Source organism: Lysobacter sp. P5_B12, assembly GCF_056400425.1.
In genome coordinates this window covers 170,463-283,500 of sequence record NZ_JBFULG010000001.1, presented here as the reverse complement: position 1 = coordinate 283,500, position 113,038 = coordinate 170,463, and the positions used below count along the sequence as shown (strand labels likewise).

Sequence of the window (113,038 nt, the reverse complement as noted above, 5' to 3'; positions counted from 1 at the left end):
CCGATCCCCGCAGTTCGACGAAATCGGTCTGCGTGGGCGCGGGGCGCGCGAGTTTCGAGAGGATCCAGCCGGCGTCGACCGCCGCGGGCTTCGGCTCAGGCGGCGCGGCCCATGGTGCCGCCGCCCACATCGCCGCCAGCAGCGCGAGGCCGAGCGTCGCTCTCGTCCTGCGGTCGTGTTTGCGGCTTGTCATCGACGGGGGCTCCGGTGGGCGCTTGCCAGAAATCGTAGAAATTGAACCAGTTGTACGGGGCGCTGCGTGCATGGTGTTCCAGGCGCGCGGCGTAACGGCGGGCCATGTCGGCCAGCACGTGGCTGCGATCCTTGCGCGCCACCTTGATAGGGCCGCTGAACGGCTCGAACATCAGGTCGTAGCGGTTGCCGCCACGGTACAGGCCGAAGGCGAGCACCACCGGCGCGTGCAGCACCGCGGCGATCAGCCACGGCGCGCCGGGCATCTGGGTGGGCGCGCCGAGGAATTCGACCGGATAGCCGGGCTCGCCGGGTTGTGTGCGATCGACGAGCAAGGCGACGACCGCGCCTTCGGCGATGGCGTGCTGGATTTCGAGCACGACCGACGGCCCATCCTGCCCCGCGTCGATCACCGTCGCGGCGATCTCGGGGTTCAGCGCATCGAGCAACTGCGTCATCGCCGCGTTGTGCGCCTTGTCGAGCACCACGCGCACGGGAATGTCGGGCCGTTCGCGCGCGAGCACGCGCATCACTTCGAAGCTGCCCAGGTGCGAGCCGAACAGCAGCACGCCGCCGTGCTCGTCGACGGTCTGATGGAGGTGTTCCAGGCCATGCACGCGCACGTCGAAACGCCGCAGGTCTTCGCCGAGGAGGAACACGCGATCGAGGATCGTCGCGGCAAACGTATGGATGTGGCGCCACACGCCGAGCAGCGTCGCCGGTTTTTGCAGCACGCGTTCCAGGTAAGCGCGCGACGCGCGACGCTCCGGCCCGCGCGAGGCGAGGAAATACAGGACGATCGGATACAGGCACAGGCGCGCGATCACGCGCCCGCCGCGCCGCGCGATGCTGCGGATCAGCAGGATCGCGAACCGGTTGCCGCCTTCGGGGCGCTGCTTCCAGTGGGCGGGTTCGTTGGAATGCGTCATGCGCGCACCACTTCGCCGCTGGCGATCGGCTGGCCGTCGCGCACGACGCGGAAGCGCCAGCGACCGTCGTCGCCTTCAAGCACGACTTCCGCGTGCTGATCCGGCAACAAGGGCTGCACGAATTTCACTTGCGGCAAACGCAGGTTGCCGAGCGCGCCGTGGCGCGCTTCGATCGCGTCGAGCACGCGGTCGAGCACAACCACGCCGGGAACGACGGGACGACCCGGGAAATGCCCGGGCAGGCTGGGATGATCCGATGGCACGAAGAACTGCATGGCGAATTCATTCAAACATCGGCGAGCGCCTGATGCGCGCGCGGATTATGCAACGCGGCCCCCTGCCGCGGCGGTCCCTGACTTGTTCAGCTTCGACCGGGCTCGTCCCGCAGCAGCCCGCGCCAGACGGTGGGCCCCAACCCGGCCATCTTGCGCACGAAATCGAAGAAGCTCGTGTAGCGCCCAGGGAAGCGCCGCACGCGGTAGAAATATTCGCCTACGAACAGCCCGCCGACCAGCCCGTAATTGAGGAGGTTTGCGAACCACGACCACGCGCTCTCGGACACGGAGACCGGCGAAGCGACGCCCAGGCTGTGCAGCAGGCCACCGGGCACGGCGATCAGCGCGAGCAGGAAGTTGCAGACGGCCAGGCCCGAAAGCACGGCGGCCCACGTGGCGGTGAGCGCGCGCGCATACGCGAGCAGGTCCGGCGCCAGTTGCGCGAGCGGCACGCCGTCGATCGCCGACACCATGCGCGTGATCAACGGCACGTGGCCCTCCCGCAGCGTGCGGCCGAAGGTCCACGCCACGAGCGCGACGAAGGCCGCGGGCACGAGCAGCAGGATCAGGTGCAGGTGCGGCGAGTGCGCGAGGGTCACCAGGCCAACACCGGTGGCGAGCAACACGAGCCACGCCCACGCGCGCCGATGCAGCAGCGGATCGAGCAAGACGAACACGGCCAGGTCGCCGAGCGCGGCGGCGGCGAGCACGGGATCGTCGCGCAGGCTCGCCAGGTGGGCGAGCACGGGATAGGCCAGCGCCAGCGCCAGCCGCGCCAGCGGCGTTGCGTTCAAGCGGTGGTGCGGTGTTGTTCGACGTGCGCCGACAACGCGCGCAGCGAAGCGAAGATGCGGCGATTGGCGTCGTTGTCCGAACGCAGCTGGAAGCCGTACTGCTTGGAGATGGCGAGCGAGAGCTCCAGCGCATCGATCGAATCCAGCCCCAGGCCGTCGTTGAACAGCGGCGCGTCCGGATCGATCTGCGCGGCGTCGACGCCTTCCAGGTTCAGGCTTTCGACCAGCAACTTGGCAAGGTCGGCTTCGGCGGGGCTGAGCTGGGACATCGGGTGTTCCGGAATGCTGGGATGGCTGCATTCTAGCCGCGCGGCGGGGCTTGGCGGCCGGACGCCGCGTTATGATGCGGTCCGCACTTCTTCACGCCGACCGATTGCATGACGATCGACACCCTCGCAGCACCCGATGCCCCCGTGAAGACGATCGAAGCGGACATCCATGAGGTCGACGTGCTCGTGGTCGGCGGCGGGCCCGCGGGCACCACCGCCGCCACCCACCTGGCGCGCCGCGGGTATCGCGTGTTGCTGCTGGAGAAGTCGAGCCATCCGCGCTTCCACATCGGCGAATCGCTGTTGCCGATGAACCTGCCGATCCTCGAGCGCCTCGGCGTGCTCGACCAGGTGCGCGCGATCGGCACGTTCAAGCCGGGCGCCGAATTCCCGGTCGACGACGTCAATTTCAACACCTTCCGCTTCGAACGCGCGATCGATGCGAAGTTCGGTTACGCCTACCAGGTCAAGCGCGAAGAGTTCGACCAGCTGCTGTTCGAACACGCGAAGGCCAACGGCGTCGACGCGCGCGAACGCGTGAAGGTCGATCGCATCGCCTTCGGCAAGGACGGCCGCCCGGAAGAAGCCTTCGCCACCGACGCCGACGGCAAGGCATTGCGCGTGCGCATGCGTTACCTCGTCGATGCGAGCGGCCGCGACACGCTCATCGGCGCACAGCTCAAGCTGAAGAAGAAGAACCCGCTGCACCAGTCGGCGGCGATCTTCAGCCATTTCACCGGCGTGGCGCGCCGGCCGGGCGAAGACGCCGGCAACATCACCGTGCAGCGTTTCGAACACGGCTGGATGTGGCTGATCCCGTTGCAGGGCGATGTGATGAGCATCGGCGCGGTGTGTTTCCCCGAATATCTCAAGACGCGCCGTGGGGAGAACGAAGACTTCCTCATGCGCACGCTGCAATCCGAGCCCTCGGCGTGGAATCGCATGGACAACGCGCAACGCGTCGCGCCCGTGCACGTCACCGGCAACTATTCGTACACGTGCACGCGCATGACCGGCCCGGGTTGGGTGATGGTCGGCGATGCCTATGCCTTCGTCGATCCGGTGTTCTCCTCGGGCGTGTACCTGGGGATGAACAGCGCCGAGATGGCGGCCGAAGTGGTCGACGGCGCGCTGCGCGAGCCTGCGCGCGAAGCCGCGCTGCAGGGCGCGATGGTGGAACGCCTCAAGCGCGGCCTGAAGCACTTCCAGTGGTTCATCTACCGCTTCAACACGCCGGTCATGCGCCACCTGTTCAACAATCCGCGCAATGTCTGGCAGGTGGAACAGGCGGTGATTTCGATGCTGGCCGGCGACGTGTTCGACAACCGCAAGGTGCTGAGGCGCCTGCGCATCTTCCGCGCGATCTACGCCTTCACGGCCTTGCAGCTCGCGCCCCAAGCCTTCCGTGGCTGGCTCAACCGCCGCCGCCAGGTCAACGTCGCGGTCAGCGGCGACACGCTGCAGTCGGGCAATCCGTGAGCGCAGTCCGGCCCCTGCCGCACGCGCCGCAGATGCGCGTGGACTACGTGGACGAGGCGAGCGCCGCGTCGCTGGACGCCCTGCTGGCGCAGCCCGATACGCTCGCCGTGTTCGGTTTCGGCAGCGACGTGCCATCGCATGAAGACCCGCGCTACCTGCGCGTGCCCTTGCAGCCGCATGGCGCCGCGCCGTTCGAAGTGTGGCGCACGCCCGGTCCGGTGCTTGCCGGGCAACAGGGCGCGCTGCGGTTCGCCGAATCCGGGTCGCTGCAGTTCGGCTGGATCGAAATCCCGGAAGGCGACGGCGGGCTGGAAGCAGCGAGCGCACGGGCCTACGCGAACCTCTCCGCCTTCGTGCGTGCGCGCGGGTTTCCGCACTTGCTGCGCAGCTGGAACTATCTGGATGCGATCACCGAAGGCGAGGGCGACCAGGAGCGCTATCGCCGTTTCTGCGTGGGTCGCGCAGCGGGTTTGGGCGACATCACGACCGGCACGCTGCCTGCGGCGACCGCGATCGGCCGTTGCGACGGCGTGCGGACCTTGCAGGTCTATTGGCTCGCTTCGCGCGTGCCGGGCACGCCGGTGGAGAATCCGCGCCAGGTGAGCGCGTATCGCTATCCGCGCCAATACGGCCCGCAGCCGCCGAGTTTCGCCCGTGCGATGGTGCCGCCCGCTTCGGGCATGCCCTTGCTGCTCTCGGGCACGGCGAGTGTCGTGGGCCACGAATCGCGCCACCACGATTGCATCGAATCGCAGCTGGCCGAAACCTTCGCGAATTTCGAAAGCCTCATCGCCGCCTCGCGCGCGGTGCGGCCGGATTTGCCGGCGCATTTCGGGCCGGAGTCGCGTTTGAAAGTGTACGTGCGCGACAGCGCCGCGCTGCCGCGCATCGCGCAGGCGCTGGCTGCGCACCTGGATCCGTCGGTGCCGCGCGTGCTGTTGCATGCGTCGGTGTGCCGCCGGGAATTGCGCGTGGAAATCGACGGCGTCCTGTGACGCCACGGAGCGGACAATGGGTTTGATCAGCCTGGTGTGGGGCATCTTCGCGTTGCTGTTCATGTGCATCGCGCTCATCCCCTTGATCGGCATCGCCAACTGGCTCGTGATTCCCTTGGCCGCCGTCGGCGCGGTGATCGGCGCGATCGGCGTGATGCTCAGCGGCAAGGGCGGCAACGGCCGTGCCAAGGCGGGGCTGATCCTCAACGGGATCGTGATCGTGGTTGCCGTGATCCGCCTGCATCTCGGCGGCGGAATCATTTGATTCGTGAGAATTGATCCCCTGAATGGGGAATACCCGATTTACAAATCGCCCGTTCGTCCCACGAACGTGACCACTCGTCGGCCCGCAAGCGTTAGGCCCATGTGATGTGCGGTCTGTGAGGCGCGCCGTGCCTCATCCACTGCACCTGAAGGGCCCTCGCGGCGTGCTGCACCGCGACATGTGGCCGCTCTGCGCCCGCGCGCATTCTCGCCTCGGCCCGTCGCTCCAGCGACAGCTTCGACGGGTCTCCGAAGTTTCGGAATTGTCTCCGGCATCCCGTTCCGCCGGCGGCGCGACTGTCGCAATTCAGGACGAATGAGAGGGGTCCCCCAAATGAAAGGTAAGGCAACCATCGTGTTGGCCAGCATCGTGCTGGTCGGCGCAGCCGCAGCGGCGCAGGCGGCGCAACCCGATTCGAAGCTCCAGCAACACGCGGCCAAGGCCGAGTCGATGAAAGCCAAGCGTCATTCGTTCAAGGCCACGCAACCGCGCACGATGTCGCAAGCCGACGCGACGAAAGTGCGCAAGGCCGGCGGCGCGATCGCAGTGCGCGTGCCCGAAGAACTCTGGTCGACGTTGAGCGTCGAGCGCGACGCCAACGGCAACCTGCGCGTGCTCGAATCCGACGGCACGCAAGCAGCCCCCGCCACCAAGACGGAGGCCCTGCCCAATGAATAAGTCCATTCTTTCCCTCGCCGTCGCAGTCGGCGTCGCGCTCACCGGCATGGTCCACGCCGGCGAGATCATCCCGGTCAACTTCGACGATGCCAACGAGGGTTACAACGACCCCGCCGCCGTTTCTCCCGAAGGGGGCAACCCGGGCGTCACGCGCGGCCAGCAGCGTCAACTCGTCGCGCAGTTCGCGGCCGACCTGTGGGGCACGATCCTGGTGAGCAACGAGCCGGTGTATGTCGGCGCGCAGTTCAACCCGCTCGGTGCGAACGTGCTCGGTTCGGCCGGCGCGACCTACATCTTCAGCGACTTCCCGGGCTCGGTTCCCAACACCTGGTACAGCGCTGCGCTCGCCGAATCGCTGGTCGGTGCGGACCTGACCGAAGGCGACATCGACATCTTCTCGCAGTTCAGTTCGGACTTCGATTTCTACTACGGCTTCGACGGCAACACGCCGGCCGGCAAGCTCAGCTTCCTCGACGTGGTGATGCACGAGTTCGGCCACGGCCTGGGCTTCCAGAACTTCGAAAGCGAAGCGACGGGCCAGTTCCAGTCGGGCATCCCGGACATCTATTCGCGCTTCACCTACGACAATACGCAGAACCTGTTCTGGTCGGACATGTCGGTCTCGCAACGCCAGGCCTCGGCGATCAACTACGGCAACGTGGTGTTCACCGGTGCGAATGCGAAGGTCGGCGCTGCGCTGACCCTCGGCCCGCGCACGGGCTTCCGCGTCACCGCGCCGGCCGCCGTCGCAGGCTTCTACGAGTACGGCACCGCCAGCTTCGGCGCGGCGCCCACGCCGGCGAACTTCGCTGGCACGGCGATCGTGGGGCTCGATGCGGGCCCGAACACGACCGACGGCTGCACGGCGTTCACCAATGCCGCCGATGTCACCGGGAAGATCGCGATCGTCGATCGCGGCACGTGCGGTTTCGTGGTGAAGGCCGCGAACGCGCAGGCCGCGGGCGCGATCGGTCTGATCGTCGCCAACAACGCACCCGGCAATCCGCCGCCGGGCCTGGGCGGTAGCGATCCGACGGTCACCATCCCGACGATCAGCGTCACGCAGTCCGACGGCGCGCTGCTGAAGGGCAACGCACCGCTGACCGTGGGCTTCGCCGTCGACAACACGCTGCTGCAGGGTGCCGACAACCAGGGCCGTCCGCGCCTGTACATGCCGAACCCGGTTGCGCCTGGCTCGTCGGGCTCGCACTACGACACGGCACTCTCGCCGAATGCGCTGATGGAACCTGCCATCAACGATTCGCTGAACGCCGCGCTCATCGTGGACAACTCGGCCAACCTGCTGAAGGACACCGGCTGGCGCCTCAACACCGGTACCGCGCAGATCAACGGCTGCAACACGGAAGTGAAGGTCATCACCGACGCGGGCCTGATCGTGGGCGCGAACGTCGTGGCGACCAGCAACATGATCGCCAGGACCTCGGCCACCAAGACCGCGTACATGGCCCGCATGGAGTCGTATCGCGACGGCCTGGTCGCCTCGGGGCTCGTCTCCGGACGCCAGGGCGGCAAGATCATGTCGTGCGCCGGCAAGATCAGCGGCCTGCCGAAGAACTGATCCGGGCAACACGCTGTTCCAACCTGGCCGGCGCCTTCGGGCGCCGGCTTTTTTTCGGGGAGGTATCATGCGCCCCCATGACCTACCCCTTCGTCCGCCCGCGGCGCATGCGTCGCGACGAGTTCTCGCGCCGCCTGATGCGCGAGCATGTCCTCACCACGAACGACCTGATCTATCCGGTCTTCGTCCATGAATTGAAAGGCCGCGCCGCCGTCGCATCGATGCCGGGCATCGAGCGCGTTTCGATCGACGAGCTGCTGCGCGTGGCCGAAGACGCGAGCACCTTGCGCATTCCCGCGCTCGCTCTGTTCCCCGTCACCGCGCCGGAAGCCAAGTCGCTCGATGCGGCGGCGGCGTGGGACGACGAAGGCCTGGTGCAACGCGCGGTGCGCGCGCTGAAGGAGCGTTTCCCCGAGCTCGGCGTCATCACCGATGTCGCGCTCGATCCCTACACCTCGCACGGGCAAGACGGCCTGGTCGACGAGAGCGGATACGTCGTCAACGACGACACCGTCGAAGCGCTGGTGAAGCAGGCGCTGTCGCATGCGCGCGCGGGCGCGGACGTCGTGGCGCCGTCGGACATGATGGACGGCCGCATCGGCGCCATTCGCGGCGCGCTGGAAATGGACGGGCACCTCCACACGCGCATCCTCGCCTACAGCGCGAAGTACGCCTCGAGTTTCTACGGCCCGTTCCGCGACGCGGTCGGTTCGGCCGGCGCGCTCGGCAAGGGCAACAAGTTCACCTACCAGATGGATCCGGCCAACAGCGACGAGGCGCTGCGCGAAGTCGCGCTCGACCTGGACGAAGGCGCGGACATGGTCATGGTGAAGCCCGGCCTGCCCTACCTCGACATCGTCCGCCGGGTGAAGGACGAATTCGGCGTGCCGACCTTCGTCTACCAGGTGAGCGGCGAGTACGCGATGTTGCGCGCGGCGATCGGCAACGGCTGGTTGGACGAGCGCGGCTGCGTGCTGGAAGCGCTCACCTCCATCAAGCGCGCCGGCGCCGACGGGGTGCTGACCTACTTCGCCCTGGATGCGGCGCGGTGGCTGCGCGAGGCCTGAGGCCCAGCCCATCCGTGACGCGATCTGAATGCGGCTTGTGCGATCTTCGGCCCACGCGTCCAGGGTTGGCCGCGTGCCGGCCGGGCCCCCGTTGATCGGGACAGCCGACCGGCAAAGGCGGGGCGCCTTTCGAGGGATTCCGTGATGAGCAAGCACTTCGCGGTGTTCGGCCACCCGGTCGCGCACTCGCTTTCGCCGAAGATCCATGCGGCCTTCGGCAAACAGACCGGCATCCCGGTCGACTACCGCGCGATCGATGCCGAGCCCGGCCAGTTCGTGCACGCGCTGTCGGACTTCATCGCCATGGGCGGCGTCGGCGCGAACGTGACGCTGCCGCTGAAACAGGTGGCCTTCTCCCTCTGCGACGACCTCACCGAACGCGCACGCCGCGCCGGCGCGGTGAACACGCTCGTGCGCAACGGCGACACCTGGCACGGCGACAACACCGACGGCGCGGGCCTGGTCCGCGACCTCACCGATCGCCACGCACTCGACCTTCGCGCACGACGCACCTTGTTGCTCGGCGCCGGCGGCGCGGCACGCGGCGTCGCGCCGGCCTTGCTCGATGCGGGCATCGGCGAGATGTACATCGTCAATCGCACGCCGCAACGCAGCGACGCACTCGCCGATGCGCTCGGCGAACCGGGCCGCGTGCATCCGCGCTATCTCAACGATCTGGCCTCCTACGGCGAGTTCGACCTGATCATCAATGCCACGTCCGCCGCGCGCGACGGGCAGATCCCGGCGCTTCCGCGCAGCATCGTCGGCCGTCGATGCGCGGCGGTGGATTTGAATTACGGCGAAGCCGCGATTCCCTTCCTCGCCTGGGCGCGCGCCGCTGGCTGCCACGACGTTGTCGATGGGCTCGGCATGCTGGTGGAACAGGCGGCGGAGAGCTTCGCGCGCTGGCACGGCGTGCGGCCGGAAACCGACGCGGTGTACGAGATGCTCCTGTCGCATCACGACGCGTTGGTGACGGCGGATTGAGCCGGGTCCCCGGTCCCGGCGTTACAGCGCGCCGTCGCGTTTGATCGCCAGGTAACGCTCGACCAGCGCCGCGGGCAATTGCGCGCACGTCACGTCCAGCACCTGTACGTGCTGGCTGGCCAGCGCATCGTGCGCGGCCTTGCGCTGTTCGAGGTAGCGCGCGACGGCGGCGACGCGCAGCGCGCCCTGGAGATCGTCGGTCGTGCTTTCGAGCGCGGCGTCGAGCGCTTCTTCGCGCAGGCTGGCGACCACGACGCGATGACGGCGCTGCAACATGCGCACCGCGACCAGCAGGTCGTCGATGTCTTCGTCGCGCAGGTTGGTCACGAGCATGACCAGTCCCCGGCGCGTCTGTCGCGTCGCGAGTTCGGCCGCGGCGGCGAGGTAGTCGGTGGCCACCGCGCGCGGTTGCACGTCGTAGGTCGCTTGCAGGAGCGTGTCGATCGCGGCCATGCCGCGTTGCGGGGCGACGAAGCGCTGGTCGCCGCCCGTCGCGAGCAGCCCGACGGCGTCGCCCTGGCGCAGCGCGACATAGGACACGACGAGCGCGGCATCGAGCACGCGATCGAAATGCGTGAGCTCGCCATCGCGCGCGAGCATGCGGCGGCCGGTGTCCATCACCACGATCAGTTGCTGGTTGCGCTCGTCCTGGTACTCGCGCGAAATCAGGCGGCGCATGCGCGAGGTCGCCTTCCAGTCCACCTGACGCAGGCTGTCGCCGACGCGGTAATCGCGCATCTGGTGGAAATCGGTGCCTTCGCCACGACGGCGCTTCAAATGCGCACCGACCAGGCGCGAGGCCTGGTCCGCGCTGAGCATCGCGAGGCGCGTGAGCGGTGCGAAATTCGGGAACACGCGCACCGAACGCGCCGTGCCCGCGACCAGCGCGCGGCGCCATAGGCGCCAAGGCGAATGCAGTCGCACGTGCACACCTTCGAACACGTGGTCGCCGCGCTCGATCGGTTTCAGGGTGTAGGCGAAGTTCGCACTCGTTCCCGGCTGCAGGGTCAGCGAACGCGGCAAACCTTGCGCGGCCCACGCGCCGGGATGCAGGTCATGTACGTCCATGCGCAGCGGCGCGCCGCCGTTGTCGATCTGCAAGGTCACTTCACGTTCGACGCCCAGCGGCAAAGCGTCAGGAATGAGGCGCGCGATGTCGGGCACGGCACGACGACGCAGGCGCCATCCATCGATCAGCAGCACGCACAGCAACGCGCCACCGACCAGCGACCACGCCAGCGATGGCACGGGCGAAGCGCTCGCGAGCGCGCCGACCAGCGCCCACGCCGCCAGCGCCCACAGCAGGGGCGGTGCGGGCCTCACTGGCGCGGCGCTTCCACCTTGGCGAGCAGCGCGTGCAGCACGTCGTCCGGTGCCTGCCCTTCGATCTGCAACTCCGGCGCGAGCGCGATGCGATGGCGCAAGGCAGGTTTCGCGATTTCGCGGATGTCGTCGGGCGTGACGAAGTCGCGGCCGGCGAGCACGGCCTGCGCGCGCGCGGTGCGCACGAGCGCGATGCTGCCGCGCGGGCCCGCGCCCAACGCGATGCCCGGCCACTTGCGCGTCGCGGCGGTGACGCGCACTGCGTAATCGATCACCGCGGGATCAACGCGAACCGCGGCCGTTCCCAATTGCAGCCGCACGATGTCGCCGTCGGCGACGACGCGACGCACGCTCGCCAGATCGAAGTCCGACGCCATGCGGCCTTCGCTCACCGCGGTCACCATGCGCTTCTCGTCTGCGAGTGTCGGATACCCGATGAGCAGCTTGAGCAGGAAGCGGTCGAGCTGCGCTTCGGGCAGCGGATACGTGCCTTCCAGTTCGACCGGGTTCTGCGTGGCGAGCGTCATGAACGGCGGCGCGAGCGGGAAGCTCTGGCCTTCGATGGTGACCTGCTGTTCCTGCATCGCTTCGAGCAAGGCCGATTGCGTCTTCGCCGGTGCGCGATTGATTTCGTCGGCGAGGAGCAGGTTGGTGAACACCGGGCCGCGGCGCACCTGGAAGCGTTCGGATTTCGGGTCGTAGACCGCGTGGCCGCTGATGTCGCTCGGCATGAGGTCGGGCGTGAACTGCACGCGTGCGTGATTGCATCCCAGTGCCTGCGCGAGTGCGCGCACGAGCAGCGTCTTGCCCAGGCCCGGCACGCCTTCGAGCAACACGTGGCCGGCCGCCAGCAGCGCGACGATCACCTGGTCGAGCACCGCGTCCTGCCCGATGAAGGCCTTCCCGACTTCGTCGCGAATGGCGGCGGCCTGCGCGACGAGCGCCTCGCCGGTGATCGCGTTGGAAGGAACAACCGGCGTGGCCGGCGTGGCGATGTCGTTCATGTGTGTCGTCCCAGGGCAATGAGGCGGGCGATGCGGAAACGGAAATCCTTGGCGTCGAACGGCCGCGGCGAATGCAGCGCATCGGCGATGTCGGCGGGCGGCAAACCGGTGCGTTGCGCGAGTCGATCGACCTGCGCCTGGCCGTCGAGCGCGGCGGCGACCGCATCGGTGCGGCGCAGGCGCGCGATCACGTGCTTGCGCAGCGCCGCATGCAGCAGGTGCGCGCGGCCGTAGCGGTAGAGATGGTCGCCGGTGGCCTGCACGTGTTCGAGCAGCGAACGGCGCGCGTCGGGCGGCGACGGCAGGCGCGGGCCGAAGCGCTGCATGCGCATCCACAGCCACGCGCCGATGCACAGTACCAGTGCGATGAGCACGCGCCAGGTATTTTCGGCGAGCAGGCGCCACAGCGACGGCATTTCGGATGCGTAGATGAGATGGAACGTGCCGCGATTCCAGTTGGGCCGGAGCACTTGCGACAGCAGCGCCGAATTCCCGCCCCAGCGCAGGCTGGACGAACGCGCGATGTCGAGCGTCGCGACGACGTCGAGCGTGCCTGCCCCCTCCCGGAAACGCGCGAACGCGGTTCCGTAAGGATCGCGCCACGCGAGGACGGGCGCGGCCGACTTCGCGAGGGTGAAGCGATCCGCGCACAGCAGGTGGCTGGCGTTGGAGTAGTCCTTCGCCTGCGCGCCCTTCGCGAACAGGCACGCATCTTCGACGAACGCATGGTTGAGGACGCCCAAGCCTTCCAGCAAGGGCACGCGACCGCTCTTGCCGAGCAGGGCGTTCGGCGCCTGCACGATCAGGTGCCCGCCGCGCGCGACGTGCGCACGCAAGGCCTGCGCTTCCCGCTGCGACAGCTGCGCGGGATCGGCGAGCACCAGCACCGTGTCGCCCGGTTGCAGCGGATGTTTGTCGTCGAACAGGTGCGGGCGCGTTTGCACGCGTTGGTGCGCCTGCAGCAACGCGACCTTCAATCCGTACAAGGGGTTGTAGACCGCTTCGCCCTTGGGCGGCAGCGGGAAGTCCTGCGTCTTGCGTTCGAAGGTCAGGAGGAACCAGGCGACGAGCAACCCGATCGCGGCGAGCGCGATCGCCGTGATGGCGATGTTCTTGCCGCGCGTCATGCCGCCCATCCGAAGCGCGTGGCCGCACGCGCGAGCAGCGCTTCGAAGTCGGCCTGCGCCGGCATCCGGTCGGCATAGGCGGCGTACTGCCAGGTGCGCACGACGCGCGCGAACACATCGCGATCTTCGGCTTCACCGAATGCGCGCGATGCGCGGAGACATTCGGCTTCGGTCGCGCCGGGCACGAGCGTGGCGCCGGTGCGGGCGACCATGCTTTCGACACTCGCGCGATACAGCAACGCCAGTGCGCGACGCGCCAGGCCCTGCGACCACAGCGTGCGTGCGGTGCCTGCGACGTCGTCGGGCAAGGCCTGGTCGTGGTCGATCGGCGTGGTGTCGATCGGCGAAGGCGCCAGGCGACGCTGCGGCGCCATCGACCGCAACCATGGCCACCAGGTGCGGAACGTCCACAGCAGCGTGCCCACCAACAAGCCCAGCACGATCCACAACGCGTACTTCACCAGGCCCCCGATCAGGTCCGCGATGAACAGCGCGATCGGCCCGGCGTTGCTCGGTTTCTTCTGCTCGGCATTGCGCGGCACCCACATCGTGCGGCGTTCGACCGGATGCAGCAGCGGATCCTTGTCGGTCGCCTCGATGGCTTTGGCCAAGTCCGCGGGATCGACGTACGCATCGCCCATCGCGCCGCGCAGATCGTTCACTTCGGCCTTCGCCGGCGCGGCGACCGCGGGGCGGCCGGGCGCGAAAGTCAGGCCGAGGGTGAAGAAGGCGATGAGCAGCGCGCCCCCCAGTCGTTCGCGCAAACGACGGAACGCAAGCTCGACGTCCCACGCTTCCAACTGCGTGCGGCGATTGAGATAAAGACCGAAGCCGGCGCCGATGTAGAACGGTTCGAGCAAGGTCGTCGGGATGTACGCGAGTGTCGCCGTCACCACTTGCAGCCAGATCGACTGCGCGAAATACGAGGTGCCGAAGCGTTCGGCAAGGCCTTGCCACGCATCGACCGGCGTGAACATCGGCACGAGCGCGATCACGCCGGCGAAGAATGCGATCTCGAAATTGACGAAGGCCAACATCAGCCACCCCGCCACGCCGCGCGCCGAACCGCCGATCACGTTGCGGCGTTTCCACTTTCGCGTGCCGCCTTCGAGCAGGTCGACGGGCAGATACAGCGCGCGGTACGGGTCGAAGCGCCGCCACGTCAGGTAATGCGCCATCCAGCGCCATCCCCAGGTGCGCTGCGCGGCGAGTGTTTCGCGCACGCCCGGCACCGCGCCGAACACCGCGCGCGAGACGACGAACAAGGGAATGCGATCGAACACCGGCTTGAGCCACCAGTACGCGACGCCGACCCACTCCAATCGACCCATCCATGCGAACGCGACGCACAAGGCCACGTACACCGGCAGCGTTATCAGAACGTATGGAATCCAGATCGCGCGCGCGTGCGTGCGCACCAACGCGGTACCGAGTTCGACGGCTTCCCACGAGGAACGCGGGCGCAGTTCGACGGAGACCTGGTCAATCCGCATCGGGCACGCCCCGGCCGCCGAAGGCGAGCCATGCGAAAACCAGCGTCCACAGCAAGCCGGCGACCGAATACATCAGCGTCGCGGGCAAGGTCGCCATCGACGACCAGAAGGCTTCGATGAAGGCCGCGATCAACAACATCAACGCCACGCCCAGGCACAGGCGCGCACCGCGCTTGCCGGCATGGATGAGCGCATCGACGCGGCTGCGCCGCCCGGGCGCGATGCAATCCAGGCCCAGGCGCAGCCCCGCGCCGCCGGCGATCACGATCGCGGTGAGTTCGAAACTGCCGTGGCCAACGGCGAAGCGCCACAGGTTCGGACCGAGGCCCACGTTCTGCAGGTGCGCGGCGATCGTGCCGAAGAACACGCCGTTGAAGACCATCATGAAGAGGCTGCCGACGCCGGCCAGCAATCCGGCGGCGAAGGTGCGCAGCCCGATGGAGACGTTGTTGAAGATGTAGAAGCCGAACATGCCCACGTCGGTGCCGGCTTCGCGCCCGATCTTGCCGGTGGCCTCGGCCGACGAATACATCACCTCCATCTCCGCGAGCTGGCGCGGCGAGAGCACGCTGGAGGCGAGTTCGGGATGGAAGCGAACGAGAAGGTACATTCCGACCAGCGGCAGCACGAAGCAAACCAGCGCGATCGACATGCAGGCCCACTCCGCGCGCACCAGGCGCGGAAACTCGGCGAGGAAGAACCGCGGGATGCGCGACCAGCGCGGCGGCGCGGCGCGGTACAGCGCGGTATGCCCGCGTTGCATCAGCTGTTGCAGGCGATCGACGACGGCCGGGCTGTAATTGCGCCGGCGCGCGAGACCGAGCTGTTGGCACAGGCGTCGATACGCGTGCGGCGCATCTTCGTCGGGCAGACCGCGCCACGTGCGGTCGTTGCGCGCACGACGCGGGCTGTTCGCGCGCGCGTCGAGCCACGCTTCGAAGTCGCGCCATTCCACGCCGTGCCGTGAGACGAACTGTTCCTGCCTCATCGACGACCCAGCAACCAGTTCGCGATGCCGGCCAGGCGTCGCACGCCGAGATCGCCGCGCGCGCCGGTCGCCAGTTCGGCGATGTCGGCCAGCTCGCGCTGGCGTTCGGGCGTCAAGCGCGGCGCGCGTTCGGCGAAGGCGATGACCGCCGCCTGTTCCGCGGGACGCAGCGGCACCGCGGGACCGAGCGCTTCGACCTCGACGAGCGGTGGCCGCGCGCGTTCGTTCGGAACATGCACGACGACCGTGTGCGCGACCATGTCGCCGAGGCGGCGGCCATGCGGATCGGCCAGCGTCGCGATCAGGCCGACGGTGTAACCGAAGGGCAGCATGTCCACGGTGCGCAGCAGGTTGCGCACGATCGCCGCGATCCAGCCCACGGGCGCACCGTCGGCGGACACCACGCGCAATTCCATCACGCGCTTGCCGGGCGTCTGCCCGTTGAACGCGCCTTCGCACACGATGGGATAGCCCCACATCAGCACGAAGACCACGATCGCGTACAAGCCCATGCCCGCTTGCTGCAATCCGAGCAGCACCGTGCTGGCCGCGATCGTGATCCCGCCGCGGATCGCGAGATCGATCGCCCACGCAAGCGCGCGCGGCACGGGACCGGCCGTCGGCAATCGCAATGCGACGCCTTCGGGCGTGTGGACCTCGCGAACGGTGTCGAGCACGACGGTCTTGCTGCTTCGATCAGGCGTCGACGACGATCGTGTCCGCCATCTTGTCGTGCAACGTGCGGCGGTCGTCGGCGAAGATGAAGAGCGCGTCGGTCAGGGTGAACAGCGGGCCGACCAGCGGGATGCCGCCGATGAAGCCGGGCACGATGCTGCGCAGCAACAGGATGCGGCCCAGGCTCGCGCGGCTGCCGTCGCCACGCACGATGCGGATGCCCAGCAGGCGCTTGGCCATGGTCTGGCCGTGCTTGTACAGCAGCACGAGGTTGATCGCGCCGAACACCAGGAAGACGATCCCCATGACGATCCACACTGCGCTCTTGGATGCCGAGCCCTGCGCATCCCTGATCATCATGAGCGGCACCATGGCGATCAGGAAGGCGGCACCGAAGATCAGGCCATCGAGAATCACGGCGCCCAGGCGCCTGCCACGCGAGGCGAGCGCGATCTGTTCGTCCGCGTAGGCGTTGTGTTGTTCGATGCGCGCACTCGGCGCGGCGTACGGATTGACGCCGTTGGTGTCCTGCATGTTGTTCCCCTGATGCTGCGACTGTCCCCGCCCCTACTTTGGACTGGCGCGGATCGGCCCGCAACTCAGGGTGCGGCGGACAGGTACTGGTCCTTCAACCGGATGTAGTGGCCGGCCGAGTAGTAAAGCGCTTCGATTTCCGCGTCCGACAGCATGCGCACGCGCTTGGCCGGATTGCCCAGCCACAACTCGCCGCTGCCGACGACCTTGCCCGGCGCGACGAGCGCACCGGCGCCGACGAAACCGTGTTTCTCGACGACCACGCCGTCGAGCACGATCGCGCCCATGCCGATCAGCACCGCGTCCTCGATGCGGCACGCGTGGACGATCGCCTTGTGACCGATGGTCACGTCGCTCCCGATAACGGTCGCGAAGCCACCCAGCTTCGCGTGCGGGCCATCGTGGCTCACGTGGACGACGGTGCCGTCCTGGAGATTGGTGCGCGCGCCGATGCGGATGAAGTTGACGTCGCCGCGCACGACAGTGCCGGGCCACAGCGAGACATCGTCGCCGAGCACGACATCGCCGATGACGGTGGCGGCCGGATCGACGTAGACGCGCTCGCCGAGGACGGGCAGGTGCCCGGAATAGGAACGGATGGACATGGCGGCATTGTAAGGACTGCAGCGCATACACTGCCGCCATGAACGACATGAATGCCCCGTCGCCGGCCCTGGCGGAGCTCGGCCCGACGCTGGAATCGCTCAGGAATGCCTGGCGCGCGAACAAGCCGGGCGTGGACCAACGCCGGGCCGACCTGGGCCGTTTGCGCCACCTCCTCGCGCAGCGCCTGGATGCGATGGATGCGGCGATCCGCGCCGATTTCGGCCATCGATCGCCGCACGAAAACCTCATTTCCGAGGCGATGGTGACGCTGTCGGAAATCGACCTGGCGCGCCGCAAGCTGCGCCGTTGGGCGAAGCCGCGGCGCGTGGGCGTGGGCTGGAAATTCTGGCCGGCGCGCGCCGAACTGCGGCCGATGCCGGTCGGCGTGGTCGGCATCATCAGCCCGTGGAATTACCCGGTGAACCTGGCGCTCGTGCCGCTGGTCTCGGCGATCGCGGCGGGCAACCACGTGTTCCTCAAACCGTCGGAGCACACGCCGCGCACCAGCGAATTCCTGCGCGCATTGCTCGCCGACGTGTTTCCCGCCGATCGCGTGGCGGTCGCGGTCGGCGGCGCGGATGTCGGCGCCGCATTCTCCGCGCTGCCCTTCGACCATCTGCTGTTCACCGGTTCGACCGCGGTCGGTCGCAAGGTGATGGCCGCCGCCGCGCCGAACCTGACGCCGGTGACGCTCGAACTCGGGGGCAAGGCGCCGGCCGTGGTCGCGCCGGATTTCCCGCTGGAGCTGGCCGCGGCGCGCATCGCGAGCGGCAAGTGGTTCAACGCGGGGCAGACCTGCATCGGCGTGGATTACGCGTTGGTGGATGCCGCGCGGCGCGATGCGTTCGTGGAGGCCCTGCGCGCGCAGGTGACGGCGCGTTTCGGCGATCTGTCGGACGCGTCGAACTACACGCGCATCATCAACACCGCGCAGTTCGATCGCCTGCAGGCGTTACTCGCCGATGCGCGGGCGCGCGGCGCGACGGTCCTGCCGCTCATCGACATTGCGCCCGATCGGATGCAGGCCGAACGCCTGTTGCCGCCGACGGTGGTCCTGGATGCGCCGGACGACAGCGCGATCATGCAGCACGAGATCTTCGGCCCGATCCTGCCGGTGAAGTCATATGCGCGGGTCGACGAGGCGCTGTCCTACATCGGCACGCACGATCGGCCGCTGGCCCTGTATCCGTTCTCCAACGATCGCGCGACGGTCGAGCGCATCGTCGACGCGACGCTGCCCGGCGGCGTAACGGTGAACGACACGCTGGTGCATTTCGCGGTCGATACGCTGCCCTTCGGCGGCAGCGGGCCGAGCGGCATGGGTGCGATCCATGGCCGCGCCGGCTTCGACACCTTCAGCAAATTACTGCCGGTGCTGCATCAGTCGCGCTGGGCGGCGACCGATCTGTTGCGGCCGCCGTACACCGGATTCGTCGATCGCCTGGTACGTTTCCTCGCGCGCTAAGCCGGCTCGCGGGGATGCACCCAGTTGGGGAGCAACGTGTACGGATCGAGCGCGATCGTCCTGTCGTAGTCCACGCCCAGTGCATCGAGCCGACGTTGCATCTCGCCGCTGCGCATCGCATCGAACAACTCCGTGCATCCGCCGATGCAATCGCCGCCGATGAAGATCTGCGGGATCGTCGGCGCAAATCTCGCGCGTAGCACCGCACGCAACTTCACCCCGAGATCGTTCTGCTGATAGGCGACCGAATCCAGGTCCACGCTCTCGTATTCGATCCCCAGGCGCGCGAACAGCTTGCGCACCGCCCAGCAGAATTCGCACCACTCCAGCGCGAACAGGACGACGGGCTTCTCGCGCACGACCCGCGCGACGAAGGCTTCGGCCTGCGCGTCGAGCGGTTCTTCGGCCGGCGCCTGCGCGAGCGCCGGAACGGCGCACGCCGGCGGCGGCGGTGCGCGATCGAATCGATAGCCGGCGGTTGAACGCGAGATCGCGACTTCGTCCTCGTCCATCGTTTCGCTGATGTGTTCGAACAGCGGCGTCGACATGTAACGCTCGCCGGTGTCGGGGAGCATGCAGACGATGTTGGTGCCGGGGGCGCTGCGTCGCGCGACGGTGAGCGCCGCGGCGAGGGTCGCGCCGCTGGAGGTGCCGACGAGGATGCCTTCGACCGTGGCGAGTTCGCGCGCCAGGCGCAGGGCGTCGTTGCCTGCGACGGGGAAGATTTCATCGACCAGGTTTTCGTCGCGCGCCGCTTGCGTGAGGCGCGGGATGAAATCGGGGGTCCACCCCTGGATCAGGTGCGGCTGGAAGTGCGGATGGCTGCGGCTGGGATTGCCGCTTGTATCGCGCGGCTGCGGAATGCCGCTGGCGAGGATCGGCGCGTTGTCCGGTTCGGCGACCACGATGCGGATGCGCGGATCGGTCTGTCGCAGCACGCGGCCCACGCCGAGCAAGGTGCCGCCCGTGCCCGTGCCGGTGACGAAGCAATGCAGGGGCGCATCGCTGAAGTCGGCGAGGATCTCCTTCGCCGTCGTGCGCATGTGGACTTCGGCGTTCGCCGGGTTCTCGAACTGTCGGCACAGATACCACCCGTGCGCCTGCGAGAGTTCAACGGCCTTGGCCAGCATGCCCGAGCCTTTGTCCGCCGCGGGAGTGAGCACCACTTTCGCGCCGAGGAAACGCAACAATTTCCGGCGCTCGATGCTGAAGTTCTCAGCCATCACCACGACCAGCGGATAGCCCTTCTGCGCGCACACCATCGCAAGCCCGATACCGGTGTTGCCGCTGGTGGCTTCGACCACGGTCTGGCCCGGCGCGAGAGCGCCGCTGCGTTCGGCGGCTTCGATCACCGCGCGCGCCATGCGGTCCTTGACCGAGGCCATCGGATTGAAGGATTCGAGCTTGGCGTACACGTTGACGCCCGGCGGCGCGAGTTTTCCCAGCCGCACCAGGGGCGTGTTGCCGATCGTGTCGAGTATCGTGTCGTACCGCACCTTGCTGTCTCCGTGGGGGCTCCTGCATCAGGACCAACGCGACAGCGCGCGCCAAAGGGACCGCCTGCTTGAAGATCGCCAGCTGGAACGTCAATTCGCTCAACGTGCGCATGGCGCACCTGTCGCAATGGCTGCGCGAGGCGCAGCCGGACATCGTCGCCCTGCAGGAAACCAAGCTCGACGACGAGCGGTTTCCCGATTCGGACCTCGCCGCCCTGGGCTACCGCAGCGTTTTCTGCGGCCAGAAGACCTACAACGGCGTGGCACTGCTGAGCCGCCTGCCGTTCAGCAGCGAGTGCATCACGGCGATCCCTGGTTTCGACGATCCACAGAAGCGCGTGCTGGCGGCCACCGTCGGCGACCTGCGCATCGTGGATCTGTACGTGGTGAACGGCGAAAGCGTGGGCAGCGCGAAGTTCGACTACAAGCTGCGCTGGCTGGCGGCCGTGCGCGAATGGCTGCGCGCCGAGTTGCTGGCGCACCCGAACCTCATCGTGCTGGGGGATTTCAACATCGCGCCGGACGATCGCGACGTGCACGATCCCAAGCGCTGGCGCGAGAAGATCCTGTGCTCCACGCCCGAGCGCGAAGCGCTGCGCGCGCTGCTGGATCTCGGGTTGCACGACAGCTTCCGCCTGTTCAACGAAGACGGCGGCCATTACAGCTGGTGGGATTACCGGCTCGCCGCATTCCAGCGCAACTGGGGATTGCGCATCGACCTGGTGCTGATCAGCGACGCCCTGAAAGCCCGCGCGACGGCCGCGGGCATCGACACCGTGCCGCGCGGCTGGGACCGGCCGAGCGACCACACGCCGGTGTGGGTGCAGATCGACTGAGCGCCAAAAAACAAAACCCGGCGCGAGGCCGGGTTTTGTTCCTGTCGCGGGGTGCGGCCATCCCTGACCGCGCCTCGCATGCCGTTTCCGCAGTGCTTAGCGCACGCGACCGCGGCGGAACAGATTGACGATCGCGAGCAGGACCACCGCGCCGATCAGCGAGATGATGAAGCCCGTAACGCTGAAGCCTTCGTTGATGTTGGCGCCGCTGATGCCGAGCATGCCGCCCAGCCAGCCGCCCAGGAACGCGCCGACGATGCCGACGATCACGTTGAGGATGATGCCCTGCTGCGCATCGGTCCGCATGATGAGACTGGCCAGCCAACCGACGATGCCGCCAACGATCAACCAGATGATGATGTTCATGCACCCACTCCTTTTGAATGTGTCAGCGAATTCCGCGTGACCCCCCAGGGGAAGGGGGTACGGCGGCAGTCTCTGCGGGCACGCGTGAAGGTGGAGTCAGAACTCAATTGTGGCGAAAAACCGCTTGTTTTCAGCGGTTTGTGAATTTCGTGAAGGGCGCGTCACGCGCCCGCGAGCAGCGCCGCGAGTGTTTCGCGCGGCAGTTTTCCGGTTTCGTTGCGCGGCAACATGGGCACGCAACGCAGCGGTCGCGGCAGGAAGACCGGATCCAGTGCGCGCCGCAATGCGGCGAGGATCGAGGTTTCGTCGAGCGTGGGTGCGACGGCGAGTGCGGCGATGCGGCGCACGCCCCCTTCGCCGGGTTCGTCGAGCTGGAAGACGATGCCGTCCTCGACGCCCGGAATCGCGAGCAGCTTGCGCGTCATGTCGCCGAGCGAAGCGCGCTTGCCGGCGATTTCGAGCAGGTCGGCGTTGCGTCCGCGCAGTACGAACGTGCCGTCGGCGTGGGTTTCGATCAGGTCCGCGAGGACGACCGGTGTTTCCAGGTGCGGCGCATGCACCGCGGTGCCGTCGGGCTGCGGCACCACGCGCACGCCGGGCAGCGGCGTCCACGCGGTTTCGTGCGCGGTGCGGCGGCGCGCGATGACGCAGGTTTCGGTCGAACCGAAGACTTCGCGCACTTCGCAACCGAAACGCGCTTCGGCCTGCGCAGCGAGTTCCGTCGACAGCGGCGCGGTTGCCGACACGATCGCGCGCATCGGCGGCAAGTCGCAGCCGGAAACCAGCAGCGCGCGCAGGTGCACCGGCGTGGTCACCAGGATGCGCGGTGCGCGTGCGTGCGCGAGCGCGAGCGCGATGTCTTCAGGGAAGAACGGACGCGCCGCGTGCACGGCCACCGGCCCGAGCAGCGGCAACAACACCGACATCTCCATGCCGTACATGTGTTGCGGCGGCACCGTCGCGACCAGGTGCGCGTCGCCTTCGGGCCACAGATCCGACAAAGCAGCCAAGTTCTGCGCCGTGCTGCGTCGGAAGCTGCCCCAGGTTTTCGGATTCGCCTGTGGGCGGCCGGTGCTGCCGGAGGTGTAACCGATCGCGACCAGCGCATCGTCGTCGAGCGTCGGCGTCTCGCCGACGCGTTCGGGCAGGACGTCGGGCAAGCGCAGGTAGCGCGCGGGAGCGGGTGAGAGGTCGCCATCGCCGATGCAATAACTGTCGGGATGTTGCGCCATCGCCTCGTCGACCATGCCCGGCGCGCGCGAGGGCGGCAGCAGGTTGGTCTGCCCGCGCAGCGCGATCGCGCAGAAGGCGACGAGGAAGCGATAGCGGTCTTCGCACAGGTTGATCGCATGCAACCCCGGCGGCAGCATCGCGGCCACGCCGCGCACCTGCGCCAGGAAGATTTTGAGCGGCACGTCCCCACGTGCGTCGAAGACCACCGCGCGCGACGGATCGCCCGCGGCAATGGATGTGTGCGGCGCGCGTGCGCCGGTCTGGATGACTGCGGACATGGCCCTGCTTTTCCCTTGGCGGCCTGAGCCGCCCCCCTTCGCGTACTTTACGCTGGCTTCCTGGTCCCGGGATTGTTCCCCCACACGATGGAACCCGCCTTCACATCGGTCGATCCGGTCCGGCTGCCGCGCTGGACCTGGCGCGACCACGCCCGCGGCACGCCCGCAGAGCCACTCGTGCGCGATTGGCTGGGGGCGGTGCTGGCGGTGCCGTCGGCCTCGATCGAATTGCACCGCGATGCGTTGGGCCGGCCGCGCCTGGCCGGCGCGCTGCAGGGATTGGACGTGAGCTGGAGCCACAGCGGCGATGGCTTGCTGATCGCGCTGGGGGAGAACGTGGATGTCGGCGTGGATCTGGAACGCGCCCGCCCGCGCCCGCGCGCGCTGGAACTGGCGCACCGCTTCTTCCACGCGACCGAACACGACTGGCTCCGCGCCTTGCCCGAACCCGACCGCAACGAAGCCTTCCTCCGCCTGTGGTGCGCGAAGGAGGCGGTGCTGAAGGCACATGGGCGCGGCATCGCCTATGGCCTGGACAAGTTCGGGCTGGCCGATCTCGACGGCGGGCTGGCGATGACGCACCCGCACGCCGGCCTCGGCGGCCCCTGGTCCTTGCATGAATGGGCGCCGCGACCGGGCTATCGTGCGGCGCTCGCGTGGCGCGGCCGCTAAGATGCGCGCCCCATGACGACGCCTGCCGCCCCCGACCTGTCCGCCCTGCGCCCCGAACTGGAAGCGGGCCTGCGCACGCTCGGCCTGGATGTCGCCCTCGCCACGCCCCTGCTCGACTACGTCGCGCTGCTGGTTCGGTGGAACGCCACCTACAACCTCACCGCCATCCGCGACCCGCGCGAGATGATCGCCAAGCACCTGCTCGATTCGCTGGCGATGCACCCGTACGTCGACGACGTTGCGCGCCTGGCCGATCTCGGCACCGGCGCGGGCCTCCCCGGCATTCCGCTGGCGATCGCCAAACCGGGGCTGCAGGTCTCGCTGGTGGAGAGCAACGGCAAGAAGGTGCGCTTCCTGCGCGAGGCGATCCGCAAGCTCGGGTTGGCCAACGCGGAGGCCGTCGAATCGCGGATCGAGGCCTTCGACGCCCCCGGCCGGTTCGATGCGATCACCGCGCGCGCGCTCGCCACGCTCCCCGCGATCCTGCAATCCGGCGGCCATCTCCTGCGACCCGGTGGCGTTCTGCTCGCAATGAAGGGCGTCGTGCCCAGCGAAGAGATCGCCGCGCTGCCGCCGGGATGGCACGTTCGTGAGTTGCATCCGATGCGTGTGCCCGGTCTCGATGCCGAGCGGCACCTCATCGTCGTGGCTGCGGCATAATCGGGATCCGGCCGCCTCCACCGAGCAGCGCCGAACCACCGGGGGACATCGCGCCGTGACGGCCCGCATCATCGCTGTTGCCAACCAGAAAGGCGGCGTCGGCAAGACCACCACCTCCGTGAACCTCGCGGCGGCCCTGGCGCGCACGCCAAAACGCGTGTTGCTCGTGGATCTGGATCCGCAGGGCAACGCGACGATGGGCAGCGGCGTGGAGAAGCGCGACCTGCGCGCCTCCATCACCGACGTGCTGCTGGAAGAAATGCACGCGCCCTCGGCGATCGTGAAAACGCCCGAAGGCTTCGACATCCTTCCCGGCAACATCGATCTCACCGCCGCGGAAATCGAATTGATGGACGAGGAAGGCCGCGAGCAGCGCCTCAAGCGCGCGCTCGAGCCGATCCGCGACCAGTACGACTTCATCATCATCGACTGCCCGCCGGCCTTGTCGCTGCTGACGCTCAATGCGTTGACGGCCGCCGATTCGGTGCTCGTGCCGATGCAGTGCGAGTACTACGCGCTCGAAGGCCTGTCCGCGCTGATCGACACGATCGATGCGCTCAAGCGCAGGCTCAATCCCGCGCTGGAAATCGAAGGCGTGCTGCGGACGATGTTCGACGTGCGCAACAATCTCGCCAACGCGGTGTCGGCGGAATTGACGCAACACTTCGGCGATCGCGTCTTCCGCACCATCGTGCCGCGCAACGTGCGCCTGGCCGAAGCGCCGAGCCACGGGCAAAGCATCGTCGCCTACGACAAGGCCTCGCGCGGCAGCGTCGCCTACCTCGGCCTGGCCGGGGAAGTGATGCGCCGCCAGCGCGAACGCGAGCAGACCGCAAAGAGCGCGACGCCGGAACCGAAGAAGGAAGTGCAAGCATGACCGTCGCGAAGAAGCGCGGCCTCGGGCGAGGTCTCGAAGCCCTGCTCGGGCCGAAGGCCGCCGCCGAAACCGCGCCGCTGGAAGCCCAGCCCGGCGAACAGCTGCGCCAGCTGCCCGTCGGCCAGCTGCAGCCCGGCCGTTACCAGCCGCGCAGCGGCATGGACCAGGGCAAGCTCGCCGAGCTGGCCGAATCGATCCGCGCGCAGGGCGTGATCCAGCCCATCGTCGTGCGCGAGATCGACAACGCGGGCAAGGGCGCGCGTTACGAAATCATCGCCGGCGAACGCCGCTGGCGCGCCTCGCAATTGGCGGGCCTGGCTGCGATCCCCGCGGTGATCCGCGTGGTCGACGACCACGCCGTCATCGCGATGGCACTGATCGAAAACATCCAGCGCGAAGACCTCAATCCGCTGGAAGAAGCGCTCGCGCTGCAACGCCTGATCGACGAATTCGACCTCACCCACGCGCAGGCCGCCGATGCGGTGGGCCGTTCGCGCGCGGCGGTCTCCAACTTGCTGCGCCTGCTCGAACTGCCGCCGGAAATCCGCGTGCTCGTGGAAACCAAGGCCATCGAGATGGGCCATGCGCGCGCGCTGCTCACGCTGGCGCCGCAGGCCGCGGTCGCCCTGGCGCGCCAGGCCGCCGAACACGAGTGGTCGGTGCGCGAAGTCGAACATCGCGTGCAACAACTGATGGCCGGCCAGGTCGCCAACGGCAGCGCCACGCGCAAGGCCAAGCCGGTCAAGGCCAAGCCGCAGGCCGACATCGCGACGCTTGAGCGCGAGTTGTCGGAAACCCTCGGCACGCGGGTCAACGTCCTGCACGGGCGCGCGGGCAAGGGCCGGCTGGTGATCCACTATTCGGACCTGGAATCGCTCGACGGCGTGCTCGAACGGCTGCGCGGCAAGGCCGAGTGAGTTGTCGCACGGGCGTGAGGCCGCGTGCACGGGCGCGCGGCTAGGCTGCGGCACTTTCGAAAAGCGGAGCTTGGCGCCCCATGGCGGACACGACTGACACGGCTGTCACCGACACCATCCTCGTCACCGGCGCCGCCGGTTTCATCGGCGCCTACACGTGTCGCGAGTTGCGCGCACGCGGCGCGAACGTCGTGGGCCTGGACAACTTCAACGATTACTACGATCCGCAGCTCAAGCGCGATCGCGTCGCCGCGCTGTGTCCCGACGTCGAAATCGCAGAAATCGATCTGACCGACCGCGCGGCGCTCGAAGCGCTGTTCGACAAGCATCGCTTCGGCCGCGTGATCCATCTCGCCGCGCAGGCCGGCGTGCGATATTCGCTCGAGAATCCGCACGCCTACGTCGACAGCAACCTGATCGGCTTCGTCAACATGCTGGAGTTGTGCCGGCATCGCGGCGTCGAACACCTGGTGTATGCGAGTTCGTCCTCGGTGTACGGCGATTCGGCGACGCCGCCGTTTTCCGAAGCGCAGCGCATCGACCGCCCGCGCTCGCTCTACGCCGCGACCAAGGCCGCGAACGAACTGATGGCCCACACCTACGCGCACCTGTACGGCCTGCGCGCGACGGGGCTGCGTTTCTTCACCGTGTATGGCCCCTGGGGCCGGCCCGACATGGCGCCGCTGCTGTTCTCGCGCGCGGTGCTCGCCGGCCGGCCGATCCAGGTGTTCAACCACGGCCGCATGCGCCGCGATTTCACGCACATCGACGACATCGTCGCCGGCGTGCTCGGCGCGATGGACGCCCCCGCGCGCCCCGCCGGCGAAAACGCCGCCGAGGGCGGGCCGCACCGCGTTTACAACCTCGGCAACCACACGCCGGTGGAGCTGGAGCGCTTCATCACCGTGATCGAGCAGGCGGCGGGCCGTCCGGCGGAAAAGAAGTATCTGCCGATGCAACCAGGCGACATGGTCGAGACCATGGCGGATACTGCGCGCGCCCACGCGGACTTCGGTTTCGAACCCGCGACCCCCATCGACACCGGCCTGCCGCCCGTCGTGCGCTGGTGCCGCGAGTACTTCGGAGACAAGGCTTGACCCACGCCCCGCAGCTGTCCGTCGTCGTGCCGGTTTTCAACGAGCAGGACAACGTTGGTCCCTTGCTGCGGGAAGTCGTGGCCGCCCTGCGCGGCCGCGTGGAATTCGAAGCGGTCTTCGTCGACGACAATTCGAAGGACGGCACGCTCGCCGCCTTGCGCGCGCTGAAGGCCGAAGTGCCGGAGCTGCGCGTGTTGCATCACGTCAAGCAAAGCGGCCAGAGCACCGCGATCCGCACCGGCGTGCGCCACGCGCGCGCGCCGTGGGTGGCGACGCTGGACGGCGATGGGCAGAACGATCCGGCCGACATCCCCAAGCTGCTCGCCGCGCGCGATGCGGCGAAGCCGGACATCCGCCTGTTCGCGGGCTGGCGCGTCAATCGCCAGGATTCGGGCAGCAAGCGCTGGGCCTCCAAATGGGCCAATGCGATCCGCACCCGCATGCTGCACGACGACACGCCCGACACCGGCTGCGGGATCAAGCTCTTCGAGCGCGAAGCCTTCCTCGACCTGCCGTATTTCGACCACATGCACCGCTACCTGCCGGCGCTGATGCAGCGCGCGGGCTGGCAGACAGTGAGCGTGCCGGTGAACCATCGCGCGCGTTCGACCGGCGTGTCGAAGTACAACAACCTCAACCGCGCCCTGGTCGGCATTCGCGACCTGATGGGCGTGGCCTGGCTGATCGTGCGCAGCAAGCGCACCGGCGTCGAGGAGTCCTGAGAATGCTGGAGGCCGCGCCGGTCGCACAGGACTTCATGAATTCGCCGGTCCCGTGGCTCGCGTGGACCGGCCTGCACATGTCCCCGTGGAAGCTGATCGGCCTGACCGGGGCGCTGATGTTCGGCGGCCGGTGGCTGGTGCAGTTCGTCGCCTCGCGCCGCCACGGCAAGCCGGTGATCCCGCGCCTGTTCTGGTACATGAGCCTGGTCGGCTCGGTCATGACCCTGGCCTACTTCGTGTTCTCGGCCAAGCAGGACTCGGTGGGCGTGATCCAGAACCTCTTCCCCGCCTTCACGGCCGGCTACAGCCTGTACCTGGACATCCGCCACCGCGGCTGGCACCGGGACAAGGCGACCCACTGACCCCCGTTCGAGGGGGATTTCAGGCAAATCAAGGGGTTTTGCCCTCGCCGGGGTAGCCCGGCGGCCTTCGGGCGGGCATAATGCGCGGCTCGCTGCGGCAGTCCCGGGCCCCAAGGCCCATTGCAGCGTGGCCGTCGTACCCCAGGCCATGGGGTGCATCACAGACACCATCGAGGTGCGCAATGTCCCGCGTTTGCCAAGTTTCCGGCAAGAGCGTGCAGACGGGTAACAACGTCTCGCATGCGAACAACAAGACCCGCCGTCGCTTCCTGCCCAACCTGCACGAGCGTCGTTTCTGGGTCGCCAGCGAAAACCGCTGGGTCAAGCTGAAGGTTTCCGCGCACGCGCTGCGCACCATCGACAAGAACGGCATCGACTCGGTCCTGGCGCAACTGCGCGCCCGTGGCGAGAAGGTCTGAGGAGTAAACGACCATGGCAAGCAAGCGCGACAAGATCCGCCTGATCTCCTCGGCCAACACCGGCCACTTCTACACGACCGACAAGAACAAGAAGAACACGCCGAACAAGATGGAGGTCAAGAAGTACGACCCCGTCGTCCGGAAGCACGTGATCTACAAGGAAGGCAAGATCAAGTAAGCCTTCGTTGTTCGAAGCTTCGAGAGAAACCCGCCGGAAGGCGGGTTTCTTTTTGCCCGTCGTTCAAGCGCCGCGGCGGTTGCGCACGAGCGATTCGACCACCGACGGATCGGCCAGCGTCGACGTATCTCCGAGTTGATCCGGCGCGTCCTCCGCGATCTTCCGCAGGATGCGCCGCATGATCTTCCCCGAGCGCGTCTTCGGCAGGCCCGGCGCCCATTGCAGGTGGTCGGGCGTCGCGATCGGTCCGATTTCGTGGCGCACGTGGGCGATCAGTTCCGCGCGCAGCGCTTCGCTTTCGGCTTGGCCGGCCACGAGCGTCACGTAGGCGTAGATGCCCTGTCCCTTGATGTCGTGCGGGAAGCCGACGACCGCGGCCTCGGCCACTTTCGCGTGCGAGACCAGCGCGCTTTCGACTTCTGCCGTCCCGATGCGATGACCGCTGACGTTGATCACGTCGTCCACGCGGCCGGTGATCCAGTAATCGCCGTCGGCGTCGCGACGGCAGCCATCGCCGGTGAAATACATCCCGGGATACGCGCGAAAGTAGGTTTCGATGAAGCGTTGATGGTCGCCGTAAACGGTGCGCATCTGGCCGGGCCAGGAATCCATCAGCACGAGGTTGCCGGCCGCTTCGCCTTCGAGCAGGTGGCCTTCGGCATCCACCAAGGCGGGCTGCACGCCGAAGAAGGGTTTCATCGCGCTGCCCGGTTTGGCTTCGATGCCGATGGGCGGCACGATCAGCACGCCGCCGGTTTCGGTCTGCCACCAGGTGTCGACGACCGGGCAACGCGCATCGCCGACGACGTCGTGATACCAGCGCCATGCTTCGGGATTGATCGGTTCGCCGACGGTGCCGAGCAAGCGCAGCGACTTGCGCGAAGCGGCCTTCACCGGCGCATCGCCTTCGCGCATCAACGCGCGGATCGCGGTGGGGGCGGTGTAGAAGATCGTGACCTGGTGCTTGTCGATCACGCGCCAGAAGCGCGAATGATCCGGATGGTTCGGCACGCCTTCGAACACCAGGGCGGTCGCGCCGTTGGCCAGCGGGCCGTAGACGATGTAGCTGTGGCCGGTAATCCAGCCCACGTCGGCCGTGCACCAGTAGATGTCGTCCTGCCGCAGGTCGAACACGCGTTCGTGCGTGAAGCTCGCAAAGACGAGATATCCGCCCGTCGTGTGCAGCACCCCCTTCGGCTTGCCCGTCGACCCGGAGGTGTAGAGGATGAAGAGCGGATCTTCCGCGTTCATCGGCTCGGGTTCGCAGGTGTCGGGCTGGCCCTCGACCACGACGTCCACCCAGCGGTCGCGCGGCATCTGCATCGCAACGGCGGCGCCGGTGTGGCGCACGACGAGCACGGTCTCGACGGAGTTGGTGCCGGGCAGTGCGAGCGCGGCGTCGACGTTCGCCTTCAACGCGATGCGCTTGCCGCCGCGCAGGCCTTCGTCGGCGGTGATGATCAGCTTGCTGCGGCAGTCGGCGATGCGGTCGGCGATCGACTGCGGCGCGAACCCGCCGAACACCACCGAGTGGATCGCGCCGATGCGCGCGCAGGCGAGCATCGCGACGACCGCATCGGGAATCATCGGCAGGTAGATCGTGATGCGATCGCCCTTGCGCACGCCGAGGTTGCGGAGTGCGTTGGCGAGACGGCAGGTGCGCGCGTGCAGTTCGCGATAGGTGATGCGTTGCGCTTCGCCGTCCGGATCGTCGGGTTCGAAGATCAGCGCGGTGCGATCGCCGCGCGTGGCCAGGTGCCGATCCAGGCAGTTGACGCTCGCGTTGAGCACGCCGTCGGCGTACCAGTGGATGCGGAAATCGTCGGCGTCGAAGCTGACGTCGCGGATCTGCGTGGGCTCGGCGATCCAGTCGATGCGCTGCGCGATCGCCTTCCAGTAGGTGTCGGGATCGCTGAGCGATTGCGCGTACTCGCGCGCGTAGTCGGTCGATCCGGTCATGCGCCAACCCCTCGCGACGTGGGCCGACAGTTTGCCTTCAACGCGGCGGGGCGGCGAGTTCGGCGGCGCTCAACACGCCGTCGCCGTTGGCGTCCTGCCGACGGAAGGCGTCGGCCAGGCGCGCGCGGTGCGCTTCGCGCGTGATCGGCTTGCCGCGGCCGGCGGGTTGCTCGGCGGGCGAGAGCGTGCCGTCGTGGTCGGCGTCCATCGCATCGAAGGCGTAGCTCAGCCAATCCTGGTATTCGACCAGCGACACGCGTCGGTCGTGGTCGGTGTCCATGCGCGAGAGGTAATCGCCGCTCGCGACCACCTGGGCGAACGCAGCCGGCGCCAGGAGACAGGCAAACAAAAACCCCGCACGCGAACGTGCGGGGTTTCGTGGACGGTGCCTTGCTGCGTGCATCAGGCCTGCAGCTGGTAGCCCTTCAGGCGCGCCGAGAAATCCTGCAGCGCGCGGATGCCGCTGGCTTCGGCTTCGCGGCACCACTGCTGGAGGTTCTGCAGCGTCGCCGCGGCGTCGTTGCCGCGCGCTTCGAGCACGGCCGCCAGGCGGGCGCGATGTTCGACCAGCGCGCGGATGCGCGGACGCGCCTCCACCCACTCCTGCATCTGCTGGCGCGCATCCGGCTTGAGCCAGCGGCCATCGTCGCTCAGGCCCTTGCGCAGCTGGCGCGGAAGCATGGCGCGCAGCTTGCTGCCGGTGGCCTGCGCTTCTTCCTTGAGCGCCGGCTTGAGGACATTGCGCTGGTAATCGGTCATCGCCTGGAAGCGATGCGCGAGCAGCGCCTTGATCGTCTCGGTATCCGGCACGTTGATGTTCGGACGCACATCGAGCGTCGGCGCCACGCGCAGCACCTTGGCCATGCCGATGGATTCGAAGAACTTGATCACGCCCCAGCCGATGTCGACTTCGAACTTGCGCAGCGCGAACTTCGCCGAGCTCGGGAAGGCATGGTGGTTGTTGTGCAGTTCTTCGCCGCCGATCCACACGCCCCACGGGGTGAGGTTGGTCGCCGTGTCGGTGGTTTCGAAATTGCGGTAGCCCCACCAATGGCCGAGGCCGTTGACGACGCCCGCGGCCCAGAACGGGATCCACAGCATCTGGATCGCCCACACGGCCACGCCCGGCACGCCGAACAGCGCGAAGCTGATGAAGAGCAGCAGCGTCGGGCCCATCGTCGCGTGCGGCGTATAGACCTTGCGCTCGATCCAGTCTTCCGGGCAGCCCTTGCCGTACTTCTCGATCGACTCGCGATCGCCGCGCGCTTCGCGATACAGCTCCACGCCGCGCCAGAAGACGGTCTTGATGCCCTTGTGCATCGGGCTGTGCGGATCTTCCTCGGTCTCGCACTTCGCATGGTGCTTGCGATGGATCGCCGCCCATTCCTTCGTGATCATCGACGTGGTGATCCACGTCCAGAAACGGAAGAAGTGCGCGAGCACCGGATGGAAATCGACGCCGCGATGCGCCTGGCTGCGATGCAGGTACAGGGTGACCGAGAAGATCGTCAGCTGCGTGGCAACCAGGAGGTAGACCACCAGGCCGACCCAACCGAATTGCAGCAGACCGCCGCCGAGGAAATCGAGAAAAGCTTGCATCGTGACTCCGAGTGTAAAAGCAGGGGCGTTTCACCCCGAGGGCATCATGCCACCCGCGATCATCCATGCGCCCGGGTACGGCGCAGTTCCGTGATGGGGGTGTTCAGACCGGATAACAATCTTCACGTTGCACCGGCCGCTTTCACGCCCCATCTCATGAGTCGACGCGAATCGCGCAAACTCACGCCATGCCCGAACTGCCCGAAGTCGAAACCACGCGGCGCGGCCTCGCACCGCATATTGAAGGGCGCATCGTCGCCGACGTCGTGTTGCGTCGTCCGGATCTGCGCTGGCCGATTCCGCCGGAAGTAGCGGCCTTGCTCCCCGGTCGGCGGATCGATTCCGTTCGTCGGCGAGCGAAATACCTGCTGCTCGACACCGAAGTCGGCAGCGCGCTCCTCCACCTGGGCATGTCCGGCAGCTTGCGCGTCCTGCCGGGCGACACGCCGGTGGAAGCGCACGACCACGTCGACCTGAAACTCGCCGACCGGGGGCGCTCGAAAGGCCGCGTCCTGCGCTTCAACGACCCGCGGCGCTTCGGGTGCCTGCTCTGGCAGGCGCCCGGCGAGGTGCATGCGCTCCTGCGCGGCCTGGGCCCCGAGCCCTTGTCCGACGACTTCGACGGGGACTACCTCTTCGCCCGCAGCCGGGGCCGGAAAGCGCCGATCAAGACCTTCCTGATGGACCAGGGCATCGTCGTCGGCGTCGGCAACATCTACGCGGCCGAGGCCCTGTTCGAGGCGGGCATCTCGCCCCTGCGCGAGGCCGGCAAGGTCTCGCGGGAGCGCTACCACGCCCTAGCGGAGGCCGTGAAGCGGATCCTGGCCTACGCGATCGAGCGGGGCGGCACCACGCTCCGGGACTTCATCAGCCCCGATGGCCTGCCCGGGTATTTCGAGCTCGAACTGGCCGTCTACGGCCGGGGCGGCGCGCCCTGCCCGCGATGCGGGCGGACGATGAAAGAGGGCTCGATCGGCCAGCGCACGACCGTCTGGTGCCCCCGCTGCCAACGCTGAAAGCTTCAGCCACCAACGATCCGCGCAGGCAAGCATCGCCCAACGCGGGTATATTCCGGCGCCTGAGGGGAGATATGTCCGAGACGGCCGATATCACGGAGTTGCTGGACGCTGCACGCGACGGAGACCGTGGCGCGCTGGACCGTGTCCTGGCCACGCTGTACCAGGAACTCCACGCGATGGCCCGCCGCCAGCTCGCCGGGCAGCACGGGCACACGCTGGATGCGACCGCGCTGGTGCACGAGGCCTACCTCAAGCTCGTTGGCCGCAATTCGGCGCAGTTCGACGATCGCGCGCACTTCTTCGCCTATGCCGCCTCCGCGATGCGCAGCGTCGTGGTCGACTACGCGCGGCAGCGCCTGGCGCAGAAACGTGGCGGCGACCTGCATCGCGTGACCGAGCTGCCCGAGGAAGTCGAAGGCGGCCTGCGCCTCGATGAAGAAACCCTCGGCCTGGATACCGCGCTCACCCGTCTGGCCGCGGTCGACGCCCGCCTGGCGCAGGTGGTCGAGCTGCGTTACTTCGCCGGCCTTTCCGAACTGGAGATCGCCGCGCTGCTCAAGCGGTCCGAACGCAGCATCCGGCGCGACTGGCAGAAGGCCCGCCTGTTCCTGCTGGCCTCCTTGAAGGACTCCTGACGGGGCGCGTGATGGACCCCGAGCGCTGGCAACGGTTGTCCCCGCTGCTCGATGCGCTGTTCGAGCTGGATCAGGACGAACGCGAACGCAGCCTGCGCCTGATGCGCGAGGAAGATCCGCAGACCGCGGACGACCTGGAAGCCCTGCTCAAGCTGGAAACCGATCGCGAGGATTTCCTCAGCGAACCCCTCGTCGCGCCCTTGCCCGGCCCGCGGCCCGGCGTGGAAGTCGGCCCTTATCGTTTGGAACGCATGCTCGGCGAAGGCGGCATGGGCCAGGTGTGGCTGGCCGCGCGCGCCGACGGGTTGTATCAACGGCGCGTCGCATTGAAGTTGCTGCGCCCGGGCCTGGTCGATCCGAACCTGCGCCTGCGCTTCACCCGCGAACGCCAGATCCTCGCGCGCCTGGCGCATCCGCACATCGCGCGCCTGCTCGATGCCGGCGTGAGCCACGACCACCAACCGTATCTCGCACTCGAATACATCGAAGGCGAGCCGATCACCGACTACTGCCGCGTGCACCGCCTTTCGTTGGAATCGCGGCTCGACCTGTTCCACCAGATCTGCGATGCCGTGTCGCACGCGCACGCCAACCTGATCGTCCACCGCGATCTCAAGCCGTCGAACATCCTGGTCACGCCCGCCGGCGACGTGCGCCTGCTCGACTTCGGCATCGCCAAACTCATCGACGCCGACGTCGCCGCACCGGAACAGACGCGCACCGGCGTGCGCGCGTTCACGCTGCACTACGCCGCGCCCGAACAGGTGCGCGGCGAACCGGTCTCGACGATGACCGACGTGTATTCGCTCGGCGTCGTGCTCTACGAACTGCTCGCCGACGCCAAGCCCTATCGCCTCAAGCGCCAGAGCGACGCCGAGTGGGAAGAAGCGATCCTGCAGGGCGACCCGACGAAACCCTCGTCCGCGCTGCAACGCCAGGCCGATGCGGGCGACGGCGACACGCCGATGCTGCGCCGTCGCGCGCGCAACGTGATGGGCGACCTCGACAACATCGTGCTCAAGGCGCTGGCGAAGAAGCCCGAGCAGCGTTATCCGTCGGTGGAGGCGATGTCGCTCGACCTGGAGCGCTATCTCGCCGGCAAGCCGGTGCTCGCGCGTCCGCAGAGCGTCGGTTATCGCTTGCGCAAATACGTCGTCCGCCATCGTTGGGCGCTGGCGACCGGCATCGTCGTGACCGGCGTGCTCGGCGCCGCGCTGACCATCGTTTCGTGGCAGGGCCAGCAGGCCGTGCGTGAAACCGCGCGTGCGCAGGCGCTGCAGGATTTCGTCATCGGCCTGTTCGAAGGCGCGGGCGCGGCTCCGCGCGACGACGCGATCGACATGCGCTCGCTGCTGGACAACGGCATCGTGCGCGCCAACAGCGAGCTTGCGCGGCAACCGCTCGCGCGCGCCGAAGTGTTCGGCATCATCGCGCGCCTGCGGCTGGGCCTGGGCGACTATCCCGAGGCGATGGCGCTGCTCGAACGCCAGGCCGTGATCCTCAAGGCCGTCGGCGATGACGCTCCGGCGAGCCTGCAGATCGAAGCGGCGACGCAGCAAGGCTTCGCGCATCGGCAACTGGACGACCCGCGCAAATGCATCAACGCGATGCAGCCATGGATGGAACGCGCGCGCCGCGAGCAATCGCAATTGCCGGCGCAGGTCGCCGAGTACTATTCGCAGCTCGCGCGTTGCCGCAGCGCGGTGGGCGAGTTCAACGGCGCGCGGCAGTTGCTCGAATACGCGATGACCATCCGCCGCGAGACGCTCGACGACGAAGCCGGCGTCGCGGAGAACCTGTTCGACCTGGCGAACGTGGATGCCGACGCGGGCAAGTCCGACCTCGCGCTGGCGAACCTGCGCAACGCGCTGGCCTTCCTGCAGCAACGCGTGGGCGAACGCCATCCGCTCGCCATCCAGATCCATCGCCGCATGGGCGTGTTGTTGCGCGAGAAGGGACTGCCCGGCGAAGCGGCGAAGTCGGTCGATGCCGCACTTGCACTGTCGGCCGAACTGCTCGGCGAACGCCATCCGACCACGCTGGCGCTGCATCGCCAACGCGCGGCGGTCTACATGGAACAGGGTTGGCTCGACGTCGCCGAGCGCGACCTGCGCGACACCACGCCGCTGTTGATCGAACGCGTCGGCGAACGCCACGTCGATGTCGGCGCGAGTTTCTACACGCTCGGCATGCTGGCGTGGGAACAGAACCGCCTGGACGAAGCCGAACGCGATCTCGCCCAGGCGGTCGCGATCTGGCGGACCACTTCGGCGCGCACGCGCATGGCGCGCGCGATGGCCGAACACGCGCAGATCCTGCAGGCGCTGGGGCGCGTCAACGAAGCGCGCGCCGAGGTGAAACAGGCCGCGCAACTGGCGGTGACGCAACTCGGGTTGAAGCATCCCTTCGTCGCCGACGTCGAATATGCGAACGGCCTGATCCTGTCGGCCGAAGGCGACCACGCCGCCGCAAAGGCGAGCCTGGCGCGCGCGGCCGCGCTGTCGCGCCGCGCCGAGGGCCAGCCCGCCCTGGACACGCAGGCGATGGAACTCTCGCTGGCGCGCGAACAGGCACGCGACGGCGACGCCAAGGCCGTCGCCACCCTGAAACGCATGGCGACGGCCACGGTCTCCGGCGGCAGCGAACCCCGCAACCTGCGCTGGCGCGCACGCGCCTACCTCGGCGAAGTCCAATGCCGCGGCGCGGACGCCGCGCAAGCGCGCGTGGAGCTGGATGCGCTGTCCGGCGAAGTCCATACCGGCCTGCCGCAGGGTGGGCGCTTGCCGCGCGAAGTCGAGGCGATCCGCGCGGCGTGCATGCAGGTTGCGATGCAGTAGGCGGCGTTTCAGTCCAGCAGCGAAGGCTGCATCGGATCGATCCTGCCTTCGCCGCGCATCACCTTCTTGAACTCCGCGCGCGAGACCGACACGTAGCGGTCGTTGCCGCCGATCTCCACCTGCGGCCCGGCCTGCACCGCGTGGCCGCGTTCGTCGACGCGCACGGTCATCGTCGCCTTCTTGCCGGTGTGGCAGATCGTCTTGATTTCGGAGAGTTCGTCCGCCCAGGCGAGCAGGTACTGGCTGCCTTCGAACAACTCGCCGCGGAAATCCGTGCGCAGGCCGTAACACAGCACGGGGATGCGCAGTTGGTCGACGACTTCGCTCAGTTGCCAGACTTGCGGCTTGGACAGGAACTGCGCTTCGTCGACCAGCACGCAATCGAGCTTGCCGTGCGCGGCGATGTCGGCTTCCACGCGCCCCAGCAGATCGTCCGTGCGCCCGAACGCGACGCCTTCGGACCGCAGCCCGATACGTGAGGCCACGACCCCCGCCTTGCCGGCGCGGTCGTCCAGCGCGGGCGTGAAGATGAGCACGCGCATGCCGCGCTCGCGGTAGTTGTGCGCCGATTGCAGCAGAGTCGTGGTCTTCCCCGCATTCATCGCCGAATAGTAGAAATAGAGCTTGGCCATGGTCGCAATTATGCGTGACCAGAACGGCTAAACTGCGCCGCCCCGCGCTTGCCCACGGAGCGTCCCTTGCACGGCCTCAATCCTCCCCAACGCCAGGCCGTCGCACACGTCGACGGGCCGCTTTTGGTGCTGGCGGGCGCAGGCAGCGGCAAGACGCGCGTGATCGTGGAAAAGATCGCGCACCTGATCACCTCCGGGCGCATGCCGGCGCGCCGCATCGCGGCGATCACCTTCACCAACAAGTCCGCGCGCGAGATGAAGGAGCGCGTGGCCAAGCGCCTGAAGGGCGACACGGCCGAAGGCCTCACGATCTGCACCTTCCACGCGCTGGGCTTGAAGCTGTTGCAGATCGAACACGCCAAGCTCGGGCTGCGCCGCGGGTTTTCGATCTTCGACGCCGACGACAGCACCGCGCAGTTGAAGGATCTTTTGCCGCCCGGCAGCAAGCCCGACGTGCTCGACGCTGCGAAGAACCTCATTTCGCGCGCGAAGAACGCCGGCCTTTCGCCGGAGCAGGCGGCCCAGGCCGCGCAGAGCATCCGCGAACGCGAAGCCGCCGCCCTGTACGCGCGCTACCAGGCGCGACTGTCCGCATTCAACGCCGTCGACTTCGACGACCTGATCCGCCTGCCCGTGCAGTTGCTGGAAACCGACGAGGAAGCCGTGCTCGCCTGGCGCGAACGCATCGGCTATCTGCTCGTCGACGAATGCCAGGACACCAACGACGCGCAGTACCGCCTGCTCAAGGCGATCGCCGGGCCGCGCGGCGACCTCACCTGCGTGGGCGACGACGACCAATCGATCTACGCCTGGCGCGGCGCGAACCCGGACAACCTGTTCGAACTCGGCCGCGATTATCCGCAGCTGAAGATCGTCAAGCTCGAGCAGAATTACCGTTGCAGCAATCGCGTCCTGCGCGCGGCGAACGCGCTGATCGCCAACAATCCGCACGAGCATCCAAAGACGCTGTGGAGCGACCAGGCCGACGGCGAGCGCATCCGCGTGTGGGAATGCCGCGACAGTTCGCACGAGGCGGAAAAGGTCGCCGACCAGATCCATTTCCTCAACCAGTCGCGCGGCGCGCCGTGGAGCGACTTCTGCATCCTCTTCCGCGGCAACCACCAGTCGCGCGCGCTGGAAAAAGCGCTGCAGATGTTGCGCGTGCCGTATCACATCACCGGCGGCACCGCGTTCCTCGATCGCGGCGAAGTGAAGGATGCAATGGCGTGGCTGCGCTGCATCGCCAATCCCGAAGACGACGCGGCCTTCCTGCGCGCGGTGCAATCGCCCAATCGCGGCGTGGGCGCGACGACGCTCGCCAAGCTCGCGGAGATGGCGCAACAGGCGCAACTGCCGCTCTCGCGCGCGGCCGAATCGGTGGGGATGTTGAAGCAGCTCCAGCCGCGCGCCGCGAATTCGCTGCAGGCGCTGGCCGATCTGCTGAAAGGCTTGCGCAGCGATGCCACGCGCCTGCCGCCGGCCGAACTCGTGCGCAAGCTCAACGAACGCTCCGGCCTGCTCGCGATGGTGCGCGCGCAATGCAAGGACGAGGCGACGTTCCTGCGTCGCCGGCAGAACCTCGACGAACTCGCCGATTGGTTCGACGGGCCGAAGACCTCGGGCCCCGGCGAACTGGCGGCGGCGCTCGCGCTGCTTTCGCATTCGGACAAGGGCGATGCGGGCAACCAGGTGCGCCTGATGTCGCTGCACGCGGCCAAGGGCCTGGAATTCCGGTACGTCTTCATCGTCGGCGTCGAAGACGGCAACCTGCCGCACGATGCGTCGATCGAGGAAGGGCGCATCGATGAAGAACGCCGCCTGATGTACGTCGGAATCACGCGCGCGAAGGAGCAGTTGTGGCTGTCGCATTCGCGCGAGGCGCAACGCTGGGGCGAGAAGCACCGCCTGAAGCCGAGCCGCTTCATCGACGAACTGCCCGCCGACGAAGTGCAGCGCGACGGCGCCGACCCCGAGGCCGACGCCTCGCAGAAGAAGGAACGCGCGAGCGCGGGCTTCGCCGCCATTCGCGCGTTGCTCGACGCATGAAGCTGCGCGTGCGCGACATCGTCTCAGCCGACACGGACGCGATCCTCGCGCTCAACCTCGAATCCGAAGCCGTGCTCAGCCCGATGGATGCGGCGCGGTATGCGCATCTGCACGCGCAATCGGCGTACGGGCGCGTGGTCGAAGAAGACGGCGTAGTGGTGGCCTTCCTGCTCGCCTTCCGCGAGGGCGCCGACTACGACAGCGTGAATTATCGGTGGTTCGACGCGCACTACGGGGCGTTCCTGTATGTCGATCGCGTGGTGGTCGCGCAGGGGCACCAGGGCCGCGGGTTCGGTGCGCGCCTGTACGACGATCTGTTCGCGTTCGCGCGCCAGGCGCATGTTTCGAGCGTGACCTGCGAATTCGACATCGATCCGCCCAACGAGGCCTCGCGCCGATTCCATGCGCGCTACGGCTTCGACGAAGTGGGCACGCAAACCTTGCCGGGCGGCAAGCGCGTGTCGCTGCAGCGCGCGCCGGGCTGACATTCGCCCGTCGCGGGCGCTCGGCTACACTCGCGGCCCCGTTCGCCGCCAGGTTCGCCGCATGCGCTTTGCCGTCCTCGCCACTGCCCTGACGCTCGCCCTTGCCGGCTGCGCGACCACCGCCGGAACGACGCCTGCGCCGACGCCCGAAGCCACGCCCGTCGTAACGCAGGACGCGACGCCGGCCGATGACGCGCTCAACGCGGTCGCCTGGTATCAAACCTCCGCCGAACGCGATCTTGTCTATCGCACGGTGTATCGCGCAGCGTCGCAGCAACTGAAGGCCGCGCTCGCCGACAAAACGTGGGATGCGTTGCCGAAGGAAGACCGCACGGGGCCGGTGAAGGGGCTCAAGCCCGCGATCATCGTCGACGTCGACGAAACTGTGCTCGACAACGCGCCGGCCTCGGTGCGGCAGATCCTCGAACACCGCGGCTTCGACGAAGCGCAGTGGGGCAAGTGGGTCGAAGAGCGCAAGGCGAAGGCCTTGCCCGGCGCCGTGGAATTCCTGGGCGCGGCTGCGAAGCAGGGCATCACTGTCTTCTACATCACCAACCGCGATGCGAGCCTGGCGCCGGCGACCATCGCCAACCTGCGCAGCGCGGGTTTCCCGCTGGCCAGCGACGATCAGGTCCTCGGCTTGGGCACCGTCGTCGAAGGATGCGAGCAGGAAGGCTCGGAGAAATCGTGCCGTCGCCAACTCGTCGGCCGCTCGTATCGCGTGTTGATGCAGTTCGGCGACCAGGTCGGCGACCTGGTGCAGATCGTCGCGAACACGCCCGACGGCCGCCGCGCTGCCGTGGCGCCGTACGCGGACTGGATCGGCGAGCGCTGGTTCGTCCTGCCCAACCCCATGTACGGGTCATGGGAGCCGGCCTTGTTCGACAACGAATGGCGCCAGCCCGCCGCCGAGCGACGGGCAAAGAAGGAAGCGGCGCTCGATCCGGCCAATTGAATCAATACGTTGCACCACCATATTTCAGGTATTGCATCAGCTACGGCCGCTGGACTAGCCTGCACGCAGCCGGTTCGTCCGGCGCCATGCCACAACCGATGTCTTCCGGCCCGACCGGACTTTTGAAGGAGGCTTCGGCCTCCTTTTTCTTTGAGGGGATCGGCGATGATCCGCGCCATGCCGAACCGGTCGACGTCCGTCCCCCGCCTCGCCGCCTCCGTCCTCGCTGCCGCGTTGCTCGCCGCCTGCGCGAAGACGCCGCCTGCGCAACCCGGCGCCGAGCTTCCCGCGCAGGCGGTGCGTGCACTCGCCGATCGCCTGCGCGCCAACGATCCCGCGGGGTTCGCCACGGTCGCGGTGCCGCCGGCCCTGCACGCGCGCCTGGAAACCGCGTGGCGCACGGGGCGCAGTCGCTGGCCGCTCGACGAACTTCCGCTCGATGATCGCCTGCCCGCGATGCTCGCCGCCCTGGCCGAACCGAATGCGCGCACCGACCTGCAGCGCACCTTCGATGCACAGTTCGCGAACGCGGCCGACGAGCTGCGCTCCACGGCCACCTCGCTCGGCGATTTCGGCGTGCAATACATCCGCAACGAAGGCGACTACAGCGCGGCCGAGCGGGACCACTACACGCAAACCGTGGCGGCGCTCAGCCGCTGGGCCGCGAATGCGCCGCTCTCCGACGCCAAGCGCGCGCGCCGTGCGATCGCCCTGTTGTCGACGGCCGCGGCGGACGCCGGGATCACCGCGCCCGAAGACTTCGCCAACCACGGCATGGACGAATCGCTCGAACGCCTCGGGCCGTTCCTCGCCGCGACCAAGCAAGTCTTCGGCAGTTATGGGTTGAACCTGGACGCGAGCTTCGACGGCCTCGACGCCACGCTCGTCCAGCAGACCGGCGACACCGCCCGCGTGCGCGTGCGCTATCCGCTGGCGGGCGAGGAAATTGACACGATCCTCGACGTCACGCGCATCGGTGGGCGCTGGTACCTGGCCGACTATCTGCGCAACGCCGAGGCCTCGCTCGAGGGCCCCACGGCGCGCGCTCCGGCGCCTCCGCCCCCCGCCTCGACCCGCTCGACGGCGCCTTCGCCATAATGGCGGCGATGCCCAACCAGCCCAACCTCCCGCTGTTCGACGAAACGCCCACCCCGCCGCCGGCTCCGACGCCGTCGCCGGAGGCGGAAGCGCCGGCGCGCGAACTGCCGTCCAATCCGGTCCCCGAGGACGCAACGGCCGCGCACGACGCGCCCGAACTGCCGCTCGAGGCACCACCGGTCCCCGAAGACACGGCAACGCCGCCCCCCGTCGCGCCGCGCGACGGCTCGTCCAATCCGGTGGGCGCCCGCCCGCCGCTGTGGGCGCGCCTGATGGGCAAGTTGCTCGAGCCGTGGATCGGCCTGGAGCTCGAACCGCGCTCGCCCGCCGATTGGGCCGACGGCCGTCCGATCTGCTACGTGCTCGAAGACTACGGGCTGTCGAACGCGCTGATCCTCGAGCGCGCGTGCCGCGAAGCCGGCCTGCCCTCGCCGCTGCAACCGATGCCGGGCGATCCGCTCGGTCGCAAGCGCGCGTACGTCGCGCTCTCGCGGCGCCGCAACAGCAATCCGCTGAAGGTGCTCGGCCTATCTCCGGGCCCCGAACACAAGACGCACTCCGGTTCCCTCGCGCGCCTGTTGCAGGCGCATCGCGAAGACCCGGCGCTCGACGTGCAACTGGTGCCGGTGTCGATCTTCGTCGGCCGCGCGCCGGACAAACACAGCGGCTGGTTCTCGGTGCTGTTCTCCGAAAACTGGACGATCGTCGGTCGTTTCCGCCGACTGCTCGCGATCCTGCTCAACGGGCGTTCGACGACGGTGCAATTCGCGCCGCCCGTGCCCGTGCGCTCGGCGGTCGAGGAAGGCCTGGATCCCGAACGCACCGTGCGCAAGCTTTCGCGCGTGTTGCGTGCGCATTTCCGGCGCATCCGTTCGGCGATCATCGGCCCCGATCTTTCGACGCGCCGCCTGCTCGCCGACCAGGTGTTGTCCGCCGATTCGGTGAAGGAAGCGATCGCCGACCAGGCGCGCCGCGAAAATCCGTCCAACCCCGAGAAGGGCAAGGCCGAAGCCTGGAAGAAGGCGCACGCCTACATCTACGAGATCGCCGCGGACTACTCGCATCCGGTGGTGCGCTCGGCGAGCTTCCTGCTCTCCACGGTGTGGAACCGCATCTATCGCGGCGTGCTCGTGCATCACCTGGAAGCGGTCAAGCAGAACGCGCCCGGCCACGAAGTCGTCTACGTGCCCTGCCACCGCAGCCACATGGATTATCTGTTGTTGAGCTATTTGCTCTACACCAAGGGCATCGTGCCGCCGCACATCGCCGCGGGCATCAACCTCAACCTGCCGGTGATCGGTCCGATCCTGCGTCGCGGCGGTGCGTTCTTCCTGCGCCGCAGTTTCCGCGGCAACGCGCTGTATTCGGCGGTGTTCACCGAATACGTCTCGCAGCTGGTCGCGGGCGGTTATTCGATCGAATACTTCATCGAGGGCGGGCGCTCGCGCACGGGCCGCCTGCTGCCGCCGAAGGGCGGCATGGTCGCGATGACGGTGCGCGCCTTCGTGCGCCAGCCCACGCGTCCGGTGTTGTTCCAGCCGGTGTACATCGGCTACGAGAAGTTGCTTGAAGGCGACAGCTATCTCGACGAATTGATCGGCAAGCCCAAGCAGAAGGAATCGATCTGGCAGTTGCTCATGAGCATCCCGCGGGTGCTGCGCAGCAATTACGGCCAGGTCGTGGTGAATTTCGGCGAGCCGATCCGGCTCAACGACATGCTCGCCGAACACGCGCCCGCGTGGGACGGCACGCCGCTGGACGAGGACGATCGCCCCGACTGGTTGTCCGATACGGTCGATGCCACCGCGCTGCAGATCCAGGTCAACGTCAACCGCGCGGCGGACGTCAACCCGATCAACCTGCTCGCGATGGCGCTGCTGTCCACGCCCAAGCATGCGATGGGCGAAGCCGACCTGCTCGCGCAGATCGCGCTGTCGAAAACCTTGTTGAGCGACGTGCCGTATTCGTCGCTGGTGACGGTCACGCCGCACACGCCCGAGCAGATCATCGCGCACGGCGAGGAAATCAACATGCTCTCGCGCACCGCGCATCCGCTCGGCGACGTGCTGAGCGTGGACGGTGACACCGCGGGCCTGATGAGTTACTACCGCAACAACGTGCTGCATCTGTTCACCGCTTCGGCGTGGATCGCGGTGTGCTTCCTCAACAACCGCCGCCTGTCGCGCCTGATGGTGCAGCGCCTGGGGCGCACGGTGTATCCCTTCCTCAAGGCCGAGCTGTTCCTGCCGTGGGACGAGGACGAATTCGCGCAACGCATCGACCGCACGATCGATGTCTTCGAACGCGAAGGCCTGCTCAAGCACGTGAGCGACGACGAAGGCGGCATCCTCTCGCGCAGCGCGGGGCAGACCGACGAAGTCTTCCGCATCCGCGCGATCGGCCATTCGCTGCAGCAAGCCTTCGAGCGTTATTACATCGCGATCTCGGTGCTGGTGAAGAACGGCGCGGGCACGTTGTCCTCGGGCGAACTGGAAAGCCTGTGCCAGCTCGCGGCGCAACGCCTGTCGCTGCTGTACGCGCCCGCGGCGCCCGAATTCTTCGACCGCACGCTGTTCCGCAGCTTCATCCAGAAGATGCGCGAGCTGCGCATGGTGTGGCCGAACGAAGCCGGCAAGCTGATGTTCGACGAACGCCTGGACGCGTGGGCGAAGGACGCGCGCATCATCCTTGGCCGCGAATTGCGCCACACGATCGAGAAGATCAGCCCGGAAGCCGCGTCGAAGGCCGTGCCGCCCGCGGCGCCGCCGGTCGAGGCGCCGCCGCCTGCGACGGACACGCCCGACGCACCGCAGTAGCCGCTACGCCGGTTCGTCGGGGATCAGCGCCGACTCCAGCTTCGCGATGCAGTCCTTCAACTGCAGCTTGCGTTTCTTCAGGCGCTTGACCGTGAGTTCGTCGGCGTCGGCATCGGCCGCCAGCCGGAGGATCGCGGCGTCGAGGTCGCGGTGCTCGAGCTTGAGCTCGATCACGCGCTGCGCCATGCGGGCGAGTTCGCCCGGGTCGTTCGGCTGGGTCACGCTGCCGACTTTAGCGCCGTCGACGCCGGGATAGAATGCGATCCGCCTCGTTCCGACGCTTTCGAGCCGATTTCCCCATGTCCACGATTCCGCTGCCCCTGATCGAGCCCCAGCCGCGCGCACGCCGGATCGCGCACGAGCGGGTGCGCCTGGCCAAGCGCCTGCGCCACCAGGTGGGGCGGGCGATCGCCGACTTCGGGATGATCGAGGAGGGCGACAAGGTGATGGTGTGCCTGTCCGGCGGCAAGGACAGCTACACGATGCTCGACATCCTGCTGCAGCTGCGCGAGAAGGCGCCGGTCCGCTTCGAATTGCACGCCGTCAACCTAGACCAGAAGCAGCCCGACTTTCCGGAGCATGTGCTGCCCGAATACCTGGCGTCTGTCGGCGTGCCGTACACGATCCTCGAGCAGGACACGTATTCGGTGGTCAAGCGCGTCGTGCCGGAAGGCAAGACGCTGTGCTCGTTGTGCTCGCGCCTGCGCCGCGGCGCGCTGTATGCGCATGCCGAAGCCGAGGGCTTCACGAAGATCGCCCTGGGCCACCATCGCGACGACCTGGTCGCCACCTTCTTCCTGAACATGTTCTTCCACGCGAAATTGAGCGGCATGCCGCCCAAGCTGCGTTCGGACGACGGCAAGCACGTGGTCATCCGCCCGCTGGCGTACGTTCGCGAGGCCGACATCGCGGAATACGCGCAGTCCCGCGGTTTCCCCATCATTCCGTGCAACCTGTGCGGATCGCAGGAAAACCTGCAGCGCAAGCAGGTGCAGAAGATGATGGCGCAATGGGAGAAGGAGTCTCCCGGGCGCATCGAAACCATCGCGCGAGCGCTGGGCGACGTGCGTCCCTCGCAATTGAGCGATCCGTCGCTATTCGATTTCATGGGGCTCGGGGCGCGGGGCGATGCGCCCCTGCCCGACGCGCATGCGTGGTTGTCGGGCGAAGCGCGCGACGACGACGACACTGCCGACAGCCGCACTGACGGCGGCCACTGCGCCGCGTAAACTGACACCCCTCTTTCCTGGTTTTTCCGCCATCGCGTTCCCCGCCATCGCGGGGACGGGCGCTGCATTTAGGATCTCGATGTTCTTCCGCAACCTGACGCTTTTCCGCTTCCCTACGTCCCTGGATTTTTCCGAACTCGAAGCCCGCCTCGCCGATTGCGTGCTCAAGTCGGTCGGCGCGCTCGAGTTGTCTTCACGCGGCTTCGTCTCGCCTTTCGGGCGCGACGGTGAAGCCCTGTCGCACCGCATTTCCGATGCGATCTGGCTGAGCGTGGGCACCGAGGACAAGCTGCTGCCCGGCGCGGTCGTGAACGACCTGCTGTCGCGCAAGCTGGAGGAAATCGAGAAGAAGGAAGGCCGCAAGCCCGGTGGGCGTGCGCGCAAGCGGCTGAAGGAAGACCTCGTGCACGAACTGCTGCCGCGCGCCTTCGTGCGCCCGGGCCGCACCGATGCGCTGCTCGACCTCGGGCACGGCCTGTGCATCGTCGATTCGTCCTCGCGCAAGTCGGCCGAAAACGTCGTGAGCGAAATCCGCCACGCGCTCGGCAGCTTCCCCGCGCTCCCCGTGAACGCCGAAGTCGCGCCGCGCAGCATCCTGACCGGATGGGTCGCCGGCGAACCCTTGCCCGAAGGCCTCAGCATCGGCGACGAATGCGAGCTCAAGGACGCCGCCGACAAGGGCGCGGTCGTGAAATGCCAGCGTCAGGAACTCCAGGGCGACGAGATCGCCAAGCACCTGGAGTCGGGCAAGCAGGTCACGCGCCTGTCCCTTACGCTGGACGATCACGTCTCCTTCGTCCTCGGCGAGGACCTGGTCGTGCGCAAGTTCAAGCTGCTCGACGGCGCGGTCGACGCGCTCGAATCCACCGAACGCGACGACGTGCGCGCCGAACTCGATGCGCGATTCGCGCTCATGGCCGCGGAAGCCAAGCGGCTGTTCAACGTCCTCGAGCCCGCGCTGAAGATCTCGCGCGTCGAAGACTGACCGCGCGTGAAACCTTGCGCCGCACGAAAATCGTGCGGCGCGGATCGACACACTTTTCCTGCGCGCGCCCTACAATCGCCGCGTCCCCCGACGACAATCGCGCACGAACTGATGCCTCATCTCCGTCGCCTGCTGGCGCCGCGCCCACCCGTCCTCGAACGCGACGTCACCTCGCTCGAGCTCGAAGACGGACGACGAATCGAAATCCAGCGCGTGCGCAATCCACGCGCGCGCCGCCTGCGCCTCTCGGTCGACGAACGCGGTGCGCGCCTGACGCTGCCGCAGCGCGCGAGCCTGGTGTCGGGGGAACGCTTCCTCGCCGAACATCGCACGTGGCTTGCCGAACAACTCGAGCGCTACACGCTGGAAGGCTTGCCCGTTTTGCAACGCGACGTCACCGCCGCGCTTCCGCTGCGCGGCGCGGACGTGCCCGTGCGCTGGGAGGAAGGGCGTTTCACGTCGCTGGAATTCGACACGCTCGCCGGGCAAGCGGTGTTCCGCACCACGCCACGCGCAACCGATGTCGCGATGCGTCGCGCGGTTCGCGAATTCTATGAAGGCCAGGCGCGCACGGACATCGGGCGCTGGTTGCCGAAATACCTGCCCTCGTTGCCGCGCCCGCCGCGTCGCGTGCAATTCAAGGTGATGTCGTCGCAGTGGGGTTCGCTCGCGCCCAATGGCGTGGTCGCGCTCGACCTGGCGCTCGTGCTCGCGCGTCCCTCCGCGTTCGAATACGTGCTCGTCCATGAACTGTGCCACCTGTTGCGCGCCGACCACTCGCGCGCGTTCTGGCACGAAGTCGAAATGCGTTTTCCCGAATGGCGCGCCGAGCGCGATTATTTCCATGCCGACGGACGGCGCCTGAAGGCCACGCTGCGTTCGCTGCTGGCCGGTTGATGCGGTGCGGCACGTTTTCCGAAGTCTTGGAACCCACGGAATCGCCAGCATGCGCACGCTTCCCCTGATCCTCTCCATCGGCCTGGCGTCGCTCGCGTTGGTCGCGTGCGGCAAGTCGCCGGGCGAACGCGCCGCCGAGGCGGCGATCGAACATGCGACGGGCCAGAAGGCCAACGTCGACGCCAAGTCCGGCGAAGTCGTCCTGGAATCGAAGGACGGCCAGCAGATGCGCATCTCCGGCGGCGATTCGGCCAAGCTCCCGGTCGACTTCCCGAAAGACGTCTACCTGCCGGCGCAATACAAAGTGCTGAGCGTGATGGCGATGCAGGACGTGATGGTCGTGCAACTCGACGTGCCCGGCGAACTCGGCGCAATGACCGACGCGAGCGGGAAGAAGATGGCGGCCGACGGCTGGAAGCAGACGATGTCGATGCAGGCCGCAGAAGGCCAGCACGTCACGATGTACGAGAAGGACAAGCGCCAGGCGACGGTGTCCTTCGCCGACGACGCCGAGCCCGGCGTGAAGCTCAACTACCAGTTGGCGAAGCAGCAGTAACGAAAAAGTCGCCGATCGCGTCGGCCACGCCGCGCGGATCTTCCATGTGCAGGTGGTGCGTGCCGGAGAGCACCACCGTTTCGCCGTCGCGCAGCGCGCCGGCGCGTTCGCGGCGCATCGCTTCGGGGAAATACGGCGGCGCCGGATCGGCGTAGAGCACGCGCACCCGGCAGTCGATATTTGCGATGAGGTCGCGCACCTGGCCTTCGGTCATGCGCACGGCGGTGGCGATCGTCAGTCGCGGATCGCTGCTCCACACCCAACCGCCCTCCACCGCGCGCGTGCCGCGTTCGACCAGCAGCCGCGCGATCGGCTCGCTGAGGTCGTTGGCCTGCATGCGCGCGCGAATCGCGGCATCGCGATCGGGAAACACACGCAGCGACTTGCCGCCCAGCGCGCGACGCGCGGCGATCGATTCGCGCAGGCGCTGCGCGGTGCGATCTTCGCGGTCGGCGAGTGCGCCCAGCGCTTCGATCGCGAGGAAGCGTGTCACCCGCTCGGGGGCCGCGGCGGCGAGGATCGTGCCGATCGCGCCGCCCATCGAGTGGCCGAGCACGGCGAAGCGGTCCCAACCCAGTGCGTCGGCGGCATCGAGCACCGTCTGCACCGTGCCGGCGAGCGAATACTCCGCGCCGGGCGGCAGGTGCGGGCTCGTGCCGTGACCCGGAAGGTCGAGTGCGACGAGATCGATGTCGTGGAGATGCTCCGCGAGCGGGACGAAGCTCGCCGCGTTGTCGAGCCAGCCATGCAGCGCGAGCACCGGCGTGCCGGTGCCGCCGCGCAATGCGGTCAATCGGCCATACGGTGTGTCGAGCACGATTTCGCGCAAGGGTGCGGCGGGGCTCATGCGCGCAGCGCCTTCTCGGCGAGCGCGGCGAGTGCATCGGCATGCGCCGGTGCGTCGTTGAGACAGGGGATGTAACCGAAAACTTCGCCACCCGCGGCGCGGAAGGCAGCAGCATTGGTTTGCGCGATCTCTTCCAGCGTCTCCAGGCAATCGACCGCGAAACCGGGGCACACCACGTCCACGCGTCGCACGCCGCCGCGCGCAAGCGCCTCGAGCGTCGTGATCGTCGCCGGTTCCAGCCAGCGCTCCTTGCCGAAGCGCGACTGGAAGGTGAGCACGTAGTCTTCCGCGTGCAGGCCGAGCACGCCCGCGATCGCCGCGACGCTGGCCGCGCACTGCACGGCGTAGGGATCGCCGTTGTCGACCACGCGCTGCGGCAGGCCATGGAAGGAGAACACCAGGCGTTCACCGCGGCCGTGCGCGTCCCAGTGCGCGCTGATCGAATCGGCGACGGCCTGGATCCAGCCGGCATCGAGGTGGTACTCGTCGATCATCTGCACCGACAAGCCGCCGGGCCGGCGAACGGCATCGGCGACCGAAGCGGTGGTCGTCGTCGAATACTGCGGATACAGCGGAAGCACCACGGCGCGCGAGACGCCTTCGCGTTGCAGACCCGCGAGTACGTCTTCCACCGCGGGCTGTCCGTAGCGCATCGCGTGCACCACGCGCGTTCCCGCCATGCGCGCCTGCACGGCGGCGGCCAGACGGCGCGTGTAGACCGACAGCGGCGAGCCGTCGGTCATCCAGATCTCGGCGTACTTGTGCGCGACGCGTCGGCTGCGCAGGGGCAGGATCACCAGGTGCAGCAGCGGCCACCAGATCAGGCGCGGGATCTGCACCACGCGCGGATCCATCAGGAACTGCGAGAGGTAACGACGCACAGCGCCGGGTTTCGGGGCATCGGGCGTGCCGAGGTTGATCAGGACCAGTGCGGTGTCGGCCGCGAGGGGAGGACGGACGTCGGGCATGCGCATAGGATGTCATGCACGCGCGCCGGTTCGCTCGCGATTCATCGCCGCGCGCGGAGACTGAACCGTCGCTGGCCGTCGTGGTCCTTGGATCCAGTTGCGTTGCCCCCGCCCCCGCTCGTGGAGTTCCCCATGCCTCGCAAGACCCGCCATGCCCTGACCATCGCAGTGTCTTCGCTCCTGCTCGCCGCGAGCGTGCAGTCCGCCTTCGCCGGCGTGCGCGAGGACGAACGCGCCCGCAACGCGCTGCGCGTGATCACCGACATCCAGGCCATTCCCGAGAACGCGATCCCCGACAAGCTGCTCGACGAAGCCAAGGCGATCGTCATCGTGCCCGACACCATCAAGGCCGGCCTGGTCATCGGCGGGCGCCGCGGCCACGGCCTGATGGCGGTGAAGCTGCCCGACGGCACGTGGTCCAGCCCCAGCTTCGTCACGCTCACCGGCGGCAGCATCGGCTTCCAGGCGGGCGTGCAGTCTTCCGACGTGGTGCTGGTCTTCCGCAGCGACCGCGGCGTGGATTCGATCGTCAACGGCAAGTTCACCCTCGGCGCCGATGCCGCAGTGGCGGCCGGCCCCGTGGGCCGCAATGCGGCGACGGCGACCGACGGCCAGTTCAAGGCGGAGATCTGGTCGTGGTCGCGTGCGCGCGGCCTGTTCGCCGGCGTCGCGCTCGACGGCGCGGTGCTGTCGATCGACGATGCGTCCAACCAGGCCGCCTATGGCAGCGGCAGCACGCCGCGCATGATCTTCGAAAGCCGTTCGACGGCGCAGCCGTCGGCCGACCTGGTCAAGGTGCGCGATCAGTTGGAAGAAGCCACCGCGCTCGCGCGCAGCAATCGCGGCACCGGAACGCCGGTCGCCAGCGCGGCGCCGGTGGGCGCGACCGCGACGCCCGCGCCGACGGTCGTGGAGACAACGGTGGTCACCGGCGCCACCACGCCCGTCGTGCCCGACCAGGATGCGCCGGCGCGCACGGAGTCGTTGCCGCCGAGCCCCTGACGGGCCCTCCACGCGTCGGAACCCACGGGCCGCCCGTTCATCTTCGGGCGCTTCTCACATCGGCTGCGTTATCCTGTCGTCTCTTTCCCCCCGAAGGCACTGCACATGGGCAGTTTCAGCATCTGGCATTGGCTGATCGTGCTGGTGATCGTGGTCCTGGTGTTCGGCACCAAGCGGCTCGGTAACGTCGGCAAGGATGTCGGTGAAGCGGTCAAGGGCTTCAAGAAGGGCATGAGCGACGACGACAAACCCGCCGCGCGCCTGCCCGATGCCACGCGCGAAGAACAGGATTTGCGCGACCGCGAACGCGCCGACCAGGAACGCCGCGAGCGAGAGCAGCGTAACGATCCGCCGCGCTGAGGCGCGCGATGTTCGACGTCGGTTTCAGCGAAATCTTCCTCATCGCGGTGGTCGCGCTGATCGTGCTCGGCCCCGAGAAACTGCCCAAAGCCGCGCGCTTCGCCGGCTTCTGGGTGGCGAAGGCGCGCGCGCAGTGGCATTCGGTGAAGTCGGAGTTCGAACAGGACCTCGCCGCCGACGAGCTCAAGCGCAGCCTCCAGGAAACGCGTGAGTCGCTCCGTCAGGCCGAAGAACAATTGCGTTCGGGCGCCACCTCGATCCGCGACCGCATGCAGAAGGAATTCGACGACGTGGCCGTGGCCGCGACCGCGACCGCAGGCGTCGAACCGGGCGCCGGCGCCGCCGAGGAACAGGCGTCGCAACAAACACCCGTGCCGGCCCTCCACGAAGACGAACACGAAAACCGTTCGATGGAATCGGCGAGCGCGATGGATTGGGAACCGCCGATCCCGAGCGACGACGACGACGGCGAGCCGGTTCCCGCGGAGCCGGACGCGCCGCACCCGAAGGATGCCGACGAACACCATGCAGGACGCTGATTCCTCCGTACCGGCCCGCCTCATCGATCACCTGATCGAACTCCGCTCGCGCCTGATGTGGGCGCTGGCCGGGCTGTTGCTGGTCTTCGGTTGCCTGATGCCCTTCGCCTCGCAGCTGTACGACAAGATCGCCTTTCCGCTGATCAGCCAGCTGCCTTCGGGCCAGCGCATGATCGCGATCGACCCCGCCGGCGGTTTCTTCGTGCCGGTGAAACTCGCCTTCTTCACCGCGGTGTTCATCTCCGCGCCGTGGTTGCTCTACCAGGCGTGGGCTTTCGTCGCGCCGGGCTTGTACAAGCGCGAGAAGAAACTCGCCGCCCCTTTGCTCGCGTCGGCGGTGTTGTTGTTCTACGCCGGCTGCGCGTTCGCGTACTTCCTCGTGCTGCCCGCGGTGTTCCACTTCCTGACGAAGTTCACGCCCGAGTCCGTGCAGATGGCGCCGGACCTGGGCAAGTACATCGACTTCGTGCTGGTGTTGTTCCTGGCCTTCGGCGCGAGCTTCGAATTGCCCGTCGCGCTGGTCATCCTCGTGCTGCTCGGCTGGGTCACGCCGAAGCAACTGAGTTCGTGGCGCGGCTACGCGGTGGTCGGCATCTTCATCGTGGCGGCGGTGATCACGCCGCCGGACGTGGTCTCGCAACTGATGCTCGCGATCCCGATGATGGCGCTGTACGAAGCGGGCATCCTCGCCTCGCGCTTCGTGGCCCCGAAGAAGGCCGCCGAAACGGAAGAAACGCCGGAGGCCTGAGCCTCAGGCTTCGATGCCGTTGAAGGGCACCTGCGGCGCCTGCGGGCCGTCGAAGGTATCGCGCCACGCGATGTACGCACCGCCCGCCAGCATCACCAGCATGGCCGCGGCAAAGGCGAGCACCGGCAGCAACGCCAGCAGCGTCCCCACCGCCGGATGCACCATTCCGCCGAGCCATTGCAGCAGCGTGGAGATCATCAGGACCACGATGGCCGCGACGAGCGTGCCGGCGACGAACAGCCCGGCCGCCACGAGGTTTGCGCCGACATTGCGCACCGAGGCGCGCAATGCATCGCGCACCGCGTCGACGATCCCCAGGCCCGAGAACAGCAGCAGCGGCACGGCGAACAACATCACCGCATAGGTGAAGTAGTTGAAGGCGAGCTGCGCGAGCGCGAGCAGGCCCGGATGCGCCGGCTGCGGCATGACCGGCGGAACGCCCCCCATCGCACCGCGGATGGCACCGAGGTATTCCTGCCAGTACGAGGGTCCGGCGATCGCGACCATCAGCAGGCCGCCGGCGATGGAAAGCACGATCTGCAGCAGGCCCAGCGCGATCAGGCCCCGCAGGCGCGGCGAACGGAACGGCGCGAACAGATCGCGCGCGCGCACCGGCCGCCCGGCCTCCGCTTCGCGGATCACATGCATCATCCCGCCGAGCAGGATCGGCATCAGCACCATCAGGCCGAGGAACAGCGGTGCGAACAGCATCGCCATCAGCATCAGGTCCGGCGGGCCGTTGCTTTCGCCGCGCATGACCAAGACCACGACGGCCATCACCACGGCGAACAGGTACAGCGTCGCCATGAACAACAGTGCCGCGCCGAAAACGGCCTTCGGATTTCGTGCACCAAGGTCGATGGTGGCGCGAAACCACGCCAAACCCTGCGAAACGGGGATCTTGCGGACTTGCATCGAAACTCCGTCGCGGTGGGGGCCGCAGCAGATGGGGGGATGGATCAGGGCACGTGGCGCAGGTGGCGCGCGTGGCGCACGAACCGGCGCAGCACGCGGCGTGCATGCGGCGCGGCCGACACGTTGCGGCTCACCTGCTTCGCGCAATGGCCTTCGCGCGCGAGTGCATCGTGGCGCGCACGCACGTAACCGCGCATGTGCGTGCCGCTGAATTCGGGATGGAACTGCACGCCCCAGACATGCTCGCGCCAGCGGAAGGCGTGGCAATCATCGAGCGGCGAGCGCGCCAGCACCAGCGCATCGGCCGGCGCGCGCAGCACGCTCTGCAGGTGCGTGGCCTGCGCGGGGAATTGCGCGGGCAGGCCGCGGAACAACGGGTCTTCTTCGGCCGGCGGATGCAGCTCCAGCCCGATGGTGCCCATCTCGCGGCCCGACGGGTTGTAGCCGACCTCGCCGCCGAGCGCATGCGCGATCAGCTGGTGGCCGTAGCAGATGCCGAACAGCGGCACGCCCTCGTGCGCGGCTTCGCGCAACCAGGCCGCGCTGCGCTCGCTCCATGCGTGCTTGTCGGTGACCATCGCGCCCGAGCCGGTGACGATCACGCCCGCGAAGCCATCGGTCGAGGGCAGCGGATCGCCTGCCTCGACGTTCGCCACCACGGCCTCGTCCCGCGCCAGGCCGGCCGCGACGCGAATCCAGTGGGGGAAGGTGCCATGCCGACGCATCGAGGCGACGGGCTGGCCGGTTTCGAGGATCAGGAAGGGGCTGTTCAAGGCTGGGGTTTGCAGCAAAACGACCGGGAAATACAGGCATTGCGCCGGGGCGTCGGCGCGCGCACCTATACTAGCCCGCTTTTACGCCACCACGTCCGCGCACCATGCAGCAGAACGGCAAGCCGGCCCCGATCACCTTCCAGGAATTGATCCTGCGCCTCAACGCGTATTGGGCGGCGCAGGGCTGCGTCCTGGTCCAGCCGCTCGACCTGGAGGTCGGCGCGGGCACCTTCCACCCGGCGACCTTCCTGCGCGCGCTGGGCCCGGAACCGTGGAACGCCGCCTACGTGCAACCCTGCCGCCGTCCCGCCGACGGCCGCTATGGCGAAAACCCCAACCGGCTGCAGCGCTACTACCAGTATCAGGTGGCGATGAAGCCCAACCCCGACAACATCCAGGAGCTGTATCTCGGCTCGCTGGTCGCGCTCGGCCTGGATCCGCTGGTCCACGACTTGCGCTTCGTCGAAGACAACTGGGAATCGCCGACGCTCGGCGCATGGGGCCTGGGCTGGGAAGTCTGGCTCAACGGCATGGAAGTCACGCAGTTCACCTACTTCCAGCAGGCCGGTGGCCTGGAATGCCGCCCGGTGCTCGGCGAGATCACCTACGGCCTGGAGCGGCTGGCGATGTACCTGCAGAACGTCGACAACGTGTTCGACCTGGTCTGGACGGTGGGGCCGCAAGGCCCGGTGTATTACCGCGACGTCTATCACCAGAACGAAGTCGAGCAGTCGGCCTACAACTTCGAACACGCCGACGTCGCCGAACTGTTCCATCGCTTCGATGCGTGCGAAGCCGAAGCGATGAAGCTGGTCGAACTCAACCTGCCGCTGCCGGCCTACGACCAGGTCTGCAAGGCCTCGCATGCGTTCAACCTGCTCGACGCGCGCCGCGCGATCGGCGTGACCGAACGCCAGCGTTACATCCTGCGCGTGCGCAAACTCTCCCAGGCCGTGGCCGAAGCGTATTTCGCGCAACGCGAGAAGCTCGGGTTCCCGGGCCTTAAAAAGGCGGAGACCGTCTGATGGCCGCGATGGAACCGCTGCTGGTCGAACTGGGCACCGAGGAATTGCCGGTCAAGGCGCTCCCCGGGCTGGCGCAGGCTTTCTTCGACAACGTCATCGACGGGCTCGTGCGCCGTGGCATCGCGCTGGATCGCAATGGCGCGAAGCCGCTCTATTCCCCGCGCCGCTTGGCGGTCGTGCTGCCGGGCGTGTCGGTCGAACAGGACGAGCAGCGCAGCGAAGTGCTCGGCCCGTATCTCAACGTGGCGCTCGATGCCGAGGGCCAACCCACGCGCGCGCTGCAGGGCTTCGCGCAGAAGGCCGGCGTGGAATGGACGGCGCTGGAGCGGACGAGCGATGCGAAGGGCGAACGTTTCGTCCATCGCGCGGTGAAACCGGGCGCGAAGACCGCGACCCTGCTCCCCGAACTCGTGCGCGAAGCGATCGCCGCGATGCCGATCCCCAAGCCGATGCGCTGGGGCGCGCACGAACATGCGTTCGCGCGCCCGGTGCACTGGCTCGTGCTGTTGCTCGGCGCCGAGGTCATCGAAGGCGACGTTCTCGGCGTGCGCGCCGGCCGCAATTCGCGCGGGCATCGTTTCATGCACGACAAGCCGGTGTGGATCCACGCGCCGGGCGATTACGTCGATGCGTTGCGCGGCGCGAAGGTGCTGGTCGATCCGGACGAGCGCCGCGAAACCATCGTGCGCGAAGTGCAAGCCGCGGCCACGCAGGCCGGTGGCGTGGCGCGCGTGGCCGACGACAACCTCGCGCAGGTGACGTGCCTGGTCGAATGGCCGAGCGCGATCGTGGGCAGTTTCGACGCCGACTTCCTCGCCGTGCCGCAGGAAGCGCTCATCGCCACGATGGAAGACAACCAGAAGTTCTTCCCCGTGCTGGATGCGCAGGGCAAGTTGACGCCCGCCTTCGTCGGCGTGGCCAACATCGTGTCGAAGGACGTCGCCGAAGTCCGCAAGGGCTACGAGCGCGTGATCCGCCCCCGCTTCGCCGACGCGAAGTTCTTCTTCGTCGAAGACATGAAGCAGGGCCTTGCGTCGATGCGCGAAGGCCTGGCGAACGTGACCTACCAGGCCAAGCTGGGCACGCTGGCCGACAAGGCCGGGCGCGTGGCGCAGCTTGCAGAGACCATCGCACGCGACTTGTTCCTGGAACCGGCACCTGCACGCCGCGCGGCCGAGCTGTCGAAGGCCGACCTGCAATCGCGCCTGGTCAACGAATTCCCAGAACTGCAGGGCATCGCCGGCCGTTATTACGCCGCCGTGGAAGGCGAGCCGTCGGAGGTCGCCAACGCGATCGACGAGTCCTACATGCCGCGCTTCGCGGGCGATGCGGTCGCGCCCTCGCCGATCGGCCAGGTGCTCGCGATCGCCGAACGCCTGGACACGCTCGCCGGCGGTTTCGCCGCCGGGCTCAAACCGACCGGCAACAAGGATGCTTTCGCGCTGCGCCGCAATGCGCTTGGGCTTGCGCGCACGATTATCGAGGCACAACTCGATATCCCGAATTCATGCATCGGTACGGCGTGTTCGATTCTTCTAAGTCAACAAACCTTTGTCGATTCCAAGGGCAACGTTTGGCAGCGACCCGCGCATTCCGAAGAGCCGCAACGCGGAGTTGTCCAAGCAGTTGGAAAGCCGTTGGGAGACGTACTTGGAATAACGGACAGCCAAGCCTTGGCTGACGAGATCTACAGCTTCATTCTCGATCGCCTGCGTGCGTACTACGCGGACAAGGGTGTTCCGCCGCAGCAGTTCGAGGCGGTTGCCGCTTTGCGTCCAGCCTCATTGCTCGACTTTAACCGCCGCCTCTTGGCAATTGGAGCGTTCGCCCTTTTGCCTGAAGCAGAAGCGCTCGCCGCAGCAAACAAGCGAATCCGCAACATTCTGAAAAAGGCGGAGCCATTCAGTATCAGTATTGTGAGCGCGACGCCCAGCAGCATTACTTTTGTTGTGGACGAGACACGCTTTACCGAGCCCGCGGAAGGCAACCTCTGGACAGCAATCTTGCTGGCAATTCGCGACACAGACGCAGGGCTAGCGAATCGAGACTATGTCTCAGTTCTCGGACGTTTGGCGCGGCTTCGCCCAGAGGTGGACGCATTCTTCGACACCGTAATGGTCAATGCGGAAGACGAGGCTGTACGCAAAAATCGTCTCTCTATGCTGGGAATTCTGTCCGATCGCCTCGGCAGTGTCGCCGCAATTGAACATCTGTCTACCTGACGAGCGACGATCGTTCTGGTGGAAGAGCCCCTTTGAGTCAAAGGGGCGCGCGACAGCGGGGGTTTTGGGTGTACTGGCCCGGGGCCCAATACTTGCGAAGCAAGTTTTGGGGCGCCTTTGCGCGCCTCGCGCAAAGGTGCGGCCGGCGATCGAGCACCTCTCGACATAAGCCATCCCCCGGCCGGGTATGCTCGGCCGCATGGTCCCGGTCTCCCCCCGCCCGGTCTTCCAATGGATCTGCCTGTCCGCGCTCCTGGCGAGCGCGGCGCCTGCTTTCGCCGCCAAGGTGGCGGACGTGCAGGTGCGCGGCCTCGACCCGGTGATGACCGAAAACGTGAAGCGCTCGCTGTCGCTGGTCGATTCGATCGGGCGCGATGTGTCGGGCCGTCGCATGTCGTATCTCGTTCGCGAGGCCGAAGCGCAGACGCGCGAGGCGCTGGAACCCTTCGGTTACTACTCGCCGACGATCAAGGTCGAACGCACGCGCGTGCCCGATGCGCCGGTCACGGTGACCATCGACGTGCAACTGGGCGACCCGGTGCGCGTGCGCAATTTCGATGTGGGCATCGACGGCGAAGGCGCTGGCGACCGTTACCTCAAGCAGGAAGTGGATGCCTTCAAGCCGACCAAGGCCGAAGTGTTCGATCACGCGATCTATGAAGCCTCGAAGGCGCGGATCACGCGCCGCCTGGCCGAGCGCGGTTACTTCGATGCCGATTTCACTGCTCGCAAGGTGGAGGTCACGCGCGCCGACCACGCGGCCGATGTCTCGCTGCGCTGGAACAGCGGCATTCGCTACGACATGGGGAAGGTTTCTTTCACGCAGACGCCCAAACGCATCGTGCGCGACAGCCTGCTCGGCAAGCTGGTCTACTGGAACGAAGGCGAGTACTACCACCAGGGCCGACTGGAACGCCTGCGCAAATCGCTGACGTCGCTTGATTACTTCTCGCGCATCGACATCGAGCCGCAGCCGGAAAAGGCCGTCGATGGCCAGGTGCCGGTCGTCGTCACGCTCGTGCCGGCCAAGCGCGATGTCTATACCGCGGGCGTGAGCTACGGCACCGACAGCGGCGCGGGCGTGCGTTTGGGCCTGGAGCGGCGCTACGTCAACGACCGCGGGCACAAGGCGCTGGCGCAGCTCGATTACGCGCAACGCAAGAAGACGGCGACGCTGCAATATCGCGTTCCAGCCTTCCTCTGGCTCGATGGTTGGTATACCGCGAGCCTGCAACTGGCCGACGAACAGACGGATTTCGCCGATACACGCCGCCTCGAACTGGTCGGCAGCCGCAGCGGCGAGATCAACCGGTATCTGACCGCCACCGTGTCGCTGCATGCGTTGCGCGAGCGCTGGCGCTTCCCCTCTGGCAATCCGCTCGATCCCCAGGTGCCTTACCAGTACGCCTCGCTGCTGTATCCGGCGCTCACCGCCGAATACGTCGACGCCGACGATCGCCTGTATCCGCGACGTGCGATTGCAGGCACCGCAACGGTGCGCGGCGGCATCGAAGGCTTCGGTTCGGATGCGACCTTCCTGCAGCTGCATACGACGGCGCGCTGGATCCGCGGTTTCGGTCCGGACAATCGCTTGTTGCTGCGTGGCGAGTACGGACACACATTCACCGACGAGCTTTTCCAGATTCCCTTGAGCCTGCGTTACTTCGCCGGCGGCGACCGCAGCGTGCGCGGTTACGGCTGGCGCGAGATCGGTCCGCGCAACGGCGATTACGCGGAAGGTGCGAAGAACGTGGTCACCGGCAGCGTCGAGTTCGAACGCTATTTCCTGCGCGAATGGGGCGGCGCGGCCTTCGTCGATTTCGGCGATGCCTACGATGGCAGCACGCCGAATCTGCACTATGGCGTCGGCATCGGTGCGCGGTGGCGATCGCCGGTCGGACCGGTGCGCGTGGATGTCGCGTGCGGGCTGACGGGCGACGAAGCGGGCTGGACGGTGTCGCTCAACATCGGGGCGGACCTGTGAGGGGCGTGCCGCTCACGCCGGAACAGCGCGCCGAACGCGCGGCGGCGCGGCGTGCGTTGGCGCGCAAGGTGGCGATCCGTTCGGCGCTCGGCGCACTCGTACTCGGTGTGCTCGTGTTCGCGTTGGCGTACTGGTTGCTGACGACGATCGGCGGACGCGACGTGTTGCTCGCGCAGGTCGTTGCGCGTTTGCCTGCGGGTGCGACGCTGACCTGGGACAGCGCGGAAGGTCCGGTGTCGGGCCCGTTGACGGTGCATGGCGTGCGATTCGATTACGCATCGGATCCTGCGCAACCGAAAAAGCGCATCACCTTCACCGCGAAGACCGTGCATGTCGATCCGGCGATTCGGCCCTTGCTCGGACGCACGCTGCGCCTGGATGCGCTCGACGTGCGCGGCGCGACGCTCGAGATCCCCGAAAGCGACGAGCCCTTCGAATTCCCGCGCTGGCCCGAATCACTGCCGAAGATCGAACCGCCGCTGGCCTTGCAGGCCGACACGATCCGCATCGACGGATTGCGCGTCACGCAATCGGGCGCGCCGATGATCGCGATCCGCTCGGCCAGTGGAGGATTGCGCGCATCGCATGGCTTGCTGCATGTCGAGCACCTGAAGGCCGACACCGATCTCGGTCGCTTCGCGGTCCACGGCGATTACGTGCCGCGCGAACGTTATCGCACCGATTTCCTCGCGACGGCCGTGTTGCCGGCGCAACGCGGGCGCACGGCGCCGCGTTTCGGGATCGTCGCGCGCGGCGATGTCGCCAGGCTCGATGTCGCGGTGGCCGGGCGCCTGCCCGCACCCGCGCAGGCAACCTTCTCGCTGCGTGGCGAGCCCGATCCGCGTTGGCATCTGCGTGCGAAGGCGCCGGTGCTCGATCTGTCGCTGCTGGGCGGCGGGGAACCCAGCGACACGCCGCTCGCGGTCGAACTGCGTGCCGATGGCCTCGGCGGCAGCGCGACACTCCAGGGATCGGTGCGACAAGGTGACCTGCGTGCGGTCATCCAACCGTCGAAGCTGCGTCTGAACGACAAAGTGCTGACGGTCGAACCGCTCGTGATCGATGCGCTCGATGGCCGCACGCGATTGCAGGGTTACGCGGATCTGCGGGATCCGGAGCACCAGAAGCTGCGTTTCGCCATCAACGCGCGTGGCTTGCGTTGGGGTGGAACGGCCGATGCACCGGCGGTCGTCGCCGACGCGGACTTCGGCATCGCGGGAAAACCGGAGACGTGGGCGGCGCAAGGCGAAGGCCGGTTCCTGCGCGAAGGCCAGCGCGCGACGCTGCGCTTCAACGCGCGCGGCGACACCGTGCACGCCGTCATCAATGCGATGCAGGCGCGCATGCCGAGCGGCACGCTCGATGCGAAGGGTGACGTGCGCTGGTCGCCTGCGTTGGCGTGGCAGCTCGATGCGTCGCTGGCGGGCTTCGATCCCGGGTATTTCGTGCCGGCCTTCCCCGGCCGCGTCGAAGGCAAGCTGACGACGAAAGGCAATGCACGCAGCGATGGGCAGGGTTTCGACGCGACGCTCGATGCCCCCGCGCTGCGCGGCACTCTGCGCGGTCGCGCGCTCGATGCACGTGCGAAGGTCGCGTTGCACGGCAGCGATGTGGAAGGCGACGTGGCCTTGTCGCTCGGCGGGAGCCGCGCGTCGGCGAAGGGGCGCATCGGTGCGACGCTGGCGGTCGATGCGCGATTCGAACCGTTGCGCCTCAACGATCTGATGCCCGGCGCGGGCGGTGTCCTGCGAGGCACGGCCTCGTTGCGCGGTCCGCGCGCGACGCCCGATATCGAAGCCGATCTCACCGGCGACGCTTTGCACTGGGGCGATTACCGCGCGGCGTCGCTGCGCGCGAACGGCAAACTGCCGTGGCGCAACGGCAGTGGAGCGTTGCATGTCGAGGCACACGATGTCGAAGCGGGCCTGGCGGTTTCGCGCCTGGTCGTCGATGCGCGCGGTGCGATGGAAAATTTGTCGCTCGATGCCACGGCGGACACCGCGTACGGCGGTGCCACGCTGTCGGGCAATGCGACCAAGCGCGGTGCACAGTGGGGCGGGACCTTGTCGACCTTGCGCCTGTCGCCGATGAAGGGAACGCCATGGGCGCTCGATCATCCGACCACGTGGCGCTGGGACGGCAACAACGGCGCGCTCTCGAACGCCTGTCTCTCCACGCAAGGCGGCGGCGCCTTGTGCGCGAGCGCCGATTGGCCGCGACGCGGCCTCGACGTGCGCGCCGATCGCCTCCCGCTCGAACTCGCGACGCCCTGGTTGCCACCGCGCGACGACGACCGTCCGTGGTTGCTGCATGGCGACCTGCAATTGGTCGGGCACCTGCAGCCGGTCGGCAATGCGTGGCGCGGCAACGTGCTCGTGACTTCGCCTGATGGCGGCATGCGCAACAGCGAGCGCTCACGTCGCGATCTGTTGTCGTATTCGGGATTCCAGCTCGAAGCGCAGTTCGATCCGCAACGCATCTCCGCCACGCTGGGCACGACGTTCAACGAAGACGGACGCGTCGACGCGCACATCGCGACCGGTTGGGACGACTTCGCGCCGCTGTCGGGCCAGGTGAGCCTGCGCACCGATTCGCTGACGTGGATGGAGTTGTTGTCGCCGGACATCGTCGAGCCGACGGGTTTGCTCGAAGGGAACATCGCACTCGGTGGAACGCGCGCGCAGCCTGCACTCGTCGGCAACGCGCATTTGTCGAACTTCCGCACGGAAGTCCCCTCGCTCGCGCTCGAACTGGTCGATGGCGATGTGCGGATGGAAGCGCTGCAAGACGGCTCGGCGCGCATCGCCGGCACGATCCGCTCCGGCGAAGGCACGCTGCGCGTGGATGGTTCGCTGGGTTGGCGTGGCGACGACACGCCGCTCGTCCTCAACGTCACCGGCGACAAGGTGCTCGCCGCCGATACGCGCGACCTGCACGCGGTGATCGCACCCAACGTCGCCGTGCGTTATGCGGCCAAGCAGCCGCTCGAAGTCACGGGTACGGTGACGGTGCAGGAAGCGCGCATCGCACTCGAAGGACTGGAGGGCGGTGCGACGCGTTCGCCGGATGTCGTCGTCCTCGACCCTGTCGACCCGAAGCGCACGGTGGAATCGCCGCTGTCGCTCGATCTCACGCTGATCCTTCCCGAAGGCGCGGTCGCGCTCAACGGCTTCGGCCTGGACGGTACGTTGCAGGGTCAGTTGCGCGTGCGCCAGCGCCCGGGCCGCGAAATGATCGGCAACGGCACGCTGGAAGTTGCAGGCAACTACAAGGCCTATGGACAGAAGTTGACGGTGTCGCAGGGCGAATTGATCTGGAGCAACTCCCCGATCGTCGATCCCCTGCTCGACGTGCGCGCCGAGCGCGTCGTCGGCGATGTCACCGCAGGCATCCAGGTGCGCGGCCACGCGACTTCGCCGCAGGCGCAAGTGTGGGCGGACCCGGCGATGGACGAATCCGAAGCACTGTCTTACCTCGCACTGGGCCGCCCGCTCAGCAGCGCGAGTAGCGAAGAAGGCCGGCAACTCGATGCGGCCTCCGCGGCCTTGTCCGCGGGCGGTGGATTGCTTGCCTCGCAACTCGCCACGCGCCTGGGCTTCGACGATGCCGGCGTGATGGATTCGCGCGCGCTCGGCGGCAACGTGTTCGGCGTGGGGAAGTACCTCTCGCCGAAGCTGTACGTCGGCTACGGCGTGTCGTTGCTCGGCACCGGGCAGGTGCTCACGTTGAAGTATTTGCTGCGCAAGGGCTTCGACATCCAGATCGAGTCGAGCACGGTGGAGAACCGCGGATCCTTGAACTGGCGCAAGGAGAAGTAGGCGCGGATGTTTATCGCGATGTTTCCGACCTGAGGGAAGGACGCATCCGAATCTCGGCGCGTTAACGTCTCATTATGTGGCTCTGGGCGGTGCCGGATAGTGCGCGACGCTTTCCCGGACCACCATTCCCATGTCGCCCAGGTTCTTCCAACAACGTCTGCGCTGCGGACAGGCAATCGTCGCCTCGACACTCCTCGCCTGGAGTGCGTTCGCCTCGGCCAACGTCATCGTTTATCCGATGACGACGCACATCGGGCCCGAGCACGAAGGCATCGGCCAGATCGAATTGCATTCGAAGAGCGATCAGGTGCAATACGTGAAAGTTCGCGTCGCGGAGATCGTCGCGCCGGCGACGCGCGATGAACGCGAGAACACGCTCTCGGCCGACGATGCGCTCGTCGTGTCGCCGCAGCGCCTGGTCCTGGCGCCGGCCTCCACGCGGACCGTCCGCCTCATCGCGCCGGTCGCGCCGCAGGAAGAGAAGGCGTATCGCGTCTATTTCGAGCCGGTCGATGCACCGTCCGACACCACGCTCGAAGAAGCCAATACCGCCGACGTGTCGACGAAACTCGGCGTCAACCTGGTCTGGGGCGCACTGGTTCGCGTGTTGCCGGACAACGGTCGCATCGCCGCGCGCTTGGTCGACGATGGCAAGCGGATGCAGAACACCGGGACGCTGCGCATCGGCGCATTGAAGATCGGTCGCTGCCCCACGGTCGACAGCGAACGCAATTGTCGCTGGGTCGACGTCAACCGCAGCGTGTATCCCACCCACGGCATCGAGATGCCGGATATCCAGGGCGCGGGCCATCTGGTCCTGCGCTACCAGACCAGTCAGGACGAAACGCCGAAGCTGCTCGCGCTTCAGCCCTGACACGCGGTGCGCATCGCGCGCCGCAAACCCGTCGGGCATCCGCCCGAAGTTTCCCGAACCGGCCGCGTGCAGCGTGTCCTCGGGCTCCACTCAAGCAATCAAGGAAATCAACGCATGAAGCTCATCAAGCTCGTGCCGGCCCTCGCGCTGGCCCTCGTTTCGTTCTCCGCCGCCGCCGTGCAGAAGGACATCACGGTCGTCGCCAGCGTCGACCCGGCGGTGGAACTGCTGCAGGCCGACGGCACGCCGCTGCCGACCAGCATGACGATGGCCTACCTGCCGGGCAACGGCCTGCAGGCGACCGAGGTCAACACCCGCATCTTCACCAACGCCGCCAGCGACATGTCGGTCCGCCTGGCCGCCGCGCCGTCGCTGATCAACAACACCAACGCCGCCGCGCCGGCGATTCCGCTGGCCGTGACGTTCGGCGGCACCGCGGTGACCACCACGGCCATCGTGCTGACCGAAGCCAACCTGTTCCCGGGTGGCGACATCACCGCCGGTTCGATCGCGCAGATGCTGCGCATCTCGCAGGCGACGCCGGGTGCGATCACGCACGCGGGTACGTACCAGGGCGTCGTCGGCGTCGTGGTCACGCCGAACCCGTAATGCCCATCGACGACGGGGCACGCATCGCGTGCCCCGCGTCACTTCATTCCCAACCGGAAGCCGCCCGTGCCTCGTCGCCTCCTGCTCTCGCTCGCGATCTCCTCCTGCCTCGCCGACCAGGCAATGGCGCGCATGCTGACGCATTCGGACGTGCCGGCCGGTTTCGAAAGCCTGGTCGACGGACAGGTCGAACGCCTCGAAGTACGCATCGCGGGCACGTCGCTCGGCCTGCATCCGGTGCTGGTGCGGCCCGACAGTCTGCACTTCGAAGACGTGGCGCAACTGGCGCAGAACATGGTCGACGCCGGCGTCACGGCGCCCCCCGAAGCGCTGCTCGTCGCGCTGAACGCGCAACTGCCCGCGAATCGCCACCTGGCCTGCGGCGATGCGGCCGTCGTCGAAACGCAATGCGGGTATATCGCGACCGAACAGGTCGCCGCCATCTTCGATGAATCGAAGGGCGTGGTGGAACTCTTCGCGAATCCGGCCTGGCTGCCGAGCGCATCGGCGCGTCGCTCGCGCTGGGTCGCGCCGACGCCCGCCGTGAACGCACTCGTGCATCGGCACGGGTTCAATTATTCGGACAACGCCGACTACCGCGCTTTCAGCGCGAACGGCATTGGTGCGCTGGGCATGGGCCAGCGCGGACATATCGGTTTCGAGTGGCAGTACGCGCACAACCGCCGCGAAGACGCGAGCGAAAGCCGCTTCGCGTTCGACGATGCGTATTACCGCCACGACTTCGATCGGTCGCACTACGTGCAGGCCGGTCGCATGGACATGCACGGGCTCGCCAGCCCCTTGGGCGGCAGCTTCCAGCTTGCGTTGATGCCCTTGGGCCGCATCGACGGCGTGCGCGCGGGCACCACGCTGGCGTGGATCGACCAGGAACAAGCCGGGCAAGGCACGCCGGTCTCGATCGTGTTGTCCCAGCGCGCGCGCGTGGATGCGTTCCGCGGCTCGCAGTTGCTCTCGACGTCTTACCTCGACGCGGGCATGCAAGCGATCGACACGCGCACCTTCCCCGTCGGCAGTTATCCGGTCACCTTGCGCGTGATCGAGAACGGGCGCGAGACGCGCAGCGAAACGGTTGCGTTCAGCCGCACGGGCGGTGAAGGCCTGGGGTCGGATCAGTGGCAGTGGTTCGCGCAGGGCGGTCGCGTCGTTGACGTCCCCGGCGATTCGAAGTCGCGCGATGTCGGGCAGTTCGGTGTGCGCCTGCCCACGATGCGTGGCGCGAGCCTGAGCAATGCGACGACCGTGTTCAATTCCGGGCGCGCGTACAACGAGACGCGCCTGGATTGGCACGTGGCGACCGGCCTCGGTGCGTGGACGGTGTCTGCCGGCGCCCTGATCGGCAGCGACGGTACGCGCGGCGACCTGCAGCAATTGAGCGTCGGGCGCACGGTCGCGTGGAATCTGTATCGCCAGGCGATGCGCGCGAAAGACTGCCGCGTGGTGGAAGACTGGCCCGCGCCGCGTGGCTGCCAGTCCTCCTTGACCTCGACGGTGTCGGTGCCGCTCGGCGGCGGCGCGCTGACGGCGGGCTACACCTACGGCGGCGCCGATCAGTTCGATGCGCCGTGGCACGACCCGCAATCGCCGCTGCTGGATTCGGGCATGAACCGCCAACGCAACGAGGGCTTCGACGCGACGTTCTCGCGCGCGTTCTCGGTGCAGGGCGGTTTCATTTCCTTACGCATGGGTGCGTATCGCCGCGAGGCGAGCGGCGTCACCGATGACGGCGTGCATGCCTCGCTGACGTTCTCGCGCCATCGCAATGCGCCGCAAGCCACGCGTGCGTCCGTGCATCAGTCGGCGTCGGTGGACGCGCAGTCCGCACGCAAGGGCGACGACGGTGCGCAATTCCGCGCCGCACAAACGAATCGTTGGGACGGCGCTTCGCGACGTGAGTTGACTGTCTCGGCCGCAGCCGACACGGACTCGCGCTGGGAAGCCGGCATCGACGGTCGCATCGATGGGCGTTACGGCACCGCCGGTGCATCGGCCTTCCATTACGACACGCAGACCGGATCCAACGTCGCGTGGACCGCGAACCACACCGGGTCGATCGCCGTCTCGCGCGATGGCCTGTTCCTCGGCGCAGGTGCGCCGGGCGGAACACCGGGCGCGGCCGTCGTGGTGCGCGTCAACGATTCCGCGCGCCGCTATCCGGAAGGCAGCATCGCGGCGAAGGTGGCGGGCGCATCGGCGGGCGACGTGCAGCTTGGCTTCGGCGATTCGATGTTGTTGCCGATGGAAGGTTATGCCGTCGCACGCACGCATATCGCGGACGGCGATGGCTCGCGACACAGCCTCGGCACGATCGTGTCCGGCGCGGGCCGCCGCGACTGGTTCCTCCCGCCGGGCAAGCTCGGCATGCAATCGATCGAAGCCACGTTGACGATGACCTATGTCGGCCGCCTGGTCGACGAGCGCGCCGAACCGCTGTCGCATGTCCTGCTGCTGGAGTCGCCGACCGGCCAGACGGGCGAGGACGGCAGCTTCATCGCGGAATTCGATGGCCACCCCGAACGCATCTTCGCGCTCGATCCGCTGCAGCTGCATGTCTGCGAAGTTGCCACGCCCGACGCGACCGCCGCCGTGCAGCGCTTGGGGACGACGCAGTGTCGCGTGGGCAATGTCGACGAGTTGCCGCTCGAGTTGCGCGACGGTGAGCGGTTCAAGCGGTGGGCGTTGCGCCGTGTGGCGAACTTGCAGGCGAACATCGAGCAAGGGGAACCGTGATGCGTCGTTGCTTGCTTGCGTTGTCGCTCGCTGCTATCGGTTGCGCGGCGTCGGCGTCCGCGCAGGTCATCGTTCCCGCCGACAACCACGTTGCGGTCTCCGCTAACGTGGCGCGCGGGTCGGCCGCCCCGCAACTCAGCATCTGGGCCAGGGCATCAGGTGGACGCGATGCCGGATCTCCATATTTCTGGGGGCAGAACTATTGGACCTGTTGGTCCTCCTCGAATCCGGAAAAAGGCGCTTGCCCCACCGAGGGCGGTTGGTATTTCAGCGGGGGGGTATCGACGATTCCCTTGCGTTTCACTGAAGCGCGATCGGGCATCTCCTTCGTCCTCAATGTGCATGCATACAACGAATGGGGCTGGACCCACGTCAACTGCAGTAGCCAGTGGCGCTACATCGGCGATGGCGCAAGATCCGATTGCAGTGGTGTTCCGAATGACGGGAAACTGCTCACGGCTTACGTGTCGCCGAGTGAACTTGGTCGTCTCCCGATTGGCGGTGTGTGGAAGGCCAATCTGCATTTACGCCTCAACCGGTGGGGAGGCGGGCCGATCGCGGAGTTCACCGCCGCGATCACCGTCAACGTCACCGACGACCAGAACATGCAGGTGTTCCTGCCCGAGTTCGGATCGGCGACGCCGCGCGTTGATCTCAACCTGCGCTCCCTGCCCTCCGTCGGCGGCGCGCGCACTTCCGGCGAACGCACGCTTGATGCCTGCCTTTACGACGGTTTCAATGCCAACAGCCAGCGCTACACGGTCCGAATGACCGATCCGTCATCGGCGGGCGCCGACGAGGCCGGCCGCTTCTTCGTGCGACATCCCACACCGCAGGGCGCAGCCGGCCAGAACCGCATTGAGTACGAGGTCCGCTCGATGACGTGGCCTCTGGGTTCGACGCAGTACCAATCCGGGCAGGATCGCGTCATTGCCAACATCCCCGACACCGAACGCCGCCAGGTGCTCCTGCCGAACATCCCGCTGCCGGTGATCTGCACACCGTGGCCGCTGACCTTGCGCACGCCGGAATTCACCAGCGCCGACAAACGCGCCGGCCATTACAGCGGCGTGCTGCGCGCGGAGTTCTCCGCTTCGACGACCGCGCCCTGATGGTGCGTTTTGCGCCAAACAAAGACTCCGAGGGAACCGTGATGCGTCGTTCCGTGCTTGCGTTAGCGCTTACTGTCACCGGCGGATTGGGCTCGGCCTCCGCACAGGTCATCGTGCCCGCCGACAACCACGTCGCCGTCACCATTGACTCGGCGCGCGGAGCCTTGACGCATTACTACGTCTGGCGCCGCGCATCAGGTGGACGCGATCCTTCTGCTCCCGAGCTGTGGGGACGGAATTATTGGACGTGTTTGTCCGCGTCGGATCCGGACAAAGGCGCCTGCCCGACCACTGGCATCTGGTCTGGAAAAGCGGGCGCGACGTTAATCCCTTTGCGTTTCGCCGAAACGAGAACGGGGATGTCTGTCGTACTCCTGATGGACACCGTCGCCTGGGTGTCAGGCCCCGGATGGTGCACCCACGCGATGGAAATCAATGATGGCGCATCGTATACATGCCAGGGCCAGTTGAACAACGAGAAGGCGCTCGGTGTCCTCCTCCCCCACTATGAACTTGCAAAGCTTCCGATCGGCGGCGTGTGGAAAGCCGATCTTCACTTGCGACTCAACCAATGGCCCGCCGCGCATCTTGCCAACTTCACCGCTGCAATCACCGTCAACCTCACCGATGACCAGAACATGCAGGTGTACCTGCCCGAGTTCGGTTCGGCAACGCCGCGCGTCGATCTGAACTTGCGCAGCCTCCCCTCCGTCGGCGGCGCGCGCACTTCCGGCGAGCGCACGGTAGACGCGTGCCTCTACGACGGTTTCAACGCCTACAGCCAGCGCTACACGGTGCGCATGACCGATCCGTCATCGACGGGCGCCGACGAGGCCGGTCGCTTCTTCGTTCGACATCCCTCGCCGCAGGGCGCGGCCGGCCAGAACCGCATCGAATACGAAGTGCGCTCGATGACGCAGCCGTTCGGCTCGACGCAATACCAATCGGGGCAGGATCGCGTCTTCGCCAACATCCCCGACGCCGAGCGTCGCCAGGTGTTCCTCCCGAACATCCCGGTGCCTGTGGTCTGCACACCGTGGCCGCTAACCTTGCGCACACCGGAATTCACCAGCGCCGACAAACGCGCCGGCCATTACAGCGGCGTGTTGCGCGTGGAGTTCTCCGCTTCTACCACCGCACCGTGACGACGCGCTCGCGCCAATAAAAAACCCCGGTCGTTGCCGACCGGGGTCCAAGCGATCCCCTTGGGGAAGACCGCGGAGGGGTTACGTGCGTTCGATCAGAACGTCACGCTCCAGGAGTTCAGCGTGCCGGTGTCGCCCGCGGCGTTGTCGTTCACGCGGAGGTTCCACGTGCCGTTGAGCGCTTCGGTCGAGAGGTTCACGGTGAAGGTCTGGATGATGTTGTCGGCGCTGCCGCCGGCACGGTTGCTCAGCACGTAGACGCTGCCATCCGGCGCCACCAGGTCCACCTTCAGGTCGCCCCGGTAGGTGTGCGTGATGTTGACGGCGACCTGCGCGTTGGACGGTGCGTTGCCGCTGCGACCGGAGACCGCGACCGGGCTGTTGATCGTCGTGTTGTCGAGGATCGCGAAGTCCGTGTCGTTGGCGTAGGTCTGCGTCGAGCCACCACCACCGGTCGAGTAGTCACCGAGCAGCGTGACGCCCGAGAACGTCGAGTAGGCCTTCAGGCGCACGTAGTACGTGCCCGCCGTCGGCGCCGCGAAGGTGCAGGTTTCGGCGTTGCCCGTCTTGTACGGACGGCAGAGGTACGTGGTGTCCGTCGGCGTGGAGCCCAGGTTGACGTACATGTCCGCATCGCCCGTGCCACCGGAGGTGGTGAAGGTCAGGTTCGACGCACCGGCCGGAACGACCAGGGTGTAGACCTTGTCGGTCCCGGTGCTCGCACCGATGCCGGTGATCGCCACGCCCTTGGTCATCGGCGTCGGCGTACCGCCGCCACCGCCGCCACCCGCGCACGAGACGCCCACGACGGTGAACGCCGCGGTGACGTCGGCCTTGTTGTAGCCCAGGTCCTGCGCCGCGGTTTCGACGCCGCACGCACCCGAGTTGAACGTGCTGCTCGGGGTCCAGTAGTTGGCGTTGGCACGGGCGAAGGTCTTGAACGCCTTCACCGTGTCCCAACCCGTCGTCTTGGCCAGCGTGCAGAACGCCTTGTTGTACACGCCCGAGCTGTAATGCACGTCCAGGCCGGAGGTGTAGTTCGCGGCGTTGTCGATCGAGCCACCGTCGGCCGGCGGGTTGCACATGTAACGCAGCGCACCGGTGGGCGACTTGAAGATTTCACGGCCGACGTCGAAGTCGTTCGTGCCCTTCCAGAAGTACTCGGTCGCTTCGCCGCCCATGTCGGAGAAGGCTTCGTTCATGCCACCGGATTGGCCGGAGTACGTCAGGTTCGAGTGCTGCTCGGTGTAACCGTGCGAGACCTCGTGGCCCGAGACGTCGGCGTTGACCAGCGGATAGAACGTGCTGGCGCCGTCGCCGAAGGACATGTACGAGCCGTTCCAGAAGGCGTTCTCGTAGTTGGTGCCGTAGTGCACGCGCATGATCAGCTGGAAGGTCAGCGCGTTGGTGCCGGTGTAGGTGTTGTACATGTTCTGGATCACGCCGCCGAAGAAGTGGGCGTCGTTGATCGGCGAGTACGCACCGTTGATGGTCTTGTAGGTGTTGCGCGGGCAGGTGTAGGTGTACGCCGTCGTGCTGGCGCCCGTGCTGCCGTTGAGGTTCACCGACTTGACGTTGGCGTTGTTCATCGTGCACGTCGTGCCGCTCTGCGCGACGTCGAGGTACGGATGCAGGCCGGTGGTGCCGGTGTATTCGTACTGGCCGGTCTTGGCGTTGCCGCCGGGGCCCGTGCCCACGAGCGCATGCGTCAGGCCGTCCCACTGCTTCAGCACGCGGCCGCTGTTGGCATCGACGATGACGAACGGACGCGTCGGCGAACCACCGCCGGCGGTGTCGGCGAAGTACGACACGACGTACGCAAGATGCGCGCGGTCGTTGTCGTCGACGAAGATCGACAGTTCGGACTTGGCGTTCTCGATGCGCATGAAGCCGACGCGGTTGCCCAGGCCCGCGCTCTTGCCGAGCGCCAGGGCGTTGGCCGGGGTGATCTTCGCGGCGACGGCGGGCAGTTCACCGGCCAGGCCGTTGACCATGCGGCCGAAGATGTTGCGGACGTTGCCGTCCTTGCCTTCGCTGACCACCACGTGCTCGCCGAAAATCGGGATGCCGCGGAAGGTCTGTTGGTAGCGCGTGTGGCGGGTGCCGTCCTTGTCGATGCTCGTGCGCAACTCGCGCAGGTTCGAGTTGGCGTCCATGTTGAGCATTTCGGCATGGCGCTCGCGCGCCTGCAGTGCGATGCCCGCGCGAGCGGAGACGAGCTTGTTCTGCGCGTTGACCTGGGTGACGTTGAGGCGATGCAGGTCGGTGCGTTGTGCGGCGATCGCACCCTGCGCGGTGAGCGCGAGAGTGGTGGCAGCCGCGAGTGCTGCCAGGCGGTGATTGCGATTCACGAAGTGGTACCCCCGAAAGTGGATTGAATTAATGACCGCGATGGTTCCCGCGGCCTGCGTTCCTTGCAGTTGTTGCAATCCGGCCCCTGTCGTTCGCCCACCCCTGCAGTGGACTTGCGTCGCTCGGACCACCACCCGTCGCTTTTGTTTGTTGTGCGCAGAGCGGTCGTCGGACGCTAGGGGCGTGCGGCGGGTACGTCAAAACGAAAACGGTTTCGGGATCAGGCCTAGCTGAACGGAAGCTTTCCGCAACGCGGCAGTAGGGCGGCGCTATGCCGCGCTTTTTGCAGGGTTTTTTGCACGCTGCGGCGCAATAGCGCCGCTTGCGGCTTCACGTGGCGTCCACGGGCCTGTTTGTGCGTTGCAGCAGGCCTATGCGCAAAAAGTGTCACTGTGGGGTGCGGATCACACTTTTCTTGCGCGTCGCAGCGATCGGCTCAACCGCGCGGCGCGACCTTCGCGCCGGCCAGGTGCGGGCGGCCATCGACGATGTCGGTCCATACGACGAAGGCCACGCCGTTGCGAACGGCGATCTTCGGGAAGCCCGTTCCGCGACCCCGACCGGCGAGAACGGCCAGTTCGGTTTTCTCCGGCGCGCCCTGGTTCGGATAGCGCGCAAGCTGCACGGTCTGGCCCTTGGCATCCTCGCGGAGCCAGACCAGCCAGGTCGAATCCCCGTCCTTCGCCACGTCCACGCGGCCCTGCAGGGCCGCGCCCTGATCCACGTCGATCGGGGCATCGAAGGTGTTGCCGCTGTCCTTGCTGCGCGCCAGGCGCAACACCGGCTTGTCGTTCGGCGCGGTGTACCAGGCGACCGCGACCGCGGCCCCCCACGCGCCCACCGACGGGCCGTTGAGCGGGCAGCCCGCCATCTTCCAACCGTCGGCGAACACGGGCTTGGGTGCATCCCACTTGCCGACGCGCAGATGCGTGGCGGAGATGTCGCGGATTTCGTCCTTCGTGCGATCGCGGTAGACCAGCAGCGGGCCGGTGTCGGTCAGCACCGCGTCGGTGCCGCAGCAATCGCAGGTCGAGGCGTCGATCTCGGCGTCGTTACTCCGCTGGAGTCCACCGTCGAAACGCGCGCCGCGGACGGTCATCTCGCCTGCCGCGCCTTCGTCGAGGTCGTGCGCCGGCATGTTCGCGTCGTGCATGTGTGTCGCGGCCGCGGTCTTGCGACCGTCGAGCCACGCGATGCCGATCGCGTCCTGGTCGGCGGCCCACATCGAGACGAAGCCGTGTTCGGTGCCGGTCGCATCGTCGTTGACCGCCACCGGCGGCGCCCAATGCACGCCGTTGTCGGGCGAGCGCGAGAGCACGATGTCGGAGGCGTGCGGCGACTTCCCATCGGCGGGCGTCTGCAGCCAGTGCGCCCACAGCGCGCGATCCTCGGTCATCAGGATGTGCGGCGTGTTCGCCCAGTTCGCGGTGAGCGTGCGGCCGACGGCGATCGTCTTCGGCGCCGATTCCCAACTGTCGTCACCCAGGTACGCCGCGTATTGCAGGGCGTTGCGATCGCCTTGCCTGCGGATCCAGCTGACGAGCAGGCGGCCGTCTGGCCCGACCGACAGATCCGGTTGCGCGGCGCCGTCGGGCGTGGGCAGCGCCCATTGGTTGACGATCAGTGCGGAGTGGGCGTTCGCGTCGGTGCCTGCCGGTGTCGTCGCCGCTTCGGGCGCGGGCGAGCGCGAGCAGGCCGCAACCGCGGCGATCAGTGCGAGGGAGAGGATGCGGGGGGTCGTGTTCATGCGCGGAGCGTACTCCCGCCGCGCGCACGTGCGCGTGTGCCGGTTGTGTCAGGCCACGCGCGTGCCGCGGGACCTGGCCAGATGCACGAGCAGCAAGGAAATCGCCGCCGGCGTCATGCCCGGAATGCGCTGGGCCTGGCCGACGGTTTCCGGGCGCACGCGTGCGAGCTTCTGTTGCACTTCCGCCGACAGCCCGCGCACGGCGGCGTAGTCGAAGGCGGCCGGGATCGCCGTGGTTTCGTGGCGCTGCTGGCGCGCGATTTCGTCGCGCTGGCGGTCCAGGTAGCCGGCGTACTTCACGCCGATCTCGACCTGCTCGGCGACTTTCGCGTCGTCGACGCCGGGGCCGAGCGCAGGCAATTGCATGAGCTTGGCGTAGTCCAGCTCCGGGCGCTTCATCAGGTCGAGCGCGTTGGCTTCGCGTGTAAGCGCGACGCCGAGGGTGCTTTCGAGTTCGCGGCCGAGCGCGTTGTTCGGCGTGGCCCACGCAGCGCGCAGGCGATCGGTTTCCTTCGCGATCGCTTCGCGCTTGGCGTCGAAGCGCGACCAGCGCGCATCGTCGACGAGGCCCAACTCGCGCCCGATGGGCGTCAGCCGCAGGTCCGCGTTGTCTTCGCGCAACTGCAGGCGGTATTCCGCGCGCGAGGTGAACATGCGATACGGCTCGTTCGTGCCGTGCGTGATCAGGTCGTCGACGAGCACGCCGAGATAGGCCTCGTCGCGGCGGGGCGACCAGGCATCGCGCTGCTGCACGAAGCGCGCGGCGTTGAGGCCCGCGAGCAGGCCTTGCGCTGCGGCCTCTTCGTAACCGGTGGTGCCGTTGATCTGGCCGGCGAAGAACAGGCCGGCGACGGCCTTGGTTTCCAGCGAGGCCTTCAGTCCGCGCGGATCGAAGAAGTCGTATTCGATGGCGTAACCGGCACGCGTGATGTGCGCGTTCTCGAAACCGCGGATCGATCGCACGAGCTCGAGCTGCACGTCGAAGGGCAGCGACGTCGAAATGCCGTTGGGATAGATCTCGGTCACGTCGAGTCCTTCGGGCTCGACGAAGATCTGGTGCGAGGCCTTTTCGGCGAAGCGCACCACCTTGTCTTCGATGGACGGGCAATAACGCGGGCCGATGCCTTCGATCTGGCCGGTGTACAACGGCGAGCGATCCAGCGCGCCGCGGATGATCTCGTGGGTGCGTTCGCTGGTGTGCGTGATCCAGCACGAGACCTGGCGCGGATGGTCGTCGCGCGAGCCGATGAAGGACATCACCGGGCGCGGGTCGTCGCCGGGCTGTTCTTCCATCACGGTGTAGTCGAGCGTGCGGCCGTCGATGCGCGGCGGCGTGCCGGTCTTCAGGCGGTCGACGACGAAGGGGCGTTCGCGCAGGCGTGCGGCGAGCGTGGTCGCGGGCGGATCGCCGGCGCGCCCCGCGGCGTATTGCGTCTGGCCGACATGGATCTTGCCGGCGAGGAAGGTGCCGGCGGTCAGTACGACGGCGGGCGCTTCGAAGCGCAGGCCGGTCTGCGTGATCGCACCGCGCACGGCGTCGCCTTCGATGACCAGGTCGTCGACGGCGGCCTGGAACACGACCAGATGGGGTTGCGCTTCGACCATGCGCCGGATCGCGGCGCGATACAGCGCGCGATCGGCCTGGCAACGCGTCGCACGCACCGCCGGGCCCTTGGACGCATTCAGCGTGCGCCACTGGATGCCCGCGGCATCGGCGGCGCGCGCCATCGCACCGCCGAGTGCGTCGATTTCCTTGACCAGATGGCCCTTGCCGATGCCGCCGATCGCCGGGTTGCAGCTCATCGCGCCCACGGTTTCGACGTTGTGCGTGAGCAGCAACGTGCGTGCACCCGTACGCGCGGCGGCGAGCGCGGCTTCGGTGCCGGCGTGGCCACCGCCGATGACGATGACGTCGTGGCGGAAGAAATCGGACATGGTGGACGAGGGTGTCGCGGACAGGCTGCGCATTTTACTTGCGTGCCGTTGGGGGACCTGAATGACGCGATTGCAGGCTTGGCACGCTTCCTGCGACATCTCCCATTGCACCCGGGGTGGCAGGCGCACCAAGCGCTGCCGGATTGGAACAGGGGCTGGCGAGTACACGCCGGGGGAGCGCAGGGGCCGAATGTCGGGGGACGTTCGGCCCCTTTTTTATGTCTGCAATTCGGGTCGCGAAGGGCCGCGCATCAGTCGATGGCGCCCTGGAAGGGTGGCCGACGCCCCGCGAGGTGCGGAACAGGGGGGATCCGTGGGTTCCCCGAGGGGCGTCGACATGGTCGGGCCTGCCGCAAGTTGTGTCGCAAAGCGACGCAACTCGTCACTCGCGGCCTACTGTGCGCCCCCGTCCGGCGGAGCGCAACACCTCAAGGCGTGTCGCCCGACCCACTTTTAATGCGTGCCCGTTCGGCGGCGCGTTCGCTGCGGGCCGACGGCGTGAACGACGGGCTGGGCGACGGCGTCATCGGACGCGGCGGCGGTGGCGGCCGCAGTGACGGCGACGGCGGCGGCGTGCGCAGGGGCATCGGACGCGAGACCGGCGCGGGCGGTCTTCCATCGTTGAGCACTTCGTTGCGGTGCACGCGCGGCGGCATCACCGGCGGGTTGCCGCCGCGCGGGCCGGCCCACTCGACCTGGCGGTGGCTGCGCAATTCGCGCGGCGGATTGTCACCACCCGTGCTCGGCGGCGGCGGCGGTGGGTTGTGGGGATGGTGCGGCCTGTACGGCCCGCGATCGCCACCGCGATAACCGCCGTAGTAGCCGCCGTAATACCCACCGTAGTAGCCGGGATAACCGCCCCAGTAGCTGAAGCCGCCACCCCAACCCGGATACGGCCCGTAATACGCGCCGGGGTAACCGCCGTACCAGCCGGCCGAGGGCACGTAGTGGTAGTCGGTGTACGGCTCGCCGGAGTAGTAATCGCCTTCGCCGTTCTGGTGATACGTGTAGCCCGTCGCGCAACCGCCGAGCAGGACGGCGGCGGCGAGCAGGAACAATCGCTGCGTGGACATGGTCATCCCCTGTGGATGCCACGAGATTCCGCCCGCGGCGTTGAATTGCTGCTTAATCTTTCCGGTTCCACGTTGTACTCCCTGAACCGTCAGTGCAACGTTTAGCATGCCGGCATGAATCCGCCCGCCCAACTCCTGCCGGCCTTCGGCGACGTCCTCGCCGCCGCCGCGCGCATCGCGCCCCACGCCCACGCCACGCCGGTGCTCCGCTCGCGCGCCATCGACGCGCTGGTCGGCACGTCGGTGGCCTTCAAGGCCGAACACCTGCAGCGCGCGGGTGCGTTCAAGTTCCGCGGCGCGTGCAACGCGGTGTGGTCGATGACCGACGAACAGGCGAAGCGCGGCGTGGTCACGCATTCCTCCGGCAACCACGGTGCCGCGCTTGCACTGGCGGCGCGCACGCGCGGCATCGCCTGCCACGTCGTCGTGCCCGAGGGCGCGGTGAAGTCCAAGCTCGCCGCGATCGAAGCCTACGGCGCCACCCTGCACCACTGCGCGGCGACGATTGCCGCGCGCGAGGCCGCGTGCGCGCAACTGCAACACGACACCGGCGCGCAACTCGTGCATCCCTATACCGATGCACGCGTGATCGCGGGCCAGGGCACCGCGGCGCTCGAGCTGATGAATTACTGCGACGGCGCGCTCGACGCGGTGATCGTGCCGGTCGGTGGCGGCGGCCTGGCGTCGGGCACGGCGCTCGCCGTCGCGGCGACGCTTCCGAACGCACGCGTCTTCCTCGCCGAGCCGGCGGGCGCGGCGGAAACCGCGGCATCGCTCGCACAGGGCCACCGCGTGACGGACTTCGTGCCCGACACCATCTGCGACGGCCTGCGCGGCACGCTCGGTGAACCGAATTTCGAACTGCTACGCGCGCACGACGTGGAGACGCTCGTCGTCGACGACGCCGACACGATCGAAGCGATGCGCCTGCTCTTCTCGCGCATGAAGCAGGTCGTCGAGCCCTCCTCGGCCACCGTGCTGGCTGCCCTGCTGCGTCATCGCGAACGTTTCGCGAGCCTGCGCGTGGGCGCGATCCTTTCCGGCGGCAACGTCGACCTCGACGCCATCGCCGCGTTGTTCGCGAAGGGCCGCGCGTGAGCGGCGCCGAACCGGCGACACCGCAGGCACGCACGCTCGCCACCTTGCGCGCCTACTACGAAGCGATGAATCGCCAGGATCCCGATGGCGTCGTCGCGCTGCTCACCGACGATGTCGTGCACGACCTCAACCAGGGGCCGCGTGAAGTGGGCAAGACGGCCTTCCGCGAATTCCTGCAGCGCATGGAATTCTGCTATCGCGAACGGCTGCACGACTTCGTGCTCCTGGCGTCGGCCGACGGCCTGCATGGCGCGGCCGAGTACGTCGTCGATGGCGAATACGTCGCCGACGACATCGGCATGCCGCCGGCGCAAAACCAGAAATACCGCATGCCCGGTGCCGCGTTCTTCGCACTCCGGGAGGGTCGCATCTGCCGGGTGAGCGACCACTACAATCTGCAGGAATGGTTTTCCCAAGTCGCACAGGCCTGATGGACATCCTGCGAAAGCCCGCCACGTGGGTGGCCATCATCGCCGTCTGCCTGTCGCTGCTGTTCCTCGGGCATCGCGGCACGTGGGATCCGGATGAAGGCCGTTACACGAACGTCGGGCTCAACATGCTCGACAGCGGCGACTGGCTCAACCCGCGTCGCAACGAAGAAATCGGCCACTGGACCAAGCCGCCGATGACCTACTGGGCGATCGCTTCGAGCGTCGCCGTCTTCGGTACGAATCCCTGGGCCGCGCGCCTTCCCGGTGCCCTGGCCTACCTGTTGTGCGTGTGGCTGGTGTGGCGCATGGGGCGGCGCCTGTCGCCCGGCAGCGAGGCCACGGCGGCGCTCGCTTACGCGACGATGCTGCTCACGATCGGCGCATCGCAATACATCACCACCGATTACATCCTCACCGCGTTCTCGACGATCGCGATGCACGGGTTCGTGGAGGCGCGCTTCGGCGATGCGCGGCGGCGGTGGTGGATCGCGACGATCTGGATCGGTTTCGCGCTGGCGTTTTTGACGAAGGGGCCGCCGACCTTGCTGCCGCTGCTCGCGGTGGTCGCGTTCGATTGGATGATTCCCGGCAAGCAGCGTCCGCGCGTGTTCGGTTGGGCTGCATTGTTGTTTCCGTTGCTGGCGCTGCCCTGGTACCTCGCGGTGGTGCGCCAACATCCGGGGCTGCTGCAACATTTCCTCGGCAGCGAAGTGATCGCGCGCGTGGCGAGCGACGATTTCTCGCGCCATGGCGAGTGGTACGGCTTCCTCGTCGTGTACGTGCCGACCTTGTTGTTGGGCACGCTGCCGTGGACGCCGGCGCTGCTGCGTTGGGCCCGGCGCCTGCCCGCGGACGTGCGCGGCTGGTGGCGCAGCGGAACGCAGCGTGCGGCCGATGCGCCGTGGTTGCTGCTCGTGCTGTGGATCGCGCTGCCGCTGGTCGTGTTCTGTCTCGCGCGCTCGCGGATGCCGCTGTACCTGCTTCCCCTGTTCACGCCGCTGGCCTTGCTGGTCGGCCTGCAGCGCCATCGCGAAGGCCGCGCCTTGCCGCGCTGGCCGTGGATCGTCGCATGGGTGGCCCTCGTGCTCGCGATGCAGGTCGGCGCGGGCTTCTGGCGCACGCACAAGGATGCGTCGGAATGGGCGGATCAAATCCGCCAGCGCGCGGGCGGGCAGCCGGTGACCGAGGTGGTCTTCGTCGAGGACATGACCCGCTACGGGCTGCACCTGGAGCTCGGGCTGTCGACGCATATCGAGAAGATCTCGCTGTATCCGCTGCCGCAATCGAAGTTCGACCGGGTCTACGACGAATTGCTCGAAGAGGAGCTGGCCGAGCATGAGACGGGCGCGCTGTGGATCTGCAAGGCCGGCACCTGGCCGAAGGTCCTGGCCCGCATCCGGGCGGCCGGTTATGAGGCCACGCCGCTCGGCACGCCCTGGCAGGGCCGGATGTTCTTCCGCGTGGTTCGCCGCTGAGGCCGGGTGGGCGACAATGGGCGTCTTCCCGACGCCCGACGCTGCCCGCCATGTCCGATTTCGAAACGACCGGCTCCATTTCCCTCACCCGCCACCTCATCGAGGAAGAGCGCGCCGGCCGCATCAACGCCGACCTGCGGCTGCTGATCGAAGTGGTCGCGCGCGCGTGCAAGTCGATCTCCGTGTCCGTCGGCAAGGGCGCGCTCGGTGGCGTGCTCGGTGAGGCGGGCAGCGGCAATATCCAGGGCGAAGCGCAGAAGAAGCTCGACGTCATCGCCAACGACGTGTTGCTCGAAGCCAATGCGTGGGGCGGTCACCTAGCCGCGTGCGCGTCGGAAGAGATGGACCACTGCCAGCCGATTCCCGACGTGTATCCGCGCGGCAACTATCTTTTGCTGTTCGATCCCCTCGACGGCAGCAGCAACATCGACGTCAACGTCTCGGTCGGCACGATCTTCTCGGTGCTGCGCTGCCCCGAAGGCGTGACGCATCCCGAAGACGCGCACTTCCTGCAGGCGGGCACCACGCAGGTCGCCGCCGGTTACTGCATCTACGGGCCGAGCACGATGCTCGTCCTGTCGATCGGCCACGGCACGCACGCCTTCACGCTGGATCGCGAGATGGGGTCGTTCGTGCTCACGCAGCGCAACATGACGGTGCCGCCGGCGACGAAGGAATTCGCGATCAACATGTCGAACCAGCGCCACTGGGAAGCGCCGATGCAGGACTACGTGCGCGACCTGCTCGCCGGCGAAACCGGCCCGCGCGGCAAGAACTTCAACATGCGCTGGATCGCGAGCATGGTGGCCGACGTGCATCGCATCCTCACCCGCGGCGGCATCTTCATCTATCCGTGGGACAAGAAGGACCCGACGAAGGTCGGCAAGCTGCGCCTGATGTACGAAGCCAATCCGATGAGCTACCTGATCGAGCAGGCGGGTGGCGCGTCGACGAATGGGCGCGTGCGCATGCTCGAGATCGCGCCGACGGAATTGCACCAGCGCGTGCCGGTGTTCCTCGGTTCGCGCGAGGAAGTCGCGAAGGCCACCGAATACCACCTCGCGCACGACGCGAAGGCGAAAACCGCCGCGTAATCCGCGCTAGCGTTCGAGCCACTGCGTGCGCAGGCGGCGCACGTCGTCGATGAAGCGCACGAAGTCGACGGGCTTCTGCAGATAACTGTCGGCGCCACACGCATAGGTGGCGTCGATGTCGTTCGGTTCGCCGCTGCTGCTCAACGCGACGACCGGCAGGTGGCGCAGCGCGGGATCGGCGCGGATCGCCTGCACGACTTCGCGACCGTCGAGTTTCGGCAGGTTGAGGTCGAGCAGGATCAGCGAGGGCAGCGCATCGCGATGGGCATCGAGCCAGTCGAGCGCGAGCGCGCCATCGCGCGCGACGATCAGCGGATGCGCGATGCCCGCTTCGATGAATGCAAGGCGCGTGAGTTCGACGTCATCGAGGTTGTCCTCGATGAGCAGCACCGGCGCGAGCGTCATCGCGCCTCCGCCGTGTGCGGGAGGAACAAGTGCGCGGTCGCGCCTTCGCCGACGCGGCCTTCGATGCGCAAGGTGCCGCCATGGCGTTGCGCGATGCGGCGCGCGATGGCCAGGCCAAGTCCGCAGCCTTCGGGATGCACGTCGGGCGCCAGGCGCTGGAAGGGTTCGCCCAGGCGCGTCGCCAATGCAGGATCGAAACCATTGCCGTGATCGCGGATGCGCAGCGTCGTGCCTTGCGCATCGTGTTGCGAATCCACTTCGATGCGCACGGGGCGATCTTTGTCCGCATGGACCCACGCGTTGTGCAGCAGTTCGGCGATCGCGGTTTTCAGCAAGCGTTCGTCGCCGCGCACGTGCATGTCGGGTGCGATGTCGACCTGCGCTTCGCGATCGGGCGCGGCGTCGCGCAATTCGCCGACGCACCACTCGGCGAGCAGGGCCAGGTCGATGGCGTCGTCGCGCAAGGGTGCGCTGCCCGCCTGGAGATAGGTCTGCAAGCGCGCGAGCAGGCGGCCCATGCGGGCGCTGGCTTCGCGGATGCGTCGCAGATGGTCGCGACCGGTGTCGTCGAGCGCGTGCGCGCTGCCTTGTTCGAGCAGGTAGGCGAAGCTGTCGATGGCGCGCAGCGGCGAGCGCATCTCGTGCGACAGGCCGAGCGCGAGCACGCCTTGGTCCTGGCGCAGCGCGGCGTATTCGGCTTGTAGAGCGTCGATGTCGTGCACGGCGGGGGGACCTGCTGCGACGTTGGAGGCAGTGTACGCAACCGGCCGCGGCTTGCGTGCCTTCACGTCACGGATTGGTTCAGAACAGTTCGGCTTGCGGGGAAGGCTTGCGCGGCGGCGTGAATTTGCTCGCGTCCGACGGCGGCAGATGTCCGAATCCGAGGCGCGCATGGGCCTTCCTGAAACGCTGCTGCAGCAATTGCGCGAAGGGGCCTTCGCCGCGCATGCGGGTGCCGAATCGGCTGTCGTAATCCTTGCCGCCGCGCATCTGCTGGATGAGGCTCATGACGTGCTTGGCGCGATCGGGGTAGTGCAGCTCGAGCCATTCGCGCCAGACGTCCTTCAATTCATGCGGCAGGCGCAGGAGCGTGTAGCCGGCCGAACGCGCGCCATGGTCCTTCGCCGCTTCGAGGATGTGTTCGAGTTCGTGGTCGGTGATCATCGGGATCACCGGCGCGACCATCACGCCGACCGGGACGCCGGCATCGGCCAGCGTGCGCATCGCGCGCAGTTTTCCGTGCGGCGCGGTGGCGCGCGGTTCCATGCGCGCGGCCAGGCGGTTGTCGAGCGTGGTGATCGAAAAGTGCGCGGTGACGAGATTGTCCTTCGCCATCTGCGCGAGCAGGTCGACGTCGCGCTCGATCATCCCGCCCTTGGTCACGAAGCTCACCGGATGTTTCGTTTCGGCCAGCAGTTCGAGGATCGCGCGCGTGATGCGGTACTGGCGTTCGATCGGTTGGTAGGCATCGGTGTTGATGCCCAGCATCAGGGGCTCGGGCACGTAACCGGGCTTGGCCAGTTCTTCGCGCAAGCGCTCGACGGCGTTGGTCTTCGCGTACAGGCGCGTTTCGAAATCCAGGCCCGGCGAGAGATCGAGGTAGGCGTGCGACGGGCGCGCGAAACAATAGACGCATCCGTGCTCGCAGCCGCGATACGGATTGAGCGAGAGATTGAAGCCGACGTCGGGGGATTGGTTGCGCGTGAGGATGGTGCGCGCGCGCTCTTCGGTGACCTGTGTTTCCGGGTGCGGCGGCGGCGCGTCCGCGCCATCCAGGCTGGTGTCGTAGACCGAGCCCCAGCCGTCGTCCTCGCCCTGGCGCACGGTCTTTTCGAACCGCCCCGTCACGCGCGAGGCGGCGCCGCGGCCCTTGATCGGTGTCGTTGCCTTGCGCGCGTCTTCCACCCCGCTAGGGTACGCTCCGGCGTCGCATGGCGTGCTACGGAACCTGAATCCAAAGGTCTGGAGAGTCGATGATCGAGGCCTTGCTATCCGCCTGGCACGCCGTGTCGGACATCCACAATGTCCGGATCTACATGACCGTGCTCTACGTGGTCTACCTCGTGGGCCTCGGCGGCTGGATCGTGCTGCAGAAGCGCGAGCCGGTGGCCACGGTCAGCTGGCTGCTCGGCCTGGCCTTGCTGCCGTACATCGGCTTCCTCGTCTACAACTACTTCGGGCCGCAGCGGATCACGCGGCACCGCCTGCGCCGTGCGCGCAGCAAGGCGCCGATGCTGCCGCCCTCGGCGGCCGACGACCTGATCGCGCGCGAGCTCTCGCGCCTGGGCATGGCGACCACGGGGCTGCCGCCGACGACCGCGCGCGAAGTGCGGATGATCGTCGACGGGCACGCGAAGTACACCGCGCTGCTCGCCGACATCGCGCAGGCCCGCGATTCGATCGACATCGAGTACTACATCTTCCTGCCCGACCGCACGGGCACGAAGGTGCGCGATGCATTGATCGAGCGCGCGCGCGCCGGCGTGCGCGTGCGCCTGCTGGTCGACGCCGTCGGCTCATCGAAGACGCCGCGCAAGTTCTTCGCGCCGCTGGTCGAGGCCGGTGGCCTGGTCGCCTGGTTCCATCCGATGCATTTCGGGCGCATCTGGCGACGCCCGTGGTTGAACCTGCGCACGCACCGCAAGATCGCCGTGATCGACGGGCACATCGCGTACACCGGCGGCATCAACGTCACCGACGAAGAAGACGAGACGCTGCGGCCGGATGCGTATCGCGACCTGCATCTGCGGCTCGAGGGCCGCATCGCGCGCTCGCTGCAGGTGTTGTTCGTCGAGGATTGGGCGTACGCGACCGAACACCCACCGGTGTTGCCGCCCGCCCCCGAAGAATCGGAGCCCGGGTCGTATGCGGTGCAGGCGATCGCATCGGGGCCGGATTCGGACTGGGAAGCCATCCACCGCATGTTCGTCGCGGCGATCCATTCGGCCCAGCGGCGCGTGTGGCTGACCACGCCCTATTTCGTGCCGGGCGAGGCGGCGTTGATGGCGCTGACGTCGGCGGCACTCGGTGGGCTCGACGTGCGGCTGCTGGTGCCCAAGGTCAGCGATTCGATGATCGTCACGCTGGCGGCGCGCTCCTACTTCGACCAACTGCTCGCCGCGGGCGTGCGCGTGTACGAGTACGGGCCACGGATGCTGCACAGCAAGGCGCTGCTGGTGGACGAGCACGTGGTCAGCATCGGCAGCGCGAACTTCGACTACCGGAGTTTCCGCTTGAATTTCGAAGTGGCCGTGGTCTGCCACGACGCCCGCTTGGCCGGCGAGCTGGAGCGGGTGATCGAGGGCGACCTGGCGCACTCCCCGCGTGTCCGCGAAGATCGGCCGCGACCGCTCTGGACGGTGCGCCTGCCCGAGGCGGTCGCGCGGTTGCTCTCGCCGCTGCTTTGACCCGCCGGGTTCGTCGTACACTTCGGCGCAGCACGATCCAGGAACGCGGGAGTCGACGATGCATTGGTTGTTGCTCGGGTTGGCGGCCGCCGCCTTCGCGGTCGCGTTGAACACCACCCTCGCGTGGTTGATGGCCGTGTGCCTGTTGCTCGCGTTGCTGTTCTCCCTGGGGTGGATCCTGGGGCTGTATTCGGCGCGGGCCGGTGCGCGCGCGCGCGACGAGATGGCGATGATCGATCCGGTCGAATTGCGTCGCCTGCGCGAGCAGGCCGAAGCGCGCAAGCTCGCCGCGCAGCAGCAGCAATCCGGCGAACCGCCGGCGCCGTGACCGCGCAGATCGCGCGATAGGCGGGCGCATGGCCACCGTCCTCAGCGTCAACGTCAACAAGATCGCGGTGCTGCGCAATTCGCGCGGCGGCACGGAACCCGATATCGTGCAGGCGGCCAGCACCTGCCTGGATGCGGGCGCGCACGGCATCACCGTGCATCCGCGGCCCGATGCGCGGCACATTCGTGCGGAGGATGTTTACGCGCTCTCGGTGCTGACGCGTTCGCGTGGCGTGGAATTCAATCTCGAAGGCAATCCGTTCGCGCCGCCGCGTGCGGGCTACCCGGGGTTCGCGGCGCTGTGTGCGCAAACGCGCCCGGCGCAGGCCACGCTGGTGCCGGATTCGGATGCGCAGATCACGTCGGACCATGGGTTCGACTTCTCCGGCGACCTGGGTGAGTTGCGCGAGCGCATCGCGGAGTTGCGTGCGCTCGACTGTCGCGTGAGTTTGTTCGTCGACGCCGGATGCGCGGATGTCGAGCGCGCGGCGGATGTCGGTGCGCAACGCATCGAGTTGTACACCGGGCCGTATGCCGAAGCCTTCGCGCAAGGCGATGCGGGTGCGGCGATCGCGTTGTGCGCACAGACGGCACGGCGCGCGCAGGCGGTGGGCTTGGGCGTCAACGCGGGGCACGACTTGAACGAAGCGAATCTGCCGGCGTTCCTGCGCGGCGTGCCGCAGGTGCTGGAAGTCTCGATCGGGCATGCGCTGATCGGCGATGCGCTGTATCGCGGACTGGATGCGACGGTGAAGCGCTATCTCGAAGCGATCGCGCACGGCGGTTGATTGCGCGCAACAAATCGCGCGCAAAAAAAAGACGCCGCCCGGAGGCGGCGTCGACAGACAGTGCGTCGTGCTTGATTCTGAGTTGCGTCAGCCCTGCGGCTGCACGAAACCGATCTTGATCATGCCGGCGTTCTTCGCGCTGGCGAGGACCTTGGCCAGCACGCCGTAATCGGCGTCCGGGCTCGTGTCGATTTCGAGCTGGGGCTGGTTGGTCGGATCGCGATTGACTTCGACCTGCATCAGGCCCTTGAGCGCCGAGACCGGCTGCGGCGACTCGTTCCAGTACACCTGGCCCGAGGCGTCGATGCGGAGCTTGATCGGCTCCGGCGGCTCCTTGGTCTGCGGCGGCGGGTTGAGCGACTTCTGCGGAAGGTCGATGTCGATCGGATAGGAGAGCGTCGGCGCCGTCACCATGAAGATGATGAGGAGCACCAGCATCACGTCGACGAGCGGCGTGACGTTGATGTCGGCCATCGGGCCACTACCGCCACCGGAACTGAAAGCCATGGTTCTGTTCTCCTAAAGGCTCAGGGCCGTTCTTTCTCGGCCACGAAGCCGACCTTGCGCATGCCCTGGTTCTGGGCGACCTGCACCACCTGCTGGACGATGCGGTACTTCGTCGTCCGATCGCCGCGCACGTTGATGGCCGGCTGCGGCGTCTTCTGGGCTTCGACCGAGAGACGACTCTCGATCTGGTCCTTGGTGATGGGCTGGTCGTTCCAGTACAGGTTGCCGGCATCGCTCACCGTGATGGTGATCGGCTGCACGATCAACTTTGGCTCTTCGATCTTGTCGAGATTCGCCTTCGGCAGCTCCACCTTCACCTTGTGGGACATGAGCGGCGCCGTGATCATGAAGATGATCAGCAGCACCAACATGACGTCGACGAGCGGCGTCACGTTGATCTCGGCCATCGGGCCGCCGCTTTCGTTACCGGAACTGAAGGCCATGGGGGAACTCCGTCAAGTTGCGATTGCTTAGCGCTTGGCCGGCATTTCGCCGACGCGTGCACCCGTCGCGAAGAAGTCGTGCAGGTCGTGCGCGAAGGTATCGAACTTGCTGTTCGTGACGCGGTTGAGGCGCACGAAGAAGTTGTACGCAAGCACCGCCGGGATGGCGACGAACAGACCGACGGCGGTCATGATCAGCGCTTCACCCACGGGACCTGCGACCGCGTCGATCGACGCCTGGCCGGTGGCACCGATCTTGATCAGCGCGCCGTAGATGCCCCACACGGTACCGAGCAGGCCGACGAACGGCGCGGTCGAACCGACGGTGGCGAGCACGGTCAGGCCGTTCTCGAGGCGCGAGGATTCGCGGGTCACGCCCTGGCGCAGGGCACGGTCCACGAACTCCGAGCGGTTCAGCGATTCAACGAGGCGCGAGCCTTCGTGACGCTGGTGGTGCGCGGCGGCCTGCGCGGCGTCGAGCGCGATCTTGGAGAACGGCTCGGCCTTGTTCTGCTCTTCCATGAAGCGGATCGCGTCCTGCGCGTTCGGGGTTTCCCAGAACGTGGAGACGACGCGGTCGGCGCTGCCGCGGATGCGGACGTTCTTGATCAGGTTGATCACGATCCAGTACCACGACATCGCGGACATGATGATCAGGGTGGTGGCGACAACGAGCTGGACGACGTAGTCGCCCGGGTTGCTCAGCATTTCGCGTGCCAGGTGGTCGACGCCCATCTGCTTGAGCGCGTCGGCGTTGCTCCCGGTCGCGGCAACGGCGTTGGTGGTTTCCTGCAGCATGACGCTTACCTTCTGTCTGGAAAGAATGGAGTACTAAGGGAAGAAAAAAGTTACTGCTTGAGTTCCATCGGCAAGATGCCCGAACCCGGCTGGCCCGGACACATCTTGATGCGACGCGCCCAGCTCTGCGCGGCACGGTCCACGTTGCGGTCGCGGCTCGACTGTGCGACCTGGACATCGCTGACCGTACCGTCCGCACCGTACGTCAGCTGCAACTTCATCGAGCCGGTGATGCGCGCGCGACCGACGGCAGCGGCGACCGGACCCAGCGGAGGCTGGAAGCAGACGTTGGCACGAAGGTCGTTGGGATCGCGTGCCGGACCCTGCGGGCCGACGGGCGGCGCGGGCGGTGCCGGCGGCGGCGCCTGGACGTCGACCGGCGAGGGCTCGTCGAACACGACCGGCGGTTCTTCCGGCGGCGGCGGGAGCGGGCTCGGCTTGGGCACGGTCTGCGGCTTGAGCACGATCTGCTTCGGCGGTTCCGGCGGCGGCGGCGGCGGCGGCGGGGGCGGCGGCGGCGGCTTGATGAAGTTGACCAGGGTCACTTCTTCTTCTTCCACCTGGGCGCCGGGGGGCGCCACCGGCATGAGCAGCAGCATCAGCGCCGCGACATGCAGGGCGATCACGAAAGAGATGCCGACGATGCGCGGCCAGTTCAACGGCTGGCGTGCGTGGCTGTCGGGATGCGGCAGTGTTTCCGTCATGCGCGAGGCTCTGGGGTCAGGGCCCGACGCCTTTTTCGCGCCGGATTGCAATGCTGGCCGCTTACGAAGCTGAAGCGGCCGCGGGAATTTCCAAGCATATATCAATTCCGCGGCGGTACACCAATGCCGCGGGCTCGGTATGTGATGTCGTCAGTCGGCGAGGATTTCCTTCGCTTCCTGCGGCTTCTTCAAGCCCTTGTCCATGGCCTTCTGGGCAGCGGCCTTGGCCTCGGCCGTCTTGCCCTGCGCACGCAGGATCTTGGCCTCGTTGAGGTAAGCCTCGCCGTCCTTCGCCATCGGGGCGGCCTTGGAATAGAACTTCAGCGCGTCGGCGTCGCTGCCGTTGTAATACGCGTTCTGGCCGAGCAGCGAATAGGCGGTCGCCAGGTCCGGGCCTTCCTTGAGGATGCCCTTCGCCGCGCCGTCCTCGATCACCTTCTGCGCATCCTTGAAGCGCTCGGCGTTGAGGTAGTTGGCGTACAGCACCTGCAGTTCCTTCGCTTCGGTGAGCATGCCCTTGTTGTAGCCCTCTTCCAGCAGCTTGGTCGCCTTCGCGTCGTCGCCCGCCGCCTGGTAGGCCGACACCGCGTTCAGCAGCGCGCGCTTGTCGTTGGGGTTCTTCGCCAGCTGGTCTTCGAAGGTCTTCGCCGCTTCGCCGCCACGGCCGGTGTTGGCGAGCAACTGCGCGCGCAACTGCTGGTACTCGGGCTTGTCGGACTTGGTTTCGGCGAGGAACTTGTCGAGCAGCGCCAGCGACTCGGCGTACTTGCCCGTGGAGTAGTACGTCGCGATGAGGTTGTACATCGCGGTGTAGTGGTTGTTGTTGTCCAGGCCGTTGGCGTCGACGGCCTTCTTGAAATATTCGGCGGACTTCGCGTCGTTCTTCAGCTCCGAAGCCGATGCACCGGCGAGCTGGTAGGCGAAGGACTGCTCGTACGCACTCAGGCCGCTCGTTGCGGCGAAGGCATCGGCCTTCGCCATTGCGCCGGCGTAGTCCTGCTTCTGGTAGAGCGCCTGGATTTCCTGCAGCGCCTTGAGGTTCTTGCCCTTGGCTTCTCCCTCGGGCGACTTGCGCGTGGCGTTCGGCCACATCTGCTCTTCGGTCGCCTTGCCCTCTTCCTTCGTCTTGCCGAGTTCCTTCTGGCGCTTGGCGCGCTCGTCGCGCATCGACGAGTGACCGTAATCCTGTGCCTGCGCGAATGCGGGTGCGACCGCCGCGACGGCGACGAGGGTGCACAACGCGAGTGCGAGCGGGCGGAGCTTGGGGGACGCGTTCATCGGGGGAACCTCGAATGGGATCGGGAGGGTCTTGGGCGGGATGCCCGGGGGGCGCTCACGCTAGCAGAAAGGCCGTTATGTGGAGCGGGGGTCGGTTGCCGGATTGTCGATGGGTTCACCCGCAGGCCGGTCGGCGCCCGGCGGCACGCGCCTGGTCATAAACCGGCAGCAGCGACGCGGCGCGCTGCTGGAGTTCGCGGATGCGGCTTTCGGGATTGGGGTGCGTGGAGAGCCACTGCGGCGGACGGCCGCTGTTCTGCGTGGCCTGGATCATGTTGGTCCACAACTGCACCGCGCCGCGCGGATCGAAGCCGGCCTGCGCCATCAGTTGCTGGCCCACGACGTCGGCTTCGGATTCCTGTTCGCGCGAACCCGGCAGCAGGAAACCGGTTTGCGCGAGCACGCTGCCGCCCTGCACCGCCGCGCTTTGCGCGCCGGCGCCGTAGCGCGAACCGAGCAAGGCACCGAGCAATTCCACCGCGCCCTGGGCGCCCATTTGCCGCGTGATGCGCTCTTCGTGGTGGCGCGAAATCACGTGTCCGATTTCGTGCGCGATCACGCCCGCCAGTTCGTCCTGCGTGTTGGCGACCTTGAAGATGCCGCTGTAAACGCCGACCTTGCCGCCGGGCAGCGCGAAGGCGTTGGGTTCGGGATCCACGAACACCGCGGTTTCCCAACCGCTCTGCCAATTCGGCGGCAGTTGGCGCGTGATCGCGCCGACGATGCATTGCACTTCGCGCGTCTGGTGCGCGTCGGTACTCAGCCGTTTCTGTTGTTTCACTTCGGCGAAGGCTTGCGCGCCGAGTTGGTTGAGTTCCTGTTGCGAAACGCCGCCCACCACCTGCGTACGGCCGGTGGGAGAGGTCGTCGTGGCGCAGCTGGCAACAGTGACCGCGATGGCGAGGGCCAGGGCGGCAGGGCGGAGGTGTCGGAGCATGGGCGGCGATTTTCCGAATTCAGGTTCCCGACCCGTATAGGGCAGGAGTCCTGAATTCGGTGTCAAACCGTGAAACAGATCACACCGGCCGTTCGCCCGGCGGTCATTTTCAGCGGGCGTTGCGCCCGCCGACTTGGCCGATTTGCGCGAATCAGACGTCGAGGTTGGCGACCTTGAGCGCGTTCTCTTCGATGAACTCGCGGCGCGGTTCCACGACATCGCCCATCAACGTGGCGAAGATCTGATCGGCGGCGACCGCATCCTCGATGCGCACCTGCAGCAGGCGGCGCGTCTCCGGATTGACCGTGGTTTCCCACAGCTGCTCGGGATTCATTTCGCCCAGGCCCTTGAAGCGCTGGATCTGGCGGCCCTTCTTCGCTTCTTCCATCAGCCAGGCATGCGCATCGGCGAAGCGCGCGATCGGCTGCGCGCGATTGCCGCGCACGATCTGCGCGCCTTCGCGCACCAGGCCGTGCAGCAGTTGCGCGACTTCACGCACCGCGCGCAGCTCGCCGGTTTCGAACGCGGCGATCGGCAGGATCTGCACGATCTCCTCGCCCATGTGCGTGCGGTGCACGGCGATCGCGGCGGGGCGCGATTCGGTGGCCGTGTGCAGCTCGAGGCGATAGCGCGGCTTGCCGAGGCCCTTCTGGTTGAGGCGTTGTTCGAGTGCGCTGAACTGCTGCGCGGTGGCTTCGGTGGCGTGCGCGGCGTCGAGCGGAACGAAGTCGACCAGCGCTTCGAGCAGCACCGGATCGTAGCGATGCGCATTGCGTGCGATCGCGTCGCGCGCGGAAGCGTAGGCGAGCAGCAGCTTTTCGAGGTTGTTGCTTTCGATCGCCGGTTCGCCGTCGGCGGGAATCAGCGACGCACCTTCGACGGCGTTGTTCGCCAGGTACACATCGAGCGCCGCGTCGTCCTTCAGGTACAACTCGTTCTTGCCCTGCTTGATCTTGTACAGCGGCGGCAGGCCGATGTAGATGTGGCCGCGTTCGATCAGCTCCGGCATCTGCCGGTAGAAGAACGTCAGCAACAGCGTGCGGATGTGCGAGCCGTCGACGTCGGCGTCGGTCATCAGGATGATGCGGTGGTAACGCAGCTTGTCCGGGTTGTATTCGTCCTTGCCGATGCCGGTGCCGAGCGCGGTGATCAGCGTGCCGACTTCCGCGCTGCCGAGCATGCGGTCGAAGCGCGCGCGTTCCACGTTGAGGATCTTGCCCTTGAGCGGGAGGATCGCCTGCGTCTTGCGGTTGCGGCCCTGCTTCGCCGAACCGCCCGCCGAGTCGCCCTCGACGATGAACAGTTCGGACTTCGCCGGGTCCTTTTCCTGGCAGTCGGCCAGCTTGCCGGGCAGGCCGGCGATATCGAGCGCGCCCTTGCGTCGGGTGAGGTCGCGGGCCTTGCGCGCGGCTTCGCGGGCACGGGCGGCGTCGACGATCTTGGAGGCGATGGCGCGGGCTTCATGGGGGTGTTCCTGCAGGAACTCCTCCAAACGTGTACCGAACGTGCTCTCAACGACCGGGCGGACCTCGGACGAGACCAGCTTCTCCTTGGTCTGCGAGGAGAAGCTCGGGTCGGGCACCTTCACCGACAGCACGGCAATCATGCCTTCGCGCATGTCGTCGCCGGACAGCGTGATCTTCGCCTGCTTGGCGATGCCGCTCTGTTCGATGTAGTTCGACAGCGTGCGCGTCAGCGCGGCGCGGAAGCCGATCAGGTGCGTGCCGCCATCCTTCTGCGGGATGTTGTTGGTGAAGCAGAACATCGTCTCCTGGTAGGAGTCGGTCCATTGCAGGGCGACGTCCACCGTGATGCCGTTCATTTCGCCCGACACGGAGATCACGTTCGGGTGCAGCGGCGTCTTGAGTTGCGCCAGGTGCTCGACGAACGAACGAATGCCGCCTTCGTATTCGAAGACGTCGCGCTTGCCCTCGCTGCCGTCTTCCTGCAGGCGCAGGTCGGTCAGCGTGATGCGCACGCCGGAGTTGAGGAACGACAACTCGCGCAGGCGCTTGGCCAGGATGTCGTAGTGGAATTCGACGTCGGTGAAGATTTCGCGCGCCGGCTTGAAGCGCAGCAGCGTGCCGCGCTTGCTGGAGGTTTCGAGTTGCTTCAGCGGATACAGGGATTCGCCGAGCGAATACTCCTGCTGGTAATGGTGGCCGTCGCGCCAGATATCGAGCCAGAGATGCTCGGACAGCGCATTGACGACCGAAACGCCCACGCCGTGCAGGCCGCCGGAAACCTTGTAGCTGTTGTCGTCGAACTTGCCGCCCGCGTGGAGCACGGTGAGGATCACTTCCGCTGCGGAAATGCCCTCTTCCTTGTGGATGTCCACCGGGATGCCGCGACCGTTGTCGCCCACGGAGACCGAGCCGTCCTGGTGCAGGATCACCGAGACTTCGTTCGCGTGGCCGGCGAGCGCTTCGTCGATCGAGTTGTCGACGACCTCGAACACCATGTGGTGCAGGCCGGTGCCGTCGTGCACGTCGCCGATGTACATGCCGGGGCGCTTGCGGACGGCCTCCAGGCCGCGCAGGACGGTGATCTTGCTGGAATCGTAGGTGTTGTTCTGGACGGTGGGCTCTGCGCCCTCGGCGTGTTCTTGCTGCGACATTCGGCTCGGGGCTCCCGCGACGCGCACGCGCGTCGAGACACATTAGCTATGGATGCACAGTGTATCAAAACGCACGCAGCGGCCGCCCGCTACACGCGCGTCAGCGCGTTGGGCCTTCAGCGCGGAGCCGGCCTTCGTCGACGTGGACGCGCAGCAGGCGTCCCGTGTGCGCCAACAGTGCCTCTGGGGCGTCGGTTCCGGTCACGAAGACTTGCGCCCCCGTGGCGACGAGGTCGTCGACGACGCGGGCCTGGTGCGTGCGATCGAGCTCGGAGGCCAGATCGTCGAGCGCGATGACGGGCCAGTCGCCGGCCAAGCCTGCGTGGAGCCGCGCCTGCGACAGGAGGAGCGCAAGCGCGGTGAGCTTGGCCTGTCCGCGGGACAGCGCATCGCGGCCCGGGATCCCCGTGAATCCGATCCGCCAGTCCGCGCGGTGCGGGCCGACGCTGGTGAAGCCCATGGCAAGGTCGCGCGTTCGGGCAAGCAGCAGGGCGTCGGACAGGCTGACCTCATCCCGTCGCCAACCGGGCTGGAGCGTGAGTTGCTCGATCCCGAGGGCCGGCGCCAGCGTGGCCGCTTCGCCCGCGAAACGGGGCTGCCATTGGGCGAGGTAGGTCTCGCGGCTACGGGTGATGGCCTCGCCGCTCTCGGCCAGCTCGTGTTCCCAGCCGTCGAGCTCTGCCGTTCGGGCCCCGGCTTTGAGGAGGGCGTTCCGCTGCTTCAGGGCGCGTGCATACCGCCGCCACACGCGAAGGAAGTCCGGTTCCACGTGGAACAGGCCCCAATCCAACAAGCGGCGGCGGTTCTCGGCCCCGCCGGTCACCAGGTCGTGGCTGCCGGGTTCGAAGGTCACTACGGCCAGTGCGGCGCAGAGTTCACCCAGGTGCGTAACGTCCGCGCCATCCAAGCGGCCCTGCCACGTCGCACCTGTATGCCGGAGACCGGCCTTCCGAGTGCGGCCGCCGGGTTCTTCCCACTCGACGAAGATCTCGAGGGCAGGAGTGCCCTGCCGGATGAGACCGTCGCGAACCCGGCCGCGAAAGCTCCGTCCGTAGGCCATGAGGTGCATGGCCTCGAGGACCGAGGTCTTGCCGGCGCCATTGGGGCCGGTCAGCAGGTTGAGCGCGGGGTCGGGCGCCAACGAGACCGTGTCGAAGCGCCGCAGGCCGCTGATGTCGAGCCGGGTGATCCGCATCAACGTGCCCCAAAGCAGAACGCCCGGACCAGGCCGGGCGTTCTTGCGCGTTCCACGTGGAACAGAGGCCGGATCATAGGCGGAGCGGCATCACCACATGGCGGCACTTTTCGCTCCCGGCCTCGCGAACGAGCGCGGAGGAGTTGGCGTCGCGCAGCTGGAGGATGACGTGCTCGTCGCGCAGGGCGGAGAGGGCATCCAGCAGGTAGTTCACGTTGAAGCCGATCGCCAGGCCATCGACGCGGGTATCGGCTTCGATTTCTTCCTGCGCCTCTTCCTGCTCCGGGTTGTGCGCGTTGATGCGCAGCTGGCCGGGCGAGACCTCGACGCGGACGCCGCGGTACTTCTCGTTCGACAGGATCGCGGCGCGTTGCAGGGCGGCACGCAGGACTTCGCGGTCCACCTTGACCTCGCGGTCGGCGCCGATCGGGATCACGGCCTCGTAATCCGGGAAGCGACCGTCGATGAGCTTGCTGGTGAAGGTCACATCGTCGCGCTTGACGCGGATGTGGTTGCGGCCGACTTCGAGTTCGAGCTCGCGATCGCCGCCTTCCAGAAGCCGCTGCAGCTCCTGCACGCCCTTGCGCGGCACGATGATCTGGCGCTTGGCCTGGGCGCCGCCATCGAGCGGGGCTTCGCACAGCGCCAGGCGATGGCCGTCGGTGGCCACGCAGCGCAGCGTCTTGTCGCGCAGGTCGAACAGCAAGCCGTTGAGGTAGTAGCGGACGTCCTGCTGCGCCATCGCGAAGGCAGTGCGTTCGATCAGTTCCTTGAGGCCGGCTTCCGGCACGCGGACGCGCTCGGTGGCTTCGACTTCGTCGACCGACGGGAAGTCGTTGGCCGGCAGGCTCGCCAGGGTGAACCGGCTGCGACCCGCAGACACCGTGACCTTGTCGCCGGACTGCGAGACGGTGACCTTGCTGCCATCGGGCAGGGCACGGACGATCTCGAACAGCTTGCGGGCCGGGATCGTCGTCTCGCCATCCTGGGCGTCGTCGACGGCATGGCGCGCGACCATTTCCACTTCCAGGTCCGTGCCGGTCAGCGACAGCTGCCCTGCGCGCACCTGCACCAGCAGGTTGGCGAGGACCGGGAGGGTCTGGCGACGTTCGACGACATTGACGACTTGCGCCAACGGCTTCAGGAAGACTTCGCGTTGCAGGCTGAAACGCATGCGGTCTGGTTCCCCGGGTCCAAGCTCTGGAAGGATGGATAAATCAAAAGAGTGGTGGTGCTTGGTGTCGCGAAAATATGGGTATTGCGGGCTTAACTGTTTGATCCTGAAACGTTTATCGACGTGAGCAAAGCGTGTACAAACCGGGCGCCGGCCCCGGGAAAAGTTGTGGATAAAACTGCTGCCCCCTAGGTGGGTGACGCCTTATCCACAACTTGCCCCCGACTCATTCACTGAGTTTGCGGATGAGCTTGTCCCAATCTTCCCGCAGCTTGCCGTCGGTCTCCATCAGCGTCCTGACCTGCCGGCAGCCGTGCAGGACGGTCGTGTGGTCGCGACCGGCGAACGCGTCGCCGATCTCGGGCAGGCTGTGTTCGGTCAGCTCCTTGGCCAGCGCCATTGCCATCTGGCGTGGGCGAGCGAGCGAACGCGTCCGCCGTTTCGACAACAAATCCTTGACCTGCAGGCCGTAGTAGTCTGCCACGGTCTTCTGGATGTTGGGGATGCCGATCGCCTGCTGCTGCGCGCGCAACAGATCGCGCAGCGTCTCCTGCGCGAACTCCGGCGTGATCGCGCGGCCGGTGAAGTTGGCACGCGCCGACAACGTGTTGAGCGCGCCTTCGAGGTCGCGCACGTTGGAGCGCATCTTCTTGGCGATCAGGAAGGCCACGTCTTCGGGCAGGTTCGCCCCGCGCTCGCGCGCCTTCGACAGCACGATCTGCGCACGCGTTTCGAAATCCGGCGGCTCGATGGCCACCGACAATCCCCACGCCAGGCGCGATTTCAGCCGCGGCTCCAGGCCCTCGACTTCGCGCGGATAGCGATCGCAAGTCAGGATGATCTGCTGCTTGCCGTCGAACAGCGCGTTGAAGGTGTGGAAGAACTCCTCCTGCGTGCGGTCCTTGCCGGCGAAGAACTGGATGTCGTCGATCAGCAGCGCGTCGACCTGCTGGAACTGCCGTTTGAAGGCGTCCATCGTCTTGTCCTGCAGCGCCTTCATCATCGCGCTGAAGAACTGCTCGCTGCGCAGGTACATCACGCGCATTCGCGGATTGCTTTCGCGCATCGCGTTGCCGGCGGCGAACATCAGGTGCGTCTTGCCGAGCCCCGTGCCGCCGTACAACAACAACGGGTTGTGCGAACGATCGCCGGGCTTGAGTGCGGCCTGCCACGCGGCGGCGCGCCCGAGCTGGTTGCTGCGGCCTTCGACGAAGTTGTCGAACGTGTAATGCGTGTCGAGGTTGCCCTGGAAAGGCTCGATGGGCGCTGGCGCGCGCGCGGGCATCGAAGGCGTCGACGACGGCGGCGGATCGCGACGCAACGCGCCGATTTCCAGGCTGACGTCCGCGCTGCCGGCGTAATGCGCGACCAGTTCGCGGATGCGGTCGAGATAGCGCGCGCGCACCTCTTCCATCACGAAGGCGTTGGGCGCGTAGAGCACCAGGCCATCGTCGCGGAGGCGGGCCTGCAAGGGCTTGAGCCAGGTATGGACGTCTTCAGCCGGATATTCGGCTTCGAGGCGTTCGAGACAGCGGGGCCAGGCTTCCATCGCGCGTTACGGTGTCCGTCGACAAGCCAGCACGCGAGCGGGGGCAACCCGCACGATGCTGTGGATAAGTGGGAGAAAGGCAGACTACCACCGGCACCGGGATGCGCCAACGTAAACCGCGTCGCCAGTCCGCAATCGTGATTTGAGTTGACCATCACTGCATTGCCCCGCTAGACTTTCGGGTCTTGTCCGCAAAAACCGCACGCGAGCCGCATCATGGCCACCAAGCGCACCTACCAGCCCAGCAATTTGAAGCGCAAGCGCGACCACGGCTTCCGTGCCCGCATGAAGACCGCCGACGGCCGCAAGGTCCTCGCACGTCGTCGCGCCAAGGGCCGTCGTCGCCTGACGGTCTGACCCGCGCGGCCTTCGTGGCCGTGCCGGACTTGGCGGCAACGCCAGACCTGACGACAACCGATCACTCGCGAACCGACCCCATGGACGCCGGCCTGCCCCGCAGTGCCCGCGTCCGCCAGCGGGCCGAGTTCGACCGGGTGTTCGCAGATGGTCGACGCAACGCAGATCCCCTCATGAGCCTGCACTGGCTCGGCGGCACCGCGCCTGCGCGCGTGGGGCTTGCCGTGTCGCGCAAGGTGGATCCGCGCGCGGTCGGCCGCAATCGCATCAAGCGCGTGCTCCGCGCCGAATTCCGCAAGCTCCGCCTCCAGCTCGCCAATGGCGATTACGTCCTGGTGTTGCGCGCCGCCGCCCGAACAAGCGACGGGAAAGCACTGCGCGCAGCCATGACCTCGCTCTTCCGTCGCGCCGGCGCGTTGCCGCCCCCGGCTGCCGGCGGCACAATGCCCGCCGCTTGCCTGCCGGGCGATCCGCCCCCATCCCCTTGAACTTTCGCGCGCTGCATTCGCTGCGCGCGCATCCTGCCGCCCGAGCCCTCCTGAATGAACCAGACCCGCGTCTTCCTCGTTATCGCCTGGATCCTGGTGGCGACGCTGCTCTGGATGGAGTGGAACAAGGAGCAGACCGCCGCGCTGCAAACGCCACCGGCCGTGACGCAAACCACGACCACCACCGGCGTGGTGCCCGGCGCCGTGCCGAGTGCGCCCACCGGTGCCGCCGCCGGCGTGCCGAGCGCACCTGCACAAGCGGGCGTGCCGACGACGGCCACTGCGCGCGCGCAGTCGAACGACACGGTCACCGTCACCACCGACACGCTGAAGATCACGCTCGACGGCGGCAACGTGCGCAACGCCGAGCTGTTGAAGTTCCCGAGCGAAGCGAAGTCCGAGGACACCGGCAACGTCACGCTGTTCGACGCCGATCCGGCGCGCTTCTATGAAGCGCAGAGCGGTTGGGTCAGCAGCTCGGGCCCCGCGCCCGATCATCTGGCTGCGTTCGTGCCCGAAGGCGACACGCGCAACCTCACGCTCGCCGCCGGACAGAATTCCATCGCCGTCCCCTTCACCTGGACGGGTCCGAACGGCGTGACCATCCGCCGCACCTACACCTTCCCGCGCGACGGCTACGCCATCGAAGTGCGCGATGAAGTGGTCAACCACGGCGCCGCGAACTGGCAGGGTTACGTCTACCGCCAACTCGTGCGCAACCCGCCGCCGCAGAAGACCGGTTACACCAATCCCGAAGCCTTCGCCTTCCACGGCGCCACCTGGTACACGCCGGGCGACAAGTACGAACGCCGCAAGTACCAGGACTTCGTCGACGACGGCACGCTCGACAAGGACGCCACCGGCGGCTGGATCGCACTGCTGCAGCATTACTTCTTCACGGCATGGATCCCGGGCGACCAGGACAAGTCGAAGTTCACGCTCACCACCACGCAGGAAGGCGGCGTCACGCATTACGTCGTGCGCGCGCTCGGCCCCGGCGTCAACGTCGCGCCGGGCCAGACCGCGGAAACGCATGCGCGCCTGTGGGTGGGTCCGAAGTTGGTGAGCGCGATCGAAGCGCAGAACGTGCCGGGCCTCACGCGCGCGGTGGACTTCTCGCGCTTCTCGATCATGGCCACGCTCGCCGGCTGGCTGTTCGTCGTGCTCTCGGCCATCCACTCGGTCATCGGCAACTGGGGTTGGTCGATCGTCGGCTTGGTGATCCTGATCCGCGCGCTGCTGTTCCCGATCGCCGCCAAGCAATTCCAGTCGATGGCGAAGATGCGCAAGCTGCAGCCGCGCATGCAGCAGCTGAAGGAACGCTACGGCGACGACCGCCAGAAGCTGCAGATGGCGACGATGGAGTTGTACAAGAAGGAGAAGGTGAATCCGGCGACGGGCTGCCTGCCGCTGCTCATCCAGATGCCGATCTTCCTGGCCCTGTACTGGATGCTTTCCGAATCGGTCGAACTGCGCCATGCGCCGTGGGCACTGTGGATCGACAATCTTTCCGCGCGCGATCCCTTCTTCGTGTTGCCGATCATCAACGTCGCGATCATGTGGGGCACGCAGCGCCTCGCCCCTACGGCGGGCATGGATCCCACGCAGCAGAAGATGATGCAGCTGATGCCGCTGGTGATCGGCGTGACGATGATCTTCTTCCCGGCCGGCCTGGTCCTGTACTGGGTGACCAACGGCGCGCTCGGCCTGCTGCAGCAGTGGTGGATGCTCAAGCGCGACGCGGCCACGACGAGTCCCGCCAAGGCGTGACCGACCACGACACCGACACCATCGTTGCCATCGCCACCGCGCCCGGTGCCGGTGGCGTCGGGATGGTGCGGTTGTCGGGTCCGCGCAGCCGCGCGATCGCGGAGAACCTGAGCGGCGCCGCACTCGTGCCGCGCCACGCGCATTACGTGCGCATCCGCGCCGACGGTGAATTGCTCGACGACGGCATCGCCCTGTACTTCGCGGCGCCGGCGAGTTTCACCGGCGAACACGTCGTCGAATTGCAAACGCACGGCAGCCCGGTTGTGCTGCAGCGGATCGTCGCTGCATGCCGCGCACTCGGCGCACGCAACGCACGCCCCGGCGAATTCTCGGAACGCGCGTTCCTCAATGGCAAACTCGATCTCGCGCAGGCCGAAGCCATCGCCGACCTGATCGCCGCCGCCGACACCCGCGCCGCACGCGCCGCGCGCCGCGCACTCGATGGCGTGTTCTCCGAGCGCGTCGATGGCGTGGCGACCGAACTGCTCCACCTGCGCGTGCACGTCGAAGCGGCCATCGACTTCGCCGACGAATCGCTCGACACCCTCGGTGGCGAACAAGTCCGCGCAGGCCTCGAACGTGCCGCGGCGCAAATCGCGCAGCTGCTCGCCGACGCCGAACGCGGCCGCAAGCTGCGCGACGGATTGCACGCGGTGATCGTCGGCCCGCCGAACGCCGGCAAGAGTTCGCTGCTCAACGCCCTGGCCGGCAGCGAGCGCGCGATCGTCACCGACATCGCCGGCACCACGCGCGATCTGTTGCACGAAACCGTCCGCCTCGATGGCGCCGAACTCACCCTCGTCGACACCGCGGGCCTGCGCGAAGGCGGCGACGCGATCGAACGCGAAGGCATGCGCCGCGCACGCGAAGAGTTGCGGCGCGCCGACCTGGCGATCGTCGTCCTCGACGCGCGCGAGCCCGAGCGCGGCCGCGCCGCCGTCGCCGATGCGATCGACGATGTCCCCCGTCGCCTCTGGATCCACAACAAGGCCGACCTGCTGGACACCGCACTCGAAGGCACCGACGACACCGTCTTCGTTTCCGCGCGCACCGGCCAGGGGCTCGACACCCTGCACGCGCGCCTGCGCCACCTTTCCGGCGCCGACGCCGCCGACGCGGCCGAAGGCACCTTCACCGCCCGGGCCCGTCACGTCGACGCCCTGGCGCGTGCGGCGCTCCACGTGGAAGACGCGCGCGGCCAGCTCGGTCAGGAAGCCCTGGACCTGGCTGCCGAATCCCTCCGCGCCGCACACGACGCCCTCGGCGAAATCACGGGGCGGGTGGCGCCCGACGCCCTGCTCGGCCACATCTTCAGCAGCTTCTGCATCGGCAAGTAGCCTTCGCTGGCCTGTTAAGCGTGCGATTTCCGTCACGGGACCTTGACAAAAGCCCGCCTCTGTCGCGTCCTTAGCACACGTGCCCGCCAGGGGGCACAACCAGGGGAGTGGTTCCGTTATGTACGCAAGTTCCAATCCGCAACCGCGCGTGACGCGGATGCATCTTTTCGTGCTGGTCGCGATGGGCGTCGCCCTCGCCGCCTGCAACAAGTCCGAAGGTCCCACGACCGCGGGCACCGCCAGCAGCGCCACCGCGGCCGCGGCCGCCGCCGCGAAGCCGGTCGCCGCCGTTTCCGAAGCCGTCGCCGCGATGAGCGCCGACCAGCTGCGCGAATCGGCCAGCGCCGCGCTCCGCGACCAGCGTCTGTACGCGCCGGCCGGCAACAACGCGATGGAGTATTACCTCGCGCTGCGCGACAAGGCCCCGAGCGATCCGGCGGTGGCCAGCGCGCTGACCGACCTGATGCCCTACGCGCTCATCGCGACCGAGCAGAGCATCCAGCGCGAAGACTTCGCTGAATCCCAGCGCCTCTACGCGCTGATGGAAAAGACCGACGCCACCGCGCCGGCCCTGCCGCGACTGAAGCAGACGATCGCGCAGCAGCAGCAGGCCGTCGCCGCGCGCGCCGAACAGGACAAGGTGAAGACCGAGGAAGACGCCAAGCGCCAGGCCGAACTCGAGAAGACCCGCGTCGCGCAGCAACAGGCCGCGCAGCAGCAGGCGGCCCAGCAGCTCGCCGCCCAGCAGGCCGCGCAGGCCGAAGCCGACAAGAAGGCCGCAGCCGATCGCGAAGCTGCCGCCGCGAAGGAAGCGCAGCAGAAGGCCGCGGCCGCCAACGCACCGGCGCAGGCGCCCGCGCAGACCGCGTCCGCACCGGCCGGTGGTGGTGGTGGGCTGCGCGCAGTGTCCACGCCGGCCCCGCGTTATCCGGCCGAAGCCGCGCGCCGCAACCAGAGCGGCGAAGTCCGCCTGGAGATCACCGTCGGCACCGACGGCTCGGTCACCGCTGCCCGCGTCGTCGACGCCACGCCGCCGCGCGTGTTCGATCGCGAAGCGCTCGCGGCCGTGAAGCGCTGGAAGTTCGCGCCCATCGATGCGCCGGTCACCACGACGCGCACGATCAACTTCCGCCCCGGCGGCTGATCGCAACATCGCAGCAAAAAAAAGCCCGGCAATCGCCGGGCTTTTTTTGTGCTCCCTCCCCTGCGACTGCAGGGGAGGGCTGGGGAGGGGTTCACGCGGAGATGGCCAATCGCTCCTGCTTGTACCGTTGCGTCGCAGCGAACCACAACACCAGCGCCAGCCCGAACCCGGCGACCAGGTACACCATCCACTGCATCGGCTCCATCGACTCGCCGCGCACCACTTTCATCAGCGCCTGGTTCTGCGCGAGGAAGGGCACGGCGAACATCCACAACTGGTTCTTCACCGGGCTCACCATCAAGGCGATGGTCGGGATCATCGGCAGCAGCATCAGCATGCTCATGTAGCTCTGCGCTTCCTTGACGGATTTCGCGCCGGCCGCGATGAAGGTCAGCAACGAAGTGCCGACGAACAACATCGGCACCAGCAGCAGCAGCATCTTCGCGATCGCGGGCATGCTGACGTCCATGTTGCGTCCGATGCCGGGCGAGAACGCCGCGCCGATCTTGAATGCGATCAGCGTGAGCAACAGCGATGTCCCACCGACCACGCACGCGGCCAGGATCTTGCCCGTCACCACCGCGCCGCGATGCGCCGGCGTTGCGAGCAAGGGTTCCAGCGACTGGCGTTCGCGCTCGCCCGCGGTCGTGTCGATGATCAGGTACGCCCCGCCGAGGAACGCACTGAGGATCAGCAGGTAAGGCAGGAACGCCATGACCATGCCGCGTCGCGCTTCGGGCGTCGACAGATCCTTGTGCGCGACGGCCAGCGGCGCGGCGACACTCGGGTTCATGCCGCGCGCGAGCAACCGCAACGCGCCGACCTGCTGGCCATACAACGTGAGCGCGGCTTCGATGCGGCGCACGGGAATCTCCGAATCCTGGCGCGTGCTGTCGTGCACGATCTCCACCAGTGCCGGCGATCCTTCGTGCCATTGCTTCTCGAACTCCGGGCCGATGCGCAGGTACACGTCTTCGGCCTGCGTGCGGATCGCGGTATCGAGATCGCCTTCGAAAGCCTTGCGGCGGATGCCCTGGCCGGCGAGCCACTTCACCATGTTCGGCGCGTGCTCCACGCCGACCATCGCCACATCGAGCGGCTTCTCGACCTGGCTCTTCGCACGCGACTCGGCGAGCGTCAGGATCCCGAGCATGATCGCCGGCGTGATCAACGGGCCGAGCACCAGCGCGAGCAACAACGTGCGTTTGTCGCGGACGAACTCCCGCAGCTCCTTCACCAGGATCGTGCGGATGGATTGCATCGATTTCATGCGTGCAGGCCCTCTTCCGATCCGATCAATCGCACGAAGGCATCCTCGAGGTTGGGTTCGTTGGTTTGCGCGCGCAATTCATCCGCCGTGCCTTGCGCGACGACGCGCCCGTGCGCGATCACCACGATGCRATCGCACAGCGCGGCGACCTCCTGCATGATGTGGCTGGAGAAGATCACGCAACGCCCTTCACCGCGCAGGTGCCGCAGGAAGTCGCGCAAGCCGCGCGTTGTCATCACGTCGAGTCCGTTGGTCGGCTCGTCGAGGATGACGTTGCGCGGGTCGTGCACGAGCGCCCGCGCGATCGCGGTCTTCGTGCGCTGTCCCTGCGAGAAGCCCTCGGTCATGCGGTCGAGGAAGTCGTCCATCTGCAGCGCCGTCGACAATTCGCGGATGCGCGTGTCGATGGTCGCCGCATCCAGGCCGTGCAACTCGCCGAAGTAGCGGATGTTCTCGCGCGCGGTAAGGCGCTTGTACACGCCGCGTGCATCGGGCAACACGCCGAGCGCGCGCCGTGCGGCGTCGGCATCGGTGGCGACATCCTTGCCGTCGACCAACACGCGCCCGCTCTCCGGCCGCATCAGCGTGTAGAGCATGCGCAGCGTCGTGGTCTTGCCCGCGCCGTTGGGGCCGAGCAGGCCGGTGATTTCGCCGTCGCGCGCTTCGAAGCCCACGTCGTCGACGGCGACGACCGGCGCCTTGTCCTTCCCTTTACCGGGGAAGGTCTTGCGGAGATGTTCGGCGACGATCATTACGGCTCCCATCCATTGAACGAGGTGAACGGCGGCGTATACGTGAGCGTGTCGAGGCACGTGGCATCGAGCTTCTTCGCATCCGCCGTTTCGAGGAACTGCGCCCACAACTTCGGCATGCAGCCAGCCGCGATTACGTTGTGGCCCTGGCCGCGCAACACGAGCGCGCGGCCCTTCGGCAAGGTCTTCACCACTTGCGCGGCGTAGGATGGCGGCGTCACCGGATCCAGCTCGCCCGACAACAACAACGCCGGCACGTCGGTCGACAGAGGCGCATGGAAATCCTTCGGCACCGCGCCGCGCGGCCACACCGAACACTGCGCCTGCATCAGGTCGACCAGCGAATTGCCGAGCAGCGACGAGGCCATCGCATCATCCACGCGCAACCCGGCCGCGTCCTCCGAACACACCACCGACAACTGCATGCCGTAGGCCATCGCGTCGGCCATCGAGCCGCCGAGCATCTTCGACAGCGACATCAGGTTTTCGTAGCGGCCCTGGTCGGCTTCGTGCAACAACAGCGGCAGGATCGACGAGGCGATCGGCACGTACGCATACATGCGCGCAAGCCCAGCCACGTGGCCCGGGCGCAGGCGCTCTTCCTTCATCTCGCCGGTTGCGGCGTCGCGATACTTCACCAGCGGCGCTTCGGCACGCAGCTTCGTCATCAGCGCATTGAGGCGTTCGCGCGGATCGCCGAGCGCCTTGGTGCAACCGGGCGTCTTCGCGCATTGGCCGAATTGCAGGTCGAGGGCCGACTCCAGGTTGCGCGCGAAATCGTTGCCGAGATAGATCGCGTTGGGCGCGACCGAATCGAGCACGATCGTGCGCGTGTGCTGCGGATAATGCATCGCGTACTGCTGCGCGACGCGCGTGCCGTACGACACGCCCATCAGGTTGATCTTCTGCGCGCCGATCGCTTCGCGCACCGCGTCGAGATCGCGGGTCGCGTCGGTCGTCGTGTAGAACCGCAGGTCGGCCTTGCGCGCGAGTTGGTCGCGGCATTTCACCGCCATCGCACGCGAGGCTTCGGGCGATTCGTCGGCGTCCGCCGCGCTCGTATCGACGGTATCGGGCGCGGCCTTGTCCTCGTCGTCGGGCTTGCACAACAAGGGATTGGACTTGCCCGTGCCGCGCTGGTCGACCATGAGCAGGTCGCGATTCTTCGACGCGTCATGGAAGGCCGGGATCATCCCGGGGAAACTCTCCGTCGCCGATTGGCCAGGGCCGCCCGCGATGAGGAACACCGGATCGGGATCGTGGTTGCCCGATTCGTCGGCGGGGATCCACGCGATGTTGAGTGCGATGCGGCGCCCGTTCGGTTGCGCGGGATTTTCCGCGACCGACAAGGTGCCGCACTGCGCTTCCACGCTCTGCCCGCCCATCGGCGGCGACAGCGTGCACGGCTTGAAGGCGATGCGGCCCAGCTTGCGTTCGGGCGCAGGTTCGGCGGCGACGGGTTTGCGCGGGCCCTCGGGTTTCTCGGGCTTGTGTTGTTGCCATGCGCGGTAGCCGAGAAAACCGACTGCCACGGCAATGATGATCAGCGTGCGGGTCTTGCGAGACATCGGCGCGTTTCCCTCCCCTCGATTGGCATCCATGGTGACAGGACGCCGCCCGGGGCGGAACGTGACCGATGGCGCGGGGCGCTACTTGCTGCTGACGTACTTCTCGCGGCGGATCTGCGGAACGGGCAGGCCGGCGGCCTTCAGCGTCTCGAAGCAGGCATCGACCATGTTCGGGTTGCCGCACAGGTAGGCGATGTCGGTGCCCGCGTCGGGCGTGAATTCCTGCAGGAATTGCTGCACGTAGCCATGGCGGACGTCGGCGTGGGCCTGCGGCGAATCGGCCGCGGGCAGCTCGCGCGAGAAGCACGGCACGAAGCGGAAGTGTTCAGGATGCTTGCCGGCGAAGGCGCGGAACTCCTCGCCGTACAACAACTCCACCGGCGTGCGTGCACCGAACAGCAGGATCACCTTGATGCCGCGCTGCGCGATGAGTTGTTCGATCTGCGGCAGCATCGCGCGATAGGGCGTGACGCCCGTGCCCGTGCCGATCAGCAGGTAACGCTGGTTGGCGTCGGCGGGCATCAGGCAGAAGCGGCCATAGGGGCCGCTGGCATCGACCGTGCCCCCGATCTCGAGGCCTTCGAACAAGGCCGTCGCCGCACCGCCGGCCACGTAGCTGACCGCGATCTCCACCGCTTCGCCCGCGCCGAGCGCATGGTCGTGGATGGTGGCCAGCGAATAGCTGCGCTTGGTCCCCGTGCCGTCGGCGTAATGGAAGTGCACCTGGACGAACTGGCCCGGGATGAAATCCAGGGGTTGCCCGTCCTCGCGGACGAAGGACAGGTGCGCGACCGTCGGCGCCAGCATGCGGCGCGCGGTGAGCTTGAGCGGGAAGTGGATGATGGCCAAGGCGTGGGATTCTTTGTGCAACAGACCGTGGCGCCGGGCGCGACACGGGGCCGCCTATACTACCGGCTTCGCCGCGGCGCCTGCGGCGCGGCCCTTCTTCCTTCTCGTTCCGGCGGCCTTCTTGATGTCCCCCGACGCAATGTCCCAAGCCACCGTGCCCGCCCTCAGCGTCCGCGACCTTCGCAAGACCTACGACACCGGCGTGCAGGCCCTCAAGGGCGTCTCGCTGGACGTACGCCCCGGCGATTTCTTCGCCCTGCTCGGCCCCAACGGCGCGGGCAAGTCCACGCTGATCGGCATCGTCAGCTCGCTGGTCAACAAGACCGCGGGCGAGGTGGAGATCTTCGGCGTCGACATCGCGCGCAACCGCAGCGAAGCGATGCGCCTGGTCGGCCTGGTGCCGCAGGAAATCAACTTCAACCTCTTCGAGAAGCCCTTCGACATCCTGTGCAACTACGCCGGGTTCTACGGGATCCCGCGCGAAGTGGCGATGGTGCGCGCCGAAGAGGAACTCAAGCGCGCGCAGTTGTGGGACAAGGCGCAGGTGATGTCTCGCACGCTGTCGGGCGGCATGAAACGCCGCCTGATGATCTCCCGCGCGATGATGGTGCGCCCGCGCCTGTTGATCCTCGACGAACCCACCGCCGGCGTCGACATCGAAATCCGCCGCGGCATGTGGAAGACGTTGCGCGAAATCAACGCCTCGGGCACGACGATCATCCTCACCACGCATTACCTCGAGGAGGCCGAGAATCTCTGCCGGCACCTTGCGATCATCGACAAGGGCGTGATCGTCGAACAGGGCCCGATGAAGTCGCTGCTCGCCAAGCTCGACGTCGAAGGTTTCCTTTTCGACATCGACGGCAGCGTGCCTTTGGTGCTGCCGGAAATCGCGGGCACGATGCTGGCGCGCGTGGACGACCACACCATCGACCTGGAAATGCCGCGCGCGATGGACCTCAACCGCGTCTTCGCCGCGCTCAACGATGCAGGCATCCGCGTGCGTTCGATGCGCACCAAGTCCAACCGCCTCGAAGAACTGTTCGTGCGACTGACGTCGAAGGACACCCAGTGAACACCATCGTCGCCACGCAAGCTCCCACGTCCAACGCGCGCCGCAACTGGGTCGCGCTCGGCACCATCGTGCGCCGCGAAGTCACGCGCATCCTGCGCATCTGGGCGCAGACGCTGGTGCCGCCGGCGATCACGATGACGCTGTACTTCCTGATCTTCGGCGGCCTGATCGGTTCGCGCGTGGGCCCGATGGACGGCCTGAAGTACATGGAGTTCATCGTGCCGGGCCTGGTCATGATGAGCGTGATCCAGAACAGTTACGGCAACATCTCCTCCTCGTTCTTCGGCGCGAAATTCGGCCGCCACGTCGAAGAGCTGTTGGTCAGCCCGATGCCCAACTACGTGATCCTCGGGGGTTACGTCGCCGGCGCGGTGTTGCGCGGCTTGCTCGTCGGCGTGATCGTGCTGTGCATCTCGATGTTCTTCACGCCGGTGCGCATGCACCATCCGTTCGTGACGCTCACCACCGTGCTGCTGGGCGCGACGATCTTCTCGCTCGCCGGCTTCGTCAACGCGGTGTACGCGAAGAAGTTCGACGACATCGCGATCGTCCCCACGTTCATCCTCACCCCGCTCACGTATCTGGGCGGCGTGTTCTATTCGGTGAAGCTGCTGCCGGCGTGGGCCGAGACCGCCACGCATCTCAACCCTGTCTTCTACATGGTCAACGCATTCCGCTACGGGCTGCTCGGCGTGAGCGACGTGCCGGTGTGGGTCGCGTATTCGCTGATGCTCGGCTTCGTGGTCGTGCTGACGGCGATCGGCCTGTTGCTGCTCAAGCGCGGCGTGGGCCTGCGCAGCTGACGAATCTGTAGAATCCCTGCACCCGGCGTGGGGACGCCGGCAGGGAAACCACAGATGCAATTCAAGTTCCGATGGATGCTGCTCGGCCTGCTGGCCGTGGCGGCAAGCAGCAGCGCGCAGGACGCCCCGGCGGACGAAGCGCAACAACAGGCGCAGGTGCAGTCGCTCGTCTCGTCCCTGCATTGGCGCGACGGCCAGATCGCGGTGCCGAAAGCCAAGGCCACCTTCCGCCTCGGCGAGGACTTCCACTACCTGGAAGCCGCCGACGCACGCAAGGTCCTCGAAGACCTGTGGGGCAATCCGCCCGACGACACCGTACTCGGCATGGTCGTTCCGAAATCGCACGATCTGTCCGAAGACGGCAGCTGGGCGGTGGTCGTCACCTATTCCGACGACGGTTACGTGTCCGACAAGGAGGCCTCGAGCATCGACTACGACGACATGCTCAAGGACATGAAGGACGGCGTGAAGGAAGAAAACGAAGAGCGCAAGAAAGCCGGCTTCGGCACCGTGCAGTTGAACGGATGGGCCACCGCGCCGCATTACGACGCCGCCAACAAGAAGTTGTTCTGGGCGAAGGACCTGCAGTTCGACGGCGATGCGAAGCACACGTTGAACTACGACATTCGCGTGCTCGGCCGCGGTGGCTACCTCAGCCTCAATGCAGTGGCCAACATGGATTCGATGGGCGAAGTCCAGGGCGACATGCAGACGCTGTTGCCGATGGTGGAATTCGATCCCGGCGCGCGTTACGCCGACTTCAACGACAGCACCGACAAGGTGGCTGCCTATGGCATCGCCGCGCTGGTCGCCGGCGGCCTCGCCGCGAAGACGGGTTTGCTCGCCAAACTCGGCGTCGTGCTGCTCGGCCTGAAGAAGTTGTTGATTCCGATCGGCCTGGCGATCGCCGCGCTCGGCAAGAAGATCGTCGGGTTCTTCAGCCGCGACAAGGGCGACAAGACCCGTACTGTCGTTTAGGACGGCAACCGGAAGAACGCGTTCGCGGCCGCCGTCGTGGCGGCCGCGACGTCGTCCACCGCTTCACCCCGGTCGCGCGCGAGCTCTTCGACGATGTGCGCCAGGTACATCGGCTCGTTGCGCCGGTGCGAAGGCTGCGGTTTCACCGTGCGCGGCAGCAGGTAGGGCGCGTCGGTTTCGATCATCAGGCGGTTGGCGGGGATACTCTTCACCAGTTCGCGCAGGTGCAGGCCGCGGCGTTCGTCGCACAGCCAGCCGGTGATGCCGACGGACCAGTCCTGGTCCAGGTAATCGAACAATTCCTCGCGCGTGCCTGTGAAGCAATGCACCACGCTCGGCCCGAGCTTGCCGTCGAACTGCTTCATGATCGCCATGAAGTCCGCATGCGCGTCGCGCTGGTGCAGGAACACCGGCTTGCCGGTGTCCACCGCGATCTGCAGCTGCATTTCGAACGCGCGGCGTTGCGCCGGGCGTGGTGAGAAATCGCGGAAATAATCCAGGCCGCATTCGCCGACGGCCACCACTTCCGGCAATGCCTGCAATGTGCGCATCTCGGCGTCGCACTCGGCGGTGTATTCGGTCGCGTGGTGCGGATGCACGCCGGCGGTGGCGAACAGCTCCCCCGGATGCGCGCGCGCGAGTTCCGCCGCCTTGGGCGAATGCGCGCGGCTCGCGCCGGTGACGATCATGCGCCCCACCCCGGCATCGCGCGCGCGTTGCAGCACGGCGTCGCGGTCGTGGTCGAAGCTGTCGTGGGTCAGGTTGGCGCCGATGTCGATGAGCATGGCCGCAGTTTACCGGCCGGCACCGTAGACTTCCCGCGTGCGCGCCGACTTCCCCATCACCCCGTTGTTGCCGGAAATCCGTGCGAGCCTGGCCGCGCATCCGCGGCTCGTGCTCGAAGCGCCGCCCGGCGCCGGCAAGACCACGCAGGTGCCGCTCGCGCTGCTCGATGCGCCCTGGCTCGACGGCCGCAAGGTCGTGATGCTCGAACCCCGCCGCGTGGCCGCACGCGCCGCTGCCGGGTTCATGGCGAAGCAACTGGGCGAAGTGCCGGGCGAAACCGTCGGCTACCGCATCCGCTTCGAAAGCAAAGTCTCCGCGCGCACGCGCGTCGAAGTCGTCACCGAAGGCATCCTCACGCGGATGCTGCAGGACGATCCGATGCTCGAGGGCGTCGGCGCACTGCTGTTCGACGAATTCCACGAACGCCACCTCGCCGGCGATCTCGGGCTCGCACTCGCGCTCGACGTGCAATCGGGATTGCGCGAAGACCTGCGCATGGTCGTGATGTCGGCGACGCTCGACGGAGAGCGCCTCGCGCGCTTCCTCGACGCGCCTCGTCTTTCCAGCGCAGGCCGTGCGTATCCCGTCGACATCGCGCATTTCCCCGCGCGCCGCGACGAAGCGCTCGTCCCGCAGACACGCCGCGCGATCGAACAGGCCGTCGCGCAACATCCCGGCGATGTGCTCGTCTTCCTGCCCGGCCAGCGCGAGATCGCGCAGGTCGATGCAGCCATCGCGGGAAGCGAGGTCTTGCGCGACATCGAGGTGCTCGCCCTGCATGGCGAGTTGCCCGTCGAACAACAGGCGCGCGTGCTGGCGCCCGGCGATCGTCGCCGCATCGTGCTGTCCACCAACGTCGCCGAATCCAGCGTCACGCTGCCCGGCGTGCGCATCGTGATCGACAGCGGCCTGGCGCGCGAACCGCGTTACGACCCGAATTCGGGCTTCGCGCGGCTCGACGTCGTCGCGATCGCGCAAGCCTCCGCCGACCAGCGTGCGGGGCGCGCGGGCCGCGTCGCCGAAGGTTGGGCGTATCGCCTATGGCCGCAATCGCAACGCCTCGAACCGCAACGCCGCCCCGAGATCGCACAGGTCGAGCTGGCGGGGCTCGCGCTCGAACTGGCCGCATGGGGCAGCGACGCACTCGCGTTCGTCGACGCACCACCCGCCGGCGCGCTCGGTGCGGCACGCGATCTGTTGCGTCGCCTGGGTGCGCTCGACGGTGACGCGATCACGCCGCTCGGGCGTCGCATGCTCGCCCTCGGCACGCATCCACGCCTGGCAGCGATGCTCATCGCGCCGACGAACAACGAAGACCGCGCGCTCGCCTGCGATCTCGCAGCTCTGATCGAAGCGCGCGATCCCCTGCGTTCCCGCAGCGACGCACTCGCCGAACGTTGGCGCGCGCTCGCCGCATTCCGCAGCGGCCACGATCCGGGCGGAAGCCGCGCGGGTTTCGCCGCGCTCGATGCCGCCGCGAAACAATGGCGTCGTCGCCTGAAAGTCGACGCGCACCCACCGCGTTCGATCGACGCGCATCGCCTCGGCGACCTGCTCGCGCATGCCTTTCCGGATCGCATCGCGCACCAACATCCCACGCAACCGCGGCGATACCAACTCGCGAACGGCCGCATGGCCACCCTGTTCGACGACAGCGCCCTGTTCGGCGAACCCTGGGTCGTCGCTAGCGAATTGCGTTACGAAGCGAAGGACGCGTTGCTGCTGCGCGGTGCGCCCGTCGATGAAGCCGCGTTGCGCCGCGATTTCCCCAAGCGCTTCGTCGAAGAAGACACGGTGCGCTGGGACGCGACTCGCCGCGCACTCGTCGCACAGCGCGAACGCCGTTTCGACGGGATCGTGCTCGAATCGAAACCCGCCGGCCGCGTCGACCCCGCGCAAGCCGCGCGCGCCCTCACCGACGCCGTGCGCGATCTCGGGCTCGACGCGCTGCCATGGAGCGAAACGCTGCAGCAATGGCGCGCGCGTGTCCGCGCCTTGCGCGAATGGGCGCCGGACGAAGGTTTTCCCGATTTGTCGGACGCCGCGCTTCTCGGCACGCTCGACACCTGGCTGCGCCCCGCGTTCGAAGGCAAGACGCGACTGGATGCGCTGGATGCCGCCGAACTCGGCAATGCGTTGCATCAAACCGTCGACTGGAACCTGCGCCGCCGCATCGATGCGCTCGCGCCGACGCGCATCACCGTTCCCTCGGGCATGGAGCGACGCATCGAGTACGCCGTCGACGATCACGAC

General features: G+C 67.3%; 106 protein-coding genes and 1 pseudogene (2 of these 107 only partly in view). 59 read left to right on the top strand and 48 right to left on the bottom strand.

Annotation, left to right across the window (positions count from 1 at the left end):
• From AC1DOM_RS01310 to AC1DOM_RS01290, 5 genes are all read right to left on the bottom strand, one after another.
• Positions 1 to 193, bottom strand: partial view of a LolA-related protein gene (locus AC1DOM_RS01310; RefSeq protein ID WP_498959452.1) — the 5' portion only. It extends 479 nt beyond the left edge of the window; 193 of the gene's 672 nt are visible here — the first part of the coding sequence; its start codon is at positions 191 to 193; its stop codon lies off the left edge, out of view.
• Entirely contained in the window at positions 96 to 1,121 is a 1,026-nt protein-coding gene (locus AC1DOM_RS01305; RefSeq protein WP_498959448.1) for a lysophospholipid acyltransferase family protein, read from the bottom strand. Before AC1DOM_RS01305 ends, AC1DOM_RS01310 begins: the two co-directional genes overlap by 98 nt.
• Positions 1,118 to 1,396 (bottom strand): ApeI family dehydratase, encoded by a 279-nt coding sequence (locus AC1DOM_RS01300; protein ID WP_498959446.1) that lies wholly within the window; start codon positions 1,394 to 1,396, stop codon positions 1,118 to 1,120. The genes AC1DOM_RS01305 and AC1DOM_RS01300 overlap by 4 nt, the downstream gene beginning before the upstream one ends.
• An 86-nt stretch (positions 1,397 to 1,482) precedes the next feature.
• The gene (locus AC1DOM_RS01295) at positions 1,483 to 2,190 is read right to left on the bottom strand and encodes a COG4648 family protein (protein WP_498959444.1); all 708 of its coding nucleotides are present in this window, start codon (positions 2,188 to 2,190) and stop codon (positions 1,483 to 1,485) included.
• A complete protein-coding gene (locus tag AC1DOM_RS01290; protein ID WP_498959442.1) occupies positions 2,187 to 2,459 on the bottom strand; it encodes a phosphopantetheine-binding protein in 273 nt (90 codons plus the stop codon). The genes AC1DOM_RS01295 and AC1DOM_RS01290 overlap by 4 nt, the downstream gene beginning before the upstream one ends.
• A 108-nt stretch (positions 2,460 to 2,567) precedes the next feature.
• Between AC1DOM_RS01290 and AC1DOM_RS01285 the strand changes: the two genes are divergently transcribed.
• The 7 genes from AC1DOM_RS01285 (at position 2,568) to aroE (ending at position 9,509) form a co-directional block, all read left to right on the top strand.
• Positions 2,568 to 3,938: an NAD(P)/FAD-dependent oxidoreductase gene (locus AC1DOM_RS01285; protein ID WP_498959441.1), complete on the top strand. Its 1,371-nt coding sequence runs from the start codon at positions 2,568 to 2,570 to the stop codon at positions 3,936 to 3,938.
• 32 nt (positions 3,939 to 3,970) lie between these two features.
• Entirely contained in the window at positions 3,971 to 4,933 is a 963-nt protein-coding gene (locus AC1DOM_RS01280) for a chorismate transformation FkbO/Hyg5 family protein (protein WP_498960189.1), read from the top strand.
• A 16-nt stretch (positions 4,934 to 4,949) separates the two neighbouring features.
• Positions 4,950 to 5,198 (top strand): hypothetical protein, encoded by a 249-nt coding sequence (locus tag AC1DOM_RS01275; protein ID WP_498959439.1) that lies wholly within the window; start codon positions 4,950 to 4,952, stop codon positions 5,196 to 5,198.
• A gap of 333 nt (positions 5,199 to 5,531) precedes the next feature.
• Positions 5,532 to 5,876, top strand: a complete 345-nt coding sequence (locus AC1DOM_RS01270) for a hypothetical protein (RefSeq protein WP_498959437.1) — start codon at positions 5,532 to 5,534, stop codon at positions 5,874 to 5,876.
• Positions 5,869 to 7,455 carry a PA domain-containing protein gene (locus AC1DOM_RS01265; RefSeq protein WP_498959435.1) on the top strand — a complete coding sequence of 529 codons (1,587 nt, stop codon included), beginning with the start codon at positions 5,869 to 5,871 and terminating at the stop codon, positions 7,453 to 7,455. The genes AC1DOM_RS01270 and AC1DOM_RS01265 overlap by 8 nt, the downstream gene beginning before the upstream one ends.
• A gap of 77 nt (positions 7,456 to 7,532) precedes the next feature.
• On the top strand, positions 7,533 to 8,522 hold the full coding sequence (gene hemB / locus AC1DOM_RS01260; protein WP_498959433.1) for a porphobilinogen synthase: 990 nt from the start codon (positions 7,533 to 7,535) through the stop codon (positions 8,520 to 8,522).
• Positions 8,523 to 8,663: 141 nt separating this feature from the next.
• Positions 8,664 to 9,509, top strand: coding sequence for a shikimate dehydrogenase (gene aroE, locus AC1DOM_RS01255; protein WP_498959432.1), 846 nt, complete (start codon positions 8,664 to 8,666; stop codon positions 9,507 to 9,509).
• 21 nt (positions 9,510 to 9,530) lie between these two features.
• Here the strand turns inward: aroE and AC1DOM_RS01250 are convergent, their stop codons facing one another.
• From AC1DOM_RS01250 to AC1DOM_RS01215, 8 genes are all read right to left on the bottom strand, one after another.
• On the bottom strand, positions 9,531 to 10,832 hold the full coding sequence (locus AC1DOM_RS01250; RefSeq protein ID WP_498959430.1) for a DUF58 domain-containing protein: 1,302 nt from the start codon (positions 10,830 to 10,832) through the stop codon (positions 9,531 to 9,533).
• Positions 10,829 to 11,836 (bottom strand): AAA family ATPase, encoded by a 1,008-nt coding sequence (locus AC1DOM_RS01245; RefSeq protein WP_498959428.1) that lies wholly within the window; start codon positions 11,834 to 11,836, stop codon positions 10,829 to 10,831. The genes AC1DOM_RS01250 and AC1DOM_RS01245 overlap by 4 nt, the downstream gene beginning before the upstream one ends.
• Positions 11,833 to 12,963, bottom strand: a complete 1,131-nt coding sequence (locus AC1DOM_RS01240; RefSeq protein WP_498959426.1) for a DUF4350 domain-containing protein — start codon at positions 12,961 to 12,963, stop codon at positions 11,833 to 11,835. Before AC1DOM_RS01240 ends, AC1DOM_RS01245 begins: the two co-directional genes overlap by 4 nt.
• Complete coding sequence (locus AC1DOM_RS01235; protein WP_498959424.1) at positions 12,960 to 14,456, bottom strand: DUF4129 domain-containing protein; 1,497 nt, start codon at positions 14,454 to 14,456, stop codon at positions 12,960 to 12,962. Before AC1DOM_RS01235 ends, AC1DOM_RS01240 begins: the two co-directional genes overlap by 4 nt.
• Entirely contained in the window at positions 14,446 to 15,444 is a 999-nt protein-coding gene (locus AC1DOM_RS01230) for a stage II sporulation protein M (protein ID WP_498959422.1), read from the bottom strand. Before AC1DOM_RS01230 ends, AC1DOM_RS01235 begins: the two co-directional genes overlap by 11 nt.
• On the bottom strand, positions 15,441 to 16,121 hold the full coding sequence (locus tag AC1DOM_RS01225) for an RDD family protein (RefSeq protein ID WP_498959419.1): 681 nt from the start codon (positions 16,119 to 16,121) through the stop codon (positions 15,441 to 15,443). Before AC1DOM_RS01225 ends, AC1DOM_RS01230 begins: the two co-directional genes overlap by 4 nt.
• A 19-nt stretch (positions 16,122 to 16,140) precedes the next feature.
• The gene (locus AC1DOM_RS01220) at positions 16,141 to 16,653 is read right to left on the bottom strand and encodes an RDD family protein (RefSeq protein WP_498959417.1); all 513 of its coding nucleotides are present in this window, start codon (positions 16,651 to 16,653) and stop codon (positions 16,141 to 16,143) included.
• 65 nt (positions 16,654 to 16,718) lie between these two features.
• Complete coding sequence (locus tag AC1DOM_RS01215; RefSeq protein ID WP_498959415.1) at positions 16,719 to 17,258, bottom strand: gamma carbonic anhydrase family protein; 540 nt, start codon at positions 17,256 to 17,258, stop codon at positions 16,719 to 16,721.
• Between the two features lie 38 nt (positions 17,259 to 17,296).
• Between AC1DOM_RS01215 and AC1DOM_RS01210 the strand changes: the two genes are divergently transcribed.
• Positions 17,297 to 18,724: a coniferyl aldehyde dehydrogenase gene (locus AC1DOM_RS01210; protein WP_498959414.1), complete on the top strand. Its 1,428-nt coding sequence runs from the start codon at positions 17,297 to 17,299 to the stop codon at positions 18,722 to 18,724.
• On the opposite strand, the gene AC1DOM_RS01205 is transcribed toward AC1DOM_RS01210, so the two are convergent.
• Both AC1DOM_RS01205 and cysK read right to left on the bottom strand, forming a co-directional pair.
• On the bottom strand, positions 18,721 to 19,236 hold the full coding sequence (locus AC1DOM_RS01205) for a glutaredoxin (protein ID WP_498960187.1): 516 nt from the start codon (positions 19,234 to 19,236) through the stop codon (positions 18,721 to 18,723). The genes AC1DOM_RS01210 and AC1DOM_RS01205 overlap by 4 nt on opposite strands.
• A pseudogene (cysK, locus tag AC1DOM_RS01200) lies at positions 19,216 to 20,220 on the bottom strand (cysteine synthase A); the annotation flags it as partial. The pseudogene cysK and the gene AC1DOM_RS01205, both read right to left, overlap by 21 nt.
• A 68-nt stretch (positions 20,221 to 20,288) precedes the next feature.
• Between cysK and xth the strand changes: the two are divergent.
• Positions 20,289 to 21,056 carry an exodeoxyribonuclease III gene (xth, locus tag AC1DOM_RS01195; RefSeq protein WP_498959412.1) on the top strand — a complete coding sequence of 256 codons (768 nt, stop codon included), beginning with the start codon at positions 20,289 to 20,291 and terminating at the stop codon, positions 21,054 to 21,056.
• A gap of 96 nt (positions 21,057 to 21,152) precedes the next feature.
• Here the strand turns inward: xth and AC1DOM_RS01190 are convergent, their stop codons facing one another.
• Together AC1DOM_RS01190 and AC1DOM_RS01185 are read right to left on the bottom strand one after the other, a co-directional pair.
• A complete protein-coding gene (locus AC1DOM_RS01190; protein WP_498959410.1) occupies positions 21,153 to 21,422 on the bottom strand; it encodes a GlsB/YeaQ/YmgE family stress response membrane protein in 270 nt (89 codons plus the stop codon).
• Between the two features lie 161 nt (positions 21,423 to 21,583).
• Entirely contained in the window at positions 21,584 to 22,933 is a 1,350-nt protein-coding gene (locus AC1DOM_RS01185) for an AMP-binding protein (RefSeq protein ID WP_498959408.1), read from the bottom strand.
• A gap of 87 nt (positions 22,934 to 23,020) precedes the next feature.
• Here AC1DOM_RS01185 and AC1DOM_RS01180 point away from each other — a divergent pair, with 87 nt between their 5' ends.
• The 9 genes from AC1DOM_RS01180 (at position 23,021) to rpmG (ending at position 28,837) form a co-directional block, all read left to right on the top strand.
• Positions 23,021 to 23,605 (top strand): 4'-phosphopantetheinyl transferase family protein, encoded by a 585-nt coding sequence (locus tag AC1DOM_RS01180; RefSeq protein ID WP_498959406.1) that lies wholly within the window; start codon positions 23,021 to 23,023, stop codon positions 23,603 to 23,605.
• Positions 23,606 to 23,617: 12 nt separating this feature from the next.
• Positions 23,618 to 24,265, top strand: coding sequence for a 16S rRNA (guanine(527)-N(7))-methyltransferase RsmG (rsmG, locus tag AC1DOM_RS01175; RefSeq protein ID WP_498959404.1), 648 nt, complete (start codon positions 23,618 to 23,620; stop codon positions 24,263 to 24,265).
• Positions 24,266 to 24,320: 55 nt separating this feature from the next.
• Entirely contained in the window at positions 24,321 to 25,142 is an 822-nt protein-coding gene (locus AC1DOM_RS01170) for a ParA family protein (RefSeq protein WP_498959402.1), read from the top strand.
• The gene (locus AC1DOM_RS01165; RefSeq protein WP_498959400.1) at positions 25,139 to 26,059 is read left to right on the top strand and encodes a ParB/RepB/Spo0J family partition protein; all 921 of its coding nucleotides are present in this window, start codon (positions 25,139 to 25,141) and stop codon (positions 26,057 to 26,059) included. Before AC1DOM_RS01170 ends, AC1DOM_RS01165 begins: the two co-directional genes overlap by 4 nt.
• Before the next feature lie 80 nt (positions 26,060 to 26,139).
• The gene (locus AC1DOM_RS01160) at positions 26,140 to 27,156 is read left to right on the top strand and encodes an SDR family NAD(P)-dependent oxidoreductase (protein ID WP_498959399.1); all 1,017 of its coding nucleotides are present in this window, start codon (positions 26,140 to 26,142) and stop codon (positions 27,154 to 27,156) included.
• On the top strand, positions 27,153 to 27,878 hold the full coding sequence (locus AC1DOM_RS01155) for a glycosyltransferase family 2 protein (protein WP_498959398.1): 726 nt from the start codon (positions 27,153 to 27,155) through the stop codon (positions 27,876 to 27,878). The genes AC1DOM_RS01160 and AC1DOM_RS01155 overlap by 4 nt, the downstream gene beginning before the upstream one ends.
• Positions 27,879 to 27,880: 2 nt before the next feature.
• Positions 27,881 to 28,240 carry a lipid-A-disaccharide synthase N-terminal domain-containing protein gene (locus AC1DOM_RS01150; RefSeq protein ID WP_498959397.1) on the top strand — a complete coding sequence of 120 codons (360 nt, stop codon included), beginning with the start codon at positions 27,881 to 27,883 and terminating at the stop codon, positions 28,238 to 28,240.
• Positions 28,241 to 28,422: 182 nt separating this feature from the next.
• A complete protein-coding gene (gene rpmB / locus AC1DOM_RS01145) occupies positions 28,423 to 28,659 on the top strand; it encodes a 50S ribosomal protein L28 (RefSeq protein ID WP_036168661.1) in 237 nt (78 codons plus the stop codon).
• Between the two features lie 13 nt (positions 28,660 to 28,672).
• Entirely contained in the window at positions 28,673 to 28,837 is a 165-nt protein-coding gene (gene rpmG, locus AC1DOM_RS01140) for a 50S ribosomal protein L33 (RefSeq protein WP_036168663.1), read from the top strand.
• A gap of 63 nt (positions 28,838 to 28,900) precedes the next feature.
• On the opposite strand, the gene acs is transcribed toward rpmG, so the two are convergent.
• Genes acs through AC1DOM_RS01125 form a run of 3 tightly spaced genes read right to left on the bottom strand, consistent with a single transcriptional unit; the run spans position 28,901 to position 32,395 of the window.
• The gene (gene acs / locus AC1DOM_RS01135; RefSeq protein WP_498959396.1) at positions 28,901 to 30,796 is read right to left on the bottom strand and encodes an acetate--CoA ligase; all 1,896 of its coding nucleotides are present in this window, start codon (positions 30,794 to 30,796) and stop codon (positions 28,901 to 28,903) included.
• 37 nt (positions 30,797 to 30,833) lie between these two features.
• On the bottom strand, positions 30,834 to 31,199 hold the full coding sequence (locus AC1DOM_RS01130; RefSeq protein WP_498959395.1) for an EF-hand domain-containing protein: 366 nt from the start codon (positions 31,197 to 31,199) through the stop codon (positions 30,834 to 30,836).
• A complete protein-coding gene (locus AC1DOM_RS01125) occupies positions 31,199 to 32,395 on the bottom strand; it encodes a DesA family fatty acid desaturase (protein WP_498959394.1) in 1,197 nt (398 codons plus the stop codon). Before AC1DOM_RS01125 ends, AC1DOM_RS01130 begins: the two co-directional genes overlap by 1 nt.
• A gap of 188 nt (positions 32,396 to 32,583) precedes the next feature.
• On the opposite strand from AC1DOM_RS01125, the gene mutM reads away from it, so the two are divergent.
• The 3 genes from mutM (at position 32,584) to AC1DOM_RS01110 (ending at position 36,886) form a co-directional block, all read left to right on the top strand.
• Positions 32,584 to 33,411 carry a bifunctional DNA-formamidopyrimidine glycosylase/DNA-(apurinic or apyrimidinic site) lyase gene (gene mutM / locus AC1DOM_RS01120; RefSeq protein WP_498959393.1) on the top strand — a complete coding sequence of 276 codons (828 nt, stop codon included), beginning with the start codon at positions 32,584 to 32,586 and terminating at the stop codon, positions 33,409 to 33,411.
• Positions 33,412 to 33,485: 74 nt separating this feature from the next.
• Entirely contained in the window at positions 33,486 to 34,049 is a 564-nt protein-coding gene (locus tag AC1DOM_RS01115; protein ID WP_036168671.1) for an ECF-type sigma factor, read from the top strand.
• Between the two features lie 11 nt (positions 34,050 to 34,060).
• Complete coding sequence (locus AC1DOM_RS01110) at positions 34,061 to 36,886, top strand: serine/threonine-protein kinase (RefSeq protein WP_498959392.1); 2,826 nt, start codon at positions 34,061 to 34,063, stop codon at positions 36,884 to 36,886.
• 8 nt (positions 36,887 to 36,894) lie between these two features.
• On the opposite strand, the gene AC1DOM_RS01105 is transcribed toward AC1DOM_RS01110, so the two are convergent.
• Positions 36,895 to 37,518 carry a thymidine kinase gene (locus AC1DOM_RS01105; RefSeq protein ID WP_498959391.1) on the bottom strand — a complete coding sequence of 208 codons (624 nt, stop codon included), beginning with the start codon at positions 37,516 to 37,518 and terminating at the stop codon, positions 36,895 to 36,897.
• A 66-nt stretch (positions 37,519 to 37,584) separates the two neighbouring features.
• On the opposite strand from AC1DOM_RS01105, the gene AC1DOM_RS01100 reads away from it, so the two are divergent.
• The 5 genes from AC1DOM_RS01100 to plsB all read left to right on the top strand — a co-directional run bounded on the left by AC1DOM_RS01100 (position 37,585) and on the right by plsB (position 44,918).
• Entirely contained in the window at positions 37,585 to 39,564 is a 1,980-nt protein-coding gene (locus AC1DOM_RS01100; protein ID WP_498959390.1) for a UvrD-helicase domain-containing protein, read from the top strand.
• On the top strand, positions 39,561 to 40,049 hold the full coding sequence (locus AC1DOM_RS01095) for a GNAT family N-acetyltransferase (protein WP_498959389.1): 489 nt from the start codon (positions 39,561 to 39,563) through the stop codon (positions 40,047 to 40,049). The genes AC1DOM_RS01100 and AC1DOM_RS01095 overlap by 4 nt, the downstream gene beginning before the upstream one ends.
• Before the next feature lie 61 nt (positions 40,050 to 40,110).
• The gene (locus AC1DOM_RS01090) at positions 40,111 to 41,004 is read left to right on the top strand and encodes a 5'-nucleotidase, lipoprotein e(P4) family (RefSeq protein WP_498959388.1); all 894 of its coding nucleotides are present in this window, start codon (positions 40,111 to 40,113) and stop codon (positions 41,002 to 41,004) included.
• A gap of 177 nt (positions 41,005 to 41,181) precedes the next feature.
• Positions 41,182 to 42,102, top strand: a complete 921-nt coding sequence (locus AC1DOM_RS01085) for a hypothetical protein (protein WP_498959387.1) — start codon at positions 41,182 to 41,184, stop codon at positions 42,100 to 42,102.
• Positions 42,102 to 44,918, top strand: a complete 2,817-nt coding sequence (gene plsB, locus AC1DOM_RS01080; RefSeq protein WP_498959386.1) for a glycerol-3-phosphate 1-O-acyltransferase PlsB — start codon at positions 42,102 to 42,104, stop codon at positions 44,916 to 44,918. The genes AC1DOM_RS01085 and plsB overlap by 1 nt, the downstream gene beginning before the upstream one ends.
• 3 nt (positions 44,919 to 44,921) lie before the next feature.
• Here the strand turns inward: plsB and AC1DOM_RS01075 are convergent, their stop codons facing one another.
• A complete protein-coding gene (locus AC1DOM_RS01075; protein ID WP_498960185.1) occupies positions 44,922 to 45,104 on the bottom strand; it encodes a YdcH family protein in 183 nt (60 codons plus the stop codon).
• A 113-nt stretch (positions 45,105 to 45,217) separates the two neighbouring features.
• On the opposite strand from AC1DOM_RS01075, the gene ttcA reads away from it, so the two are divergent.
• From ttcA to AC1DOM_RS01055, 4 genes are all read left to right on the top strand, one after another.
• Positions 45,218 to 46,147, top strand: a complete 930-nt coding sequence (gene ttcA / locus AC1DOM_RS01070) for a tRNA 2-thiocytidine(32) synthetase TtcA (protein WP_498959385.1) — start codon at positions 45,218 to 45,220, stop codon at positions 46,145 to 46,147.
• A gap of 79 nt (positions 46,148 to 46,226) precedes the next feature.
• Positions 46,227 to 47,132 carry a recombination-associated protein RdgC gene (locus AC1DOM_RS01065; RefSeq protein WP_498959384.1) on the top strand — a complete coding sequence of 302 codons (906 nt, stop codon included), beginning with the start codon at positions 46,227 to 46,229 and terminating at the stop codon, positions 47,130 to 47,132.
• Between the two features lie 111 nt (positions 47,133 to 47,243).
• Positions 47,244 to 48,029: a M48 family metallopeptidase gene (locus AC1DOM_RS01060; protein WP_498959383.1), complete on the top strand. Its 786-nt coding sequence runs from the start codon at positions 47,244 to 47,246 to the stop codon at positions 48,027 to 48,029.
• 49 nt (positions 48,030 to 48,078) lie between these two features.
• The gene (locus AC1DOM_RS01055; protein WP_498959382.1) at positions 48,079 to 48,585 is read left to right on the top strand and encodes a hypothetical protein; all 507 of its coding nucleotides are present in this window, start codon (positions 48,079 to 48,081) and stop codon (positions 48,583 to 48,585) included.
• On the opposite strand, the gene AC1DOM_RS01050 is transcribed toward AC1DOM_RS01055, so the two are convergent.
• Together AC1DOM_RS01050 and hemH are read right to left on the bottom strand one after the other, a co-directional pair.
• Positions 48,557 to 49,414 (bottom strand): alpha/beta fold hydrolase, encoded by an 858-nt coding sequence (locus AC1DOM_RS01050; protein ID WP_498960183.1) that lies wholly within the window; start codon positions 49,412 to 49,414, stop codon positions 48,557 to 48,559. The genes AC1DOM_RS01055 and AC1DOM_RS01050 overlap by 29 nt on opposite strands.
• Before the next feature lie 14 nt (positions 49,415 to 49,428).
• Entirely contained in the window at positions 49,429 to 50,400 is a 972-nt protein-coding gene (hemH, locus tag AC1DOM_RS01045) for a ferrochelatase (RefSeq protein ID WP_498959381.1), read from the bottom strand.
• 132 nt (positions 50,401 to 50,532) lie between these two features.
• Between hemH and AC1DOM_RS01040 the strand changes: the two genes are divergently transcribed.
• The 4 genes from AC1DOM_RS01040 (at position 50,533) to tatC (ending at position 53,049) form a co-directional block, all read left to right on the top strand.
• Positions 50,533 to 51,402, top strand: coding sequence for a lipid-binding SYLF domain-containing protein (locus tag AC1DOM_RS01040; protein WP_498959380.1), 870 nt, complete (start codon positions 50,533 to 50,535; stop codon positions 51,400 to 51,402).
• A 105-nt stretch (positions 51,403 to 51,507) separates the two neighbouring features.
• Positions 51,508 to 51,762, top strand: a complete 255-nt coding sequence (gene tatA / locus AC1DOM_RS01035; protein ID WP_498959379.1) for a Sec-independent protein translocase subunit TatA — start codon at positions 51,508 to 51,510, stop codon at positions 51,760 to 51,762.
• A gap of 8 nt (positions 51,763 to 51,770) precedes the next feature.
• A complete protein-coding gene (gene tatB, locus AC1DOM_RS01030; protein ID WP_498959378.1) occupies positions 51,771 to 52,301 on the top strand; it encodes a Sec-independent protein translocase protein TatB in 531 nt (176 codons plus the stop codon).
• Entirely contained in the window at positions 52,288 to 53,049 is a 762-nt protein-coding gene (tatC, locus tag AC1DOM_RS01025) for a twin-arginine translocase subunit TatC (RefSeq protein ID WP_498959377.1), read from the top strand. Before tatB ends, tatC begins: the two co-directional genes overlap by 14 nt.
• A gap of 3 nt (positions 53,050 to 53,052) precedes the next feature.
• On the opposite strand, the gene AC1DOM_RS01020 is transcribed toward tatC, so the two are convergent.
• Positions 53,053 to 53,964, bottom strand: coding sequence for a BPSS1780 family membrane protein (locus AC1DOM_RS01020; protein ID WP_498959376.1), 912 nt, complete (start codon positions 53,962 to 53,964; stop codon positions 53,053 to 53,055).
• 44 nt (positions 53,965 to 54,008) lie between these two features.
• Positions 54,009 to 54,737 carry a glutamine amidotransferase gene (locus tag AC1DOM_RS01015; RefSeq protein ID WP_498959375.1) on the bottom strand — a complete coding sequence of 243 codons (729 nt, stop codon included), beginning with the start codon at positions 54,735 to 54,737 and terminating at the stop codon, positions 54,009 to 54,011.
• A 104-nt stretch (positions 54,738 to 54,841) separates the two neighbouring features.
• On the opposite strand from AC1DOM_RS01015, the gene glyQ reads away from it, so the two are divergent.
• The 9 genes from glyQ to AC1DOM_RS00970 all read left to right on the top strand — a co-directional run bounded on the left by glyQ (position 54,842) and on the right by AC1DOM_RS00970 (position 70,274).
• Positions 54,842 to 55,762 (top strand): glycine--tRNA ligase subunit alpha, encoded by a 921-nt coding sequence (glyQ, locus tag AC1DOM_RS01010; RefSeq protein WP_498959374.1) that lies wholly within the window; start codon positions 54,842 to 54,844, stop codon positions 55,760 to 55,762.
• Positions 55,762 to 57,984 (top strand): glycine--tRNA ligase subunit beta, encoded by a 2,223-nt coding sequence (glyS, locus tag AC1DOM_RS01005; RefSeq protein ID WP_498959373.1) that lies wholly within the window; start codon positions 55,762 to 55,764, stop codon positions 57,982 to 57,984. Before glyQ ends, glyS begins: the two co-directional genes overlap by 1 nt.
• 199 nt (positions 57,985 to 58,183) lie before the next feature.
• Positions 58,184 to 59,968: an autotransporter assembly complex protein TamA gene (locus AC1DOM_RS01000; RefSeq protein WP_498959372.1), complete on the top strand. Its 1,785-nt coding sequence runs from the start codon at positions 58,184 to 58,186 to the stop codon at positions 59,966 to 59,968.
• A gap of 5 nt (positions 59,969 to 59,973) precedes the next feature.
• Complete coding sequence (locus tag AC1DOM_RS00995; RefSeq protein ID WP_498959371.1) at positions 59,974 to 63,786, top strand: translocation/assembly module TamB domain-containing protein; 3,813 nt, start codon at positions 59,974 to 59,976, stop codon at positions 63,784 to 63,786.
• 130 nt (positions 63,787 to 63,916) lie between these two features.
• Positions 63,917 to 64,660, top strand: coding sequence for a fimbrial protein (locus AC1DOM_RS00990; RefSeq protein WP_498959370.1), 744 nt, complete (start codon positions 63,917 to 63,919; stop codon positions 64,658 to 64,660).
• A gap of 114 nt (positions 64,661 to 64,774) precedes the next feature.
• Entirely contained in the window at positions 64,775 to 65,269 is a 495-nt protein-coding gene (locus AC1DOM_RS00985) for a CS1 type fimbrial major subunit (protein WP_498959369.1), read from the top strand.
• Between the two features lie 66 nt (positions 65,270 to 65,335).
• A complete protein-coding gene (locus tag AC1DOM_RS00980; protein ID WP_498959368.1) occupies positions 65,336 to 68,017 on the top strand; it encodes a TcfC E-set like domain-containing protein in 2,682 nt (893 codons plus the stop codon).
• Complete coding sequence (locus tag AC1DOM_RS00975; RefSeq protein WP_498959367.1) at positions 67,960 to 69,129, top strand: CblD like pilus biogenesis initiator family protein; 1,170 nt, start codon at positions 67,960 to 67,962, stop codon at positions 69,127 to 69,129. Before AC1DOM_RS00980 ends, AC1DOM_RS00975 begins: the two co-directional genes overlap by 58 nt.
• Positions 69,130 to 69,170: 41 nt before the next feature.
• Positions 69,171 to 70,274, top strand: a complete 1,104-nt coding sequence (locus tag AC1DOM_RS00970) for a CblD like pilus biogenesis initiator family protein (RefSeq protein WP_498959366.1) — start codon at positions 69,171 to 69,173, stop codon at positions 70,272 to 70,274.
• A 95-nt stretch (positions 70,275 to 70,369) separates the two neighbouring features.
• Here AC1DOM_RS00970 and AC1DOM_RS00965 read toward each other — a convergent pair whose 3' ends face one another.
• The 4 genes from AC1DOM_RS00965 to AC1DOM_RS00950 form a co-directional block, all read right to left on the bottom strand.
• A complete protein-coding gene (locus tag AC1DOM_RS00965) occupies positions 70,370 to 72,625 on the bottom strand; it encodes a M4 family metallopeptidase (protein ID WP_498959365.1) in 2,256 nt (751 codons plus the stop codon).
• A 437-nt stretch (positions 72,626 to 73,062) separates the two neighbouring features.
• The gene (locus AC1DOM_RS00960) at positions 73,063 to 74,373 is read right to left on the bottom strand and encodes a hypothetical protein (RefSeq protein ID WP_498959364.1); all 1,311 of its coding nucleotides are present in this window, start codon (positions 74,371 to 74,373) and stop codon (positions 73,063 to 73,065) included.
• 48 nt (positions 74,374 to 74,421) lie between these two features.
• On the bottom strand, positions 74,422 to 76,308 hold the full coding sequence (gene mnmG, locus AC1DOM_RS00955; protein ID WP_498959363.1) for a tRNA uridine-5-carboxymethylaminomethyl(34) synthesis enzyme MnmG: 1,887 nt from the start codon (positions 76,306 to 76,308) through the stop codon (positions 74,422 to 74,424).
• Between the two features lie 428 nt (positions 76,309 to 76,736).
• Complete coding sequence (locus AC1DOM_RS00950; RefSeq protein WP_498959362.1) at positions 76,737 to 77,381, bottom strand: hypothetical protein; 645 nt, start codon at positions 77,379 to 77,381, stop codon at positions 76,737 to 76,739.
• A gap of 114 nt (positions 77,382 to 77,495) precedes the next feature.
• Between AC1DOM_RS00950 and AC1DOM_RS00945 the strand changes: the two genes are divergently transcribed.
• The 4 genes from AC1DOM_RS00945 to AC1DOM_RS00930 are packed head-to-tail and all read left to right on the top strand — an operon-like array spanning position 77,496 to position 81,479.
• Positions 77,496 to 78,479, top strand: a complete 984-nt coding sequence (locus AC1DOM_RS00945; protein ID WP_498959361.1) for a pyridoxal-phosphate dependent enzyme — start codon at positions 77,496 to 77,498, stop codon at positions 78,477 to 78,479.
• Positions 78,476 to 78,910 carry a ketosteroid isomerase-related protein gene (locus AC1DOM_RS00940; RefSeq protein WP_498959360.1) on the top strand — a complete coding sequence of 145 codons (435 nt, stop codon included), beginning with the start codon at positions 78,476 to 78,478 and terminating at the stop codon, positions 78,908 to 78,910. The genes AC1DOM_RS00945 and AC1DOM_RS00940 overlap by 4 nt, the downstream gene beginning before the upstream one ends.
• A complete protein-coding gene (locus tag AC1DOM_RS00935; RefSeq protein ID WP_498959359.1) occupies positions 78,910 to 80,385 on the top strand; it encodes a glycosyltransferase family 39 protein in 1,476 nt (491 codons plus the stop codon). The genes AC1DOM_RS00940 and AC1DOM_RS00935 overlap by 1 nt, the downstream gene beginning before the upstream one ends.
• A 50-nt stretch (positions 80,386 to 80,435) precedes the next feature.
• Entirely contained in the window at positions 80,436 to 81,479 is a 1,044-nt protein-coding gene (locus AC1DOM_RS00930; RefSeq protein WP_498959358.1) for a class 1 fructose-bisphosphatase, read from the top strand.
• A gap of 6 nt (positions 81,480 to 81,485) precedes the next feature.
• Here AC1DOM_RS00930 and AC1DOM_RS00925 read toward each other — a convergent pair whose 3' ends face one another.
• From AC1DOM_RS00925 to AC1DOM_RS00915, 3 genes are read right to left on the bottom strand one after another with little or no spacing between them, the layout of a single operon-like run.
• A complete protein-coding gene (locus AC1DOM_RS00925; protein ID WP_498959357.1) occupies positions 81,486 to 81,884 on the bottom strand; it encodes a response regulator in 399 nt (132 codons plus the stop codon).
• Complete coding sequence (locus AC1DOM_RS00920) at positions 81,881 to 82,672, bottom strand: sensor histidine kinase (protein ID WP_498959356.1); 792 nt, start codon at positions 82,670 to 82,672, stop codon at positions 81,881 to 81,883. The genes AC1DOM_RS00925 and AC1DOM_RS00920 overlap by 4 nt, the downstream gene beginning before the upstream one ends.
• Positions 82,673 to 82,685: 13 nt before the next feature.
• Positions 82,686 to 83,789, bottom strand: a complete 1,104-nt coding sequence (locus AC1DOM_RS00915) for a PA0069 family radical SAM protein (protein WP_498959355.1) — start codon at positions 83,787 to 83,789, stop codon at positions 82,686 to 82,688.
• Positions 83,790 to 83,857: 68 nt separating this feature from the next.
• Between AC1DOM_RS00915 and cls the strand changes: the two genes are divergently transcribed.
• Genes cls through AC1DOM_RS00900 form a run of 3 tightly spaced genes read left to right on the top strand, consistent with a single transcriptional unit; the run spans position 83,858 to position 86,406 of the window.
• The gene (gene cls, locus AC1DOM_RS00910; protein WP_498959354.1) at positions 83,858 to 85,291 is read left to right on the top strand and encodes a cardiolipin synthase; all 1,434 of its coding nucleotides are present in this window, start codon (positions 83,858 to 83,860) and stop codon (positions 85,289 to 85,291) included.
• A gap of 58 nt (positions 85,292 to 85,349) precedes the next feature.
• The gene (locus AC1DOM_RS00905) at positions 85,350 to 85,619 is read left to right on the top strand and encodes a hypothetical protein (RefSeq protein ID WP_498959353.1); all 270 of its coding nucleotides are present in this window, start codon (positions 85,350 to 85,352) and stop codon (positions 85,617 to 85,619) included.
• A gap of 28 nt (positions 85,620 to 85,647) precedes the next feature.
• Positions 85,648 to 86,406 carry a pyridoxine 5'-phosphate synthase gene (locus tag AC1DOM_RS00900; protein ID WP_498959352.1) on the top strand — a complete coding sequence of 253 codons (759 nt, stop codon included), beginning with the start codon at positions 85,648 to 85,650 and terminating at the stop codon, positions 86,404 to 86,406.
• Between the two features lie 87 nt (positions 86,407 to 86,493).
• Here the strand turns inward: AC1DOM_RS00900 and AC1DOM_RS00895 are convergent, their stop codons facing one another.
• The 10 genes from AC1DOM_RS00895 to dnaA form a co-directional block, all read right to left on the bottom strand.
• Positions 86,494 to 86,913: an ExbD/TolR family protein gene (locus tag AC1DOM_RS00895; protein ID WP_498959351.1), complete on the bottom strand. Its 420-nt coding sequence runs from the start codon at positions 86,911 to 86,913 to the stop codon at positions 86,494 to 86,496.
• 20 nt (positions 86,914 to 86,933) lie between these two features.
• Positions 86,934 to 87,356 (bottom strand): ExbD/TolR family protein, encoded by a 423-nt coding sequence (locus AC1DOM_RS00890; RefSeq protein ID WP_498959350.1) that lies wholly within the window; start codon positions 87,354 to 87,356, stop codon positions 86,934 to 86,936.
• A gap of 27 nt (positions 87,357 to 87,383) precedes the next feature.
• Positions 87,384 to 88,154 (bottom strand): MotA/TolQ/ExbB proton channel family protein, encoded by a 771-nt coding sequence (locus AC1DOM_RS00885; RefSeq protein ID WP_498959349.1) that lies wholly within the window; start codon positions 88,152 to 88,154, stop codon positions 87,384 to 87,386.
• 50 nt (positions 88,155 to 88,204) lie between these two features.
• Positions 88,205 to 88,858, bottom strand: a complete 654-nt coding sequence (locus AC1DOM_RS00880; protein WP_498959348.1) for an energy transducer TonB family protein — start codon at positions 88,856 to 88,858, stop codon at positions 88,205 to 88,207.
• A gap of 150 nt (positions 88,859 to 89,008) precedes the next feature.
• Entirely contained in the window at positions 89,009 to 90,136 is a 1,128-nt protein-coding gene (locus AC1DOM_RS00875; RefSeq protein ID WP_498959347.1) for a tetratricopeptide repeat protein, read from the bottom strand.
• Between the two features lie 115 nt (positions 90,137 to 90,251).
• Complete coding sequence (locus AC1DOM_RS00870; protein WP_498959346.1) at positions 90,252 to 91,073, bottom strand: M48 family metallopeptidase; 822 nt, start codon at positions 91,071 to 91,073, stop codon at positions 90,252 to 90,254.
• A 151-nt stretch (positions 91,074 to 91,224) separates the two neighbouring features.
• Positions 91,225 to 93,690: a DNA topoisomerase (ATP-hydrolyzing) subunit B gene (gyrB, locus tag AC1DOM_RS00865; protein ID WP_498959345.1), complete on the bottom strand. Its 2,466-nt coding sequence runs from the start codon at positions 93,688 to 93,690 to the stop codon at positions 91,225 to 91,227.
• A 100-nt stretch (positions 93,691 to 93,790) separates the two neighbouring features.
• Positions 93,791 to 94,885: a DNA replication/repair protein RecF gene (gene recF / locus AC1DOM_RS00860; protein ID WP_498959344.1), complete on the bottom strand. Its 1,095-nt coding sequence runs from the start codon at positions 94,883 to 94,885 to the stop codon at positions 93,791 to 93,793.
• Between the two features lie 73 nt (positions 94,886 to 94,958).
• Positions 94,959 to 96,059 carry a DNA polymerase III subunit beta gene (gene dnaN, locus AC1DOM_RS00855; RefSeq protein ID WP_498959343.1) on the bottom strand — a complete coding sequence of 367 codons (1,101 nt, stop codon included), beginning with the start codon at positions 96,057 to 96,059 and terminating at the stop codon, positions 94,959 to 94,961.
• Positions 96,060 to 96,285: 226 nt separating this feature from the next.
• Positions 96,286 to 97,608 (bottom strand): chromosomal replication initiator protein DnaA, encoded by a 1,323-nt coding sequence (dnaA, locus tag AC1DOM_RS00850; protein WP_498959342.1) that lies wholly within the window; start codon positions 97,606 to 97,608, stop codon positions 96,286 to 96,288.
• Between the two features lie 216 nt (positions 97,609 to 97,824).
• Here dnaA and rpmH point away from each other — a divergent pair, with 216 nt between their 5' ends.
• The 5 genes from rpmH to AC1DOM_RS00825 all read left to right on the top strand — a co-directional run bounded on the left by rpmH (position 97,825) and on the right by AC1DOM_RS00825 (position 102,704).
• On the top strand, positions 97,825 to 97,965 hold the full coding sequence (gene rpmH / locus AC1DOM_RS00845) for a 50S ribosomal protein L34 (RefSeq protein ID WP_156640208.1): 141 nt from the start codon (positions 97,825 to 97,827) through the stop codon (positions 97,963 to 97,965).
• A gap of 80 nt (positions 97,966 to 98,045) precedes the next feature.
• Entirely contained in the window at positions 98,046 to 98,453 is a 408-nt protein-coding gene (gene rnpA, locus AC1DOM_RS00840) for a ribonuclease P protein component (RefSeq protein ID WP_498959341.1), read from the top strand.
• A 54-nt stretch (positions 98,454 to 98,507) separates the two neighbouring features.
• Positions 98,508 to 100,223: a membrane protein insertase YidC gene (gene yidC / locus AC1DOM_RS00835; protein ID WP_498959340.1), complete on the top strand. Its 1,716-nt coding sequence runs from the start codon at positions 98,508 to 98,510 to the stop codon at positions 100,221 to 100,223.
• Entirely contained in the window at positions 100,220 to 101,560 is a 1,341-nt protein-coding gene (gene mnmE / locus AC1DOM_RS00830; protein WP_498959339.1) for a tRNA uridine-5-carboxymethylaminomethyl(34) synthesis GTPase MnmE, read from the top strand. The genes yidC and mnmE overlap by 4 nt, the downstream gene beginning before the upstream one ends.
• Before the next feature lie 157 nt (positions 101,561 to 101,717).
• The gene (locus tag AC1DOM_RS00825) at positions 101,718 to 102,704 is read left to right on the top strand and encodes an energy transducer TonB (protein WP_498959338.1); all 987 of its coding nucleotides are present in this window, start codon (positions 101,718 to 101,720) and stop codon (positions 102,702 to 102,704) included.
• A gap of 91 nt (positions 102,705 to 102,795) precedes the next feature.
• On the opposite strand, the gene AC1DOM_RS00820 is transcribed toward AC1DOM_RS00825, so the two are convergent.
• The 4 genes from AC1DOM_RS00820 to AC1DOM_RS00805 form a co-directional block, all read right to left on the bottom strand.
• The gene (locus tag AC1DOM_RS00820; protein ID WP_498959337.1) at positions 102,796 to 103,974 is read right to left on the bottom strand and encodes an ABC transporter permease; all 1,179 of its coding nucleotides are present in this window, start codon (positions 103,972 to 103,974) and stop codon (positions 102,796 to 102,798) included.
• Positions 103,971 to 104,726, bottom strand: coding sequence for an ABC transporter ATP-binding protein (locus AC1DOM_RS00815; RefSeq protein ID WP_498959336.1), 756 nt, complete (start codon positions 104,724 to 104,726; stop codon positions 103,971 to 103,973). Before AC1DOM_RS00815 ends, AC1DOM_RS00820 begins: the two co-directional genes overlap by 4 nt.
• Entirely contained in the window at positions 104,726 to 106,294 is a 1,569-nt protein-coding gene (locus AC1DOM_RS00810) for an alpha/beta hydrolase (protein ID WP_498959335.1), read from the bottom strand. The genes AC1DOM_RS00815 and AC1DOM_RS00810 overlap by 1 nt, the downstream gene beginning before the upstream one ends.
• A gap of 81 nt (positions 106,295 to 106,375) precedes the next feature.
• Positions 106,376 to 107,143, bottom strand: a complete 768-nt coding sequence (locus AC1DOM_RS00805; protein WP_498959334.1) for a ferredoxin--NADP reductase — start codon at positions 107,141 to 107,143, stop codon at positions 106,376 to 106,378.
• A gap of 139 nt (positions 107,144 to 107,282) precedes the next feature.
• On the opposite strand from AC1DOM_RS00805, the gene AC1DOM_RS00800 reads away from it, so the two are divergent.
• From AC1DOM_RS00800 to AC1DOM_RS00790, 3 genes are read left to right on the top strand one after another with little or no spacing between them, the layout of a single operon-like run.
• Positions 107,283 to 108,218: an ABC transporter ATP-binding protein gene (locus tag AC1DOM_RS00800; protein ID WP_498959333.1), complete on the top strand. Its 936-nt coding sequence runs from the start codon at positions 107,283 to 107,285 to the stop codon at positions 108,216 to 108,218.
• Positions 108,215 to 109,021: an ABC transporter permease gene (locus tag AC1DOM_RS00795; RefSeq protein ID WP_498959332.1), complete on the top strand. Its 807-nt coding sequence runs from the start codon at positions 108,215 to 108,217 to the stop codon at positions 109,019 to 109,021. Before AC1DOM_RS00800 ends, AC1DOM_RS00795 begins: the two co-directional genes overlap by 4 nt.
• A gap of 54 nt (positions 109,022 to 109,075) precedes the next feature.
• On the top strand, positions 109,076 to 109,999 hold the full coding sequence (locus AC1DOM_RS00790) for a DUF2167 domain-containing protein (RefSeq protein WP_498959331.1): 924 nt from the start codon (positions 109,076 to 109,078) through the stop codon (positions 109,997 to 109,999).
• On the opposite strand, the gene AC1DOM_RS00785 is transcribed toward AC1DOM_RS00790, so the two are convergent.
• Entirely contained in the window at positions 109,996 to 110,784 is a 789-nt protein-coding gene (locus tag AC1DOM_RS00785) for a TatD family hydrolase (protein ID WP_498959330.1), read from the bottom strand. The genes AC1DOM_RS00790 and AC1DOM_RS00785 overlap by 4 nt on opposite strands.
• Positions 110,785 to 110,821: 37 nt before the next feature.
• On the opposite strand from AC1DOM_RS00785, the gene hrpB reads away from it, so the two are divergent.
• On the top strand, positions 110,822 to 113,038 hold the 5' portion of the coding sequence (hrpB, locus tag AC1DOM_RS00780; RefSeq protein WP_498959329.1) for an ATP-dependent helicase HrpB. Its footprint extends 270 nt past the window's final position; only the first 2,217 of its 2,487 coding nucleotides appear in the window; it begins with the start codon at positions 110,822 to 110,824; its stop codon lies off the right edge, out of view.

Bases quoted from the DNA above. Each gene is read 5' to 3' on its own strand.
- AC1DOM_RS01305 (WP_498959448.1), bottom strand. From the start codon at position 1,121: ATGACGCATTCCAACGAACCCGCCCACTGGAAGCAGCGCCCCGAAGGC.
- AC1DOM_RS01300 (WP_498959446.1), bottom strand. From the start codon at position 1,396: ATGCAGTTCTTCGTGCCATCGGATCATCCCAGCCTGCCCGGGCATTTC.
- AC1DOM_RS01290 (WP_498959442.1), bottom strand. From the start codon at position 2,459: ATGTCCCAGCTCAGCCCCGCCGAAGCCGACCTTGCCAAGTTGCTGGTC.
- AC1DOM_RS01285 (WP_498959441.1), top strand. From the start codon at position 2,568: ATGACGATCGACACCCTCGCAGCACCCGATGCCCCCGTGAAGACGATC.
- AC1DOM_RS01280 (WP_498960189.1), top strand. From the start codon at position 3,971: ATGCGCGTGGACTACGTGGACGAGGCGAGCGCCGCGTCGCTGGACGCC.
- AC1DOM_RS01275 (WP_498959439.1), top strand. From the start codon at position 4,950: ATGGGTTTGATCAGCCTGGTGTGGGGCATCTTCGCGTTGCTGTTCATG.
- AC1DOM_RS01270 (WP_498959437.1), top strand. From the start codon at position 5,532: ATGAAAGGTAAGGCAACCATCGTGTTGGCCAGCATCGTGCTGGTCGGC.
- AC1DOM_RS01265 (WP_498959435.1), top strand. From the start codon at position 5,869: ATGAATAAGTCCATTCTTTCCCTCGCCGTCGCAGTCGGCGTCGCGCTC.
- hemB (WP_498959433.1), top strand. From the start codon at position 7,533: ATGACCTACCCCTTCGTCCGCCCGCGGCGCATGCGTCGCGACGAGTTC.
- AC1DOM_RS01245 (WP_498959428.1), bottom strand. From the start codon at position 11,836: ATGAACGACATCGCCACGCCGGCCACGCCGGTTGTTCCTTCCAACGCG.
- AC1DOM_RS01240 (WP_498959426.1), bottom strand. From the start codon at position 12,963: ATGACGCGCGGCAAGAACATCGCCATCACGGCGATCGCGCTCGCCGCG.
- AC1DOM_RS01235 (WP_498959424.1), bottom strand. From the start codon at position 14,456: ATGCGGATTGACCAGGTCTCCGTCGAACTGCGCCCGCGTTCCTCGTGG.
- AC1DOM_RS01230 (WP_498959422.1), bottom strand. From the start codon at position 15,444: ATGAGGCAGGAACAGTTCGTCTCACGGCACGGCGTGGAATGGCGCGAC.
- AC1DOM_RS01220 (WP_498959417.1), bottom strand. From the start codon at position 16,653: ATGCAGGACACCAACGGCGTCAATCCGTACGCCGCGCCGAGTGCGCGC.
- AC1DOM_RS01215 (WP_498959415.1), bottom strand. From the start codon at position 17,258: ATGTCCATCCGTTCCTATTCCGGGCACCTGCCCGTCCTCGGCGAGCGC.
- AC1DOM_RS01210 (WP_498959414.1), top strand. From the start codon at position 17,297: ATGAACGACATGAATGCCCCGTCGCCGGCCCTGGCGGAGCTCGGCCCG.
- AC1DOM_RS01205 (WP_498960187.1), bottom strand. From the start codon at position 19,236: ATGGACGAGGACGAAGTCGCGATCTCGCGTTCAACCGCCGGCTATCGA.
- AC1DOM_RS01190 (WP_498959410.1), bottom strand. From the start codon at position 21,422: ATGAACATCATCATCTGGTTGATCGTTGGCGGCATCGTCGGTTGGCTG.
- AC1DOM_RS01185 (WP_498959408.1), bottom strand. From the start codon at position 22,933: ATGTCCGCAGTCATCCAGACCGGCGCACGCGCGCCGCACACATCCATT.
- AC1DOM_RS01180 (WP_498959406.1), top strand. From the start codon at position 23,021: ATGGAACCCGCCTTCACATCGGTCGATCCGGTCCGGCTGCCGCGCTGG.
- rsmG (WP_498959404.1), top strand. From the start codon at position 23,618: ATGACGACGCCTGCCGCCCCCGACCTGTCCGCCCTGCGCCCCGAACTG.
- AC1DOM_RS01165 (WP_498959400.1), top strand. From the start codon at position 25,139: ATGACCGTCGCGAAGAAGCGCGGCCTCGGGCGAGGTCTCGAAGCCCTG.
- AC1DOM_RS01160 (WP_498959399.1), top strand. From the start codon at position 26,140: ATGGCGGACACGACTGACACGGCTGTCACCGACACCATCCTCGTCACC.
- AC1DOM_RS01150 (WP_498959397.1), top strand. From the start codon at position 27,881: ATGCTGGAGGCCGCGCCGGTCGCACAGGACTTCATGAATTCGCCGGTC.
- rpmB (WP_036168661.1), top strand. From the start codon at position 28,423: ATGTCCCGCGTTTGCCAAGTTTCCGGCAAGAGCGTGCAGACGGGTAAC.
- rpmG (WP_036168663.1), top strand. From the start codon at position 28,673: ATGGCAAGCAAGCGCGACAAGATCCGCCTGATCTCCTCGGCCAACACC.
- acs (WP_498959396.1), bottom strand. From the start codon at position 30,796: ATGACCGGATCGACCGACTACGCGCGCGAGTACGCGCAATCGCTCAGC.
- AC1DOM_RS01130 (WP_498959395.1), bottom strand. From the start codon at position 31,199: ATGCACGCAGCAAGGCACCGTCCACGAAACCCCGCACGTTCGCGTGCG.
- AC1DOM_RS01125 (WP_498959394.1), bottom strand. From the start codon at position 32,395: ATGCAAGCTTTTCTCGATTTCCTCGGCGGCGGTCTGCTGCAATTCGGT.
- mutM (WP_498959393.1), top strand. From the start codon at position 32,584: ATGCCCGAACTGCCCGAAGTCGAAACCACGCGGCGCGGCCTCGCACCG.
- AC1DOM_RS01115 (WP_036168671.1), top strand. From the start codon at position 33,486: ATGTCCGAGACGGCCGATATCACGGAGTTGCTGGACGCTGCACGCGAC.
- AC1DOM_RS01110 (WP_498959392.1), top strand. From the start codon at position 34,061: ATGGACCCCGAGCGCTGGCAACGGTTGTCCCCGCTGCTCGATGCGCTG.
- AC1DOM_RS01105 (WP_498959391.1), bottom strand. From the start codon at position 37,518: ATGGCCAAGCTCTATTTCTACTATTCGGCGATGAATGCGGGGAAGACC.
- AC1DOM_RS01095 (WP_498959389.1), top strand. From the start codon at position 39,561: ATGAAGCTGCGCGTGCGCGACATCGTCTCAGCCGACACGGACGCGATC.
- AC1DOM_RS01090 (WP_498959388.1), top strand. From the start codon at position 40,111: ATGCGCTTTGCCGTCCTCGCCACTGCCCTGACGCTCGCCCTTGCCGGC.
- AC1DOM_RS01085 (WP_498959387.1), top strand. From the start codon at position 41,182: ATGCCGAACCGGTCGACGTCCGTCCCCCGCCTCGCCGCCTCCGTCCTC.
- plsB (WP_498959386.1), top strand. From the start codon at position 42,102: ATGGCGGCGATGCCCAACCAGCCCAACCTCCCGCTGTTCGACGAAACG.
- AC1DOM_RS01075 (WP_498960185.1), bottom strand. From the start codon at position 45,104: ATGGCGCAGCGCGTGATCGAGCTCAAGCTCGAGCACCGCGACCTCGAC.
- ttcA (WP_498959385.1), top strand. From the start codon at position 45,218: ATGTCCACGATTCCGCTGCCCCTGATCGAGCCCCAGCCGCGCGCACGC.
- AC1DOM_RS01065 (WP_498959384.1), top strand. From the start codon at position 46,227: ATGTTCTTCCGCAACCTGACGCTTTTCCGCTTCCCTACGTCCCTGGAT.
- AC1DOM_RS01060 (WP_498959383.1), top strand. From the start codon at position 47,244: ATGCCTCATCTCCGTCGCCTGCTGGCGCCGCGCCCACCCGTCCTCGAA.
- AC1DOM_RS01055 (WP_498959382.1), top strand. From the start codon at position 48,079: ATGCGCACGCTTCCCCTGATCCTCTCCATCGGCCTGGCGTCGCTCGCG.
- hemH (WP_498959381.1), bottom strand. From the start codon at position 50,400: ATGCCCGACGTCCGTCCTCCCCTCGCGGCCGACACCGCACTGGTCCTG.
- AC1DOM_RS01040 (WP_498959380.1), top strand. From the start codon at position 50,533: ATGCCTCGCAAGACCCGCCATGCCCTGACCATCGCAGTGTCTTCGCTC.
- tatA (WP_498959379.1), top strand. From the start codon at position 51,508: ATGGGCAGTTTCAGCATCTGGCATTGGCTGATCGTGCTGGTGATCGTG.
- tatB (WP_498959378.1), top strand. From the start codon at position 51,771: ATGTTCGACGTCGGTTTCAGCGAAATCTTCCTCATCGCGGTGGTCGCG.
- tatC (WP_498959377.1), top strand. From the start codon at position 52,288: ATGCAGGACGCTGATTCCTCCGTACCGGCCCGCCTCATCGATCACCTG.
- AC1DOM_RS01020 (WP_498959376.1), bottom strand. From the start codon at position 53,964: ATGCAAGTCCGCAAGATCCCCGTTTCGCAGGGTTTGGCGTGGTTTCGC.
- glyQ (WP_498959374.1), top strand. From the start codon at position 54,842: ATGCAGCAGAACGGCAAGCCGGCCCCGATCACCTTCCAGGAATTGATC.
- glyS (WP_498959373.1), top strand. From the start codon at position 55,762: ATGGCCGCGATGGAACCGCTGCTGGTCGAACTGGGCACCGAGGAATTG.
- AC1DOM_RS01000 (WP_498959372.1), top strand. From the start codon at position 58,184: ATGGTCCCGGTCTCCCCCCGCCCGGTCTTCCAATGGATCTGCCTGTCC.
- AC1DOM_RS00990 (WP_498959370.1), top strand. From the start codon at position 63,917: ATGTCGCCCAGGTTCTTCCAACAACGTCTGCGCTGCGGACAGGCAATC.
- AC1DOM_RS00985 (WP_498959369.1), top strand. From the start codon at position 64,775: ATGAAGCTCATCAAGCTCGTGCCGGCCCTCGCGCTGGCCCTCGTTTCG.
- AC1DOM_RS00970 (WP_498959366.1), top strand. From the start codon at position 69,171: ATGCGTCGTTCCGTGCTTGCGTTAGCGCTTACTGTCACCGGCGGATTG.
- AC1DOM_RS00960 (WP_498959364.1), bottom strand. From the start codon at position 74,373: ATGAACACGACCCCCCGCATCCTCTCCCTCGCACTGATCGCCGCGGTT.
- mnmG (WP_498959363.1), bottom strand. From the start codon at position 76,308: ATGTCCGATTTCTTCCGCCACGACGTCATCGTCATCGGCGGTGGCCAC.
- AC1DOM_RS00950 (WP_498959362.1), bottom strand. From the start codon at position 77,381: ATGTCCACGCAGCGATTGTTCCTGCTCGCCGCCGCCGTCCTGCTCGGC.
- AC1DOM_RS00945 (WP_498959361.1), top strand. From the start codon at position 77,496: ATGAATCCGCCCGCCCAACTCCTGCCGGCCTTCGGCGACGTCCTCGCC.
- AC1DOM_RS00935 (WP_498959359.1), top strand. From the start codon at position 78,910: ATGGACATCCTGCGAAAGCCCGCCACGTGGGTGGCCATCATCGCCGTC.
- AC1DOM_RS00930 (WP_498959358.1), top strand. From the start codon at position 80,436: ATGTCCGATTTCGAAACGACCGGCTCCATTTCCCTCACCCGCCACCTC.
- AC1DOM_RS00925 (WP_498959357.1), bottom strand. From the start codon at position 81,884: ATGACGCTCGCGCCGGTGCTGCTCATCGAGGACAACCTCGATGACGTC.
- cls (WP_498959354.1), top strand. From the start codon at position 83,858: ATGATCGAGGCCTTGCTATCCGCCTGGCACGCCGTGTCGGACATCCAC.
- AC1DOM_RS00905 (WP_498959353.1), top strand. From the start codon at position 85,350: ATGCATTGGTTGTTGCTCGGGTTGGCGGCCGCCGCCTTCGCGGTCGCG.
- AC1DOM_RS00900 (WP_498959352.1), top strand. From the start codon at position 85,648: ATGGCCACCGTCCTCAGCGTCAACGTCAACAAGATCGCGGTGCTGCGC.
- AC1DOM_RS00895 (WP_498959351.1), bottom strand. From the start codon at position 86,913: ATGGCTTTCAGTTCCGGTGGCGGTAGTGGCCCGATGGCCGACATCAAC.
- AC1DOM_RS00890 (WP_498959350.1), bottom strand. From the start codon at position 87,356: ATGGCCTTCAGTTCCGGTAACGAAAGCGGCGGCCCGATGGCCGAGATC.
- AC1DOM_RS00885 (WP_498959349.1), bottom strand. From the start codon at position 88,154: ATGCTGCAGGAAACCACCAACGCCGTTGCCGCGACCGGGAGCAACGCC.
- AC1DOM_RS00880 (WP_498959348.1), bottom strand. From the start codon at position 88,858: ATGACGGAAACACTGCCGCATCCCGACAGCCACGCACGCCAGCCGTTG.
- AC1DOM_RS00875 (WP_498959347.1), bottom strand. From the start codon at position 90,136: ATGAACGCGTCCCCCAAGCTCCGCCCGCTCGCACTCGCGTTGTGCACC.
- AC1DOM_RS00870 (WP_498959346.1), bottom strand. From the start codon at position 91,073: ATGCTCCGACACCTCCGCCCTGCCGCCCTGGCCCTCGCCATCGCGGTC.
- gyrB (WP_498959345.1), bottom strand. From the start codon at position 93,690: ATGTCGCAGCAAGAACACGCCGAGGGCGCAGAGCCCACCGTCCAGAAC.
- recF (WP_498959344.1), bottom strand. From the start codon at position 94,885: ATGCGGATCACCCGGCTCGACATCAGCGGCCTGCGGCGCTTCGACACG.
- dnaN (WP_498959343.1), bottom strand. From the start codon at position 96,059: ATGCGTTTCAGCCTGCAACGCGAAGTCTTCCTGAAGCCGTTGGCGCAA.
- dnaA (WP_498959342.1), bottom strand. From the start codon at position 97,608: ATGGAAGCCTGGCCCCGCTGTCTCGAACGCCTCGAAGCCGAATATCCG.
- rpmH (WP_156640208.1), top strand. From the start codon at position 97,825: ATGGCCACCAAGCGCACCTACCAGCCCAGCAATTTGAAGCGCAAGCGC.
- rnpA (WP_498959341.1), top strand. From the start codon at position 98,046: ATGGACGCCGGCCTGCCCCGCAGTGCCCGCGTCCGCCAGCGGGCCGAG.
- yidC (WP_498959340.1), top strand. From the start codon at position 98,508: ATGAACCAGACCCGCGTCTTCCTCGTTATCGCCTGGATCCTGGTGGCG.
- AC1DOM_RS00825 (WP_498959338.1), top strand. From the start codon at position 101,718: ATGCATCTTTTCGTGCTGGTCGCGATGGGCGTCGCCCTCGCCGCCTGC.
- AC1DOM_RS00820 (WP_498959337.1), bottom strand. From the start codon at position 103,974: ATGAAATCGATGCAATCCATCCGCACGATCCTGGTGAAGGAGCTGCGG.
- AC1DOM_RS00810 (WP_498959335.1), bottom strand. From the start codon at position 106,294: ATGTCTCGCAAGACCCGCACGCTGATCATCATTGCCGTGGCAGTCGGT.
- AC1DOM_RS00800 (WP_498959333.1), top strand. From the start codon at position 107,283: ATGTCCCAAGCCACCGTGCCCGCCCTCAGCGTCCGCGACCTTCGCAAG.
- AC1DOM_RS00790 (WP_498959331.1), top strand. From the start codon at position 109,076: ATGCAATTCAAGTTCCGATGGATGCTGCTCGGCCTGCTGGCCGTGGCG.
- AC1DOM_RS00785 (WP_498959330.1), bottom strand. From the start codon at position 110,784: ATGCTCATCGACATCGGCGCCAACCTGACCCACGACAGCTTCGACCAC.